The sequence below is a fragment of the Blastococcus sp. KM273129 genome (assembly GCF_021698995.1).
Lineage (GTDB): Bacteria > Actinomycetota > Actinomycetes > Mycobacteriales > Geodermatophilaceae > Blastococcus.
Window position 1 is genome coordinate 1 of record NZ_SSXB01000007.1, and the last position, 82,523, is coordinate 82,523.

The 82,523-nt window shown below is 75.7% G+C and carries 71 protein-coding genes and 1 pseudogene; 43 read left to right on the plus strand and 29 right to left on the minus strand.

Annotated features, from left to right (window positions below):
- From pyrR to E9565_RS03525, 17 genes are all read left to right on the plus strand, one after another.
- On the plus strand, positions 1 to 492 hold a 492-nt coding region (gene pyrR, locus E9565_RS03445), incomplete at its 5' end, for a bifunctional pyr operon transcriptional regulator/uracil phosphoribosyltransferase PyrR (RefSeq protein ID WP_236834068.1).
- Complete coding sequence (locus tag E9565_RS03450) at positions 489 to 1,409, plus strand: aspartate carbamoyltransferase catalytic subunit (RefSeq protein ID WP_236826874.1); 921 nt, start codon at positions 489 to 491, stop codon at positions 1,407 to 1,409. The genes pyrR and E9565_RS03450, both read left to right, overlap by 4 nt.
- Positions 1,406 to 2,695 carry a dihydroorotase gene (locus E9565_RS03455; protein ID WP_236834069.1) on the plus strand — a complete coding sequence of 430 codons (1,290 nt, stop codon included), beginning with the start codon at positions 1,406 to 1,408 and terminating at the stop codon, positions 2,693 to 2,695. Before E9565_RS03450 ends, E9565_RS03455 begins: the two co-directional genes overlap by 4 nt.
- A 109-nt stretch (positions 2,696 to 2,804) precedes the next feature.
- Positions 2,805 to 3,971, plus strand: a complete 1,167-nt coding sequence (gene carA / locus E9565_RS03460) for a glutamine-hydrolyzing carbamoyl-phosphate synthase small subunit (RefSeq protein ID WP_236826872.1) — start codon at positions 2,805 to 2,807, stop codon at positions 3,969 to 3,971.
- 1 nt (position 3,972) lies between these two features.
- On the plus strand, positions 3,973 to 7,302 hold the full coding sequence (carB, locus tag E9565_RS03465; protein WP_236834070.1) for a carbamoyl-phosphate synthase large subunit: 3,330 nt from the start codon (positions 3,973 to 3,975) through the stop codon (positions 7,300 to 7,302).
- Positions 7,299 to 8,663: a dihydroorotate oxidase gene (locus tag E9565_RS03470; protein WP_236826870.1), complete on the plus strand. Its 1,365-nt coding sequence runs from the start codon at positions 7,299 to 7,301 to the stop codon at positions 8,661 to 8,663. The genes carB and E9565_RS03470 overlap by 4 nt, the downstream gene beginning before the upstream one ends.
- Positions 8,660 to 9,538 carry an orotidine-5'-phosphate decarboxylase gene (gene pyrF / locus E9565_RS03475; RefSeq protein WP_236826869.1) on the plus strand — a complete coding sequence of 293 codons (879 nt, stop codon included), beginning with the start codon at positions 8,660 to 8,662 and terminating at the stop codon, positions 9,536 to 9,538. The genes E9565_RS03470 and pyrF overlap by 4 nt, the downstream gene beginning before the upstream one ends.
- A 323-nt stretch (positions 9,539 to 9,861) precedes the next feature.
- Complete coding sequence (mihF, locus tag E9565_RS03480; protein ID WP_236826868.1) at positions 9,862 to 10,218, plus strand: integration host factor, actinobacterial type; 357 nt, start codon at positions 9,862 to 9,864, stop codon at positions 10,216 to 10,218.
- Positions 10,219 to 10,262: 44 nt separating this feature from the next.
- Positions 10,263 to 10,862: a guanylate kinase gene (gmk, locus tag E9565_RS03485; RefSeq protein ID WP_236826867.1), complete on the plus strand. Its 600-nt coding sequence runs from the start codon at positions 10,263 to 10,265 to the stop codon at positions 10,860 to 10,862.
- Between the two features lie 59 nt (positions 10,863 to 10,921).
- Complete coding sequence (gene rpoZ, locus E9565_RS03490) at positions 10,922 to 11,185, plus strand: DNA-directed RNA polymerase subunit omega (protein WP_014376157.1); 264 nt, start codon at positions 10,922 to 10,924, stop codon at positions 11,183 to 11,185.
- Positions 11,186 to 11,317: 132 nt separating this feature from the next.
- Positions 11,318 to 12,544 (plus strand): bifunctional phosphopantothenoylcysteine decarboxylase/phosphopantothenate--cysteine ligase CoaBC, encoded by a 1,227-nt coding sequence (gene coaBC, locus E9565_RS03495; protein ID WP_236834071.1) that lies wholly within the window; start codon positions 11,318 to 11,320, stop codon positions 12,542 to 12,544.
- A 123-nt stretch (positions 12,545 to 12,667) separates the two neighbouring features.
- Positions 12,668 to 13,882 (plus strand): methionine adenosyltransferase, encoded by a 1,215-nt coding sequence (gene metK / locus E9565_RS03500; protein WP_236826865.1) that lies wholly within the window; start codon positions 12,668 to 12,670, stop codon positions 13,880 to 13,882.
- 43 nt (positions 13,883 to 13,925) lie between these two features.
- A complete protein-coding gene (locus E9565_RS03505; RefSeq protein ID WP_236834072.1) occupies positions 13,926 to 15,908 on the plus strand; it encodes a primosomal protein N' in 1,983 nt (660 codons plus the stop codon).
- A 152-nt stretch (positions 15,909 to 16,060) separates the two neighbouring features.
- Entirely contained in the window at positions 16,061 to 16,843 is a 783-nt protein-coding gene (locus tag E9565_RS03510; protein WP_236834073.1) for an aspartate/glutamate racemase family protein, read from the plus strand.
- Positions 16,840 to 17,373 (plus strand): peptide deformylase, encoded by a 534-nt coding sequence (gene def, locus E9565_RS03515; RefSeq protein ID WP_236834074.1) that lies wholly within the window; start codon positions 16,840 to 16,842, stop codon positions 17,371 to 17,373. Before E9565_RS03510 ends, def begins: the two co-directional genes overlap by 4 nt.
- Positions 17,322 to 18,299, plus strand: a complete 978-nt coding sequence (gene fmt, locus E9565_RS03520) for a methionyl-tRNA formyltransferase (protein WP_236834075.1) — start codon at positions 17,322 to 17,324, stop codon at positions 18,297 to 18,299. The genes def and fmt overlap by 52 nt, the downstream gene beginning before the upstream one ends.
- Positions 18,296 to 19,693 (plus strand): RsmB/NOP family class I SAM-dependent RNA methyltransferase, encoded by a 1,398-nt coding sequence (locus E9565_RS03525; protein WP_236834076.1) that lies wholly within the window; start codon positions 18,296 to 18,298, stop codon positions 19,691 to 19,693. The genes fmt and E9565_RS03525 overlap by 4 nt, the downstream gene beginning before the upstream one ends.
- An 11-nt stretch (positions 19,694 to 19,704) precedes the next feature.
- Here E9565_RS03525 and E9565_RS03530 read toward each other — a convergent pair whose 3' ends face one another.
- Both E9565_RS03530 and E9565_RS23060 read right to left on the minus strand, forming a co-directional pair.
- Complete coding sequence (locus E9565_RS03530) at positions 19,705 to 20,337, minus strand: response regulator transcription factor (protein WP_236834077.1); 633 nt, start codon at positions 20,335 to 20,337, stop codon at positions 19,705 to 19,707.
- On the minus strand, positions 20,334 to 21,710 hold the full coding sequence (locus E9565_RS23060) for a sensor histidine kinase (RefSeq protein ID WP_236826858.1): 1,377 nt from the start codon (positions 21,708 to 21,710) through the stop codon (positions 20,334 to 20,336). The genes E9565_RS03530 and E9565_RS23060 overlap by 4 nt, the downstream gene beginning before the upstream one ends.
- 176 nt (positions 21,711 to 21,886) lie before the next feature.
- Here E9565_RS23060 and E9565_RS03540 point away from each other — a divergent pair, with 176 nt between their 5' ends.
- The 3 genes from E9565_RS03540 (at position 21,887) to E9565_RS03545 (ending at position 24,888) form a co-directional block, all read left to right on the plus strand.
- The gene (locus tag E9565_RS03540; protein ID WP_236834078.1) at positions 21,887 to 23,749 is read left to right on the plus strand and encodes an ABC transporter ATP-binding protein; all 1,863 of its coding nucleotides are present in this window, start codon (positions 21,887 to 21,889) and stop codon (positions 23,747 to 23,749) included.
- Positions 23,750 to 23,754: 5 nt separating this feature from the next.
- The gene (locus E9565_RS22245; RefSeq protein WP_255709039.1) at positions 23,755 to 23,877 is read left to right on the plus strand and encodes a hypothetical protein; all 123 of its coding nucleotides are present in this window, start codon (positions 23,755 to 23,757) and stop codon (positions 23,875 to 23,877) included.
- A 93-nt stretch (positions 23,878 to 23,970) separates the two neighbouring features.
- The gene (locus tag E9565_RS03545) at positions 23,971 to 24,888 is read left to right on the plus strand and encodes a protein kinase (protein WP_236826856.1); all 918 of its coding nucleotides are present in this window, start codon (positions 23,971 to 23,973) and stop codon (positions 24,886 to 24,888) included.
- A gap of 52 nt (positions 24,889 to 24,940) precedes the next feature.
- On the opposite strand, the gene E9565_RS03550 is transcribed toward E9565_RS03545, so the two are convergent.
- Both E9565_RS03550 and E9565_RS03555 read right to left on the minus strand, forming a co-directional pair.
- A complete protein-coding gene (locus E9565_RS03550; RefSeq protein WP_236834079.1) occupies positions 24,941 to 26,419 on the minus strand; it encodes an aldehyde dehydrogenase family protein in 1,479 nt (492 codons plus the stop codon).
- Positions 26,420 to 26,466: 47 nt separating this feature from the next.
- Positions 26,467 to 27,090: a universal stress protein gene (locus E9565_RS03555; protein WP_236826854.1), complete on the minus strand. Its 624-nt coding sequence runs from the start codon at positions 27,088 to 27,090 to the stop codon at positions 26,467 to 26,469.
- Between the two features lie 109 nt (positions 27,091 to 27,199).
- Between E9565_RS03555 and rpe the strand changes: the two genes are divergently transcribed.
- The 8 genes from rpe (at position 27,200) to E9565_RS03595 (ending at position 33,167) form a co-directional block, all read left to right on the plus strand.
- Positions 27,200 to 27,871, plus strand: coding sequence for a ribulose-phosphate 3-epimerase (rpe, locus tag E9565_RS03560; RefSeq protein ID WP_236826853.1), 672 nt, complete (start codon positions 27,200 to 27,202; stop codon positions 27,869 to 27,871).
- The gene (gene ribD, locus E9565_RS03565; RefSeq protein ID WP_236834080.1) at positions 27,868 to 29,025 is read left to right on the plus strand and encodes a bifunctional diaminohydroxyphosphoribosylaminopyrimidine deaminase/5-amino-6-(5-phosphoribosylamino)uracil reductase RibD; all 1,158 of its coding nucleotides are present in this window, start codon (positions 27,868 to 27,870) and stop codon (positions 29,023 to 29,025) included. Before rpe ends, ribD begins: the two co-directional genes overlap by 4 nt.
- A 1-nt stretch (position 29,026) precedes the next feature.
- Complete coding sequence (locus tag E9565_RS03570) at positions 29,027 to 29,650, plus strand: riboflavin synthase (RefSeq protein ID WP_236826851.1); 624 nt, start codon at positions 29,027 to 29,029, stop codon at positions 29,648 to 29,650.
- Positions 29,647 to 30,966: a bifunctional 3,4-dihydroxy-2-butanone-4-phosphate synthase/GTP cyclohydrolase II gene (locus E9565_RS03575; RefSeq protein ID WP_236826850.1), complete on the plus strand. Its 1,320-nt coding sequence runs from the start codon at positions 29,647 to 29,649 to the stop codon at positions 30,964 to 30,966. Before E9565_RS03570 ends, E9565_RS03575 begins: the two co-directional genes overlap by 4 nt.
- Positions 30,963 to 31,490, plus strand: a complete 528-nt coding sequence (gene ribH / locus E9565_RS03580; protein WP_236826849.1) for a 6,7-dimethyl-8-ribityllumazine synthase — start codon at positions 30,963 to 30,965, stop codon at positions 31,488 to 31,490. Before E9565_RS03575 ends, ribH begins: the two co-directional genes overlap by 4 nt.
- Complete coding sequence (locus tag E9565_RS03585; protein ID WP_236826848.1) at positions 31,487 to 31,750, plus strand: phosphoribosyl-ATP diphosphatase; 264 nt, start codon at positions 31,487 to 31,489, stop codon at positions 31,748 to 31,750. The genes ribH and E9565_RS03585 overlap by 4 nt, the downstream gene beginning before the upstream one ends.
- A gap of 89 nt (positions 31,751 to 31,839) precedes the next feature.
- Entirely contained in the window at positions 31,840 to 32,706 is an 867-nt protein-coding gene (gene hisG, locus E9565_RS03590; protein WP_236826847.1) for an ATP phosphoribosyltransferase, read from the plus strand.
- A 17-nt stretch (positions 32,707 to 32,723) separates the two neighbouring features.
- A complete protein-coding gene (locus E9565_RS03595; RefSeq protein WP_236834081.1) occupies positions 32,724 to 33,167 on the plus strand; it encodes an SSI family serine proteinase inhibitor in 444 nt (147 codons plus the stop codon).
- Between the two features lie 18 nt (positions 33,168 to 33,185).
- Here E9565_RS03595 and E9565_RS03600 read toward each other — a convergent pair whose 3' ends face one another.
- Entirely contained in the window at positions 33,186 to 34,193 is a 1,008-nt protein-coding gene (locus tag E9565_RS03600) for a DUF2877 domain-containing protein (protein WP_236834082.1), read from the minus strand.
- A 281-nt stretch (positions 34,194 to 34,474) separates the two neighbouring features.
- Here E9565_RS03600 and E9565_RS03605 point away from each other — a divergent pair, with 281 nt between their 5' ends.
- Positions 34,475 to 36,388, plus strand: coding sequence for a helix-turn-helix domain-containing protein (locus tag E9565_RS03605; protein WP_236826844.1), 1,914 nt, complete (start codon positions 34,475 to 34,477; stop codon positions 36,386 to 36,388).
- 99 nt (positions 36,389 to 36,487) lie between these two features.
- Here E9565_RS03605 and E9565_RS03610 read toward each other — a convergent pair whose 3' ends face one another.
- Complete coding sequence (locus E9565_RS03610) at positions 36,488 to 38,032, minus strand: UDP-N-acetylglucosamine 1-carboxyvinyltransferase (protein ID WP_236826843.1); 1,545 nt, start codon at positions 38,030 to 38,032, stop codon at positions 36,488 to 36,490.
- A 76-nt stretch (positions 38,033 to 38,108) separates the two neighbouring features.
- Here E9565_RS03610 and E9565_RS03615 point away from each other — a divergent pair, with 76 nt between their 5' ends.
- From E9565_RS03615 to E9565_RS03625, 3 genes are all read left to right on the plus strand, one after another.
- Positions 38,109 to 38,855, plus strand: a complete 747-nt coding sequence (locus tag E9565_RS03615) for an SDR family oxidoreductase (protein ID WP_236826842.1) — start codon at positions 38,109 to 38,111, stop codon at positions 38,853 to 38,855.
- 111 nt (positions 38,856 to 38,966) lie between these two features.
- Positions 38,967 to 39,902: a DMT family transporter gene (locus E9565_RS03620; protein ID WP_236826841.1), complete on the plus strand. Its 936-nt coding sequence runs from the start codon at positions 38,967 to 38,969 to the stop codon at positions 39,900 to 39,902.
- Between the two features lie 125 nt (positions 39,903 to 40,027).
- Entirely contained in the window at positions 40,028 to 41,050 is a 1,023-nt protein-coding gene (locus E9565_RS03625) for a hypothetical protein (RefSeq protein WP_236834083.1), read from the plus strand.
- A gap of 12 nt (positions 41,051 to 41,062) precedes the next feature.
- Here the strand turns inward: E9565_RS03625 and E9565_RS03630 are convergent, their stop codons facing one another.
- The 5 genes from E9565_RS03630 to E9565_RS03650 all read right to left on the minus strand — a co-directional run bounded on the left by E9565_RS03630 (position 41,063) and on the right by E9565_RS03650 (position 44,825).
- Entirely contained in the window at positions 41,063 to 41,854 is a 792-nt protein-coding gene (locus E9565_RS03630; RefSeq protein ID WP_236834084.1) for a DUF998 domain-containing protein, read from the minus strand.
- Entirely contained in the window at positions 41,842 to 42,300 is a 459-nt protein-coding gene (locus tag E9565_RS03635; protein WP_236834085.1) for a hypothetical protein, read from the minus strand. The genes E9565_RS03630 and E9565_RS03635 overlap by 13 nt, the downstream gene beginning before the upstream one ends.
- A gap of 8 nt (positions 42,301 to 42,308) precedes the next feature.
- Complete coding sequence (locus tag E9565_RS03640) at positions 42,309 to 42,509, minus strand: hypothetical protein (RefSeq protein WP_236826837.1); 201 nt, start codon at positions 42,507 to 42,509, stop codon at positions 42,309 to 42,311.
- An 80-nt stretch (positions 42,510 to 42,589) separates the two neighbouring features.
- Positions 42,590 to 42,925 (minus strand): hypothetical protein, encoded by a 336-nt coding sequence (locus E9565_RS03645; RefSeq protein WP_236834086.1) that lies wholly within the window; start codon positions 42,923 to 42,925, stop codon positions 42,590 to 42,592.
- Between the two features lie 112 nt (positions 42,926 to 43,037).
- Positions 43,038 to 44,825, minus strand: coding sequence for a bifunctional UDP-sugar hydrolase/5'-nucleotidase (locus E9565_RS03650; RefSeq protein WP_236833512.1), 1,788 nt, complete (start codon positions 44,823 to 44,825; stop codon positions 43,038 to 43,040).
- Positions 44,826 to 45,021: 196 nt separating this feature from the next.
- Between E9565_RS03650 and E9565_RS03655 the strand changes: the two genes are divergently transcribed.
- Positions 45,022 to 47,646, plus strand: coding sequence for an ExeM/NucH family extracellular endonuclease (locus E9565_RS03655; RefSeq protein WP_236834087.1), 2,625 nt, complete (start codon positions 45,022 to 45,024; stop codon positions 47,644 to 47,646).
- A gap of 34 nt (positions 47,647 to 47,680) precedes the next feature.
- Here the strand turns inward: E9565_RS03655 and malQ are convergent, their stop codons facing one another.
- Positions 47,681 to 49,510 (minus strand): 4-alpha-glucanotransferase, encoded by a 1,830-nt coding sequence (gene malQ, locus E9565_RS03660; protein WP_236834088.1) that lies wholly within the window; start codon positions 49,508 to 49,510, stop codon positions 47,681 to 47,683.
- 136 nt (positions 49,511 to 49,646) lie between these two features.
- Between malQ and E9565_RS03665 the strand changes: the two genes are divergently transcribed.
- The 3 genes from E9565_RS03665 to E9565_RS03675 all read left to right on the plus strand — a co-directional run bounded on the left by E9565_RS03665 (position 49,647) and on the right by E9565_RS03675 (position 53,100).
- On the plus strand, positions 49,647 to 50,690 hold the full coding sequence (locus E9565_RS03665) for a TIGR03885 family FMN-dependent LLM class oxidoreductase (RefSeq protein WP_236826936.1): 1,044 nt from the start codon (positions 49,647 to 49,649) through the stop codon (positions 50,688 to 50,690).
- Entirely contained in the window at positions 50,687 to 52,366 is a 1,680-nt protein-coding gene (locus tag E9565_RS03670; protein WP_236834089.1) for an alpha-amylase family protein, read from the plus strand. The genes E9565_RS03665 and E9565_RS03670 overlap by 4 nt, the downstream gene beginning before the upstream one ends.
- Positions 52,367 to 52,518: 152 nt before the next feature.
- Complete coding sequence (locus E9565_RS03675; RefSeq protein WP_236834090.1) at positions 52,519 to 53,100, plus strand: hypothetical protein; 582 nt, start codon at positions 52,519 to 52,521, stop codon at positions 53,098 to 53,100.
- A 44-nt stretch (positions 53,101 to 53,144) separates the two neighbouring features.
- Here E9565_RS03675 and E9565_RS03680 read toward each other — a convergent pair whose 3' ends face one another.
- From E9565_RS03680 to E9565_RS03725, 10 genes are all read right to left on the minus strand, one after another.
- On the minus strand, positions 53,145 to 53,909 hold the full coding sequence (locus E9565_RS03680; protein WP_236834091.1) for a sulfite exporter TauE/SafE family protein: 765 nt from the start codon (positions 53,907 to 53,909) through the stop codon (positions 53,145 to 53,147).
- The gene (locus E9565_RS03685; protein WP_236834092.1) at positions 53,906 to 54,685 is read right to left on the minus strand and encodes a sulfite exporter TauE/SafE family protein; all 780 of its coding nucleotides are present in this window, start codon (positions 54,683 to 54,685) and stop codon (positions 53,906 to 53,908) included. Before E9565_RS03685 ends, E9565_RS03680 begins: the two co-directional genes overlap by 4 nt.
- An 83-nt stretch (positions 54,686 to 54,768) precedes the next feature.
- The gene (locus E9565_RS03690) at positions 54,769 to 55,158 is read right to left on the minus strand and encodes a universal stress protein (protein ID WP_236826941.1); all 390 of its coding nucleotides are present in this window, start codon (positions 55,156 to 55,158) and stop codon (positions 54,769 to 54,771) included.
- Between the two features lie 204 nt (positions 55,159 to 55,362).
- Positions 55,363 to 56,142: a 4'-phosphopantetheinyl transferase superfamily protein gene (locus E9565_RS23065; RefSeq protein WP_236826942.1), complete on the minus strand. Its 780-nt coding sequence runs from the start codon at positions 56,140 to 56,142 to the stop codon at positions 55,363 to 55,365.
- Entirely contained in the window at positions 56,139 to 57,227 is a 1,089-nt protein-coding gene (gene sbnB / locus E9565_RS03700) for a 2,3-diaminopropionate biosynthesis protein SbnB (RefSeq protein ID WP_236826943.1), read from the minus strand. The genes E9565_RS23065 and sbnB overlap by 4 nt, the downstream gene beginning before the upstream one ends.
- Positions 57,224 to 58,219, minus strand: coding sequence for a TauD/TfdA family dioxygenase (locus E9565_RS03705; RefSeq protein WP_236834093.1), 996 nt, complete (start codon positions 58,217 to 58,219; stop codon positions 57,224 to 57,226). The genes sbnB and E9565_RS03705 overlap by 4 nt, the downstream gene beginning before the upstream one ends.
- A gap of 22 nt (positions 58,220 to 58,241) precedes the next feature.
- Complete coding sequence (locus E9565_RS03710) at positions 58,242 to 60,770, minus strand: amino acid adenylation domain-containing protein (protein ID WP_236834094.1); 2,529 nt, start codon at positions 60,768 to 60,770, stop codon at positions 58,242 to 58,244.
- Complete coding sequence (locus E9565_RS03715) at positions 60,767 to 63,880, minus strand: Pls/PosA family non-ribosomal peptide synthetase (protein ID WP_236834095.1); 3,114 nt, start codon at positions 63,878 to 63,880, stop codon at positions 60,767 to 60,769. The genes E9565_RS03710 and E9565_RS03715 overlap by 4 nt, the downstream gene beginning before the upstream one ends.
- Positions 63,864 to 64,973: a 2,3-diaminopropionate biosynthesis protein SbnA gene (sbnA, locus tag E9565_RS03720; protein WP_236826947.1), complete on the minus strand. Its 1,110-nt coding sequence runs from the start codon at positions 64,971 to 64,973 to the stop codon at positions 63,864 to 63,866. Before sbnA ends, E9565_RS03715 begins: the two co-directional genes overlap by 17 nt.
- A 561-nt stretch (positions 64,974 to 65,534) precedes the next feature.
- Positions 65,535 to 68,093, minus strand: coding sequence for an RNA helicase (locus E9565_RS03725; RefSeq protein ID WP_236834096.1), 2,559 nt, complete (start codon positions 68,091 to 68,093; stop codon positions 65,535 to 65,537).
- Positions 68,094 to 68,252: 159 nt separating this feature from the next.
- On the opposite strand from E9565_RS03725, the gene E9565_RS03730 reads away from it, so the two are divergent.
- On the plus strand, positions 68,253 to 68,396 hold the full coding sequence (locus E9565_RS03730; RefSeq protein WP_236826949.1) for a hypothetical protein: 144 nt from the start codon (positions 68,253 to 68,255) through the stop codon (positions 68,394 to 68,396).
- A 193-nt stretch (positions 68,397 to 68,589) separates the two neighbouring features.
- Positions 68,590 to 69,447: an SDR family oxidoreductase gene (locus tag E9565_RS03735; protein WP_236826950.1), complete on the plus strand. Its 858-nt coding sequence runs from the start codon at positions 68,590 to 68,592 to the stop codon at positions 69,445 to 69,447.
- A 103-nt stretch (positions 69,448 to 69,550) separates the two neighbouring features.
- Here E9565_RS03735 and E9565_RS03740 read toward each other — a convergent pair whose 3' ends face one another.
- Positions 69,551 to 70,033, minus strand: coding sequence for a putative immunity protein (locus tag E9565_RS03740; RefSeq protein ID WP_236834097.1), 483 nt, complete (start codon positions 70,031 to 70,033; stop codon positions 69,551 to 69,553).
- Between the two features lie 89 nt (positions 70,034 to 70,122).
- Entirely contained in the window at positions 70,123 to 71,019 is an 897-nt protein-coding gene (gene mmuM / locus E9565_RS03745) for a homocysteine S-methyltransferase (RefSeq protein WP_236826952.1), read from the minus strand.
- Positions 71,020 to 71,051: 32 nt separating this feature from the next.
- On the opposite strand from mmuM, the gene yidD reads away from it, so the two are divergent.
- Genes yidD through arfB form a run of 3 tightly spaced genes read left to right on the plus strand, consistent with a single transcriptional unit; the run spans position 71,052 to position 73,059 of the window.
- Positions 71,052 to 71,558: a membrane protein insertion efficiency factor YidD gene (gene yidD / locus E9565_RS23480; protein ID WP_236826953.1), complete on the plus strand. Its 507-nt coding sequence runs from the start codon at positions 71,052 to 71,054 to the stop codon at positions 71,556 to 71,558.
- A gap of 35 nt (positions 71,559 to 71,593) precedes the next feature.
- Positions 71,594 to 72,595, plus strand: coding sequence for a phosphotransferase (locus tag E9565_RS03755; RefSeq protein ID WP_236833513.1), 1,002 nt, complete (start codon positions 71,594 to 71,596; stop codon positions 72,593 to 72,595).
- 23 nt (positions 72,596 to 72,618) lie between these two features.
- Positions 72,619 to 73,059 (plus strand): alternative ribosome rescue aminoacyl-tRNA hydrolase ArfB, encoded by a 441-nt coding sequence (arfB, locus tag E9565_RS03760; protein WP_236826955.1) that lies wholly within the window; start codon positions 72,619 to 72,621, stop codon positions 73,057 to 73,059.
- A gap of 99 nt (positions 73,060 to 73,158) precedes the next feature.
- Here the strand turns inward: arfB and E9565_RS23485 are convergent.
- The 5 genes and pseudogenes from E9565_RS23485 to E9565_RS03780 all read right to left on the minus strand — a co-directional run.
- Positions 73,159 to 73,398: pseudogene (locus E9565_RS23485) on the minus strand (hypothetical protein); the annotation flags it as partial.
- Positions 73,361 to 74,599 (minus strand): RNA polymerase sigma factor, encoded by a 1,239-nt coding sequence (locus E9565_RS03765; RefSeq protein WP_236834098.1) that lies wholly within the window; start codon positions 74,597 to 74,599, stop codon positions 73,361 to 73,363. The pseudogene E9565_RS23485 and the gene E9565_RS03765, both read right to left, overlap by 38 nt.
- A 5-nt stretch (positions 74,600 to 74,604) precedes the next feature.
- On the minus strand, positions 74,605 to 74,955 hold the full coding sequence (locus E9565_RS03770) for a YciI family protein (RefSeq protein ID WP_236826957.1): 351 nt from the start codon (positions 74,953 to 74,955) through the stop codon (positions 74,605 to 74,607).
- A gap of 146 nt (positions 74,956 to 75,101) precedes the next feature.
- Positions 75,102 to 76,001 (minus strand): alpha/beta hydrolase fold domain-containing protein, encoded by a 900-nt coding sequence (locus E9565_RS03775; protein ID WP_236826958.1) that lies wholly within the window; start codon positions 75,999 to 76,001, stop codon positions 75,102 to 75,104.
- 29 nt (positions 76,002 to 76,030) lie between these two features.
- A complete protein-coding gene (locus tag E9565_RS03780) occupies positions 76,031 to 76,693 on the minus strand; it encodes an N-acetyltransferase (RefSeq protein ID WP_236826959.1) in 663 nt (220 codons plus the stop codon).
- 643 nt (positions 76,694 to 77,336) lie between these two features.
- On the opposite strand from E9565_RS03780, the gene E9565_RS23075 reads away from it, so the two are divergent.
- Both E9565_RS23075 and nirB read left to right on the plus strand, forming a co-directional pair.
- A complete protein-coding gene (locus tag E9565_RS23075) occupies positions 77,337 to 79,934 on the plus strand; it encodes a molybdopterin oxidoreductase family protein (RefSeq protein WP_236834099.1) in 2,598 nt (865 codons plus the stop codon).
- Position 79,935: 1 nt separating this feature from the next.
- Entirely contained in the window at positions 79,936 to 82,452 is a 2,517-nt protein-coding gene (gene nirB, locus E9565_RS03790; protein WP_236834100.1) for a nitrite reductase large subunit NirB, read from the plus strand.
- Positions 82,453 to 82,523 lie beyond the last annotated feature (71 nt).

The following is an 82,523-nucleotide window of genomic DNA, read 5'->3' on the forward strand; positions in this document are numbered from 1 at the left end:
GATCCCGGGGGTGGGCGGGGAGACGGCACCGCCGGGCCCTCCGACCTGGTGCTCGTCGGCATCCCGACCCGCGGCGCTCCGCTCGCCCGCCGGCTGGCCGCCCGCATCGAGGCCTTCACCGGCGTCGCGGTCGACGTCGGCACCGCCGACATCACGCTGTACCGCGACGACCTGCGGCTGCGCGGCGTCCGGGCGCTGGAGCCCACGGTCCTGCCCGACGGCGGGATCGACGACCGGCTCGTCGTCCTGGTCGACGACGTCCTGTTCTCCGGCCGGTCGGTGCGCGCGGCGCTGGACGCCCTGCGCGACCTGGGCCGCCCGCGCAGCGTCCAGCTGGCGGTGCTGGTCGACCGCGGGCACCGCGAGCTGCCGATCCGCGCCGACTTCGTCGGCAAGAACGTGCCGACGTCGCGGGCCCAGCAGGTGCGGGTGCACCTGACCGAGGTCGACGGGGTCGACGAGGTGCTCGTGACCGAGGAGGGCAACCGGTGAAGCGGCACCTGCTGGAGGCCGCCGACCTCGACCGGGACGACGCGACGCTGGTGCTCGACACCGCCGCGCAGATCGACCAGGCGCTGGCCGGCCGCGAGGTCAAGAAGCTGCCCACCCTGCGCGGCCGCACGGTGGTGAACCTCTTCTACGAGGACTCCACCCGCACGCGCATCTCCTTCGAGCTCGCCGCCAAGCGGTTGAGCGCCGACGTCATCAACTTCTCCGCGAAGGGCAGCAGCGTCTCCAAGGGCGAGAGTCTGAAGGACACCGCGCTGACCCTGGAGGCGATGGGTGCCGACGGCGTCGTCGTCCGGCACTCGGCCTCCGGGGCCCCGCACCGGCTGGCGCACTGGGTGCGCGGCAGCGTGGTCAACGCCGGCGACGGCACCCACGAGCACCCGACGCAGGCGCTGCTGGACGCCTACACGATCCGGCAGCGGCTGGGCCGGCTCGACGGGGTCCGCGTGACGATCGTCGGCGACGTCCTGCACAGCCGGGTGGCCCGCTCCAACGTCGGGCTGCTGCACACCCTGGGCGCCCAGGTGACGCTGGTCGCCCCACCGACCCTGCTGCCGGTGGGTGTGGGCAGCTGGCCGGCCGAGGTGGGCTACGACCTGGACGCGGCGCTGCCCAAGAGCGACGTGGTGATGATGCTGCGGGTGCAGGCGGAGCGGATGAACGCCTCGTTCTTCCCGAGCGCCCGCGAGTACAGCCGCCGCTACGGGCTGGACGCCCGGCGCATGGCCGCGCTGCCCGACGAGGCGATCGTCATGCACCCGGGCCCGATGAACCGCGGCATGGAGATCGCCGCCGAGGTGGCCGACTCCGTCCGCTCCACGATCGTCGAGCAGGTCGCCAACGGGGTCTCCACCCGCATGGCCGTGCTCTACCTGCTGCTCGGAGGCTCCCCCCAGTGACGACCTACCTCATCAAGGGCGCCCGCCCCCTCGGGGGCGCGCCCGCCGACATCCTGGTCACCGACGGCCGGATCGCCGCGATCGGCGACTCGCTGGACGCGACCGGCGCCGAGGTGGTGCAGGCCGCCGGCCTGGTCGCGCTGCCCGGCCTGGTCGACCTGCACACCCACCTGCGCGAGCCCGGCCGCGAGGACGCCGAGACCGTGGAGACCGGTAGCCGCGCCGCGGCGCTCGGCGGGTTCACCGCGGTGCACGCCATGGCCAACACCGACCCGGTCGCCGACACCGCCGGGGTGGTCGAGCAGGTGTGGCGGCTGGGTCAGGAGGCGGGTCTGGTCGACGTCGTCCCGGTCGGGGCGGTGACCGTCGGGCTGGCGGGCGAGCGGCTGGCCGAGCTCGGCGCGATGGCCGACTCCGCCGCCCGGGTGCGGGTGTTCTCCGACGACGGGCACTGCGTCGCCGACCCCGCGCTCATGCGGCGGGCGCTGGAGTACGTCAAGGCCTTCGACGGCGTGATCGCCCAGCACGCCGAGGAGCCGCGGCTCACCGCCGGCGCGCAGATGCACGAGGGCGACCGCTCCGCCCGGCTCGGGCTCACCGGCTGGCCGGCCGCCGCGGAGGAGGCGATCATCGCCCGCGACGTGCTGCTCGCCGAGCACGTCGGCGCGCGGCTGCACGTCTGCCACGTCTCGACGGCGGGCTCGGTGGAGATCCTGCGCTGGGCGAAGTCCCGCGGTGTCCGGGTGACCGCCGAGGTGACCCCGCACCACCTGCTGCTCACCGACGCCTGCGCGGAGTCCTACGACCCGGTGTTCAAGGTGAACCCGCCGCTCCGGACGGACGCCGACGTCGAGGCCCTGCGCGCCGGGCTGGCCGACGGCACGATCGACGCCGTCGGCACCGACCACGCCCCGCACGCGGTCGAGGACAAGGAGAGCGAGTGGGCCCAGGCCCGGCCCGGGATGCTCGGGCTGGAGCAGGCGCTCTCGGTCGTGATCGAGACGATGGTCGAGCCCGGCCGCCTGGACTGGGCCGGGGTCGCCGACCGCATGTCGGTCCGCCCCGCGCAGATCGGCCGCCTGGCCGACCACGGCCGCCCGATCGCCCCCGGCGAGCCCGCCAACCTGGTGCTCGTCGACCCGGCCGCCCGCGCGGCGGTCGACCCCGCGGCGCTGGCCAGCCGCAGCCGCAACAGCCCCTATGCCGGCCGGGAGCTCCCCGGCCGGGTGGTCGCGACGTTCCTGCGGGGGACCGCGACCGTCCTGGACGGAAAGGCAACACGGTGATCGACGCGACTTCCGGCGGCGAGATCGGCGATCTCGGCCCCATCAACGCGCGGACGGGGACGAGATCGGCGATCTCGTCCGAGGTGGCAGGCGGCCGGAGGGTGCAGCGGTGAGCGACGCGATCCTCGTGCTCGAGGACGGGCGCACGTTCCGGGGCGAGTCCTACGGCGCCACCGGGACGACGGTCGGGGAGGCGGTCTTCGCCACCGGGATGACCGGTTACCAGGAGACGCTCACCGACCCCAGCTACGCCGGCCAGATCGTGGCCATGACGGCGCCGCACATCGGCAACACCGGCGTCAACGGCGAGGACGACGAGAGCAGCCGGATGTGGGTCGCGGGCTTCGTCGTCCGCGACCCCGCGCGGCGCACGAGCAACTGGCGTGCCACGGGCGGCCTGGACGACGAGCTGGCGGCCCAGGGGGTCGTCGGCATCAGCGGCGTCGACACCCGCGCGCTGACCCGGCACCTGCGCGACCGGGGCGCGATGCGCGCCGGCATCAGCACCGAGCTGGACGCCGAGGCGCTGCTGGCCCGGGTGACCGCCGCCGCGAGCATGTCGGGTGCCGACCTGGCCCCCACGGTGAGCACGGGGGAGCCCTACGTCGTCCCTGCGGTGGGGGAGAAGCGGTTCACCATCGCCGCCCTGGACCTCGGCATCAAGACCGCCACCCCGCGCCACCTGGCCGCGCTCGGCGTCGAGACCCACGTGCTGCCCTCCACGGCCACCGCCGAGGAGCTGCTGGCCGCCGGGCCCGACGGGGTGTTCCTCTCCAACGGCCCCGGCGACCCGGCCGCGGCGGGCTACGCCGTCGAGGCGGTGCGCGGGGTGCTCGACGCCCGCCGGCCGCTGTTCGGCATCTGCTTCGGCAACCAGATCCTCGGCCGGGCGCTGGGCCTGGGCACCTACAAGCTGCGCTTCGGCCACCGCGGGCTGAACCAGCCGGTGCTCGACCGGGTCAGCGGCACGGTGCGGGTGACCAGCCACAACCACGGCTTCGCCGTCGACGCCCCGCTGGACCGGCCCACCGACACGCCGTACGGCCCGGTGGAGGTCAGCCACGTCGGCCTCAACGACGACGTCGTCGAGGGGCTGCGGCTGGTCGACGCCCCCGCGTTCAGCGTCCAGTTCCACCCGGAGTCGGCGGCCGGCCCGCACGACGCCGCCCCCCTGTTCCAGCGCTTCGTGGACCTGATGGAGACCGCCCGCCGCGGTGGCGACGCGGTCAGCCCGCCTCCCGTCGTGGAACGCAGCACCGGCGAGAAGGAGGCCTGACGTGCCCAGGCGCACCGACATCCAGCACGTGATGGTGATCGGCTCCGGGCCGATCCTCATCGGCCAGGCCGCCGAGTTCGACTACTCCGGCACCCAGGCCTGCCGCGTGCTCAAGGCCGAGGGGCTGCGGGTCAGCCTGGTCAACAGCAACCCGGCGACGATCATGACCGACCCGGAGATCGCCGACGCCACCTACGTGGAGCCGCTGACCCCGGAGTTCGTCGAGAAGGTGATCGCCAAGGAGCGCCCCGACGCGCTGCTGGCCACCCTCGGCGGGCAGACCGCGCTCAACATCGCGATCGGCCTGTACGAGAACGGCGTGCTGGAGAAGTACGGCGTGCAGCTCATCGGCGCCGACGTCGACGCGATCAACCGCGGCGAGGACCGGCAGATGTTCAAGGACATCGTCCGGTCCATCGGCGCCGACGCCCCGCGCTCGCGGGTCTGCGCGACGGTCGAGGAGGCGCTGGAGACCGCCGAGGAGGTCGGCTACCCGGTCGTCATCCGGCCCAGCTTCACCATGGGCGGCCTCGGCTCCGGGTTCGCCACCGACGAGGCGATGCTGCGGCGGATGGCCGCGCACGGGCTGGCCGACTCCCCGGTGCACACCGTGCTGATCGAGGAGTCGGTGCTCGGCTGGAAGGAGTACGAGCTCGAGCTGATGCGCGACCGCAGCGACAACGTCGTCGTCATCTGCTCCATCGAGAACATCGACGCGATGGGCGTGCACACCGGCGACTCGGTGACCGTGGCCCCGGCGATGACGCTCACCGACGTCGAGTACCAGCGGATGCGCGACGTCGGCATCGCCGTGCTGCGCGAGGTCGGGGTGGACACCGGCGGCTGCAACATCCAGTTCGCCGTCAACCCCGCCGACGGCCGGCTGGTCGTCATCGAGATGAACCCGCGGGTCTCGCGGAGCTCCGCGCTGGCGTCCAAGGCGACCGGCTTCCCGATCGCCAAGATCGCCGCGAAGCTCGCCATCGGCTACACCCTCGACGAGATCACCAACGACATCACCGGCGTCACCCCGGCGGCGTTCGAGCCGGCGCTGGACTACGTCGTCGTGAAGATCCCGCGCTTCGCGTTCGAGAAGTTCCCCGGCGCCGACCCCCGGCTGACCACGACGATGAAGAGCGTCGGCGAGGTCATGTCGATGGGCCGCAACTTCGCCGAGGCCCTGGGCAAGGCGATGCGCTCCACCGAGACGAAGGTGGCCGGGTTCTGGACCGGGGGTCCGGAGCCGCGGTCGGCCGAGGAGCTGCTCGAGGCGCTGCGGACCCCGGTCGACGGGCGGCTCTACACCGCCGAGGCGGCGCTGGCGGCGGGCGCGACCGTCGAGCAGGTGGCCGAGGCGAGCGGCTTCGACCCGTGGTTCGTCGACCAGATCGCCCTGGTCCGCGAGGTCGCCGAGGAGGTCCGTGCGACGCCGTCGCTCACCGCGGGGCTGCTCCGGCGGGCCAAGCGGCACGGGCTGTCCGACCGGCAGATCGCCGCGCTGCGCCCCGAGCTCGCCGGCGAGGACGGCGTCCGGTCGCTGCGCTGGCGGCTGGGCGTGCGGCCGGTCTACAAGACCGTCGACACCTGCGCCGCGGAGTTCGCCGCCCGCACCCCGTACCACTACTCCTCCTACGACGAGGAGACCGAGGTGCAGCCGCGGGAGAAGGAGGCGGTGCTCATCCTGGGCTCCGGCCCCAACCGGATCGGCCAGGGCATCGAGTTCGACTACTCCTGCGTGCACGCCGTCATGGCGCTGCAGGACGCCGGCTACGAGGCGGTGATGGTCAACTGCAACCCCGAGACCGTCTCCACCGACTACGACACCGCCGACCGGCTGTACTTCGAGCCGCTGACCTTCGAGGACGTCCTCGAGGTGGTCGAGGCCGAGCGCGCGGCCGGGCCGGTGGCCGGGGTGATCTGCACCCTGGGCGGGCAGACGCCGCTGGGCCTGGCGCAGCGGCTCAAGGACGCCGGCGTCCCGGTGCTGGGCACCTCCCCGGAGGCGATCGACGCCGCGGAGCACCGCGGCGCGTTCTCCCGCGTGCTGGCCGACACCGGTCTGCTGGCCCCCAAGCACGGCACGGCGACGACGTTCGCCGAGGCCCACGCGATCGCGACGGGGATCGGCTACCCGGTGCTCGTGCGCCCCTCCTACGTGCTCGGCGGGCGCGGCATGGAGATCGTCTACGACGACGCCACGCTGGAGGGCTACATCGCCAAGGCGACCGAGGTCAGCGACGACCACCCGGTGCTGGTCGACCGCTTCCTGGAGGACGCGGTCGAGATCGACGTCGACGCCCTCTACGACGGCACCGACCTGTACCTGGGCGGGGTCATGGAGCACATCGAGGAGGCCGGCATCCACTCCGGTGACTCCGCGTGCGCGCTGCCGCCGATCACCCTCGGGTCGGCCGACCTGCTCAAGATCCGGGCGGCGACGGGGAAGCTGGCCGCGCGGATCGGCGTCCGCGGGCTGATGAACGTCCAGTACGCGATCAAGGACGACATCCTCTACGTCATCGAGGCCAACCCGCGGGCCAGCCGCACGGTGCCCTTCGTCTCCAAGGCGACGGCGGTGCAGCTGGCGAAGGCGGCGGCGCGGATCGCCGTCGGCGAGTCGATCGCCTCGCTGCGGGCCGCGGGTGTCCTCCCGGCCACCGGCGACGGCACCGACCTGCCCGACCACGCGCCGATCGCGGTGAAGGAGGCGGTGCTGCCGTTCCACCGGTTCCGCACCGTCGAGGGCCACGGGGTCGACACCGTCCTCTCCCCGGAGATGAAGTCCACCGGCGAGGTGATGGGCCTGGACGCGCAGTTCGGCACGGCGTTCGCCAAGTCGCAGGCCGCCGCCTACGGCTCGCTGCCCACCGGGGGCACGGTCTTCGTGTCCCTGGCCAACCGGGACAAGCGCTCCGCGGTCTTCCCGATCAAGCGGCTCGCCGACCTGGGCTTCCGCCTGCTCGCGACCACGGGCACCGCCCAGGTGCTGCGGCGCCACGGCGTCGCCGCCGAGGTGGTCGGGAAGTTCAGCGAGGGCCCGGGCAACATCGTGGAGCTCATCCAGGCCGGCGAGGTGGACCTGGTCTTCAACACCCCGTTCGGCGCCCCGGGCAACAGCGGCCCGCGGCTGGACGGCTACGAGATCCGCACGGCCGCGGTCAGCGCCGGCATCCCGTGCATCACGACGGTGCAGGGCATGGCCGCCGCGGTCCAGGGCATCGAGGCGCTCCGCCACGGGGGCATCGGCGTGCGCAGCCTGCAGGAGGTGCACGCGGCGCTGGCCGGCGGCACGCACGGCGGCCCGAGCACCTTCGCGGGGACGCAGGCGTGACGACGTCGTCGCCCGGCGCGGTCGCCCGGCTGCGCGACGACGTCGTCGCCCGCGGGCTGGTCGAGGGGCTGCCCGCGGCGTTCGCGGCGGGGCTCACCCGGTTCGGGCGGCCCCCGCAGGCCGACCTCGACGCGCTGACCGGTGCGGCCACCGACCTGGCCGCCCGGCTGGCCACCGGCGCGGTCGGCGAGGACGACCTGCCGCTCCTCACCCGCGTGCTCTGCACCGCCCGCCGGGCCGACCTGCTGGCCGCGCACGGGCTGCCCACGCCCGCCTACGACGTGCTCGGCTCCTTCCGCGAGAACCTGGAGCGGCCGCTGGGCCCGCGGCTGCCCGAGCGGCCGACCGCGGGCGGGCGGCGCTGGCCGCTGCTCGGCCGCACGGTGGGGTTCCCCGTCGGGGTCTCCTCGTGCGTCCTCAACGGCAGCGCGGCGTGGGTGCGGCACAACGTGGCCAACGGCTGGAACGTGCTCACGTACAAGACCGTGCGCGGCCGCGCCCACCCGCCCAACGAGGCCCCGAACTGGACGGTCGCCCCGGCGCAGACGGCGAGCCTTCCCCCGGGAGCCGTCGCGGACGTCGTATCCGACCCCTGGGACTGGGTGCCGCCGGGCTCGCCGGCGGTGAGCAGCGTCAACTCCTTCGGCGTCCCGTCGCCCGAGCCGGAGGAGTGGATGGCCGACCTGGCGCGCGCCGTGGCCGCCGTCGGCGAGGAGCAGGTGCTGCTGGTGAGCGTCATGGGGGAGGGCGACGACCTGGCGGCTGACTTCGCCCGCACCGCGCTCCTGGCGCAGGAGGCCGGCGCGACGGTGGTCGAGCTGAACCTCTCCTGCCCCAACACCCTCGACCGGTCGGCGGCCGGGGTGAAGCCGCCGCTGTGCCTGGACGCCGACGCGACCGTCGCGGTCGTCGAGGCGGTGCGACGGCAGCTCGACGACCGCACGGGGCTGGTGGCCAAGCTCTCCTGGCTGGACGTCGACCGGCTGGCCGCGCTCGTCCCTCGGCTGGCCCCGCTGGTCGACGGGATCGCCGGCATCAACACCGTGCAGAGCCGGGTGCGCCGCAGCGACGGCACGCCCACCTTCCCGGGGCGCGAGCTGGCCGGGCTGTCCGGGATAGCCGTCCGCGAGCCGGCGCTGGACTTCACCCGCCGCCTGGTCGCCCTGCGCGCGTCGGGCGGGGCGCACTTCGACGTCCTGGCGATGGGCGGGGTGACCGACCCCGCCTCGTTCGAGGCGCTCTTCACCGCCGGGGCCGACGCCGTGCAGGCCGCCGCCGGCGCGTTCGCCGACCCCATGCTCGCGCGGCGCTGCGTCGACGCGCTCGGCGAGACCCTGCCCCGATCCGTGGAGGCCCCGTGAACGCACCCTTCGGTCAACGGCTCGCCGACGCCGTGGCCGCCCGGGGGCCGCTGTGCGTCGGCATCGACCCGCACGCCGCCCTGCTGGACGCCTGGGGGCTGCCCGACAGCGCCGAGGGGATAGCCGCGTTCACCGACGCCGTCATCGGCGCGCTGGCCGGGTCGGTCGCCGTCCTCAAACCGCAGATCGCCTTCTACGAGCGGTTCGGCTCCCGTGGCGTCGCCGTCCTGGAGGAGGGGGTGGCCCGGGCGCGGGCCGCCGGGGCGCTGGTGCTGCTGGACGCCAAGCGCGGCGACATCGGCTCGACCATGGCCGCCTACGCCGACCACCTGCGCGCCGACCACCCGCTGGCGGTGGACGCGATGACCGTCAACCCCTACCTGGGACCGGGCTCGCTGCAGCCGGCGGTCGACACCGCGCGGCAGCACGGCGGGGGGCTGTTCGTGCTGGCCCGCACCTCCAACCCCGACGCCGGGACGCTCCAGCACGCGCGCGCCGGCGAGCGGTCGGCCGCGCAGGTCGTCGTCGACACCGTGCGCGGGTGGAACACCCCGGGCTGGGTCGTGGGCGATCCGCTGCCCGACCCCGGTGCCGTGCGGGACCTGGCGACCGGGTTCGGGCCCACCACCGGCTCGTTCGGGGTGGTGGTCGGGGCGACGCTGCGGGAGCTGGACGTCGACCTGGCCGGTCTGGGCGGTCCGGTGCTGGCACCCGGCCTCGGTGCGCAGGGCGGCACGGTGCGCGACCTGCGCCGGCTGTTCGGCGTCCGCGCCGCGGTCGTGCCCACGGTGTCCCGGGACGTGCTCGGCGCGGGCCCGGACCCGGCCGCGCTGCGGGCCGCCGCCGAGCGCTGGGCGGAGGCGCTGGCGGCCTGAGCGGGAACCGCTGCCGGGCGTGTCGTCCCGTCGGCGTGTCGCGGCGCCTCGGACCAGGTGCGCGGGCAACCGACCCGGCGAGACCCGACCGTCCGGTTAGCGCATCCGACCTGGGCTGATCACGGAGAGTCACCGAAAGGGCGGCGATCGTGCGGACCCGGGGTGCCGGGGCCGTGCCGCGGGTCGCCGCGTCCGCGCGGACCTGCGGATTTGCCCTGAACTCCCAGGGCGGACAGGCTCGCAGCCGGGGACGCGGTGCGTCCCCGGAAACCGAACGACCGCCGGTCGCACATCGGCCGACGACGACACGATTGGGTTGCACGATGCCCCTGCCTGAACTGTCCCCGGAACAGCGGGCCGCCGCCCTCGAGAAGGCGGCCGCGGCCCGCAAGGCGCGCGCCGAGCTGCGCGAGCGACTCAAGAGCAAGGGCGCCACCGTCGGCGACGTCCTCAAGCAGGGCGAGACCGATGAAGTGATCGGCAAGATGCGGGTCTCCGCGGTCCTGGAATCCCTGCCCGGTGTGGGCAAGGCGCGGGCTGCGAAGATCATGGAGCGCCTGGAGATCTCCCCCACGCGACGCGTGCGGGGGCTGGGCGCCAACCAGCGGCGGGCGCTGGAGGCCGAGTTCGGCGGCGACACGATCGACGCCGACCAGGTCCCCGCCGACGGCTCCGTCTGAGGGGGTCGTCGGCAACCGCCGACGACCCCGGGCGAGGACGACGAGTGGCAGCAGCGACACCGGCACGGCTGACCGTGCTCTCCGGACCCTCCGGGGTCGGCAAGGGCACCGTGGTCGCCGAGGTCCGGCGGCGGCACCCCGAGGTCTGGGTGTCGGTGTCGGCCACCACTCGTCGTCCCCGGCCCGGCGAGGTCGACGGCGTGCACTACCACTTCGTCTCCGCCGCCGAGTTCGACCGGCTGATCGCCACCGACGGGCTCCTGGAGTGGGCGGAGTACGCGGGCAACCGCTACGGCACCCCGCTCGCGCCGGTGCAGGCGCAACTCGCCAGCGGCCGGCCGGCGCTGCTGGAGATCGAGCTCCAGGGCGCCCGGCAGGTCCGGGCCCGCGCCCCCGAGGCGCAGCTGGTCTTCCTCGCCCCGCCGTCGTGGGCCGAGCTGGTGAGCCGGCTGGCCGGGCGGGGGTCGGAGCCGGCCGCCGTCCAGGAGCGCCGGCTGGCGATCGCGCAGGCCGAGCTGGACTCCTCCGGCGAGTTCGACGTGGTGGTGGTCAACGACGACGTCGCCCGCGCCGCGGACGAGTTGGTAGGCTTGCTGACTGCGCCCTCGCCCGGACCCCTTCCGGGCACCGGCGCCCACGAGTGAGCCCGCCGGTCCGCCGGCCGCCCGCTCCCACGAAAACGATCGAGGAGACCCGTCCGACCGTGTCCGGAGTCGCACCCGCCCCCGAGGGCATCACCAACCCGCCGATCGACGAGCTGCTCGAGCGCACCAGCAGCAAGTACGGCCTGGTGATCTTCGCCGCCAAGCGCGCGCGCCAGATCAACGCCTACTACAGCCAGCTCTCCGAGGGCCTGCTGGAGTACGTCGGCCCGCTGGTCGACACCGCGCCCCAGGAGAAGCCGCTGTCGATCGCGCTCCGCGAGATCAACGAGGGCCTCCTGGCGCACACCGCCGGCGAGAACTGAGACAGGACCCCCTCGCCCCCCACCGCTCGCTCTACTCGCGGCGGGCCCCTGCGAGGGGGCCGTTCCATCCCTTTCTGGTGACGCCCCCGGCCCGCGCCGGGGGCGTCGTCGTGCCTGCGGCAGGATGAGCGCATGAGCCGGATCGTGCTGGGTGTCAGCGGGGGAGTGGCCGCCTACAAGGCCGCGCTGCTGCTGCGGGCCCTCACCGAGGCGGGGCACGACGTCCGCGTCGTCCCCACGCCCGGGGCGCTGCACTTCGTCGGGGCGGCGACCTTCGAGGCCCTCTCCGGCAACCCCGTCACCACCGACGTGTGGTCCGACGTCCCCGAGGTCGCCCACGTGCGCATCGGGCAGACCGCCGACCTCGTCGTCGTCGCGCCGGCCACCGCCGACCTGCTGGCGCGGGCCGCGGCGGGCCGGGCCGACGACCTGCTCACCGCCACCCTGCTCACCGCGCACTGCCCGGTCGTCTTCGTGCCGGCCATGCACACCGAGATGTGGCTGCACCCCGCGACGCAGGACAACGTGGCGACGCTGCGCCGCCGGGGCTCGATCGTCCTCCCGCCCGCCGTCGGCCGGCTCACCGGGCCCGACTCCGGCCCCGGCCGGCTGCCCGAGCCCGCCGACGTCGCCGCCCTGGCCGCCGTCGTCCTCGAGGGCGGCGCCGCCGCGCTGCCCCGCGACCTCGCCGGCCGGACGGTGGTCATCAGCGCCGGCGGCACCCGCGAGCCGCTGGACCCGGTCCGCTACCTCGGCAACCGCTCCTCGGGCCGGCAGGGCTGGGCGCTGGCCCGCGTGGCCGCCGCCCGCGGCGCCGAGGTGGTCCTGGTCGCGGCCAACGTGGAGGCCCCCGCCCCCTTCGGGGTCCGGGTCGTGCCCGTGGAGACCGCCGAGCAGCTGCGGACGGCGGTGCTGACCGAGGCCCAGGCCGCCGACGTGGTGGTCATGAGCGCGGCGGTGGCCGACTTCCGCCCGGCCGGCGTCGCCGCGACCAAGCTGAAGAAGGGTTCGGCCGCGGAGCCCAGCGCGGTGGAGCTGGTCCGCAACCCCGACGTGCTCGCCGAGCTCGTCGGCGAGCGGCGGCCCGGTCAGCTCGTCGTCGGTTTCGCCGCCGAGACCGGGGACGCCGACGGCGACGTGCTCACCCACGCCCGGGCCAAGCTCGCCCGGAAGGGCTGCGACCTCCTCGTGGTCAACGACGTCTCGGCCGGCCAGGTGTTCGGCCGGCCGGACAACGCCGTCGTCGTGCTCGCCGCCGACGGCGCGGTCACCGAGGTCCCGCGGGGCAGCAAGGACGCCGTCGCCGCCGGGATCTGGACCGCCGTCGCCGCGCGGCTGGGCGGGCCCGGCGAGGCCTGACGGAGCCGTCGTGCCCGCCGCGGGGGTGCGCCGGTAACGTTCCTCCCCGGTGCTCCGCACCGAACGTCCGTCGAGCCGCCGTCGCTCCGCCCCCACCCGCCCACCGTCCCAGGGAGTCACCGAGTGCCACGCCGCCTCTTCACGTCCGAGTCGGTGACCGAGGGCCACCCGGACAAGATCGCCGACCAGATCAGCGACTCGATCCTGGACGCGATGCTCGCCCAGGACCCGCGCAGCCGCGTCGCCGTCGAGACGCTCATCACCACCGGCCAGGTGCACATCGCCGGCGAGGTCACCACGGCCGGGTACGTCGACATCCCGGCGATCGTCCGCGAGACGGTGCTCCGGATCGGCTACGACTCCTCGCGCAAGGGTTTCGACGGTGCCTCCTGCGGCGTCAGCGTGTCCATCGGGGCCCAGTCGCCCGACATCGCCCAGGGCGTGGACGTCGGGTACGAGTCGCGGACGCAGGCCCAGGTCCGCGACCAGGAGCAGGCCGTCGAGGATGCGATCGAGCGCCAGGGCGCCGGCGACCAGGGCCTGATGTTCGGGTACGCGACCGACGAGACCCCCGAGCTGATGCCGCTGCCGATCGCGCTGGCCCACCGGCTGTCCCGCCGGCTCTCCGCGGTGCGCAAGGACGGCTCGGTGCCCTACCTGCGGCCCGACGGCAAGACCCAGGTCACCGTCGTCTACGAGGACGACCGCCCGGTGGCCGTCGACACGGTCGTCGTCTCCTCGCAGCACGCCGAGGACATCTCCATCGAGACGCTGCTCACCCCCGACATCGAGGAGCTCGTCGTCGAGCCGGAGCTGGCCGCGCTCGGCCTGCCCACCAAGGGGCACCGGCTGCTCGTGAACCCGACCGGCAAGTTCGTCATCGGCGGCCCGATGGGCGACGCCGGGCTCACCGGCCGGAAGATCATCGTCGACACCTACGGCGGCATGGCGCGCCACGGCGGCGGTGCCTTCTCCGGCAAGGACCCGTCGAAGGTCGACCGCTCGGGCGCGTACGCGATGCGCTGGGTCGCCAAGAACGTGGTGGCCGCGGGCCTGGCCCGCCGCTGCGAGGTGCAGGTGGCCTACGCCATCGGCGCCGCGCACCCGGTCGGGCTGTTCGTCGACACGCAGGGCACCGGCGCGGTCGCCGACGAGGTGCTGGAGAAGGCGATCACCTCGGTGTTCGACCTGCGGCCGGGCGCCATCGTCCGCGACCTGGACCTGCTCCGCCCGATCTACGGCCCCACCGCCGCCTACGGCCACTTCGGCCGCGCGGACCTCGACCTGCCCTGGGAGCGGCTGGACCGGGTCGAGGCGCTGAAGGCCGCGGTCGCCTGAACCGAAGGACCCCGCCGACCCCCGGAGCCGGGGAGTTGTCGGTGTGAGCACGGAGACTGGTCCGGTGCAGGTCGCCCGGGTCGTCGTCGACGTGCCCCTGGCGCACCTGGACCGGCCGTTCGACTACGCCGTCCCGGAGAAGTACGCCGGCACGGTGCAGGCCGGGTGCCGGGTGCGGGTCCGGTTCCACGGCCGGCTCGTCGACGGCGTGGTCTGGGAGCTGGCGGAGAGCACCGACTTCGCCGGCCGGCTGCAGCCGCTCTCGCACGTGCCCTCCGGCGAACCGGTGCTCACCCCGCAGGTCGCGCGGCTGGTCCGGGCCGTGGCGGACCGCTACGCGGGGACGGCGAGCGACGTGCTGCGGCTGGCCCTGCCGCCGCGCCGGGGCGCCGCCGAGAAGCGGGAGTCGCCGACCCCCGCGGCCCTGCCCGAGCCGCCGGACCCCGCCGGGTTCGCCCGCTACCAGGCCGGGCCGTCGCTCCTGTCCGCCCTGGCCGAAGGGCGGCCGGCGCGCGCGGTCTGGACGGCGCTGCCCGGTGAGGAGTGGCCCACCCGGCTCGTCGAGCTGTGCCGCGCGGCGCTCGCGGGGCGGCGCGGGTCGCTGGTGGTGGTCCCCGACGGCCGGGACCTCGACCGGCTGGCCGCGGCGGCGCAGCGCCTGCTGCCCGAGCACTCCTTCACCGTGCTGCGGGCCGACGACTCGCCCGAGAAGCGCTACCGGCGGTTCCTCGCCGCCTCGCGCGGCGCCGCGCAGGTGGTGCTGGGCACCCGGGCGGCGATGTTCGCGCCGGTCCGGGACCTCGGCCTGGTGGTCGTCTGGGACGACGGCGACGACCTGCACTCCGAGGAGCGGGCGCCCTACCCGCACGCCCGCGACGTGCTGGTCCAGCGCGCCTGGCTCGACTCCTGCGCCGCGGTGGTCGCGGGCACGTCGCGCACCGCCGAGGCCGCGCTGCTCGTGGAGTCCGGCTGGGCCAACGAGCTGGTCGCCGACCGCCCGGCGCTGCGCGCCGCGGCCCCGCGGGTGCAGGCGCTGGGCGACGACTTCGAGCTGGCCCGCGACCCGGCGGCGCGCACCGCGCGCCTGCCCTCGCTGGCCTACGAGACGGCCCGCCGCGCGCTGGCCGCGGGGGCACCGGTGCTCGTGCAGGTGCCCCGGCGCGGCTACGTCCCGTCGCTGGCGTGCGCCCGCTGCCGGGCGCCGGCCCGGTGCGCGCACTGCGCGGGCCCGCTGGGCATATCGCCGCGACCAGGTCCCGGGGGGACCCGCATCCCGGCCTGCCGCTGGTGCGCCCGGCCGGCGGCCACCTTCGACTGCCCGCACTGCCACGCGACGAAGCTGCGGGCCGCGGTGGTGGGGGAGTCGCGCACCGCTGAGGAGCTCGCGCGCGCCTTCCCGGGCACGACCGTGCGCACCTCCGGCAGCACGTCCGGGGTCCTCGCCACCGTGCCGGCGGGGCCGGCGCTGGTCGTCGCCACGCCGGGGGCGGAGCCGGTGGCCGACGGCGGTTACGGCGCCGCGCTGCTGCTGGACTCCTGGGCGCTGCTGGGCCGGGCCGACCTGCGGGCGGGGGAGGAGACGCTGCGGCGGTGGACGACCGCCGCGGCGCTCGTGCGACCGGCCTCGGCCGGCGGGCAGGTGGTCGTGGCCGCCGACGCCGCCCACCCGGTGGTGCAGGCCCTGGTGCGCTGGGACCCGGCCTGGCTGGCCGAGCGGGAGCTCGCCGACCGCCGGGAGCTGGGGTTCCCGCCGGTGACGCGCATGGCATCGCTGGTGGGGTCGCCGTCCGCGCTGGCGGAGTTCCTGGCCACCGCACGGCTGCCCGACGGCGCCGACCTGCTGGGGCCGGTGCCGGAGCGGCCGCGGCCGGGGCAGGAGGGGGAGCGCGAGCGGTACCTGGTGCGGGTGCCGCGGACCGAGGGCGCCGCCCTGGCGCACGCGCTCGCCGAGGTGCAGGGCGTGCGGAGCGCGAAGAAGGTGCCCGAGCACGTGCGCGTGCAGCTGGACCCGCTCGACCTGGTGTAGGCGTCGCCGCTGCGGTGGTGGTCTCCCGGTGCTGCTGCCCCCGGCCGGTCGCGCTCTGCCCCGTCTGCGTGGGCAGGGCGCGACCACGCGCGGGAGAGCCCGGAGGCCCGCACCGCTGCGCCGGGCGCCGGCGAGCTGCGACGATGCGGGGCGTGCGGACGATCGGGCTGCTGGGCGGGATGAGCTGGGAGAGCAGTGCGCTGTACTACCGGCTGCTCAACGAGGCGGTGCGCGACCGGCTCGGCGGGTTCCACTCGGCGCGCTGCATCCTCCTCTCGGTGGACTTCGCCGGCGTCCAGCGGCTGCAGGCGGCCGGCGAGTGGGCCGCCGCGGGGGAGCTGCTGGCGGCCGACGCGCGTGCGCTGCAGGACGCCGGCGCGGACCTGGTGCTGCTGTGCACCAACACGATGCACACCGTCGCCGATGCGGTGACCGGCGCGATCGACGTCCCGTTCCTGCACATCGGCGACACCACCGCCGAGGCGATCACCGCGGCCGGCCTCACCCGCGTCGGGCTGCTCGGCACCGGCTACACGATGGCGCAGCCCTTCCTGGTCGACCGGCTCGCGGCCGCCGGGCTGGAGGTCCTCGTGCCGGAGCAGCCCGACCGCGACCTGGTGCACCGGGTGATCTACGACGAGCTGGTGCTCGGCGTCGTCCGCGAGGAGTCGCGGCGGACCTACCAGGAGGTGGTCGGCCGGCTGGTGGCCCGCGGCGCGCAGGGGGTGGTGCTCGGCTGCACCGAGATCGAGCTGCTGATCGGGCCGGACGACGTCCCCGTCCCGACCTTCCCCACGACGGCGCTGCACGCCGCCGCCGTCCGGGCCGCGCTGGGAGAAGGACCCCGCTGCCCCCCACCGCTCGCGAGCTCAGGGCGGGACCCTGCAGCGGGCCGCTCCAGCACCTCAGCAGCGCCGCCTACGATCGACCGGTGAGCGTCACCCCCATCCGGCTGTTCGGCGACCCGGTGCTGCACCGGCCCGCGGCCCCCGTCGTCGACTTCGACGCCGAGCTCCGGCGGCTCGTCGACGACCTCACCGACACCATGCGGGCCGCTGGTGGCGCGGGTCTGGCCGCGCCGCAGATCGGCGTCGGGCTGCGGGTCTTCACCTGGTACGTCGACGGCGAGGTCGGCCACCTGGTCAACCCCGACGTCGCCCCGGTGGGGGAGGAGGTGCAGGACGGCCCCGAGGGCTGCCTGTCCATCCCCGCCCTGCGCTACGACTGCCGGCGCCACCAGCACGTGGTCGCCACCGGCTGGAACGTGCACGGCGACCCGGTGCGGGTCGAGGGTTCCGAGCTGCTGGCCCGCGCGATCCAGCACGAGACCGACCACCTCGACGGCGTGCTGTTCGTCGAGCGGCTCGCCGACGCCGACCGCGCCGCCGCGCTCGCCGAGATCCGGGCCGCCGAGTGGAACGGCCACGGCAGCTACCTCCCCGTCGTGAAGGTGAGCCCGCACTGAAGCTCCTGTTCGCCGGCACGCCGGCGCCCGCCGTCCCGTCCCTGGAGGCGCTGCTCGCCTCCGACCACGAGGTCGTCGCCGTCCTCACCCGGCCGGACGCCCGCTCCGGGCGCGGCCGGAAGGTCAGCCGCTCCCCGGTCGCGGAGCGGGCCGACGCGGCCGGCCTCCCGGTGCTCCAGCCGCGTTCGCCCCGCGAGCCCGAGTTCCTCGAGCAGCTCGCGGCCCTCGGCGTCGACTGCGTGCCCGTGGTGGCCTACGGCGCGCTGGTGCCCCAGGCGGCGCTGGACGTGCCGCCGCGCGGCTGGGTGAACCTGCACTTCTCGCTGCTGCCCGCGTGGCGGGGGGCAGCGCCGGTGCAGCACGCGATCATGGCCGGCGACGAGGTGACCGGGGCGTCGACCTTCCTCCTGGAGGCGGGCCTGGACACCGGGCCGGTCTACGGCACCCTGACCGAGGCCATCCGGCCGCGGGACACCGCCGGCGACCTGCTCGAGCGGCTGGCCGTCAGCGGAGCGCAGCTGCTGCTGGCCACCCTGGACGGCATCGCCGCCGGTGCGCTGGAGCCGCAGCCGCAGCCGGCCGAGGGCGTCAGCCTCGCCCCGAAGGTGGAGACGGCGGACGCCCGGGTCGACTGGACGCTGCCCGCCCACGTGGTGGACCGGCGGATCCGCGGCGTCTCCCCGGCCCCGGGCGCGTGGACGACGTGGCGGGGGGAGCGGATGCGCCTCGGCCCGGCCGTGCCCGTCCCCGGGGGCCCGCCCCTGGCGCCCGGTGAGCTGCACGTCGACGGGGACGTGCTCGTGGGCACCGGCCACGGCGCGGTGCGGCTGGACCAGGTGCAGCCCGCGGGCAAGCGGATGCTGCCGGCGGCGGACTGGGCCCGCGGGGCGCGTCCCGCCACGGGCGAGCGGCTGGGCGGCGGGTGACCCGCCCGCCCGAGCGCCAGGGAGGCGCCCCCCGCCGCGGCGGCCGCCCGCGCCCGGCTCCCCGGCGGCGCCCGCTGGACGGGGCCCGCCTGACCGCGTACGACGTCCTCGACGGCGTGTCCTCGCGCGACGCCTACGCCAACCTGCTCCTCCCGCAGCTGCTGCGCGAGCGCGACCTCGAGCCCCGCGACGCCGCCTTCGCCACCCAGCTCGCGTACGGCGCGCTGCGCGCCCAGGGCACCCTCGACGCGATCCTGACCGGGCTGGTGTCCCGCCCGCTGACCGAGCTGGACCCGCGGGTGCTGGACCTGCTCCGGCTGGGCGCCTACCAGATCGTCGACCTGCGGGTGCCCTCCCACGCGGCCGTGGACACCACCGTCGCCCTGACCCGCGCCATCGTCGGCACCGGTGCCTCCGGTCTGGTCAACGCCGTGCTGCGCAAGGTCGCCGCGGGCGGCGACCGGGCCGCGTGGCTGGCCGCGCTGGGGGCCGGGGGCGACGAGCGGCTCGCGCTGGCCACCGACCACCCGCGCTGGATCGTCGAGGCCTGGCGCGACGCACTGGGTGGCGACGACGAGCTGGAGCCGGCGCTGCTGGCCGACGACGCGGCCCCCGAGGTGCACCTGGTCGCCCGGCGCATGGAGCGCGCCGCGCTGGCCGAGGAGTCCGGCGGTTCGCCGGGCCCGTGGTCGCCGTACGCCGTCCGGCTCGGCGGGGGGGACCCGGGCCGTCTCGCGGCGGTGCGCTCGGGGCGGGCGGCGGTGCAGGACGAGGGGAGCCAGCTCGCCGCCCTGCTGCTCGCTCGCGCACCGCTCGAGGGGCCCGACGAGGCGTGGCTGGACGTGTGCGCCGGCCCCGGCGGGAAGGCCGGGCTGCTCGCCGCGCTCCGGCCCGGCGGCGTCCGGCTCACCGCCGCCGACCGCGCGCCGCACCGGGCCGAGCTGGTCCGCCGCGCACTGGCCGGGGAGGCCGACGTCGAGGTGCTGGCCGCCGACGGCCGGGAGCCGCCGTGGGCGCCGGGCTCCTTCGACCGGGTGCTGCTGGACGCCCCGTGCACGGGGCTGGGCGCGTTGCGCCGCCGTCCGGAGGTGCGCTGGCGGCGGACCCCCGAGGACGTCCCGGCGCTCGTCGAGCTGCAGACCGAGCTGCTCGCCGCCGCGCTGGCCTCGGTGCGCCCCGGCGGGGTGCTGGCCTACGTGACGTGCTCACCGCACACGGAGGAGACGGTGGCCGTCGTCGGCACCGCCGCCGCCCGGGACGACGTCGAGGTGCTGCCGGTGGCCCCGCTGTTCCCGGAGGTGCCGGGCATCGCGCGCGGGGACTTCGGGCAGCTGTGGCCGCACCGGCACGGCACCGACGCGATGTTCATGGCGCTGCTCCGCCGGACCCGCTGAGGCCGCCCCCGTCAGGCGCGGTCCGCGCCCTGCCGGTGGCGCTCGGCCCAGAGGGCGGCCTGCGTCCGGTCGGCGACCCCCAGCCGCTGGAGGATGTGGGTCACGTGCGCCTTCACGGTGCGCTCGCTGATGGCCAGCCGGCGCGCGATGGACTTGTTGGGCTGCCCCTGGCGGATCAGCTCCAGCACCTCGCGCTCCCGTTCGGTCAGCGGGTCGGCCTGCGCCCGCCCGCGCACCTCGGACAGCAGCGACCGGGCGACCGCAGGGTCGACGGGTGCGTCGCCCCGGACCACCGCCCGCACCCCGTCGAGGACGGTCTCGGCCTCGCTCTGCTTGAGCAGGTAGCCGTCGGCGCCCGCGTGGACGGCGGCGAGCACCAGGTCGGCGTCGGCGAAGGACGTCAGCACCAGGATGCGGACCGGGTCCCCGGCCGCGCGCAGGGCCCGGATCACCTCGACGCCGTCGAGCACGGGCATCGACAGGTCGAGCAGGAGCACGTCCGGCCGCAGGGCCGCCACGGCCGCCAGGCCCGCCCGCCCGTGGGCCTCCGTGCCGACGCAGACGACGTCCGCGGCGGTGCCCAGCAGGTGCGCGAGCCCGGTCCGGACGATCGAGTGGTCGTCGACGACCAGGACGCGGATCACCGGACCGCCCCGGCCGCGGGCACGGCGGCGGCCGGCCGGGGGCCGGCCGGCTCGACGGGGACGGTGACCGTCAGCCGGGTGCCGCGCCCGGGACAGCTCTCCGCGGTCAGCGAGCCCCCCGACTCCCCGATCAGGTCCGACAGCGCGCGCAGCCCCAGGTGGCCGGCAGCGCTGCGCTCGGCCAGCCGGGCGTCGTCGAAGCCGACCCCGTCGTCGTCCACGACCAGCGTGACGACGTCGTCGCGGCGGGTCAGCGTGATCCGGACGGTGCGGGCCCGGCTGTGGTGGGACACGTTGCGGACCGCCTCCAGGGCGCAGCGGTACAGCAGCGCGGCCGCGGGGCGGGGCAGGCCGTCGGCCGGGCCCGCGTCCAGGACCACCTCGCAGCCCCGCCGCTCCAGCCCCGCGGCCAGCCCCTGGAGCGCCGGCCCGAGCCCCGCGGCGGGGAGCGGTGGCGGGCTGAGGTCCACGAGGAGCCGGCGGAGCTCCGAGACGCAGCGGCGCAGGCCGCCGGCCGTGGCCGCCAGCAGGGCGCGGGTGCGGGGGTCCGCGGAGCCGCCCAGCCGGGCGGCGTCCAGGTCGTAGGTCAGCCCGGTGAGGTCCTGCACGACGCCGTCGTGCACGTCGTGGGCGATGCGCCGCCGCTCGGCGTGGGAGGCGTCGACGGCGGCCCGGAGGAGGACCGCCTCACCCTCCTGGCTGCGGCGCAGCCGCCGGGCCAGGTCCCACGCCAGCGGAATCTGCAGCAGCTCGAGGGCCAGCAGGGCGCCCAGCCCGGCCGGGGCGAAGCGCCGCCAGGCCTGCTCGGCGGCCTCGGCGACCGCGTCGTAGGACTGGTACACCTCCACGATCAGCGGCCGGCCGCTGCTGTCGCGGACGCCGACGTAGGCCTCCAGCAGCTCCCCGTGACCGCGCTCGTACCGGTTCTCCGGGTCGGACAGGTCGCTGACGTGGGAGAGGACGACGTCCCCGGAGAGCACCCGGAGCTCGGCGTCGTCCAGGGGGAACACGCGGCCGATCAGGCGCGGCTCGTCCGACCAGACCAGACGGCCCTCGGCGGTCCAGACCTTCACCCGGACGACGGGACCGGAGGCGACGACGGGCTGGACGGCGTCGGCCAGGGCCGCGCCGGCCCCGGGGTCGCCCACGGCCACCTCAGGGGTCAGCCGCGGCTCCACGACGCCGTGGGCCACGACGCGGGCCAGCCGCTCGGCCGAACGGGTCGCCTCCTGCTCGCCGGCGTGCTGGGCGAGGACCCCGGTCACCCCGATGAGCGCGGCCGTCACCAGCAGCCCGGCGAGGGTGAACCGGGCGACCGAGCCGGCGACCGAGACCCTGGCCCCGACCCCGCTGCTGCGGCGACTTCGCGACACGGGCGGAGGGTAGGCGCGGATGCGCTGGTGGAGAGGGGGGTGCACCCCGGACCCCCAGTTTCGGGTGGGACCGCGGTACTAGCCCCAACGTCCACTGGAGGACGCGACCCCCGGCGGGGGAACGTGCCGCCATGCGACGGCACGGCGCTCCGCCCGGACCCCGGGGTCTGCGGCCGGTGCTGCCGTTCGTCCGTCCCGAGCGCGGCCGGCTCGCGCTGGCGGCCGGTGCCTCCATCGGTCAGGTGGGCTGCTCGTTGCTGCGCCCCTGGCCGCTGGCGCTCGCGGTCGACTCCGCGCTCGGCGGGCTGCCGCCGCAGGGCCCGGCGGCGCCGCTCGCCGGTGTGGATCCGGTGGGCCTGCTGGTCGTCGCCGCGGTCGCCACGGTGGCGCTGGTCGTCGCCGAGGGGCTGCTCGGTGTCGCCGCGACGGCGAGCAGCGAACGGGCGGCCGAGCGCATCGGGGGCCGGTTGCGGGCCGGCGTCTTCGCCCACGTGCTGACCCTCTCGCTGCGCTGGCACGACCGGACGCGCTCCGGCGAGGTGGCCAACCGGCTCACCACCGACGTGGGGCGGGCCCTCGACGCCGTCGTCGTCACGTTCACGACGCTGGTCCCCGACCTGCTGCTGCTCACCGGCGTGCTGGTCGTGCTGCTCGCCGTCGACCCGGTGCTGGCGTTGCTCGGGACGACGGTGCTGCCGGTCCTGGCGTGGCTGACCGCGCGGCAGCGCCGGCGGGTCCGGGCGGCCGAGCAGGCCGCCCGCGCCGCGTCGGGACGGCTGGCCGCCACGGCGGTGGAGCTGCTGCGCAACGTGCGGGCCGTCCAGGCGTTCGGCCGCCTGGACCGGGCGCAGGCGATGTTCGCCGCGCACAACGACAGCACGGTCGCCGCCGAGCAGGCCGTGGTCACCACCGAGGCCCGGTGGTCGCCCGTGCCGTCGGTGGTCCTCGCCTTCGGCACCGGCGCCGTCCTGCTCGCCGGCGGCCTGCAGGTGCGCGACGGGGTGCTGACCACCGGGGAGCTCCTGGTGGTCCTGGCCTACCTGCGCGACCTGCAGTCCCCGGTCCGCGGCCTGGTGCGGCTGACCGGGGTGCGGGCGAAGGCCGCGGCCAGCATCGCGCGCCTGGCCGAGGTGCTCGACTGCACCGAGGCGGTGCCCGCGCCCGCCCGCCCGCACCCGGTGCCGCCGGTGCGGGAGGGGCTGCGGCTGGAGGGCGTGCGGTTCGCCTACGCGCCGGACCGCCCGGTGCTCGACGGCTTCGACCTCACCGTCGCGGCGGGGGAGACGGTCTGCCTGTTCGGGCCGAGCGGATCGGGCAAGAGCACCGTCCTGCAACTGGTCCTGCGGCTGTACGACGTCGACGGCGGCCGCATCCTGCTCGACGGGATCGACCTCCGCGGCTTCGACCCGGTGCAGCTGCGCCAGAGCCTGGCCTACGTGCCCCAGGACCCGTGGCTGCTCGACGGCACGCTCGCGGAGAACATCGCGTTCGGCAACCCGGCGGCGACCCGCGAGGAGCTGGTGGCGGCGGCGCAGGCGGCCCGCGTGGAGGAGTTCGCCGCCCGCCTGCCCCTGGGCTACGACACGCCGCTGGGCGAGAGCGGGGCCCAGCTGTCGGGCGGCCAGCGCCGGCGGGTGGCCCTCGCCCGGGCCGTGATCTCACCGGCACCGGTCCTGCTGCTCGACGAGCCGACCGCCTCCCTGGACCGGGAGGCGGCCCACCAGGTGATCGCCGCGATCCGCACCGTGGGCCGCGGCCGCACCGTGCTGGTCGTCACGCACGACCCCCGGCTGGCCGCCATCGCCGACCGGACCGTGGAGGTGCAGCCGCCGGCCGGCCCGCTGCCCGCGCCGCCGCCGGTCGTCGCGGCCCGCCCGGTCGCCGCCCGTCCCGTCCCGGCGCACAGCGCCCGCGGCGGCGCCACGCCGCGGCCGCCGGTCGCGCCCGCGCCCACGGCACCCGCCGGGTGCGCACCTGCCACCGGCCCGGGCCGCACCCCTGCCCGCGCCGGTCGTCCGTCCCAGGGGGAGAGGAGGTGACCTGCATGTCCACCACCCGCGTCCTCGGCGCCGTCGTCTCCGCGCCGAGTCACCGGAAGAAGAAGGGGCGCAGCCGCAGCAAGAGCCGCAGCTACTCCCGTTCGCGCTCGCGCTCGAAGAAGTACTGAGAGCGCTCCCCCGAGCGAAGCGTCCCCCCGGCCGTCCCCCCAGTCCCGGCCGGGGGGACGCTTCCCCGCCCGAGCCCCTCGAGGAGTACCGCCGTGAGCCTGCCGCCCGTGCGCCCGGACCGGGACGACGGCGGCCCCGTGTGGGCCCCGCCCCGCGGGAGCCACCTCGTGCCGGGGCAGCTGGCGTGGGAGGAGCTGGCCGTCGGGCACCACTGCCAGACCTGGTTGTGCTGGTCGGCGCAGCTGTGGCAGCCGACCCTGGTGAAGGTCGTCCGCCCCGGCTGGTCGCGGCCGCGCTGGACCCGGGCGCTCGGGCGGGAGGCCCGCGCGCTGCGGGCGGTGCGGCACCCGGTCTTCCCCCGGCTGCTCGGCAACGGCACCCGCGCGCCGCTGCCGCACCTGGTCCTCGAGTACCTGGACGGTCCCGCGCTCGACGAGGTCGTCGGCGAGGACGGGCCGCTGCCCGCGCCCGACGCGGCGCGCCTGGGCGTGGCGCTGCTCTCGGCCCTGCGTGGGCTGCACGCGGCCGGCCACGCGCACCTCGACGTCTGCCCGGACAACGTCCTCCTCGTCGACCGCCGCGCGCGCCTGGTGGACCTGGGCGCCTCCCGCCCGCTGGGGCACGTGCTGCGACGGGGGGAGGAGGTCGGCACCGACGGCTTCGTCGCACCGGAGCTCGCCGCGGCTCGGGGCGGGCCGGTGACGGCGGCGATGGACGTCCACGGGGTCGGCGCGACGCTGCGCGCCGTCCTCGACCCGGCGAGCGGCCCCGGACCGCTGGACGGCGTGCTGGACGCGCTCACCCACCCGGAACCGGCGGCCCGGCCGACCGTCGAGCAGGCGCTCCGGCTGCTGGTCCGGCGCACCGGCCGGGGGGCGGACCGCCCCTGGCCCCGCTGGGCCGACCGCGAGCTCGCCCCCGCCGCACCCCACCGGCGGGCGCCGCGCGGGCTCGCGGGCCGGGCCGCCGGAGGCGCCGGGCGCGACGGGCTCGTGGCGATCAGCGGGTGACGACCCCGGGTCCGTCGCACCCGGTGTGGACCCGGTGCGCCCGCCGGGGTCGTCAGAAGGGGAAGCGGCGCCGGGTGTGCTGCACGCTCACCCAGTGGTCGGTGGTGAACTCCTCGATCGCCCACTCGCCGCCGAACCGGCCCAGGCCCGACTCCTTCTCGCCGCCGAACGCGGTGTTGTTCTCGTCGTTGAGCGGGGAGTCGTTGACGTGCGTCATCCCCGCCTCGACCTGCAGCGCGAAGTCGACCCCGCGCAGGGTGTCCCGGGTGAAGACGGCGCTGGAGAGCCCGTACTCGGTGTCGTTGGCGATGGCGAGCGCGTCGGCCTCGTCGCGGGCCCGGATGATCGTCGCGACGGGGCCGAACACCTCCTGGCGGGCGGTGGCGACGTCGTTGCCGCCCAGCAGCACGTGCGGGGGCAGCACCGAGCCGATCGGTCCGGTGGGGTCGCCACCCAGCAGCTGCTCGGCGCCGTCGTCCCGGGCCTGGGTCACCTTCTGCTGGATGCCCTCCAGCTGCTTGCCGTTGATGATCGGGCCGATCACGGTGTCGGCCTCGCGGGGGTCGCCGGCCTTCAGCCCGCGCACCCGCTCCACGTAGCGGTCGACGAACTCGTCGTGCACCGCGGCGTCCACCACGATCCGGTTGGTGATCATGCACACCTGGCCCTGGTGGAAGAACTTCCCGAACACCGCGGCGTCCACGGCGTACTCCACGTCGGCGTCGTCGAGCACGACCAGCGGGCCGTTGCCGCCCAGCTCCAGCGAGAGCTTCTTGAGGCCGGCCTTCTCGGCGATCCCCTTGCCCACCGGCGTGGAGCCGGTGAAGGACACCACGCGCGGCGTCGGGTGGCTGACGATCGCGTCACCGATGTCCCGGCCGGCGCCGATGACGACCGACAGCAGGCCCGGGGGCAGCCCCGCCTCCTCGTAGACCTTGGCCAGCAGCAGGCCCCCGGTGACCGGGGTGTCGCCGGCGGGCTTGAGGACGACGGCGTTGCCCAGCGCCAGGGCGGGGGCGACCGAGCGGTTGGACAGGTGCATCGGGACGTTCCACGGGCTGATCACCGCGACCACGCCGACCGGCCGGCGGTAGACCCGGCTCTCCTTGCCCTCCACGTCGGCCGGCAGGATCCGGCCCTCCACCCGGTACGGGTAGGACGACGCCTCGTGGAAGTCCCGCAGGGTGATCGCGAACTCGAACTCGGCGGCCGGCGCCGCGGCGCCGCTCTCGCGGATGTGCCAGTCGACGATCTCGTCCTTGCGGGCCTCCATGATCCGGGCGGCGCGGCGCATCACCTCGGCGCGGTCGCCGGGCAGCCGGGCGGCCCACTCGCGCTGGGCCTCCTTCGCCGTGGCGTAGGCCTCGTCGAGGTCGTCGGCGTCCGCGAGCGGGATCTCGGTCAGCGTCTCGCCGGTGTAGGGATCGGTGTCGGTGGCGGTCCTGCCGGCCCGGCCGGCCCGCCAGGTGCCGCCGATGGGCATCCGGTCGAAGCCGTCGTAGGGCGCGGGTGCGGTGGTGTCGGAAGCCATGGGTGCGGCCCTACCCGGTCGCCCGCAACGGACACGTCCGTCCCCGGTCAGCCGGTCGCGGGCCCGGCGAGCAGCACGGGGACGGGGGAGTGCCGGGTGACGTGCTCGGCCACGCTGCCGAGCACGCGGTGCGAGAGGCCCCGGCCCCGGCGGCCCACGACGACGACGTCGGCGCGCTCCTCCACCGCGACGTCGAGCAGCGCGGAGGCGGGGCGGCCGCTGACGATCTCGATGACCGGTCGCGGGGCGGTGAACCAGCCGGCCCGCTCGGCCAGCAGCGCGCGGCACCGGTCCCGCTCGGTCTCGTCGCGGAACTCGACGACGTCGGGGTCGACGGCCATCACCAGCACCACCCGTGAGCCCGCGGCGTCGAAGAGCCGCACCGCGTCCCGCAGGGCCCGGTCGGACTCCGGGGACCCGTCGACGCCCGCGACCAGCGTGACCGCGCCCGCGGACACCGGTGTCTCGTCGGTCAGGGGCGTGCGCTCGACCACCCGGTCCTCGCTCCGGGCGCGTTCGAGCGCCATCGGTACGAACAGCGGACCCAGCACCGCGCCGAGGAACCACCACTGCGGCGCGCGGTAGCCGCGGCGGCCGAGGAAGAGGGCGGCCCCGAACCCGGTGGCGACCCAGATGACGAGGACGAGGGCGACGAAGACCGACGTCGGCACGGCGGTTCCTCCCGTGGCTCGCGGGGGCACCATCGCCGTGCCCCTCCCACGCCTGACGCCCGGCGGACGCCTCCGGTTCCCGGCCGGCGGCCACCTAGACTCGGCGGACGTGCCCCGCGAACCGATGATCGCCCCGAGCCTGCTCTCCGCGGACTTCGCCCGGCTGGCCGACGAGGTGGCGCGCGTGGCCGACGCCGACTGGCTGCACGTCGACGTCATGGACGCCCACTTCGTCCCGAACCTGACCCTGGGGCTGCCGGTGGTCGAGGCGATCCAGCGGGTCAGCCCCGTCCCCCTGGACTGCCACCTGATGATCGAGGACCCCGAGCGCTGGGCGCCGGGCTACGCCGAGGCCGGTGTGCGCAACGTGACCGTGCACGCCGAAGCCTGCCGCGACGCCCGTGCCGTCGCCCGGGACATCCGGGCCGCCGGGGCGCTCGCCGGGCTGGCGATCAAGCCCGGCACGCCGCTGGAGGCGCACCTCGACGTGCTGCGGGACTTCGACACCCTGCTGGTCATGAGCGTCGAGCCGGGCTTCGGCGGCCAGGCCTTCATCGCCGACGTGCTGCCCAAGGTGCGGGAGGCCCGCCGGCTGGTCGACAGCGGTGAGCTCACCCTCCTGGTCGAGATCGACGGCGGCATCAACGGCGACACCATCGAGCAGGCCGCCGAGGCCGGCGTCGACATGTTCGTCGCGGGATCGGCCGTCTACGGCGCCGACGACCCGGCGACGGCGATCGCCGCGCTCCGCGCGCAGGCCGCCGCCGCGATGCGCGGGTGAGCCCCTCCCCGGCCGAGCGCTCCGCCAGCACCCCGGCGCACGAATCCAGCGCGAGCACCCCGGCGCACGAGTCCAGCGCGAGCACCCCGGCGCACGAGTCCAGCGCCATGGCCCGGGCGCGGGAGCTCGCCGCCGCCGTCCTCGGGACGACGAGCCCCAACCCCGCGGTCGGCGCGGTGGTCCTCGATGCCGACGGCGGTGTCGCCGGCGAGGGGGCCACCGCCCCGCCCGGCGGCCCGCACGCCGAGGTCGTCGCCCTGGCGCAGGCCGGTGAGCGGGCCCGGGGCGGCACCGCCGTCGTCACCCTGGAGCCGTGCGCGCACACCGGGCGGACCGGCCCGTGCGCCGACGCCCTGCTGGCCGCCGGCATCGCCCGGGTCGTCGTCGCCGTGCCCGAGCCGACCCAGCTGGCCGGCGGGGGAGCGGACCGCCTGCGGGCGGCCGGCGTCGACGTCGTCCTGGGCGTGGAGCAGGAGGCCGCGGAGCGCGGCGCGCTGGCCGGCTGGCTCACCGGGGTACGGGAGCACCGCCCGTACGTGGTCTGGAAGGTGGCCGCCACGCTGGACGGGCGGGTCGCCGCGGCCGACGGCAGCAGCCGTTGGGTCACCGGGCCGGAGGCGCGCGCCCAGGTGCACCGGCTCCGGGCCGGCTCCGACGCCGTCGTCGTCGGCTCGGGGACCGCGCTCACCGACGACCCGCAGCTCACCGTCCGGGACGCCGACGGCCGGGACGCCGCCCGGCAGCCGCTGCGCGTCGTCGTCGACCGCCGGGACCGCCTGCCGGCGCACGCCCGCGTGCTCGACGACGCCGCCCCCACGCTGGTCAGCCGCGCCGGGTCCCCCGGGGAGCTGCTGGCCGAGCTCTTCGCCCGCGACGTCCGGCGCGTGCTGCTGGAGGGCGGGCCCACGCTCGCCGCCGCGTTCCTCCGGGACGGGCTGGTCGACGAGGCCGTCGTCCACCTCGCCCCCAAGCTGCTGGGTGCCGGCCCGTCCCTCGTGGGCGACCTGGGAATCACCGGCATCGGCTCGGCGCTGTCCTTCTCGGTCGCCGACGTCCTCCGGTTGGGTGGGGACGTGCAGATCCGGCTGCACCCCACCCGGCACACTGGTGGGAGCACCCGCACGAGCGGGGACGGCGTGGACGGAGGGAGCTGAGGTGTTCACCGGCATCGTCGAGGAGGTGGGCACCCTGGCCGCCCGGGAGGACCAGGGTGATTCCGCCGTCCTGCGCATCCGCGCCCGGACCGTGCTCACCGACGTCTCCCTCGGTGACTCCATCGCGGTCAACGGCGTCTGCCTCACCGTCACCGGGGTCCAGCCCGGCGAGGACGGCAACGGCGTGTGGACCACCGACGTCATGGCCGAGACGCTGCGGCGCAGCAGCCTCGGCTCGGTCGCCGACGGCCAGCCGGTCAACCTCGAGCGCGCGGTCGCGCCGCACACCCGCCTGGGCGGGCACATCGTCCAGGGCCACGTCGACGGCGTCGGGCGGATCGCCTCGCGCACCCCCGGCGAGCACTGGGAGGTCGTGCGGATCGCCCTCCCGGCCGACCTCGCCCGCTACGTCGTCGAGAAGGGCTCCATCGCCGTCGACGGCGTCTCCCTGACCGTGAGCGCCGTCAGCGGCACCGCCGACCCCGAGCCCTGGTTCGAGGTCAGCCTCATCCCCACCACCCTCCGCGAGACCACGCTCGGCGCGCGCGCCCCGGGGGAGCCCGTCAACCTGGAGGTCGACGTGATCGCCAAGTACGTGGAACGCCTGCTGGGAGCACGCGCATGAGCGAGCCGCGCACCCGGCTGGACTCCATCGAGAGCGCCATCGCCGCGATCAAGGACGGCCGCCCGGTCGTCGTCGTCGACGACGAGGACCGCGAGAACGAGGGCGACCTCATCTTCGCCGCCGAGCTGGCGACCCCCGAGCTCGTCGCGTTCATGGTCCGCTACACCTCCGGCTACGTCTGCGTGGCCGTGACCGAGGCTGACGCCGACCGGCTGGACCTGCCACCCATGCACCGGGTGAACCAGGACCGCCTCGGCACCGCCTACACGGTCACCGTCGACGCCCGCGAGGGCGTGACCACCGGCATCTCGGCAGCGGACCGCGCGCACACGATCCGCACCCTGGCCGACGCCGACACCACCTCGGCCGACCTGGCCCGCCCCGGCCACGTCGTCCCGCTGCGCGCCCGCGACGGCGGCGTGCTGCGCCGCCCCGGGCACACCGAGGCCGCCGTCGACCTGGCGTTGCTGGCCGGCCTGCGGCCGGCCGGGGTGCTGTGCGAGATCGTCAGCGAGAAGGACCCGGTGGGCATGGCCCGCGGCGAGGAGCTGCGGGTCTTCGCCGACGACCACGACCTGGTGATGGTCTCCATCGCCGACCTGATCGCCTACCGCAAGCGCTTCGACAAGCTGGTCGAGCGGGTGGCCGAGGCGATCGTCCCGCTGGCCCCGGGCACCTTCACCGCCGTCGGCTACCGCAGCTCCTACGACGAACGCGAGCACGTGGCCTTCGTCTACGGCGACATCGGCGACGGCGACGACGTGCTCGTCCGCGTCCACTCCGAGTGCCTCACCGGCGACGTCTTCGGCTCGCTGCGGTGCGACTGCGGCCCGCAGCTGCAGGCGGCGCTGGCCGCCGTCGCTCAGGAGGGCCGCGGCGTGGTGCTCTACATCCGCGGGCACGAGGGCCGGGGCATCGGCCTGCTGCACAAGCTGCAGGCCTACCAGCTGCAGGACATGGGCGCCGACACCGTCGACGCCAACCTCGACCTGGGGCTCCCCGCGGACGCCCGGGACTACGGCACCGGCGCGCAGATCCTCGTCGACCTCGGCATCCGCACCATGCGCCTGCTCACCAACAACCCGGCCAAGCGCGCCGGGCTGGAGGGCTACGGGCTGCGGGTGCTGGGCCGGGTCTCGCTGCCGAGCCACGTCACCGCGGAGAACCTCGGCTACCTGCGCACCAAGCGCGACCGCATGGGGCACCTGCTCGACATCATCGAGCCCGAGACGGAGTCCGGCCCCGCCGACGCCCCCGGCGCCACGACGGTGCCCGGCACCGACGTCCCCCTCGGCCAGGACGAGCAGCCCGCATGAGCGGCACCGGAGCACCGGAGGCGGCACCGGTCGACGCCACCGGCCTGACCCTCGGGGTGGTCGCCACCACCTGGCACGCCGAGATCACCGGCGCGCTGCTGGACCGCGCGGTCGCCGCCGCCCGGGCCTGCGGCGTCGCCGCCCCGACCGTCGTCCGCGTGCCGGGCGCGGTCGAGCTGCCGGTCGTCGCCCAGGCCCTCGCCGAGCGGCACGACGCGGTCGTGGCCCTCGGCGTGGTGGTGCGCGGTGGGACGCCGCACTTCGAGTACGTGTGCGACGCGGTCACCGCGGGGCTCACCCGCGTGGCGCTGGACGCCGGTAGGCCGGTGGGCAACGGCGTCCTCACCACGAACGACGAGCAGCAGGCCCGCGACCGGGCCGGGCTGCCCGGATCGGCCGAGGACAAGGGCTGGGAGGCCACCCTCGCGGCGCTCCGGACCGCCCTCGTGCTCCGCGACCTGCGCACCCCCCAGCGGCAGACCGGGTTCTCCGCCGCCCCCGCCGGCCAGGAGGCCCGCCCGTGAAGACCTTCGACAGCCTGTTCGCCGAGCTCACCGCGAAGGTGGCCGCCGGCGACGCCGCCTCCGGCACCGTCGCCGCGGTGCGGGACGGGGTGCACGCGGCCGGCAAGAAGGTCGTCGAGGAGGCCGCCGAGTCCTGGATGGCGGCCGAGCACGAGGGCGAGGAGCGCACCGCCGAGGAGATCAGCCAGCTCCTCTACCGGGTGCAGGTCCTCATGCTGGCCCGGGGCCTCACCCTGGACGACGTCTACGCTCACCTCTGAAAGGACCTCGTCCCTCCCCACGACACGCTTCGCGCGCCGCGGGTCCCTGGGACGAGGCCGTTCCATCATGTCGCCTTAGGAGACCAGTCGTGCTGCGCGTCGCTGTGCCGAACAAGGGTGTGCTGAGCGAGCCGGCGGCGGAGATGCTCGCGGAGAGCGGCTACCGCCAGCGGCGCAGCGCCAAGGACCTCGCCGTCTACGACCCGGACAACGACACCGAGTTCTTCTACCTGCGCCCGCGCGACATCGCCGTCTACGTCGCCGCCGGCACGCTGGACGTCGGCATCACCGGCCGGGACATGCTGCTGGAGACCGCCCCGGACGACGGCGAGGGGCCCAGCGCGGTGGAGGACATGCCGCTGGGCTTCGGCCGCTCCTCGTTCCGCTTCGCCACCCCGGTGGAGTCGGAGATCCAGGACGTCGCCCAGCTCGCCGGCAAGCGGATCGCCACCGCGTACCCGGTGCTGCTGCGCCGCTACCTCGACGAGCAGGGGCTCAAGGCCGACGTCGTGAAGCTCGACGGCGCGGTGGAGACCGCCTGCCGCCTCGGGGTCGCCGACGCGGTCTGCGACGTGGTCGAGACCGGGACGACGCTGCGCGCCGCCGGGCTGCACATCATCGGGCGGCCGGTGCTCAGCAGCGAGGCGATCCTGGTCCGCCGCGAGGGGGCGGAGGAGATCCCCGCCGTGGCGCAGCTGCGCCGGCGGCTGCGCGGCGTGCTCGTCGCCCGGCAGTACGTGATGCTGGACTACGACTGCCCGAACGAGCTGCTGGACCGGGCCACCGCGGTCACCCCGGGCATCGAGGGCCCGACGGTGAGCCCTCTCCAGACGGCGGGCTGGTCGGCCGTGCGCGCGATGATCGCCCGCAACGACACCAACCGGGTGATGGACGAGCTCTGGGAGCTCGGTGCCCGAGCGATCCTGGTGACCAGCATCCACGCCTCCCGCATCTGATGAGGACGGCGGCAGCGGTGCTGCTCCTGGCCGGCGTGCTGCTCGGCGCCTGCGCCACCGGTCCGGGCAGCGCCGGCGACCCCACCACCGGACGTTCCGCGACGACGGGCGTCTCGCAGGCCGACGACGACCTGACGGTCGAGGTGGACCGCGGCGACGGCACGCCCCCGGAGACGTGGACGCTGACCTGCTCGCCGGGCGCGGGTGGCAGCCACCCGCGGGCCGAGGAGGCCTGCGCGCACCTGGCCGGGATGGCGGAGCCGTTCGCCCCGCTGCCCGACGACCTCGTCTGCACCGAGCAGTACGGCGGCCCGCAGACCGCGCACGTCACCGGGCGCTGGGACGGGGAGCCGGTCGACCTGCGGTTGTCCCGCGTCGACGGCTGCCGCATCGCCCAGTGGGACTCGCTGGGCCCCCTGCTGCCCGTCCCGGTGGGGGAGCGGCCGCTACCGCTGGGCTGACCGCGCCGGCCCTCCCGGTCAGCGCACGCGCGCGGTGCGGTCCACCAGGTCGATGGCCGTGCACAGCCCGAGCGCCATGGCCCGCCCGCTGGTGGCGCCGGTGGCCAGCAGCCGCGCGATCGCCGGGGCCAGCGGGCGCTCGCCGACCAGCCCCCGCAGGACCGCCGCGTACTCCCCGCTCACCTGCCCGGCGGCCGCGTGCCGCAGGAGCGCCCGGGACAGCTCGGTGGTGCGGCCCCCTGCCGTCGAGCAGACGCCGGCGGCGAAGCGCTGCGCCGCGGGGTGGCCGAGCAGCACCAGGCCGGCGATCGTGCCGGCCACGACGTCGTCCCCGGCCGGCGTGAGGCCCGGCCCGAGCCCGATCAACCGGGTGGCGGTGCGCAGCGCCGCCTCCAGGTCTGCCCGGCGCACCGCGCCCCGGAGGGCCGCCAGCGGGCCCCCGGGACCGGTCGGCAGGCCGGGCAGCGTGAACGAGCTGTGCGGCACGCCCTCGCCGTAGAGGGCGTTGCGCAGCTGGCGGACGCCTTCGGGCAGCAGCGCCGGGCGCCCCCCGGGCAGCCGGGGGCGCGGGTCCCACCAGGCGGAGGCGCTGACGGCCAGATCGCCGACGACGACCCGGCCCCCGCCCACCTCGGCGGGGGCGCCCGTGGGGACCGCGACCAGCGGCCGCCCGTTGCTGGGCCGGAAGAGGACGCAGCCCAGCGGCAGCCGGGCCGCGTCGCTGGTGAGCAGGCCGACGACCTCGCCGCCACCGCGCTCGCCGACGACCTGGACGTACACCGCCGCCGGGACGCTGAGCAGCACCCGCGCCGGGCGGACGGGGCCGCGCAGCACGTCGGCCACCGCGGTGCTCGCCGCGGCGGGCACCGCGCCCGGCGTCGCGATCACCGGGGCCGGGCGGCCGGCGGGGCGCGCCGAGTCGCGGGGCAGGGGGATCGTGGGCGCCCCGGCCCGCGCGGTGCGGCCGCGCCGGGCGAGGTGCTCGGTCGAGCCGGTCCGGACCTCGGTGTCGTCGATCGCGCGCATGGGACGCCCTCCACCCGTCGGGACACGGAGGCCGGTGGGTCGGCGCTCCGCCCTCGCCCACCCGCGCCGGGGACGGTGCGCGGGCCACCTGCGGGCCGCCTACCATCCACCGAGCAGGTGGAACGAGGTCGAACCTAAGCGGCGCGTCGCACGCCCTCTTATGGCGGATGTCGCCAAGAATGGGGTCCGGCGTCCGGGGACACCTGACAGGCTCCTGCCGTGTGGCACCCTGGACGACGACTGGAAGGGGATGCCTTGTGACACAGAGTGATGCGTCGCTCATGTCGTCCACGCACGGTAATGGAACCACCCCGTTCCGTCGCAACTGGGCGGTCGCCGAGTCGCCCCGCTCCGACCGGCGCGACGAGCGCGCGAGCTGGCAGCAGCGCATGGGGCTGACCGTCGAGGACGCCCTCGCCCTGCCCGTGCTCTCCGGGACCTCCGTCACCGGCGGCGCGGCCGGGCTCGGCCGGGTGATCCGCCACATGGTCGTCGACGACCCCGCCGACCCGCTGGCCGCCGCCGGCCCCGACGTCCTCGTCGTCCTGGGGGCCCGGCTGCCGCCCGCCGACCCGGTCAGCTGCCGGGCGCTGGTCGAGCGGCTGGACGCCGTCGGCACCGCGGCGCTGGCCTACCGGCGCGTGGACGGTCCGCCACCGCTGCCGGCCGAGGTGCTCGCCGAGGCCGGGCGCCGGGGACTGCCGGTGCTCGCCCTCCCGCCCGCGGCCCGGCTGGACGAGATCGTCTCCGGGGTCCTGGGCGCCGTCGTCGCCAAGCAGGGTCAGGCCCTGGCGCTCTCCTCCCGCATGGACGACGAGTTCACCGAGGTCGCGCTCACCGGCGGCGGCCTGGCCGAGGTGACCCAGCGCCTGGCCGTGATGCTCGAGGGCGCCGCCGTCCTCGGCCTGGGACCCGACCGGGAGGTCGTCACCAGCGCCGGCCCGGCCGACGACGTGGCCGAGATCAGCGACTGGCTCTGGCTCCTGGACGCCGCGGCCGACGACGAGCTGGCCGCGATGGCGCCGTCGCTGCGGCTCTCGGGCGTCCGGGCCGACCAGACGGTGGTCACGCCGGCCGACCTGGACGCCGACCTCTCGCCCGCCGACGGCATCCTGCTCGTCCCGGGTCACCACGAGCTCCCGGGCGGGGTCGGCGAGTACGCCGTGGCGCCGATCATGGCCGGTGAGCAGCGGCACGGCTGGCTGGTCGCCGTGCACCGCACCGGGGCGATGATGCTCGGCGCCGGTGGTGTCCTCGAGCGGGCCGCCGTCATCGCCGCGCTCTCCGTGATCCGCCTGCAGGCCGTGCACTCGGTGGAGCTGCGCTTCCAGGGCGACCTCGTCCGCCGGCTGGTCGGCGGCGCGGTCGGGCACACCGAGCGGACCCTGGCCTACACCCGTTCCTTCGGCTGGCGCCTCGACGGTCCGGTCGCGGTCCTGGTGACGGCGACGGAGACCATGGCCGACGCCGCGGCGGATCCCACCCGCGCCCTCGACGTCCTCGACCGGCTGGCCGACGGCTGGCGCGCGGCCCTGGAGTCGGAGGTCGCGGGCGCGGCGGTGGCGGGGCTGGCCACCGAGATCGTGACGCTGCTGCCGCTGGACGGGCGCACCCCGGAGGAGCTCTCGGCCCTGGTCTCCGCGGTGAGCTCCCGGGTCAACGGGCGGCTGCGCCGGGTCGGCCGGGTGCTGGGGACCGGCATCGGCCGGCCCGCCGGATCGCTCTCCGAGCTCGCCGAGGCCCACCGGCAGGCCCAGCGCGCCCTCGGCGTGGGGCTGGAGATCCACGGCGCGTCGGCGGTCACCCACTTCGACCAGCTCGGCGTCTTCCGGCTGCTCTCGCTGATCCCGGACAGCACCGAGCTGCGGTCCTACGTCGACGAGGTGCTCGGCCCGCTGGCCGACGCCGTCGACCCCGACTCCGCCGACCTCCGGGAGACCCTGCGGGTGCTGCTGGAGACCAACCTCAACGTGGCCGAGTCGGCCCGGCGGCTGCACTTCCACTACAACACGATGCGGTACCGGATCGGGAAGCTGGAGCGCATCCTCGGGTCGTTCACCACCGACCCGACGCTGCGGCTGAACCTCCTGCTGGCGCTGCACGCCGCGCGCATGCGGGGCCTGGACCAGCCCGCCCGGCCCCCGCTGGACGGCGGCGTCGGCCTGCCGGACGACGGCTTCGACGCGCTGCTCTGACGGGCGGGGCCGGCCGGGCGCGGGCCTGGCTCACCCGGCACGGCCCCGTCCAGAGGCTCGCCGCGAGGCTGCGAGCGGTGAGGAGGACGGGGTCCTTCGTCAGTCGCGGAAGACCTCGATCTCGGCGCCCATCTCGACCAGGCGCTCGTAGAGCTGCTCGTACCCCCGGGCGATGATGTCGACGTTGCGCAGCACCGAGGTGCCCTTGGCCGCCAGCATGGCCAGCAGGATGCACACGGCCGGGCGCAGCGCCGGCGGGCAGACCACCTCGGCGGCCCGCCAGCGGGTGGGGCCGGTGACGAGCACGCGGTGCGGGTCGAGCAGGCGGACGTCGGCGCCCAGCCGGGTGAGGTCGGAGAGGTGGATCGCCCGGTTGTCGTAGACCCAGTCGTGGATGAGCGTCGACCCCTGCGCCTGCGCGGCGATCACCGCGAAGAACGGCAGGTTGTCGATGTTCAGGCCCGGGAACGGCATCGGGTGCACCTTGTCCAGGGGTGCCTGCAGCTCCGACGGGTGGATGGTGATGTCGGCCAGCCGGGTGTGCCCGTTGTCGGCCAGGTACTCGGCGGAGAGCTCGTAGCGCAGCCCCATCTCCGCGAGGACGGCGAGCTCCACCTCGAGGAAGTCCACCGGCGCCCGGGCCACCGTCAGCTCCGAGCCGGTGACGATCCCGGCGGTCAGCAGGCTCATCGCCTCGACCGGGTCCTCGCTGATCGTGTAGTCGACGTCCGCGTCGAGCACCGGCCGCCCGCGGACCACCAGCGTGGTCGAGCCCATGCCCTCGATGCCGACGCCCAGCAGCTCCAGGTAGAGGCAGAGGTCCTGGACCATGTAGTTGGAGCTGGCGTTGCGGATGGTCGTGGTGCCGTCGGTCCGGGCCGCGGCCAGCAGCGCGTTCTCGGTCACGGTGTCCCCGCGCTCGGTCAGCACGATGGTGCGGTCGGCGGCGGCCGGCCCGTCCACGCCGGCCTGGTACTCCCCGGCGTGCGCCTCGACGGAGAGGCCGAACGGGCGCAGCGCGATCATGTGCGGCTGCACCGTGCGGGTGCCCAGGTCGCACCCGCCCGCGTACGGCAGCCGGAACGAGCGGGCCCGGTGCAGCAACGGCCCCAGGAACATGATGATGCTGCGGGTGCGCCGCGCGGCGTCGGCGTCGATGCCCTCGAGGTCGAGCTCGTCGGGGACGACGAGGGTGAGGTCGTGCCCGTGCTCGTCCCAGGTGGCGGAGACGCCGATGGAGCGCAGCACGTCGAGGATGCGCTCGACCTCGACGATCCGGGAGACGTTGCGCAGGGTCGTGCGGCCCCGGTTGAGCAGCGAGGCGCACAGCAGCGCGACGGCGGCGTTCTTGGAGGACTTGACCGCGACCCGGCCACGCAGCGGGTGGCCGCCGGTGACGCGGAGGTGCGCCGGGCCGGCCGGGCCGAGCCGGATCAGCTCGCTGTCGAGCGCCGCGGAGAGCCGACCGAGGAACTCCAGCGTGAGGTTCTGGCTGCCCTGCTCGATGCGCGCGACGGCGCTCTGGCTGGTGCCCAGCCGCTCGGCGAGCTGCTGCTGGGTGAGGCCGCGGTGGCGGCGGGCGTCGCGGACGAGGGCGCCGATCCGCCGGACGGCCTCGTCGGCGGGCTGGTCGGTGAGCGTCACCGGGCCACGTTATCTCGTATCTGAGATGACGGCGGTACGACGCCGGGGCGGCGCGGGGGACCGGCACACTGCACGCGTGGACGTACTGGTCACCGGCGGCACCGGCCGCCTCGGGCAGGAGCTGGTCCCGCGGTTGCGCGACGCCGGGCACCAGGTGCGGTCGATGTCGCGCCGGGGCACCGGTCCCGGCGGGGTGCGGGGGGACCTCGCGACCGGGCGGGACCTGGCGCAGGCGGTGGCGGGCGCTGAGGTGGTGGTGCACGCCGCCAGCGACCCGCGGGGCAACCCGTGGGAGGTCGACGTCGCCGGCACCCGGCGGCTGGTGGAGGCCGTCGACCGGTCGCGCCCGCCGCACCTGGTCTTCGTCTCGATCGTCGGGGTGGACCGGGTGCCCCTGTCCTACTACCGCGCGAAGTACTCGGCCGAGCAGGTGCTGCTGGCGTCGGGGCTGCCGGTCACGCTGGTGCGGATCACCCAGTTCCACGGCTTCGTCGACGAGCTGCTCGGCACCGCGCGCCGCGGGCCCCTGCTGCCGGTGCCCATGGGCTGGCGGGTGCAGCCGGTCGACGTCGCCGACGCCGCCGCCCACCTGGTCGGGGTGGCGGGCGCGGCGCCGTCGGGCGGCGTGGTGGAGCTGGGTGGCCCCGAGGAGCACTCGGTGGCCGACCTGGCGCGGGCGTGGGCGGCCGTGCGCGCGCCGGGCGCCCGGGTCATCGCCACCCCCGTGCCGGGCCGGCTCGGCGCCGCGCTGCGGGACGGCGCCGCGGTGCCTGCGGGTGGCGCGCGCGGGCACCGCACCTGGGCGGAGCACCTGCACGGCTGAGGACGCCGCGGACCGCAGCGTTCCTGCCCCCTTCCGCGCCGCGGGCGCCAGCCGCGTGCCACGGCCGGAAACGCCGGAGCCGTGCCGGTGGGCGCCCCTAGGGTCCGGGGCGTGACCACCCCCGCACCTCCGGACGGCCGCACGCTGCTCGCCGTCGCCGTCACCGTGCTCGCCTGGGCATCGGCCTTCGTGGGCATCCGCGCGGTCGGCGAGGACCTCTCGCCCGGCGCGCTGGCGCTCGGCCGCCTGCTGGTCGGCGCGCTGGTGCTGGGCCTGCTCCTCGCCCGCCGCGGCTGGGTGCGCCCGACGGCCGGTGAGTGGCGGCTGCTGGCCGTCTGCGGCCTCGGCTGGTTCGCCGTCTACAACCTCGCCCTGAACGCCGCCGAGCAGCACCTCGACGCCGGGACGACGGCGATGCTGGTCAACATCGGGCCGCTGCTGATCGCGGTGCTCGCCGGGCTGCTGCTGGGCGAGGGCTTCCCGCGGTGGCTGGTCGCCGGGCTGGCCGTGGCGTTCGCGGGCGTGCTGCTGATCGGGCTGGCGACGCGCGGCGCGGAGGCGGACCTGACCGGCGTCGTGCTCTGCGTGGTGGCGGCGGTCACCTACGCGGTGGGCGTGGTGGCGCAGAAGCCGCTGCTGCGCCGGCTGCCCGGGCTGCAGGTCACCTTCACGGCCTGCGCGATCGGCGCGGTCGCCTGCCTGCCCTGGGCCGGCGTGCTGGTCGCCGACCTGGGCGCCGCGCCGGCGGGGTCGGTGGCAGGCCTGGTGTACCTCGGCGTCGTCCCCACCGCGCTGGCGTTCACCACCTGGGCCTACGCGCTGTCGCGCACCGACGCCGGACGCCTGGGGGTCACCACCTACCTGGTGCCGCCGCTGGTCGTCCTGCTCGGCTGGCTGCTGCTGGGCGAGGCGCCGCCACCCCTGGCGGTGGCCGGTGGCCTGGTGTGCCTCGTCGGTGTCGCGGTGTCCCGACGGCGGTCGCGGCCGGCGCTCGTGCCGCCCGCCGGTCCGCCCGTCGCCCGGGCGGGGGCGCTCGACCCGCGGTAGGCCCGCGACGGGCCCGCGGTGCACCCCGGCGGCGACCGGGTGTGCACCGCGGCGCGACCATGGGGTAGGCACGCACCGGGGCCACCGCCGGTGGTCCGCCGTCGAGACCGGCCGGGAGGTCCGTGGTGGAGGAGCAGGACTGGGCGCAGGTGGTCGCAGCCGCGACGCGGGCGCCGTCGATCCACAACACGCAGCCGTGGCGGTTGGCCGCCTGGCCCGACCGGCTGGAGCTGCACCTGGACCGGGACCGCGCACTGCCGGTCCTCGACCCGACCGGCCGTCAGCAGGTGATCAGCTGCGGCGCGCTGCTCGAGTTCGCCGTCGCCGCCCTGGCCGCTGCCGGCCACGGCACCGAGGTGGCGCTGCTCCCCGACGCCGGGGACGTGGACCACCTGGCGACGGTCCGGCTCGCCGGGGCCGTGGAGCCCACCGACGACGATCGTGTGCTGGCCGCGGCGATCCCCGAGCGGCACACGGTGCGGGCGCCGTTCGAGCCGCGCGCCGTGCCCGGCGACCTGCTGGACCGCCTCCAGCGGGAGGCCGGGGCGTCAGGGGTGTGGCTCAAGCCCATCACGCGCTCCGAGGAGGAGGTCGCCACGGTGTTCCTCATCTCCCGGGCCGAGGAGATGGAGCAGGGAGACCCCGCCTACCTCGCCGAGTTGGAGCGGTGGCTGCGTACCGATCCGGCCGCCCAGGACGGGGTGCCGGTGAACGCGGTGCCCAGCGGGGACCCCCACGAGCGGGCGTCCAACTGGCTGATCCGCGACTTCGTCGTGGGGCAGCGCGAGCAGCAACCGTTCCGGGCCGGCGGCGACCCCGACGCCCCGCCGCCGGCGGTGGAGCGGCCGGCCGTCGTCCTCATGGGCACCGACGGCGACGACCGCGCCGACTGGCTGCGGGCCGGCCGGGCGCTGGGCCACCTGCTGCTCCGGGTCACCGCGGCCGGTCTGGTGGCCTCACCGCTGACCCAGGCGCTGGACTGGCCGGCGACCCGGGTGCGCATGCAGGCGCGGTTGTCACTGGTCGGCCACCCGCAGATGCTGCTGCGGCTGGGCTACCCGCGCCCGGCCGAGCCCGGCGACCCGGCGCCGGCGGTCAGCGGCCGGCGCCCGGTGCGCGACGTCCTGCGCTTCGAGCCCGCGGGCTGACCACCGGACGGCTCAGCCGCGCTGGCGCGGCGGGGCCCAGGGGTCCTCGGGGTCGGTGCCCGGGTCCTCGTCGTCCGCGCCGGTACGGCGGTCGCCGCCGACGGCGGACTCCAGCGCGGCATCGCGCGCCCGGGCCTGCTCGGCCAGCCGTGCCCGCTCGCACTCGCGCTCGGCGCGCCGGGACGACTCCACGGCCGCGAGGTCACCGCCGCGCCCGAGCCACCACAGGACGGCGCCGCTGAGCGCCAGGGCGATGGGCAGCGGGTAGGCCGCGGCGCGCTCCATGCCGCCCTCCCCGAGGTACCGGGTGACCCCGGTGAGGAAGAAGACCGTGCCGGCCGTGGCGACGATCCCGAGCAGCACCACGACGGTGCCGAGCGACTCGGAGATCGGCCGGACGGCATAGGCGAGCGCGATCAGCCCGAGCGCGCCGCCGGCCAGGTGGAGGACGGCCCCGACGGCGTGCACGGTGCCGTTGCCGTCGGTGGGGAAGACGCCCACCAGCAGCACGCCCAGCGCGGCCGCGCCGAGCAGCGCCGGCACCGCACGCGCGGCAGCACCGCGGAGCACGGGCAGGAGCAGCAGCGCCCCACCCAGGATCAGCGCCGCCTGGACGACGAACGAGGCGTTCATGAGCTGCCGGGCGGGGGAGTCGGCCGTGCCCAGGGCGCTGATGACCTCGTCGGCGCGCGAGTAGGGGCCGGTCCAGCGGGCCTGGGCCACGGCCTCGACGACGAAGAACTGGAGCGTCAGCACCCACAGCAGCGCGCCCCAGCGGAGGCGGTTCGGAGTCACGGCAGCCATCGTCCCAGCTGCCCCGGAGCGATCCGGTCCAGGACGGCGGACAGCTGCGCGGCGGACAGCCAGGAGGGGTTGCTGCCGGCCGGCATGCGCAGCACCTCGGCGTCGGCGAATTCCGGGTCGGCGCGCAGCTCGGCCCGGCCGACCGGTGCGTCCAGGCGGAGCAGGCGGACCGGGACGACCGGGCCGTCCGCGGTCTCGCCGACCGGGCCGGTGACGCGGCCGACCGCGTGGACGCCCGGCGTCACCCGCCCGCTCACCCACAGCAGGACCGGCTGCCCGGCCGCGACCAGGTCGAGCCGGTAGCTGCGGCGCACGCAGCGCGCCAGCTCCCGGGCGGTGCCGGGCAGCCAGCCGGCGTCGAGGGCCGGCGGTGGCCGCGCGCTCTTGAGCAGCCAGCCGGCGACGTCGGCGGCCCGCAGCCGCGCCGGCGCCGCCGGCCGGTGCACGCGCCGGGTCAGTCGGTGGCCGAGTGCAGGTCGGCGCCCGCCGGGTCGGCGTCGTCCGACCCCACCGCCTGCCGCTCCTGCTCGGTGCGGTGCTCGAGCACCTCGTCGCTGGGGTGCGGGTCCTTGGCGTGCTGGGTCCGGTCGCGGGTGGGGTGCTCCTGCGGCTCCATGACGTCGTCGAGGTTCGGGGTGTCCTGGGGGCCGGTCATCGTGGCGTCCTCCGGTCGATCGGCGGTGCGGTCGGGGAGAGCCATAGCCGCGACCGCGCGCCGCTAACCGGCGACGGTGCTCACCGCGGCTCCAGCCGGGCGGCCGGCAGCCACGCCTCGACGAGCGCCGGCCCGTGCGGCCGGCTCACCGCGTAGGTGACCCGGCCCTGCCAGGCGCCGTCGCGCTGGCGCCACTCCACGAGCAGCCCCGGCCAGGTGCCGGGCGCCTCCGGGGGGTCGTGCACCCAGCAGTGCCGCCCCTCGCCGGGCTCCCCGGGGGCCGCCGGTCGGGCCGCCGCGGCCGGACGGGACGGCGGGGCGGGCAGCGGGGAGGAGAGCTGGGGGACCACGCCCGACCCCGCCGCCCGCTCACCCAGGGAGCGGCCGCCGCGCCCCCGGTTCATCCCGCCCGCCACGGGAGCAGTCTCGCACGCCGGTCGAACATGCGTTCGACGGCGCACCGGCCGCCGGACGTGGGACGGGCGCCCTCCGCGGTGATCGCGGAGGGCGCCCGTGCGGGGTGCTGCGTCAGGCGACGGGCGTGATGCGCCCCTCGCCGCCGACCGGGTAGTCCGTGGCGCTGACGACGCCGCCGAGGTCCTCGACCAGGTAGGTCTCCAGCGCCTCCTGGTAGGTCACCGGCAGGACGGTGAACGCGACCCCGTCGAACGGGTAGCCGTCGCCGCCGCGGAGCAGGAAGTCGATCGTGGCGACCGGGATGGTCTCCAGCGCACCGGTCGGCACGCCGCCCTCCACGAGCGCGGTCCCGTCGTCCAGGACCAGGTCGACGACCCGCGAGCCGACCGGCTGGGTCACGTCGTAGGTGACCCGGTAGCCCGCGGCCTGGGCGAACTGGCCCGCCGCGCCCGGCAGACCGGACAGTCCGCGCTCGACGCCGGCGATGAAGGTCTCGACCGGCATGGCCGGGGCGACGCCGACGAAGTTCGAGAACGGGAGGACCGTGTAGGTGTCCAGGGCGGTGATCTCCCCGGCCGGGATGACCGCGGCGTTGCGGATGCCGCCGCCGTTCTGCAGGGCGACGACCGGAGGCGTGACGCCGGCCGCGGCGGCCTCGCGCCGGCCGGCGGCCAGGAGGGCGTCCGTGGCGAGGTTGCCCAGGTTGGTCTCCCGGCTGCGGACGTCGTCGCGGATGCCGTTGAGGTCGACCTGCGAGGTGGCCACCACCTGCTCGGCGAGGTCCGCGACGTACTCCTGCACCGGCTCGACGACCCACCGGTTCACCGCGTAGTTCGCCGGGACGGCGTCCGGGCCCTGGGCCGCCACCGGGAGGACGCGCGAGGCGTCGTCGTGCACGGTGACGACCTCGCCGGCCGCGTCGAACGACACGACGAGGCGCCCGACGTAGCTGTAGAGGGCGGCCGTCGTCACCACGGGCAGGACCTCGCCGTCGGCGTCGGTCGGGGTCAGCGGGTAGGAGCCGAAGACGTCGGTGCCGTTGGGGACCAGCGGGTCGCCCTCGTCGGCGAGCAGTTCGTGCCCCCCGCCGCCGATGATGACGTCGACGCCGCGGAGCTCGGTGGCGAGCGCCACCTCGTTCTCGATGTCCTGCAGGTGCGAGACGAGCACGACCTTGTCGACGCCGGCGGCCTCGTACGCGGCGGCCTGGGCGTTCGCGATCCCGGCGAGGTCGGGGTCGATCGTCACGTCGCGGGAGCTGGTCAGGCGGGCGAGGTCCGGCGTGGTGAGCCCGATGAAGCCGATCTGCTCCCCGCTCTCCTCGACGACGTGCGAGGTGACGACGGTGCCGTCGGCCACGCGCGCCAGCAGGGCCGGCTCCTGCTCGAAGCCGAGGTTGCTGGACACGATCGTCGTCTCCGGGCGGATGTCGCCGATCCACTCGGCGAAGAAGTCCGGGCCGAGGTCGAAGTCGTGGTTGCCCGGGATCGAGACGTCGAAGCGGGCGGCGTTGAACGCGGTGGCGTCGTAGATCCGGCGCCCGGACTCCTCGCTGGCGGCCAGCTGGGGGCCGGGGAGGAAGTTGTCGCCGGCCGAGACGGTGACCACGCCCCGGTTCTTCGCCGCGCCCTCGGGCCGCGGGCCGGTCAGGGCGAGCATCTGTTGCCGGCGGATCAGCTCGACGAAGCGGTCGGCCCCGCCGTAGGTGCCGCCGTCGTCGGCGGTCACCGGCAGCAGCGCCGACTCGAGGTCGTTGGCGTGCAGCAGCGTGAGGGTGAAGTCGGGGCGGGGATCCTGGGCGGGCGCGGCGGTGGCGGTCCCCGCCAGGGTGCCGCCGGCCAGCGAGGCCACGGCCACGGTCGCCACGACGGTGCCGCGGCGCAGGTGCTTCAGAGACATGACGCTCCGGGGTGGTTGGGGGAGCTTGCCCGGGGAGCGTCACACCGGCGGGTGAACATGTCGTGACCGCGTTCCGAAATGTGACATATCCCATAGGGACCGGTCCGTCACGTGCCGGTCACCTTCCGTGGTGCCGATCGTCACCCGATCGGCTTACCGTTCGCGCGTCTCCCCGTCCCTCCGGAAGGACTCCTCCGTGCTCGTACGCACCGGCGGTCCGCGCCTCCTCGCGCGCCGAACCGCCCTCGGCACCCTCGCCGCCTCCGTGGCCGCGGTGGGCCTGCCCGCCGTCGCCTCGGCGGCGCCGCCGACCACCCCGTTCATCTCCGAGATGCACTACGACAACGACGGCACCGACACCGGCGAGTTCGTCGAGGTGCACCTGCCCGCGGGCACCACGTCCGAGGGGCTGTCCGTCGTCCTCTACAACGGCAGCAACGGTGCCTCCTACGGGGCCATCGAGCTCGGGGAGGCGACCGCACCCGCGGATGCCCCCGCCGTCGTGGCCGTCGACGCCCCGGGCCTGCAGAACGGCGCACCGGACGGCGTCGCGCTGGTGCGCGGCACCGAGGTGCTGGAGTTCCTCTCCTACGAGGGCACCGTCACCGCCGCGGACGGGCCGGCGGCCGGGCTGGCCAGCACCGACATCGGCGTCTCCGAGGGAGGGGCGACGCCGGTGGGGCAGTCGCTGTCCCGGACCTACGACGCGGCGGCCGACGCCCTCGTGTGGAGCGACCCGGCGACCGCCAGCCGGGGCGCGGTCAACCCCGCGGGCGCCGCCGAGCCGGAGCCCGAGGAGCCGGTCGACGTCTGCGCGACGGCGCCGACGCACGAGATCGGGGCGGTCCAGGGCCCGGGCGCGGAGACCCCGCTCGCCGGGCAGCAGGTCACCGTCCGCGGCGTCGTCGTCGGTGACCTGGAGGGCTTCGGCGGCTTCCACCTGCAGGACGCCGACGGCGACGGCGACGCCGCGACCTCCGACGGCATCTTCGTGTTCAGCGACGTCGCGGTCGACCTCGGTGACACCGTCGCCGTCACCGGCCAGGCGCAGGAGTACTTCGGCCAGACGCAGATCAGCTCCCGTGAGGACGCCGCGGTCTGCGCCGAGGGCACGGCGGACGACCTGCCCGGCGCCGCGCCGCTGGACCTGCCCGCCGGGGACGCGGAGCGCGAGCGGCTCGAAGGCATGCTCGTCGCGCCCGTGGACACGCTGACCGTCAGCGAGGTCTTCGACCTCACGAGCTTCGGCGAGCTCACCCTCTCCGAGGGCGGCCTGCTGGTGCAGCCGACCGAGCTCGCGCGGCCCGGCACCGCCGCGGCCGAGGCGGTCGTGGCGGAGAACGTGCTGCGCCGCATCGTGCTCGACGACGGCGTGAGCGCGCGGGTGACCGCCACCACCCGCCCCTACCTCACCTCGGAGACGCCGGTCCGGGTCGGTGACGAGCTCGAGTTCACCGAGCCCCTCGTCCTCGGCTACGGCTTCGACCAGTGGCGGCTGCAGCCCGCCGACGGCACCGCCGACGGCGTCTTCGCCCCGCAGAACACCCGGCCGGCGGCCCCGGAGCAGGTCGGCGGCGACGTCCGGCTCGCCGCCTTCAACGTGCTCAACTACTTCCTGACCTTCGGGGAGCCGGGCCGGGGTGCGCGCGACCCCGAGCAGCTCGAGAAGCAGGCCGGGAAGATCGTGCCGGCCATCGAGGCCCTCGGGGCCGAGGTCGTCACCCTCATGGAGATCGAGGACAGCGACGCCACCGGTCTCACGCCGGGCGACGCGGACACCGCGCTGGCCGACCTGGTGCGCCGGCTGAACGCCGCCGCCGGGTACGACAAGTGGGACTACGTGCCGCTGCCCGACGAGCTCTACGCGGTCGACCGCGACGTCATCCGCAACGGGATCATCTACCAGGGCGACGTCGTCCTCCCGGTGGGCGAGCCCGCGGGGCTGGTCGACGAGGACGTGTGGGACAACGCCCGCGAGCCGCTCGCCCAGACCTTCGTGAAGGACGGCGACGCGTTCACCGTCGTCGCCAACCACTTCAAGTCCAAGAGCCCCGGCGAGCCGACCGGCGACAACGTGGACTCCGGCGACGGCCAGGGTGCCTGGAACGGTGACCGGGTCCGGCAGGCGGCATCGCTGGCGCAGTTCGCCGAGCGGCTGCGTGCGGAGAGCGCCGACGAGGACGTCGTGCTGATGGGCGACTTCAACGCCTACAGCGAGGAGGACCCGATCGTCCTCCTCGAGGGGGAGGGGTACGTCGACCTCGGTCAGCAGTTCGACCCGGGCCGCTACAGCTACGTGTTCGACGACCAGTCCGGCTCGCTGGACCACGCGCTGGCCACGGCGGAGCTGGCGGCGAAGGTCACCGGCGTCGCGCACTGGAACATCAACGCGGTCGAGTCCTTCGCCTACCAGTACTACGGGGACCCGGCGCTCTACGCCGCTGACCCGTACCGGTCCAGCGACCACGACCCGGTGGTGGTCGGCGTCGACCTGGAGGAGCGCTGCCAGGGCCTGCTGCCCACGATCCGGGGCACCGAGGGCCGCGACAAGCTCAGCGGCACGGAGGGCCGCGACGTGATCATGGGCCTCGGTGGGGACGACGTGATCCGCGGCCGCGGCGGCGACGACGTCGTCTGCGGTGGCGCCGGCGACGACCGCATCGCCGGCGAGAACGGTGACGACGTGCTGTCCGGCGGTTTCGGCGACGACCGGCTCGACGGCGGGAACGGCAGCGACGTGCTGATCGGCGGGCCGGGCACCGACCGCCTCGACCAGGGCCGCGGGGAGGGGACCGCCGAGCAGGAGGGCACGGAGTCCTGACCCGCACCCGCACGTGACGCGCGCCGGTGCCGTGTCAGCCCTTCCGGACCCCGTCGGCCAGGGTCCGGGCCACCGTCCGCAGCAGCGGGTGGGCCGGCAGGTCCTCCACCGCCACGGGCAGCGGCAGCGACCAGTTGGGCCGGTCGTCGGCGCCCGGCATGTTCGGCCGGCGCTGCTCACCGACGGCGTCGTCCAGCGTCGCCGACAGCAGCAGCGAGGGGGCCTGCGCCAGGAGCTGGTGGGCGCGCTCGACCGCCTGCTCCACGCTCGCGTCGTCGCTGAGCCCGGGCAGGTGCGCCAGCAGCGAGCCGCGGCCCCGCTCGAGCTCCTCCTCCGTGCCGGTCCCGTGCTCCCGCTGCTCGTCGACGTCGGCCTCCGTCCACAGCCCCGCCACGGTCGGCAGGTCGTGCGTGGTGATGGCGGCCATCGCCTCGGCCGGCCACTCGGCGGGCTCGTCCTCCTCGAACCAGAGCAGCCGGTAGGAGAGGACGCCGTGCTCGGCCATCGCCTCGCGGACGCCGTCCTCCACCGTGCCGAGGTCCTCCCCGACGACGAGGGCGCCGGCGCGGTGGCTCTCCAGCGCGACGATGTTCAGCAGGTCCTCGGCCGGATAGCGGACGTAGGCGCCGTCGGCGGCGCTGCCGCCGGCGGGGACCCACCACAGGCGGAACAGCCCCATCACGTGGTCGATCCGCAGGCCCCCCGCGCCGGCCATGGTGGCCCGGATGGACTGCACGAAGGGCTCGTAGTCGGCGTCGCGCAGCCGCCACGGGATCAGCGGCGGGGAGCCCCAGTCCTGCCCGGCGGAGTTGAACGCGTCCGGGGGTGCGCCGACGCTCACGCCGTCGGCCAGCACCTCCTGCCAGGCCCAGGCGTCGGCGCCGCCACCGGCGAAGCCGATGGGCAGGTCCTGGATGACGGTCATCCCGGCGGTCGCCTCGGTGAGCTGGAGCTCCAGCGCCCACTGCAGCCAGGCGTGGAACGCCACGACGGCGCCGTGCCGCTGGGCGTACCCGGCGACGGCGGGCGCATCGGGGCGGCGCAGCTCCGGCGGCCACGTGTGCCAGTCGGCGCCGTGCTCCTCGGTGATCGCCGCCCACGTCGCCCAGTCCTGCAGCGTGCGGCCCTGCTCCTCCCGCCAGCGGGCGAACGCCTCACCGCCGCCGTGGGCGAAGAAGATCCGCATGAGGACCTCGCGCTTGCGGGCCCACACGGAGTCCCGGTCGATCAGCGCCCCGTCGGACAGCGCGCGCCCGGCGTCGGCCTCGAGGTCGACGGCATCGGCGCCGGGTACCTCCCCGACCCGCAGGTAGAGCGGGTTGCGGAAACGGCGGGTGGCCGGCAGGTAGGGGCTGGCCTCCTGGGTGGCGAGGGGCGCGACCGCGTGCAGCGGGTTGATGAGCAGGAACCCGGCGCCCTGCTCGGCGGCCATCTGCCGCAGCGTGCGCAGGTCGCCGAGGTCGCCGATGCCCCAGCTCTCCCGGCCGCGCGCGGCGTACAGCTGCACCGCCCAGCCCCAGGCGCGGTCCTCGGGCAGCCAGCACCGGCCGGGGGAGACGATCAGCCGCCGGCGCGGGCCCTCGGGCGCCTGCAGCCAGTGGTAGCCGAGCGGGAAGTCCGGCGGCAGCTCGCCGTCGACGTGCCGCACCTCGCCGTCCTCGCAGACGACGTCGGCCTCGTCGACCTCCAGCGCGTCACCGGGGCGGGCGACGATCGGCGCCCGCTCCTCCAGGTCGGCCGGTGGCTCGCCGATGACGGCGCGCAGCGTCTCGATCGTCTCGCGGGCTACCTGGTGTTCCTCGTCCAGCGCGTCCAGCCAGCTGGCATCGATGCCCCAGTCGTCGGTCGTCGGCTTCGTCGTCACCTGTCGATCCTCGCCGGGTGCGCCCGGGCGCGCAGTCCGGGCCGTGGTGGCGTTCCTCTCGGCCGGCGGCCCCGGCCCGCCGACCCGGGCGCGCGCTCGTCTGGCCGGGCGACCCCCGCCCCGGTAGGCATGGCCCATGCCGGTGATCGGGTTCCACAACTCCCACGAGCAGATCCACCCTTCCGCGCTGCTGGACGCCGTCCGGCACGCCGAGGAGGTCGGCTTCACCGCCGCGATGTGCTCCGACCACCTCACCCCGTGGAACCCGCGGCAGGGCGAGTCGGGGTTCGCCTGGTCCTGGCTCGGCGCGGCGATGGCGACCACGTCGCTGCCCTTCGGTGCCGTGAACGCGCCCGGCCAGCGCTACCACCCGGTGGTCGTGGCCCAGGCGATCGCGACGCTGGGTGCGATGTTCCCCGGGCGCTTCTGGGTCGCGCTCGGCAGCGGCGAGGCGATGAACGAGCACGTCACCGGTGACGCCTGGCCGCGCAAGGAGGTCCGCGACGCCCGGCTGCGCGAGTGCGTCGACGTGATCCGCCGGCTGCTCGCCGGGGAGGAGGTCTCCCACGACGGCCTGGTCACCGTCGACCGTGCGGCCATCTACACGCTCCCCGACCCGCAGCCCGCCCTGATCGGGCCCGCGGTGAGCGTGGACACCGCGCGCCGGCACGCCGACTGGGCCGACGGGCTGGTCACCATCAACCAGCCGCACGAGAAGCTGCGCCAGGTGGTCGCCGCCTACCGGGATGCCGGCGGCCAGGGCGACCTCGTCCTCCAGGTGCACGTCTCCTGGGATCCCGACCCCGACCGGGCGCTGGCGATCGCCCACGACCAGTGGCGCAGCAACGTCTTCCCGCCGCCGCTGTGCTGGGACCTCGACAGCCCGGAGGCGTTCGAGCAGGCCAGCGCGCACGTGGCACCGGAGGACATGCACGGCCCCGTCCGGGTCTCCGCCGACCTGGGGCAGCACGCGGCCTGGATCGCCGAGTACCTGGAGCTGGGCTTCGACCAGGTCTACCTGCACCACGTGGGCAAGGAGCAGCGGCCGTTCCTGGACGCGTTCGGCGAGCGGGTGCTACCCCAGTTCGACCTGGAGCGCCCGGGCCCGGTGGCCGCCATCGACCCACCCGGGCCGGCGGAGAACCGCCGCCCGCGCGTCGAGCCGGTGCCGGCGCCGTGAGGATCACCGACACGAGCGACCTCTGGTGGAAGAACGCCGTCGTCTACTGCCTGGACGTCGAGACCTACATGGACTGGAACGGCGACGGCGTCGGCGACCTGCAGGGCCTGGCGCAGCGGCTGGACCACCTCGCCGACCTCGGCGTCACCTGCCTGTGGCTGATGCCCTTCTACCCGACGGCCGGGCGGGACGACGGCTACGACATCACCGACTACTACGGCGTCGACCCCCGGCTCGGCGACTTCGGTGACCTCGTCGAGGTGATCCGGACGGCGAACGACCGCGGGATGCGGGTGATCGCCGACCTGGTGGTCAACCACACCTCCGACCAGCACCCGTGGTTCCGGTCGGCCAGGGAGAGCAAGGAGTCGCCGTACCGGGACTTCTACGTGTGGCGCGGGGACGAGCCGCCGGACACCAGCGACCAGGTGGTGTTCCCCGACGCCGAGGGTGGCATCTGGACGCACAGCCCGGAGACCGGCGAGTGGTACCTGCACCGCTTCTACTCCGAGCAGCCGGACCTGAACGTGGCCAACCCGAAGGTGCGGGACGAGATCGCCAAGATCATGGGCTTCTGGCTGCAGCTGGGGCTCTCGGGCTTCCGGGTCGACGCCGTCCCCTTCCTCCTGGAGACCGCCGGGATCGACGAGGAGTCCGCCTCCCGGTTCCCCGACCCGCACGAGTACCTCCGCGCCCTGCGTGCCTTCCTCGGCCGGCGGACCGGCGCCGGCGTGCTGCTGGGCGAGGTGAACCTGCCCTTCGAGGAGCAGGTGCGCTTCTTCGGCGGCGGGGACGGCGACGAGCTGACCATGCAGTTCGACTTCAACACCATGCAGCGCACGTACCTGTCGCTGGCCCGCGGCGACGCCGGGCCGCTCGCCGCCTCGCTGTCCGCCCGACCGGCCATCTCCTCGGACAGCCAGTGGGCGACGTTCGTCCGCAACCACGACGAGCTGACCCTGGACAAGCTCTCCGACGACGAGCGCGCGGAGGTCTTCGCCGCCTTCGGCCCGGAGCCGGAGATGCAGGTCTACGACCGGGGGCTGATCCGGCGGTTGCCCCCGATGCTGTCGGGGGACCCGCGCCGGGTGCGGATGGTCTACAGCCTGCTGTTCGCCCTGCCGGGCACCCCGGTCCTGTTCTACGGCGAGGAGATCGGGATGGGGGAGGACCTCTCGGCCGGCAGCCGTCTCTCGGTGCGCACCCCGATGCAGTGGACCGGCGCCGCCAACGGTGGCTTCTCCCGCGCTCCGGCCGACGAGCTGACCCGGCCGGTCGTCGACGGCGGGTTCGGGCCCGAGTTCGTCAACGTCGCCGACCAGCGTCGCGACCCGGAGTCGCTGCTGTCCTTCATGAAGCTGCTGATCCGGCGCTACCGCGAGTCCCCGGAGCTCGGGTGGGGGGAGTTCACCGTCCTGGAGCAGCCGCACCCCTCGGTGCTGGCCCTGCTCTGCACCTGGGACGACGCCGCCCTGGTCACCCTGCACAACCTGGGGTCCGAGCCGCGGACGGTGCCGCTCACCGTGCCCGGGTGCGACGGCCGGCACCGCCTGGAGGACCTGCTCATGTCCTGCTCCACCGAGCTCGGGGACGACGGCGGCGCGGAGGTGGCGCTGGAGGGCTACGGCTACCGCTGGCTCCGGGTGGTCGGGGAGGAGAGCCGCCGGCTGCTCTGAGCGCGGCGGTCGCCGGCTGCGCGCGTCCGGTCACCCGCTGACCGGGGATCCGGCCTCCCGGGCCGGTGAGGGATGGGCCACGCCGTCCGCGCGGGGTGTCCTGCGCGGCGGCCGGGGCGGTTGTGCCTAGCGTGGCCGGTGAGGTGAGTGCGATGAGCGAACGTGACCAGACCATGTCCCTGCCCACGCCCGGGCCCGACGGCGCCGGGGCCCCGTCCGGCGGGGCGAGTCCCAGCGGGGCCACCGCCGGTGGCACGCCACCCGGCGGGGCGGCGGGGGCCGCGCCGGTGCCGCCCGTGCCCGAGCCGACCCCGGTGCCGGGAGGGGACGCGCCGCCCGCCGGGCACCCCACGGCCCCGGTGGGCGTGCGGCCGGCGCCCCGCAAGCCGCGGCGCGGCCCCATGACGGTGATGGGCCCCTGGGCGCCGGTGGCCGGGGGGCTGCTCGGCCTGTTCCTGGGGCTGGTCGCCGTCCTGCTGCTGGCGGGGTCGGCGGACACCTTCCCCGACCGGCTGGCGCTCGTGTTCGCCGTCCTGGGCCTCGGGCTGCTCGGCGCCGCCGGCGTCCTGCTCGCCGACGAGGTGCGGATCGTGCGCCAGCGGTCCCGGGAGGCAGGGGTGCGCCCGCAGTGGGTGGAGGCGACGGCCGGGCTGGTGAACGGGCTGACCCCCGCGCGGCTGCTGCTGCTGGTCAGCGCCTTCGTGCTCTTCCTGTCCGCCTACGTCGCCCGCTGAGCGGGACCGCCGGCCGTGGTCGCTCCCGACCACGGCGGGCGGGCTCAGAGGTAGGCCTGGATCCCCAGGTGGACGGCGAGCCCCAGCCCGGCCAGGGCGATGACCGTGCGGAGGGCCGTCTGCGGCGCCCGGCGCACCACGCGGGGGCCCAGCCGGCCACCGAGGAAGAAGCCCATCGCCAGCGGCAGCGCGGCGGCCCACGCGACGTCGGCCAGGAAGGCGAAGCCGAGGGCGGCGACGCCGTTGGCGACCCCGAGGACGACGTTCTTCATGGCGTTCCCGCGCGGCAGCCCTTCGCCGGTGGAGAGCAGGTACAGGGCCAGCAGCAGGACGCCTGCTGCCGCCCCGAAGTAGCCGCCGTAGACGGTCACCGCGAACGTGCCCAGCGCCAGCCAGCGCGGGTCGTGGGCAGCGGCGTGCCGGGCCCCTTCGGCGGCCAGCTCACGAGGTGGCCGCTGCACGAGGATGGCCACCGAGGCGCCGGCGATCAGCCACGGCACGATCCGCTCGAACGCGTCCGGCGGGGTGAGGAGCAGGAGGACCGCACCGGTGACGCCACCGGCCACCGCCGCCACCAGGAGCGGCCGCAGCCGGCGCGCCTGGCCGTGCAGCTCCGGCCGCGACGCGCTCACCGAGCCGACCGCGTTGAGCACCAGGGCCACGGTGTTGGTGACGTTGGCCGTGACCGGGGGCAGCCCGGTGGCCAGCAGCGCGGGGTAGCTCACCAGCGAGGCGAGCCCCGCGATGCTGCCGGTCAGGCCGGCCCCCACCCCGGCGGCGAGGAGGAAGAGGAACTCGGGCACGTTCATCCGCCGAGGAGCACCCCGATCGCCACCACGCCCAGGACGACGATCGCCGTCCGGAGCAGCGGCTCGGGCACCCGCCGGCCGTAGCGCGAGCTGACGTACCCGCCCAGGAGCGAACCGGCGGCCAGCAGGCCCGCCGCCGACCAGACCACCCGGTCGGTCGCGACGACGACGTAGGCCCCCGCGGCCACGCCGTTCACCGTCAGCGTCAGCACGTTCTTGAGCGCGTTCAGCCGGTGCAGCGGCTCGCGGAGCAGGAGCCCGAACAGGCCGATCTGGATCACACCCTGGCTGGCCGCGAAGTAGCCGCCGTACGTGCCGGTCAGGTAGGCGGTGCCGAACAGCGCGGTCCGCCGGCCCGGGCCGATGCGCAGCTCCGGGGCACCCGCCGGGTGCCGCCGGGCGATCCGGCGCTTGACCAGCGGGTGCACCGCGACGAGGACGACGGCGACGGCGATCAGCACCGGCACCACCGCCTCGAAGGCCGCGGCGGGCAGGTGCAGGAGCAGGAAGGCGCCGGTGAGGCCACCGAGGACCGACGCCGGGACCAACCCGAGCAGCAGCCGGCCCTGCCCGCGCAGCTCGCGCCGGTAGCCGATCGCGCCGGTGAGGTTGCCGCCGACCAGCCCCAGCGAGTTGCTGATCGTGGCCGGCACCGGCGGCAGGCCGACGCCGAGCAGCACCGGGAAGGAGACCAGCGTCCCCGAGCCGACGACGGCGTTGATCCCGCCCGCGGCGAACCCCGCGGCGGCGACCGCCACCATCTCCGCGCCCGTCATGCGTCCATCCCGACGAGACTGGCACGCCTGGCACGGCCCCCGCTCGCGCGGGGGCCGTCGATCCGGTCACACCGGGGCGGGCGTCAGGGCTTGACGGCGAGGACCGGGCGGTCGGCGTCGAGCAGGATCCGCTGGGCGCTGCTGCCCATGAGCAGCTTGCCGACGGGGGAGCGCTTGCGCAGCCCGATGACGATCACCGAGGCGTCGACCTCGCGCGCCACGCGGAGCACCTCGTCGGCCACCTCGCCCTCGCGCGTGACCTGCCGGACCTCCACGGCGACGCCCGCCTTCTCGGCCCGGGCGCCGATGTCGCGGAGGGTGTCCTCGTCGGCGACCTCCACGCTGACCGGGGCGCCTCCGCGCGCGGAGTTCAGCACCAGGAGACCCTCGCCGCGGCGCGCGGCCTCGGCGATGCCGGCGTCGAGGGCCGCGCGGGCCTCCGGGGTGGGGACGAATCCGACGAGGACGGTCATACGGGCTCCTTGGCAGAACGGTGGGCGGTCGCCCGTCGACGGGCGACCAGCCGGGACAGCAGGGGACCTGGGACGACGATGAGCACTACCGCGAGCAGTGTCCCTGAGATCGGCCGGGTGAGAAAACCGGCGGGGTGGCCCGCGACGATCGGCTCCGACCTGCGCAGGGCGCTCTCCGGCAGTGGTGAGCGAGGACGGCCGCCGCTAGCCGCAGCGGCGCAGCAGCGGCCCGGCGTCGTGCTCCACGACCCGTGGGGCCGCCGGGCCGAGCACCGCCACGGTGCCGACGAAACCGGCGGGCGCGGCGAGCGCCGCGAGGGAAGGGGCCGGCACGTCCCCGTTCCCGGCACCCCAGCGCAGCAGGTGCGGGGGGAACGCGGGGGAGGAGACGACGATGTCGTCCAGCGGCGCCGAGAGCCCGGCGCCGGTCGCCTTCACCGCGGCCTCCTTGCGGGTCCAGTAGGTCGTGAACACCTCGGCGCGGGTCCCGGCCGGCTGCCGAGCGAGCACCGCCCGCTCCTCCGGCGCGAGGACGAGGCGGGCGACGTCGGTCAGGTCGGCGTCCGCCCACGCGCCCACCTGCTCGATGTCCACGCCCACGGGGGCGTCCCGGCCGACCGCGACGACCGCCCGGTTCCCGGCGTGGGACACCGACACGTGCAGCCCCACGTCGCCGAGCAGGCGCGGCTTGCCGTGCCCGCCCCCGCACGCGAGGCAGGTCCGGTCGATCCGGAGCGCCTCGGGCGGGAGACCGGCGAGCCCGCCCAGCACCAGGCGGGCGACCGCCCACGCCGCCGTCGTCCGCCGCCGGTCCGCGGGACGGTGCAGCCGCCCGCGCCGAACGACGTCGTCGGGGTCCAGCAGGTCGTCGTGCCCGGCGTGGACCTCGTCGGTGTCGATCCACCAGACCTGGCAGCTGCCGGGTGCCAGGTGGGGGAGCGCGCCGACCGCCGGGCGGGCCGCGGGTGCCGCGGATGCGCTCACCCGTGCCTCGTCAGCTCGCTGAAGAAGTCGTCCACGACCCGCAGGCCGCCGCTGTCCCGCACGGCGTCGTGGACGAACCGGCCGACCGCCAGGTCGAGCACGCCGAGGCCGAAGGGCGAGAAGACGACGGTCCGGTCGGGCGGGACCTCCACCCGACCGTCGAGGACGTCGGCCAGCGTGCCGTCGAGGAAGTCCCTGCTGCCGGTCAGCTGCTCGGTCAGGTGCGGCGAGGTCTCGGCCTTCAGGCAGTGCTCGACGTCGTCGACGACGTTGGTGGCCTCGAGCAGCACCGCGGGGGCGAGGTCGCGCAGGGACACGTGCAGCACCACCGGGGCGTGCCCGAACCACGCCGGGTCGTGCACGTGCGGGGTGCCCGCGACGGTGGCGAAGACGAGCAGGTCGCTGCCCCGGACCACCGACTCCAGGTCGTCGTGGACGGTGACGTGGCCGGGGGTGCCGGAGCGGTCCAGGTAGCCGCGGAACCCCTCGGCGCTGCCCCGGTCCAGGTCGTGGACCCCGACCTCCTCGAAGGTCCACCCCGTGGCGGCCAGGTAGGTGTGCACGTAGCGGGCGATCAGCCCGGCGCCCACGAACCCGGCGCGCCGGGGCCGTGGCCGGCCCCGGCTGAGCCGCTCGGCGGCCGCCGCGGCCGACGCCGCGGTCCGCGCCGCGCTGATGATGGAGGACTCCAGGCAGGCGTACGGGTAGCCGGTCGCCGGGTCGTTGAGGATCAGCACCGCGGAGGCCCGGGGCAGCCCAGAGGACACGTTCCCGGGGAAGCTGGAGATCCACTTCAGCCCGTCGACGGGCGCGTCGCCCCCCAGCGACGCCGGCAGGGCGATGATCCGCGACGCCGGCCGGTCCGGGAAACGCAAGAAGTACGACGGCGGGTTGACGGTGGCACCGGCGCCGTGCAGCCGGTAGGTCTCCTCGACCAGCGCGACCACCTCCCGCTCCCTGCCGTGCAGGACCGACGCGACCTGGGCGCCGGGCACGATCGCGAAGGGCGGCGGCAGGGCCGGCCCCGGTCCGGGCAGGTCGGCCGACGACGGCAGGGGCGACGGCGCGCTGCGGACGTCGGTCACGACGCACCTCCCTCGGTGGTGCCGGCGGCGTCGACGCGGACGGGGTCGGTCAGCGCGACGACCACCTCGCGCGGGCCGGTGAAGGGCTCGCGGCTGTGGGCGGTGCGCAGGTTGTCGACCAGCAGCAGGTCACCCGCCTGCCACGGTTCCCGCCGCGTGTGGGCGTCGTAGACCTCGTTGATCGCGGCCACCTCCTCCGGCCCCACCGGGCTGCCGTCCCCGAACCGGGTGGTGAACGGCAGGTTGTCGGGCCCGTACTCGTCGACGAGGAAGTCGCGCACCTCCGGCAGCAGCGTCCACTCGCTGAGGAAGGCCATCTGGTTGAACCAGCAGCGCCGGCCGCCGACCGGGTGGGTCACGACGGCGGGACGGTGCTGCCGGGTGCGCAGCGTGCCGCCGGGGCGCCACACGGCCTCGATCCCGGCACCCCGGCAGTAGGCGTCGACCGCAGCGGGGTCGTCGGTGCCGAACGCGTCGGCCCACGACGCGCCGATCTCCTCGCTGTAGGTGCGCTCGAGCACCCAGCCGTGCCGCTCGGCGCGCGCCCGCAGGTCCGGCGGCAGGTCGGCCAGCACGGCGGCGGCGTCCGCCACGGCGGTGGCCCCACCGGTCTCCGGAGCGGTCAGGCAGCCGAAGAGCAGCAGGCCGGGAGGAGCGGACGTGTAGCTCAGCTCGTGGTGCATGCACATCGGCTGGTTCGCCGGCCACGGCGTCGACGGGTACGCGCCGTCGGCGTCCGCGGTGCGCGCGGCGAAGGCCTCGCGCTCGGTCATCGGCCCGGAGCCGAGCCGGCCGGCCAGCAGCGCGACGTCCGCCGCCGTCCGGATCGCCAGCCCGCGGACGAGCAGGACGCCGTGCTCGGCCACCAGCGCCCGGACGGTCCCGCGGTTCTCGGCGCCCCACCGCCCCGGGTCGTCGGGGGCGACACGCAGGACCGGCAGCGCCCCCGGGGCGGGCCGGAGGTCGGGGGGCACCGTGGGGGCGGCGGACATGGCGGGTTCCTTCCGGGAGGGGTCAGCGCGCGGGAGCGGCGGACGCCGCGCGTTCGTCGAGCAGGGCGGCGAGGTCGGCGAGAACGGGCGTGCGCGTGATGTCGCCCAGCGACACGGCCCGGTCGAGGGCGGCGGCGAGCCGGACGACGGACAGCGACGTGCCGCCGGCCTCGACGAACGAGGTCTCCCTGCCGATGCGCTCGACGGGCACGCCCAGCAGGTTCGACCAGAGGGCGGCCAGGCGCTGCTCCGTCGGGCCGGTGGGCGTCGAGGCCTGCGGCGCCGGGCGCAGGTCGGCGGCGAGCGCCGTGAGGGCCCTCCGGTCCACCTTGCCGTTGGCCGTCAGCGGCAGCTCGGGGCGGCGGCAGAAGAGGGCCGGCACCATGTAGGCGGGGAGAGCGCCGGCCAGCAGGTCGGCGAACCCCTGCTCGGCTCCGGAGGGCCCGTCGCCGGTCCAGAAGGCGACCAGCCGGGCGCTGCGCCCGCTCCCGGTGACGACGACGGCGGCGTCCCGGACGCCGGGCAGCCGGAGCAGCGCGTTCTCGACCTCCCCGAGCTCGATGCGGAACCCGGCCACCTTCACCTGGTGGTCCTGCCTGCCCAGGTACTCCAGCTTGCCGTCCGGCCGCCACCGGCCCTGGTCACCGCTGCGGTACAGCCGGTGCCCGGGCCGGAGCGGGTCGGGGAGGAAGGCCCGGGCGGTCCGCTCCGGATCGTTGACGTACCCCCGTCCCACGCAGACCCCCGAGAAGGCGATCTCACCCGGTGCGCCCAGCGGGACGGGCCGCAGGCGGTCGTCGAGCACGTAGACGGTCACGTTCTGGACCGGCCGGCCCAGGGGCACCCGGTCGCCGTCCGGCGGGCGGTGCAGGATCTCGTGGTTGGTGTCGTCGGACGTCTCGGTCAGGCCGTAGGCGTTCACCAGCGGCACGGTCGGCAGCACGTCGAACCAGCGCTGCACCAGCTCCGGCTTGACCGCCTCGCCGGTCACCGAGACCACCCGCAGGTCCGGGAGGTCCCGCGGCCGCTGCTGCAGGTGGGCCAGGACGACCTCCAGGTAGGACGGCACGACCTGGAGCACGCTGATCCGGCGCTCGACGAGGGTGTCGACGAAGCGCCCGATGTCCAGGACGACGTCCTGCGGGACGAGCACGGTGCGTCCGCCCACCAGCCAGGCCCCGAGCAGCTGCCAGAGGGAGATGTCGAAGCACTGCGGCGCGGTCTGCGCCACGACGCTGTGCTCGTCGAGGCCGAGATCGGTGATCTTGGCGAGCAGGTGGTTGAGCATGCCCGCGTGCTCGCACATCGCACCCTTGGGTTCCCCGGTCGAGCCGGAGGTGAAGTAGAGGTAGGCCAGCCCGGTCGCGGGCACGGCCACCGGCCGGGCGACGACGGGATCGCCGGAGCAGACGGCCCCCAGGTCGAGGGCGCGGACGGCGGGCAGGTCGGCGAGGGCCGCGTCGAGCGAGCCGCGGCTGCCCTCCTCGGTGAGCACCAGGCGCACCCCGGCGCGGCCGAGGGCCGAGGCGATCCGGGCGGGCGGGAAGTGCGGCTCGAGGGGCAGGTACGCCCCGCCCGCCTGCAGCACGCCGAGCACTGCTGCGGCCCACTCCGTCGAGCGCTCGGTGACCACCGCGACGACGTCCTCGCCCGCGAGCCCGGCGTCGAGCAGGGCAGCCGTGACCCGGTCGGCCCGGGCGGCGAGCTCGGCGTAGGTCCAGCGCGCGTCCCCGCGTTCGAGGGCGACCGCATCCGGTCGCTCGGCCGCCTGCCTGCGGACCAGCTCGTGCGGTCGCTCAGCCGGCAGCGGCCGACGGGGGCCCGAGAGACCGTGCACCTGGTGGTCGAGCTCGGTGCCGGACAGCAGCGTCGCCGCACCGGGATCGGCGTCCGGATCCGTGGTCAGCGCGGTCAGCGCCGCGCGGTGGTACCCGGCGATGCGCCGGCCGGCGGAGGCGTCCAACACCTCGGTGCGGTGGCGCAGCCGCAGGACGAGGCGGCCGTCCCCCGCCTCGACCTCCAGGCGGAGCACCGATCCGGGGGAGGGCGGCCCGGGCCGGCCGGCCGGGTCGAACTCCGCCTCGCTGACCGGCCCGGTGGTGCCCAGCTCGGCGCGGACGTCGTCCACGGGGTACCCCGCGGCGGCCCGCAGGGCGAGTTCACGGGCGCCGACCTCGGCCACGAGGGCTCGCCACGACGGCGCGGTGGCCGGGAGCACGCACGGTAGCCCCACCGGCCCGGTCACGTACGACGTGACCACCTGCGCCTCGCCCGACAGGGCGGCCAGCACGCGCGCGTGCGCGGCGAGCACGAGGGTGCGCAGCGGAACGGCGAGCTCGGTCGCCGACGCCCGGAGCCGCGCCGTCGTGGGCCCGTCGACCTCGAGGTCGACGACCGCGACGCCGGCGGACCCCGGGGCCGCCCAGCGCGGCAGGCTCGTCGTGCCGCCGGCCAGCAGCACGTTCCGCCAGTAGCGTCCGGCGGGGTCGTGAGCGCGACGTCCGGCCTCGTCGGGCGGGTCGCTCCGTGCCGGTTCGTGCAGGGCCGTCATCGGGACCTCCGGGTCGGACTGCCTGGGGATGCGCGGTGCCGGCCGCGGCCCACGCTCGCCGCCGTGAGGGCCGGGACCAGTCCGGCCACCGCGACACCGCCAGCGGCGGCGCCGGCGCGGTGCCGGGCGGGTCCCGTCGCGGGAGGACGCCCGTCGGCGGCCGCGCGGCTCGTGGGCTCCGCGGGGATCACGATCGCCGGGCCGCGGAGGTCCGGGGAACCACGGGACGCCCCCGGCGCCGCCGCCGCGGGCCGCCCAGCGCCGTCCCCGGCCGCGGCGACCGGCGGGTCGAGGACCTGGACCGCCGGATTGCCGCTCCAGACCGCCCCGGCGGGCACCTCCTCGCCCTTCATCAGGAACGCGTCCGCGGCCAGCGCCGACTTCTCGCCCATCGTCACCCCGTAGTGCACCCATGCGCCGACGCCGACCGTGCAGCCGGCCCCCAGCGTGATGGCCCCGGACTTGAAGGCGCTGTCCTCCTGCGAGTGGCCCTGGACGGTGGCGCCGGCGTTCAGCGTGCAGCCGTCGCCGAGGGTCACCAGTGACCGCTCGGGCATCCCGCAGCCGTCGTCGAAGAGCCGCCGGGCGCCCCGGACACCGAGCAGACGCCAGATCAGGCCCTTGACCGGGGTGCCGTTGAAGACCTCGGGGTGCGCGTGCATCTTCCAGAAGCGCTCGTGCCACCAGAAGTACGGGTCGTAGATGGAGACGGTGCGCGGCCGGAGGGGGCGGAAGCGGGTGGAGAGGCGCTCCAGGAACACCCCCCAGGCGGTCGTGAGCAGCAGGGCGAGCACGGTGGAGGCCGCGAACACCACGGACCCGAAGCGCGGGTAGAGCTCGGCGGCGACGAGCGTGGCGCCGAGGACGAGGAACAGGTTGGACCAGCGGGCGAGCAGGAAGAGCAGGATGGTCCGCAGGTTGTACCGGTTCTTCCGCCGGAGCAGGGCCGGCACCTGGTCCTCGGGCGGGAGCAGGGCCAGGTCGCGGTCCACCGAGCGCGGGATCTCGAACGCCGGGGAACCGAGCAGTCCCACGTCGTGCCGCACCGGGCCGTGGACCGGCACGAGCACCTTGGTGGCCAGCAGGCAGTTGTCGCCGACACGGGCGCCGGACGGGTAGGTGATGGCGTTGCCGAGGAAGCTGTGCGCGCCGATCCGCGCCGGCGCCAGCGTGAACGACGTGCTGGAGAAGTCGGCGTTGACGATCGACAGCCCGTCGGCGGCCATCGTGCCGGTGCCGATCCGGACGAGGTACGGCGTCTCGTGCCGCACGCCGGTGCCGAAGTTCGACCCCGTCTGGAGCACCGGCGTCATCCGGTACCCGATCGCGCGCAGGTACCCGACGATGTAGGAGCTGTCGCCGAACAGCCCGGTCAGGAACTTCGAGTTCGTGGTGCGTGCGATCGTGCGCTGCAGGGAGTAGTGCAGGCCGTAGACGGGGTAGACCCGGCCCGGACGCAGGGGCAGGGCCAGCAGGCGCGGGACGGTGACCACGAACAGCGCCGACCCGAGCGCACCGCCGGTGAAGACGACCAGCGAGACCAGCAGGCAGCCCAGCCAGAAGCCGGCGTCCCCCGGCGTCCCCGGCGTGAGGTCGACGTCGAGCACCGGCAGGTCCGCGATGGCGGCGTCGAGCACCCCCACGGCCAGCGGCATGGTGAGCAGCGCCGTCGTGGCCAACTGCCCGAGCCCGTAGGCGAAACGCCTGGCGGAACCGCTCCGGCGGGGCGCGGCCGACCGGTACGAGGAGTCCGTGGGCGCGGCGGGGGACCCGTGCCAGGTCTGCCCGGACGGCACCGACTGGCCCTCGTGCAGCGACGACCGGTGGGCCAGCGTGGCGCCGTCCCCGAGCGACGAGCCGATGTCGAGCACCGAGCCCTCGCCGACGTAGGCGTCCCGGCCGATGGTGACCGGCCCGGTCTCGACGACCCCGTCGACCACGCGGTAGCAGGAGAGGAAGGTGTCCTTGCGGACCACCGCGCCCTCGCCGATCGTCAGCAGGTCCGTGCAGACGGGGATGGCCCGCGTCAGGACGAGGGTCCCGCGCCCGACGCGGGCGCCGAGCGCACGCAGGTACAGGCAGTACAGCGGTGACCCGGCGTACAGCCGGGTGACCAGACTGGTCCGCAGCAGGGTCTTGACCACCCAGAACCTCAGGTAGGGCAGGCTCCACACCCGGAAGCGCTCGGCCCGCCACCGGCCGACGAGGATCCACTTGGCCGCCACCGGGAACAGGGCCGCACCGGCGAACGTGGCCGCACCCACCAGCACCGCGCGCTGGTAGAAGGCGAACAGGTCCTCGCTGTCCACGACCCACTCGAAGCCGCGCAGGGCCAGGGCGGTGGTCGCGTACGTGTAACCCAGGAACGTCAGCGCCTGGAGGACGCCGCACAGCACGTAGCGCGGGCGCCCGCGGGCCGGGGCGAGCACCGCCGGGGGCGCGCTCGCTCCGGGCGTCCCCGACCGCGGGGCCGCCGTCGGGCCGGCGGGTCGGGCCTGTTCCGGCTCGACCGCCACCGGGGTGGGCGCCAGCGTCGATGCCAGCCCGGTGAGCGTCGGGTGCTGGTACACGGCCTTGATCGACACCGTCGGCCGGCCGGGCTGCTTGCGGACGCGGGCGCAGAACTGCGCCATCACCATCGAGTCCGCGCCCAGGTCGTCGAAGAAGTGGGCCTCCGGGTCGACCCGCTCGCGGCCGAGCACGTCGGCCAGCACCGACCCCAGCTGCTCGACCACCGGGGGGGTCGCGCCTGGGGTCACCGGGCCGCCGAGGGCGGTGGCGAGGCCCCGGACGGTGGGGTGCCGGTAGACGTCCTTGATGGAGACCCGCGGCAGCTCGGGATCCTTGCGGACGCGGGCGCAGAACTGCGCCATCACCATCGAGTCCGCGCCCAGGTCGTCGAAGAAGTGCGACTCCGGCGTCACCTCCGCCCCCTGCAGGCAGTCCCGCAGGAGACCGCAGAACGCGGCCTCGACACCCGTGGCCGCGAGGTCGCCCCGCGCGGGGACGGCACCGACGGGAGCGGCTGCCAGGGCCCCCGCCGTCACGGGGCCGCCGCCCGCGGTGTCCGGCCGGCCGGCCGTGGCCCGGTGCTCATGGCGCCAGCGCACCCGTGGTCGGCTGGCCGACGGCGTCCGGGGTCGGTGTGCCGGCCGTGTCCGCCCACCGCGCGTCGTCGGTCGACACGGCCAGCGCCTCCGGCCCGTAGAGGGCCTCCACCCAGTTGGACTGGTAGAGCGTGTCCAGGTAGCGCTCGCCCAGGTCGGGCGCGATGGCCACGGCGGTGAGGCGGTCGGCGTCGTGCTCGGCCAGCCAGCGTCCAGCGCCGCTGACGACCGTGCCGGTGGAGCCGCCGAAGAGGAACCCGTGGCGGGCCATGCGGTGGCAGGTGCGCACGGTGTCGCACTCCTCGACCCGGACGACCTCGTCGACGTAGCTCTCGTCGAGCAGGGCCGGGCGGACGCTCGTGCCCAGCCCCGGGATCATCCGGCGTCCGGGGGGCCCGCCGAAGGTCACCGAGCCGACGGCGTCCACGGCGACGACCCGCACGTGCCGGTCACGGTCGCGGAAGTAGCGCGCGCAACCCATCAGCGTGCCGGTGGTCCCGGCTCCGACGAAAAGGACGTCGACGTCCGGGAAGTGCCGGGCGATGGCCGGTGCGGTGGTGCGGTAGTGCGCGCGCCAGTTGCCCGGGTTGGCGTACTGGTTCAGCCACACGTAGCGCCGGTCGGACGCGCAGAGCCGGTGCACGTACTGGATGCGTGCGCCGAGGAAGCCCCCGTCGTCCACCGGCTCGGTGACGACGTGGACCCGGCTGCCGAGAGCCTCCATCAGCCGGCGGGTGGACAGGTTGCAGCGCGGGTCCGTGATGCACAGGAAGCGCAGGCGCCGGCTTGCGGCGATCATGCTCAGCGCGACGCCGAGGTTGCCCGACGACGACTCGACGAGCACCGAGTCCTCCGTGAGGTGCCCGTCCCGGATGGCTGCGTCGACCATCTCGGCAGCCGCCTTGAGCTTGATCGAACCGGCGAAGTTGAATCCCTCGCACTTCAGGTGCAGCGGAGCACCGACGACTCCGGTGAGGTCGACGTAGAGGTCTTCGGTGTTGAAGGCTTCCGGAACGGCGACGATGCGTGGCGCGACGGAAGCCGGAGCGGAGGGGCGCGGGCCGCTGCCGGCACGCGGGACGGAGAGTGAGCTCATTACCGGTCCAAGGCTGATCGGGGGCAGCCCGCGGGGCCGATCGGGGCAGCCCGCGGGCGCTCGATGACGAGCGCGGGGTCGGTCGACGAGTCGGGGGGCGACCGTGGCACAGCGCGTCACGGCCGGTGGCGGATGCCCGGCCGTCCACAGGGAAACAGTGACGGAGAGTGATGCGCCCGCAGGCGCGATTACCGAGGGCGGGGCGCAGGACGACCGTCCTGGCCCACGGGTTCAGCAAGCACGAGGCAGACCTCCATTGGTCTGGACGACGATGCTCGACCGGTCGGTGACCTGCCCTGTTGCGGTGGCAGGGGCGGCAACGTCTCACCGCGCCGCGAACGGTGTCAAGGCCTTGCGAGCCCGTGACCTGCATGTGCTCACCGTGCTCGGTTCATCACCATGCCATTTTCGGAACTATTCCGGCGCGTCGGACGTCACGCGTTGTCACCCATCACGCGGAGTGACCGGTGCGCGCGGTCGCCCCACCTCCCGGCCGGGAGCGGCACGGCTGCGGGTGCGGTGAGGCGACCGCGCCGACGTGGCCCGCCCGGTGGGGACGGTCTAGTCCTTGCGGCCGGCGTCGACCAGCCGGATCACCGCGGCGCCCTCCTCGTCGGAGGCCTCCAGGTCGACCTCGACGTCGAAGCCCCAGTCGTGGTTGCCCTCGGGGTCGTCGACGATCTGCCGCACCCGCCAGGTGCCCGGCTCCGACCTGTCCCAGATGAGCAAGGCCGGGCCGCGGGCGTCGGCGCCGGTGCGCACCTCCTCGTGCTCCGCGAAGTAGGCCTGCACGACCTCGCCCCACCGGTCGGCGTCCCAGCCGGAGCCGGAGTCCAGCTCGCCCAGGTCGTACCAGCGGCGCCGGGCCCACAGCTCGACGCGGCGGAACAGCGCGTTGCGCACCATCGCGGTGAACGCCCGCTCGTTGCCGGTGAGCGGCCGCGGCCGGGCGGGGACGGCGACCTCGGCAACCGGCCCGTCGTCCGGGTTCGTCAGCGCCTCCCACTCGTCGAGCAGGCTGGAGTCCACCTGTCGCACCAGCTCGCCCAGCCACTCGACCAGGTCGGTGACCTCCTCGGTGCGCGCCGCCGCGGGCACGCCCGAGCGCAGCGCCTTGAAGGCGTCGGAGAGGTAGCGCAGCACGGCGCCCTCGGCCCGGGTGAGGCCGTAGGTGGTGACCAGCTCGCGGAAGGTGAACGCCCGCTCCCACATCTCCCGGACGACCGACTTCGGCGACAGCTGGGCGTCCGCGGCCCACGGGTTGCTCTGCCGGTAGACCTCGTAGGCGTGCCCGAGCAGCTCCTCCAGCGGCTTGGGGTAGCTGATCTCCTCGAGCAGCTCCATCCGCTCGTCGTACTCGATGCCCTCGGCCTTCATCTGCGCGACGGCCTCGCCCTTGGCCTTGTTCAGCTGGGCGGCCAGGATCTGGCGTGGGTCGTCCAGGGTGGCCTCGATGACGCTGACGACGTCGAGCGCGTAGGTGTCCGACCCCGGGTCCAGGAGGTCGATGGCGGCCAGCGCGAAGGTGGACAGCGGCTGGTTGAGCGCGAAGTCCGGCGGGAGGTCCAGCGTCAGGTCGTAGCGCCGGCCGTCGGCCTCGGGCTCGGGCAGCCGCTCCAGCACGCCGGCCTGCAGCAGCGACCGCGCGATGCCGATGGCCTCCCGGATCAGCCGCAGCTGCTTCTTGCGCGGCTCGTGGTTGTCGGTGAGCAGCCGGCGCATCGCGGCGAACGGGTCGCCCGGCCGGTCGACGACGTCGAGCACCATCGCCGTCGTCACCCGCATGTGGCTGGTCAGCTTCTCCGGCTCGCCCTCGACCAGCCGGTTCATGGTCGCCTCGCTCCAGGGCACCATGCCCTCGGGAACCTTCTTGCGCACCAGCTTGCGGCGCTTCTTCGGGTCGTCGGCGACCTTGGCGAACTGCTTGAGGTTCTCCACCTCGTGCTCGGGTGCCTGGACGACGACCGTGCCGGCGGTGTCGTACCCGGCCCGCCCGGCGCGGCCGGCGATCTGGTGGAACTCGCGCACCTGCAGCAGCCGGGTGCGGGTGCCGTCGTACTTGGACAGCGCCGAGAACACGACGGTGCGGATCGGCACGTTGATGCCGACGCCGAGGGTGTCGGTGCCGCAGATGACCTTGAGCAGCCCGGCCTGGGCCAGCTGCTCCACCAGCCGCCGGTACTTGGGGAGCATGCCGGCGTGGTGGACGCCGATCCCGTGGCGGACCAGCCGCGACAGCGTCGTCCCGAAGGAGGACGAGAACCGGAACCCGCCGATCATGTCGGCGATCGCGGCCTTCTCCTCCTTGCTGCACACGTTGACGCTCATGAGCGCCTGGGCGCGCTCCAGCGCCGAGGCCTGGGTGAAGTGGACGACGTAGACCGGCGCCTGCTTGGTGTCCAGGAGCTCCTGGATCGTCTCGTGCATCGGCGTCGTCGCGTAGTAGTGGTGCAGGGGGACGGGCCGCACGGCGTTGGCCACGAGCGCCGTGGGCCGGCCGGTGCGGCGGGTCAGGTCCTCGCGCAGGGACGTGACGTCGCCGAGCGTGGCGCTCATCAGCAGGAACTGGGCGTTCGGGAGCTCCAGCAGCGGCACCTGCCAGGCCCAGCCCCGATCGGGGTCGCCGTAGAAGTGGAACTCGTCCATCACGACGAGCGCGTCGGCGAGCTGTTCCGACTCGCCGCCCTCGCGCAGCGCGATGTTGGCGAGCACCTCGGCGGTGCAGGCGATGATCGGGGCGTCGCGGTTGACCGCGGCGTCGCCGGTGAGCATGCCGACGTTCTGCGCGCCGAAGACCCCGCAGAGGGCGAAGAACTTCTCGCTGACCAGCGCCTTGATGGGAGCGGTGTAGTAGCTGCGCCGGCCGCCGGCCAGCGCCGCGTACTGGGCGCCGGTGGCGACCAGGGACTTGCCCGACCCCGTCGGCGTCGCGAGGACGACGTTGGCGCCGCTGACCAGCTCGATCAGCGCCTCCTCCTGGGCCGGGTAGAGGGCGGTGCCGCCGGCCTCCGCCCACTCGGCGAAGGCCGCGAACAGCGCGTCGGGATCGGCGCCCGTCGCGCGCAGCGCGGTGAGGTCGCCGGGGTCGTCCAGCAGGGGAGGGGCGGCGGTGGTCGTCATCAGGAGGGACAGCGTGCCCGACGGGCTCCTGCTTCCCCGGACCCAGGCCCCACGGCGGAGTCGTGCCAGGCGGACGGTAACGATCCGGTAACGAGACCTGCGGTGAGGTGTGACATCCGCCGTAACCGGAGAGGAAGGTGAACAACAGGTGAACGGAAGGTGGCCGAGACCATGCGTGAACGTTTCTGCCCGGAATGCCGGTGGACCGTTGTGACCGACCAGGCGGGCCGGCGGCGGCTCGAGATGCGCTGGGTGCCGCTCGGCGCCGCGGCGACCCACGGCCCGGTGGCGCGCGCCGCCTGAGCAGAGCAGGACCCTCCCGACCCGGGCGGGAGGAGGGGTGCACAGCGAGGTGCGCCTCTCCTCCCGCCCGGGTCGTGCGTCGTCCGGGGTTCCGTACGCCGGGCGGCGGGTAGTCGCCCCGCGCCGCGGCACCGCAGGGGCGTGAGACCAGCGCCCGGGTGCACAGCGCTCCCGACCAGGAAGGTGGACGCCCGTGTCCGAACCCCGCCCCGACTCCCAGCCCGCCCAGCAGCAGAGCACCCCGGGCACGCTCGGCGAGATGACGCCGAAGCCCGACCACGGTGAGGAGAGCTACCAGGGCTCCGGGAGGCTGGCCGGCAAGGTCGCCGTGATCACCGGTGGCGACAGCGGCATCGGCCGCGCGGTGGCGATCGCCTTCGCCCGCGAGGGCGCGGACGTCCTCATCTCCTACCTGGAGGAGCACGAGGACGCCCAGGACACCGCCCGGTACGTCGAACAGGCCGGCCGGAGGTGCGTGCTGGTGCCGGGTGACATCTCCGACCGCGCGCACTGCAGGACGATCATCCCGAAGGCCGTCGAGGAGTTCGGCCGGGTGGACGTGCTGGTCAACAACGCCGCCTTCCAGATGAGCCACGACTCGCTGGAGGAGATCTCCGACGAGGAGTGGGACTTCACCCTCGCCACGAACCTCTCGGCGATGTTCACCCTCACCAAGGACGCGCTGCCGCACATGCAGCCGGGGGCGTCGATCATCAACTCGTCGTCGGTGAACAGCGACAACCCCAGCCCGAACCTCATCGCCTACGCGATGACCAAGGCCGGGATCGCCAACTTCACCGCGTCGCTGGCGCAGATGCTGGCGGAGAAGGGGATCCGGGCCAACAGCGTCGCCCCGGGGCCGGTGTGGACGCCGCTGATCCCGGCGACCATGCCGGAGGAGAAGGTGGAGGGCTTCGGCCAGCAGGTGCCGATGGGCCGTCCGGGTCAGCCGGCCGAGCTCGCGCCGGTGTACGTGCTGCTGGCCAGCGACGAGGCGTCCTACGTCTCCGGCGCCCGGGTCGCCGTGACCGGCGGCAAGCCCATCCTCTGACGCGGCCACGATCAGCTCACCTGATCACGGGGCGTCCTCCCTCACAGCCCAGCGTGAGGGAGGGCGCTGCACGATCAGCTGGGCTGACCGTCGCAGGGCCCGCTCAGCAGTCGAAGGCGGACCAGCAGAGGTCGTTGCGCCGCCGCTGGTCGTCCAGGACCAGGGCGCGGACGCCCTCGGGGAGCTGGTCCCGCTGCCACCGGCACTCGGCCGACCCCGCGGCGTCGCTGCTACCCGCGGGCGCCACCGCGCGCACCGCCTTGACCGCGTAGGCGGCGGCCCCGAGCTCGTGCGCTGCGACGTGCGCCACCGCGCCCGCCTGCCCGGCGGCGTAGGCGGCGTGCCGGGCCGCACCTCGCAGGTCCCTGGCCGCGGCCATCGCGTGCCCTCCGGCGGCACGCGCCCGCATCATGCGCATCGCCCCGCGGGCCCAGGCGCGGGTCGCCTCGATCGCCGCACGCGGCCGGTCGTCGTCGGGACGCTCGGTCTCGAAGAGCGGGAGGACGTGCTCGGCACACGCGGCCGCCCACAGCGCGAGGAGGTGGTGGTCGGCGTCGGTGAGGGTCCCGCCGCGCCGGATGGTCACCAGTCGAGGGTCCGGGACCTCCGGCAGGATCACGGCGGCATCCTCCACGACCGGACCGGTGTTCGCAGCCCGGCGGGCGGACGCGTCGATCAGGGCAGGGTGCGGGCGAGGCGGGCGAGGTGCTGCGGCCGCACCCGGCAGCAGCCCCCGATCAGCCGCGCGCCGTCCGCCACCCACCGGGGGACGTCGTCCGGAGCGATCCCCGGGGTGCCGGTCCACCCCCGCGCGACGGCGTCCCACGCCTCGCCGCTGTTCGGGTAGACGACCACCGGCTTCCCGGTGCGCGCCGCCTGGGTCACCGCGGGGCCGACGCCGGAGGGCGCCGTGCAGTTGACGCCGACCGCGACGACGGCGTCGACGTCCCCGGCCATCGCGAAGACCTCGGCCGCCGGCTCGCCCCGGCGGGTGCGGACGACGCCACCGTCGTCCACCACCGTGGTCAGCGAGAGCCAGACCGGCACCCCGAGCGCCTGCGCCTCCAGCACCAGCGCCTCGGCCTCCGCGGCGGCGGGCACCGTCTCGCACGCCAGCACGTCGGCCCCGGCCTCGGCGAGCAGCTCCATGCGGGGCCGGTGGAACGCGCGCAGCGCGGCGACGCCGACCCGGTCGGCGTAGTCCCCCGTGTACTCCGACCCGTCGGCGAGCATCGCGCCGTAAGGTCCGACCGATCCCGCGACCCAGCCCTCGCCCTGCCCCTCGCGGGCGAGCGCGACCGACGAGGCGATCAGCCGGTGGGCCTCTGCCGCGCCCACCCCCGCGGCGGCGAACCCCTCGACGGTCGCCTGGTAGCTCACCGTCGTCGCCACCCGGGCGCCGGCTGCGGCGAAGGCGGCGTGCGCGGCCACGACCGCCGCCGGGTCGTCGCGGAGCAGGCGGGCGGACCACAGCGCGGAGGAGACGTCGTGCCCGCGCGCCTCGAGCTCGGTGGACAGGCCGCCGTCCAGCAGGACCGGTCCGGCGGCGAGCGCGTCGGTGAGATCGGGCATGGACACCATGATCCCGCGGTACCTGCGCACCCATGGTCTTCATCTGGAGCAGTGGCTGGGGTCCCCGCCGGCGCAGGCCCCGCGGCGGCGGCTACCGCGGGCACTACGCCGGGCACTACGGGCGGGGCTACGGCCCCGGGTACGGCCCCGGGTACGGCTACGGCCCCGGCTACGGCCGCCGCCGGCGCGACGACTCCTGCCTGCGCGACCTCCTCTTCCTCAACACCGGCTGCTGCCTGGCCAACGCGATCGGCTGCGGGATGGACCTGCTGCTCGTCGCCCCCCGTTCGTTCCCGGCGATCCGGGCGGGGCAGCAGGGCGGCGGGGCCGCGGCCCGGCTGGTCGCGGCCGTCCGGTACTACCAGCGCGAGATCAGCCCGCGGCGCCGGCCGTGCTGCCGGTTCACCCCGACGTGCTCGGCCTACGCCATCGACGCGCTGGAGACCCATGGCGCCCTCCGCGGCTCCTGGCTGACGCTGCGCCGGCTCGTGCGCTGCCGCCCCGGCGCTGCCGGGGGCACCGACCCGGTACCGGCCTGACCCGGAGCGCGGCCGGCGTCGCCTACGGTCGCCCGGTGGTGACCGGGACCCGCACGTGGCGCGACCCGGGGTGGCGGGCCGCCGCGCTGGGGTGGGCCGCCGGGCAGCTCGAACGCGCCGGCCTCGTCCCCGGCGGGGAGCCGGAGCAGCCGCACGTGCGCGCCTGGTCCACCGCCTTCCGCATCCCGCTGCGCGGCGGGGAGGCGGTCTGGCTGAAGGCGGTCGGCCCGGGGTCGGCGCAGGAGCCCGTGCTGGCCGAGGCGCTCGCGGTCCGGGTGCCGGAGCGGGTGCTCGTGCCCCTGGCGGTCGACCGCGGGCGCCGGCTGCTCCTCCTGCCCGACGGCGGGCCCACGCTGCGCGAGGCCGGCGCGGACCTCGCCGCCTGGACGGCGATGCTGGTCGCCCACGCCCGCCTGCAGGCCGAGGTCGCGGACCACGCGGACGGGCTGGTCGCCCTCGGGGTCCCCGACCACCGCCCGGAGCGGCTGCCCGCGCTGGTGGCGGACCTGCTGGCCGACGGCGATGCGCAGCAGGCCGGCCGCCCGGACGGCCTCGCTCCGGAGGTGCGCGCCCGCGTGCTCGCCGGGACCGGCCGTTACGCGGCGGCTTGCCGGGAGCTCGCCGACGGCGGCGTCCCGGCGACGGTGCAGCACGACGACCTGCACGACGGCAACGTCTTCGCCGGCGGCGGGGGCTACCGCTTCTTCGACTGGGGCGACGCGTCGATCTCGCACCCCTTCCTGGTGCTGCTGGTCGTCCTGCGGTTCGCCGGGCAGGTGCTGGACCTGTCGCCGGGCCACCCGGCGCTGTTCCGGCTGCGCGACGCCTACCTGGACCAGTGGCTCGACCACGGCACCCCCGCGGAGCTGCGCGAGCTGTGCGACCAGGCGCTGCACGTCGCGCCGCTGCAGCGGGCCCTCACCTGGCGCCGGATCCTGCGCGGCGTGCACGAGGCCGAGCGCACGGAGTGGGCCGGCGCGGTGCCCGGGTGGACCGCCGAGCACCTGGCGCCGGGCCCGCTGGCGCCCGGCGGCTGACCTGCGTCGGCCACACTGTCCGGGTGCCAGGGACCGACGACGCCTCCGGTGACCTCCCGGTCACCGGTTCCCTCGTCGTGCCCGCGGCCGCGCAGTCGTGGCGCTTCTCCCGCAGCTCGGGGCCGGGCGGGCAGGGCGTCAACACCGCCGACTCCCGGGTCGAGCTCTCGGTGCGGCCGCTGGACCTGCCGGGGCTGAGCGACCCGCAGCGGGCGCGGCTCGCCTCACGGCTGGCCGGCCGCCTCGTCGACGGCGTCCTCACCGTCGCCGCGAGCGAGCACCGCCAGCAGCTGCGCAACCGCCAGGCCGCCCGCGAGCGGCTCGCCGCGGTGCTGCGGGCCGCGCTGGCCCCACCGGCGCCGGCCCGGCGCCGCACCAAGCCGACGCGGGGCTCCCAGGAGCGCCGCATCCAGGCCAAGAAGCAGCGCGGGCAGCTCAAGCAGCAGCGCCGGGACTGGGACTGACCGGCGGCCGCCGCGGCGTGACGGCTGGCTCAGCCGCCGCTGCAGGTGCACGGTGACCTGCTCGCCCGCGCGGCTATTCCCGATGGCCGAGCGGATCGCCGCGCGCAGCGGCAGCCAGTGCGGTCCGGTGCCCGACGGCACGAGGGTGGCGGCGAAGGCGTGCCCGTCGGCGTGCCGGTCACCTTCAGCGCGCGGCGGGTGCCCGGCAGCGCGGTGGAGTCCGGGACCTCCAGGTGGGTGGGGAACGCGCCGTCCTCCTCGATGGGCGCGGTGAAGGTGACGTCCAGGGCGGTGGGGGTGCTCATGCCTCCTCCGACCGTCGGGACGGCGACAACCCATCGCGCCGCAGCCGCATGAACGCCCGTTCGCGCTCGTTGCCGCACCGCCTGATCGCCGCGTCGTACGCCGCGGCCGCCTCCTGGTCCCGCCCGGCGCGGCGCAGCAGGTCGGCGCGGACGGCCGGCAGCAGGTGGTCGTGCGGCAGCTCCAGGCGGTCGACCAGCGCCAGCCCCGCGGCCGGGCCCTCGACCTCGGCGACGGCGACGGCCCGGTTGAGCGCGACGACCGGGCTCGGCGCGAGCGCCAGCAGGTGGTCGTAGAGCGCGACGACCTGCCGCCAGTCGGGCGCGGCCGCGGTCGGCGCATCGCTGTGGACGGCGGCGATCGCGGCCTGCAGCTGGTAGGGACCCGGCCGGTCTCGGCGCAGGCACCGCCGCACCAGCTCCTGGCCCTCGGCGACCAGCACCCGGTCCCAGCGCGACCGGTCCTGGTCGGCCAGCGGCACGAGATCACCGTCGGCCGAGGTCCGCGCCGGCCGGCGCGCCTCGGTGAGCAGCATCAGCCCCAGCAGGCCGGTCACCTCCGGCTCGTCGGGCATCAGCTCGGCGAGGACGCGGCCGAGCCGGATCGCCTCCGCGCACAGGTCCGCCCGCACGAGGGCCTCTCCGTTCGTGGCGGTGTGCCCCTCGGTGAAGATCAGGTGGACGACGGCGAGCACGGCCGGCAGCCGGTCGGGCAGCTCCGCCTCGCGCGGCACCCGGTACGGGATGCCCGCCGCGCGGATCTTGGCCTTGGCCCGCACGAGGCGCTGCGCCATCGTCGTCTCGGGCACCAGGAACGCCGCGGCGATCTCGGCGGTCGTGAGGCCGCCGAGGAGCCGGAGGGTGAGCGCCACCCGGGCGGGCGCGGCCAGCGCCGGGTGGCAGCAGGTGAAGACCATCCGCAGCCGGTCGTCGTGCACCGGCCCCTCCTCGACGGGGGCGGGATCGCCGCGGAGCGGCGCGGCCTGGACGTGGCGGTCGGTGCGGGTGGAGTCGCGCCGCCAGCGGTCGACCGCCCGGTTGCGGGCGGTGGTGACGATCCACCCGGCCGGGCTCGGCGGGACCCCGTCGCCCGGCCAGCGCTGCACCGCGGTGAGGAACGCGTCCTGCACCGCCTCCTCGGCGGCGTCGATGTCGCCGAGGAGGCGGGTGAGGACGGCGACGGCCTTGCCGTGGTGCTCGCGGAAGACCCGCTCGACCTCGGCGACGGCGCCGGCCACGGGCGTCAGAAGGTCTGCGCGACGGGCCGGACCTCGACCGGCAGGCCGCCGAGCACGCGGGCCAGCTTGCCGGCCCAGCCCAGGGCTGCGTCCAGGTCGGCGGCCTCGATGACGTCGAACCCGCCGACGAACTCCTTGGCCTCGGCGTACGGGCCGTCGGTGACGAGCACGTCGTCCCCCTGTGCCCGGACGACGGTCGACGCCTCGGGCTGGTGGAGCGCGGCGGCGAAGACCCACGCCCCGGCGGCCTGCATCTCCTCGTTGAGCGCCGCGAGCTCCTCCATCACCGGCTCCAGCTCCTCCGGCGGCGGCACCTCGCCGACCGGCTGGACGATGCTGAGCAGGTACTGGGCCATGGTTGCCTCCCGGGGTCCGGCGCCGGCTCCGTGCCGGTCGCTCACCCCCAGTACGAACGGCGACCCGCCGGATCGACACACCTCGAGGGGACGATGTCAGCGCGGCCGCGGGGGCGCCAGCACCTCCGGCGCGGCGCGGGGGCTCCTCAGCCGGCGAGGACGGCGGTCACCACGCGCCGCGCCCGCCGCCCTTCCGGCACCGGCAGCAGCGGGTGCACGTGCACCAGCCCCTCCTCCTCGTGGTGGTCGACCGGCACGCCGGCCGCCCGGGCCCGTTCGACCAGCAGCCGGGTGTCCGGACTGGTGATGTCGCGGGTGCCGCTGAAGACGGTCAGCGGGCCGAGCCCGGCCAGCTCCCCGAACAGCGGGCTGACCAGCGGGTCGGTGAGCGGCAGCCCGCCGCGCCAGAGCTCGATCGCCGCCCGCGTGCCGGGTCGGGCGAGCCAGGGGTCCCGCGGCTCGACGAGGTCGATCTCCGGGTTGGCGAGGGTCAGGTCCACCGCGGGTGAGACGAGCACCGTCCGGTGCAGCGGGGGCACGCCGCGGTCGCGGAGGAGCAGCGCGGCGGACAGCGCGATCTGGCCGCCGGCCGAGTCGCCCATCGCGGTGACCCGCCCGGCGCCGTACCGGTCGGCCAGCGCGGCGAGCAGGTCGGCCACCCGCGGCACCACCGTCGCCGCCGTCCCCCGGGGTGCCAGCGGGTAGACCGGCACGGTGATCGCGGTGCCGCTGCGGGCGGCCAGCCGGCCCACCAGGCGCCAGTGCAGCGGGTGGATCTGGTTGACCCAGGCACCGCCGTGCACGTAGACGGCGGCCCGCTCCGGCGTCCGGTCGCGGGGGAGGACGCGGTACACCGGCCAGCCGGTCTCGTGCCGGGCGTCCACCTCGACCTCCACCGGGCCGAGCCCGCGGGGCGGCCCGTACGGCACCGGGCGCAGCAGCCGCTCCTCCACGCCCCGCAGCATGCGCTCCGGGTGCTCGAACTCCCGCCGGAAGCGGAGCAGGCGCATCAGCGGGGGGAGCAGGCGGGCGGCAGCGCTGGGCACGAGGCCTCCGGGGGTCGGCAGGACGGCGGTCAGCTGAGCGAGAGCGGCTCGCGGACGAGCACCCACAGCGGCAGCTCGTCGTCGCTGGTGCGGGTGGTCTCGGCGACCTGGAAGCCGAAGCCCCGGAAGAACCGCACGTTGGCCCAGCCGAACACCGCCGCGGCGGCGGGGGTCTTCTCCGCGTCGCAGCGCACCAGCACCGGGGCGAGGACGGCGGCGGCCAGCCCCCTTCGTCGGGACGACGGGCGGACGCCCAGGTGCCGCAGCCGCCAGTGCGGCCGGTCGGGCAGCGCCGCGGTCACCAGCGCCTCGGTCTCGGCCACCACCCGGGCGCGGTCGGCGGACAGGTAGGGCAGCTCGCGGGCCAGCGCCGCCCGGACGTCGTCCGGCAGCGGGCGGGTGCCGGATGCGCCGGGCGGCGGGTCCCAGACGGCGACGGCGTCGCGTTCCTCGGTCACCCACGCGGTGCCGGTGGCCACCCCGCGGTGGGCCGCATCCAGCTCGTTGAGCCGGGTGAGCCGCTGCATCCGGCCGTCGTCGGGCAGCGCCCACCGGGTCCAGCGGGAGTCGGCGAGCGCGACGGTGAGCGTGGCGGCGATGGCGGGCACGTCCCGCTGCTCGGCGAGGCGGACGTCGGGGCCGGGCTCGTCGGGGTCGTCGATCCGCCGGACGACCGGGCCTGGAGGGGTCACCCCCTGATCCCACCATGTACGGGCGCGGCGTCGACGGCGGCCGCCGGCAGGGCCACGATCGGGGGCATGACCACAGCCGCGCGCGATCCCCGCAGCCGCACCGCCCGCCAGGTCATGGCCTCCCACCTCCAGCACCGCCGCTCCGGCGACCTCGAGGCCGACCTCGCCGAGAACTACCACCCCGAGGTCGTGGTCCTCTCCGCCCGCGAGGTGTTCCGCGGGCACGACGGCGTGCGCGCGTCCGCCCACCGGCTGTGGCGGGCGGCCGCCGAGGGCACCTACTCGTACGGCTACGTCCTGGCCGACGACCGGATGGCGGTGCTCGAGTGGGGCGGCCGCAAACGAGCAGTTCGACATCCGCTGCGGGATCGACTCCTACCTGATCGAGGACGGGTGGATCACCGCCCAGACGATCCACCACCGGGTGGAGGACGCCGGCCTGTCGGTCAGCGGGGCGCTCCTCGTCCCGGAGGGCCAGGTGGGCGTGCACCCCGTGGACGACCCGGCGCGGCTCCCGGGGCCGGCCGACGGCACCTGACCGGTCCCGCCGCACACCGGCCCGGCGGCCGCGGTGAGGTGAACGGAACGCAACCTTGACGCCGGGGTCGACGCCGGGAAACGACGGCGACCCACTCTCGTCCCCGTGCCCGCTCCCGCCTCGCCGACCGCCGCCGCCCCGGGGGTGCGTGCGTCGAGGACGACGAGCACGCACTGCCCCTACTGCTCGCTGCAGTGCGGGATGGCCGTCACCGCCGGGGACCGCCCCGCCACCCTGGTCCCGCTGGACTTCCCGACCAACCGCGGCGGGCTGTGCTCCAAGGGCTGGTCGTCGGCCGAGCTGCTGGACCACCCCGAGCGGCTGACCCGGCCGCTGGTCCGCGCCGTCGCCGGGGACCGCACCAGCCCGCTGGTGGAGAGCACGTGGGAGGAGGCGCTGGACCGGCTGGTCGCGGCGATCGAGCGGACCCAGGCCACCCACGGGCGCGACGCCGTCGGCTGCTTCGGCGGCGGCTCGCTCACCAACGAGCAGGCCTACCAGTTCGGCAAGTTCGCCCGGGTCGCGTTGCGCACCAGCGCGATCGACTACAACGGCCGGTTCTGCATGTCGTCCGCCGCGGGGGCGGCCACCCGCGCGTTCGGCCTGGACCGCGGGCTGCCGTTCCCGCTGAGCGACATCGCCGACGCCGACGTCGTCGTGCTGGTGGGCAGCAACCCGGCCGACACCATGCCCCCGGCGATGCAGTGGTTCGACGCGGGCCGCGAGCGCGGCGCCCGGCACGTCGTCGTCGACCCGCGCCGCACCGCCACCGCCCGCAACGCCGATCTCCACCTGCAGCCGCTGCCCGGCACCGACCTGGCGCTGGCCAACGGCCTCCTGCACATCGCGGTGGCCGAGGGGCTGGTCGACGAGCGGTACGTCGCCGCGCGCACCACCGGCTTCGACGAGGTGCGGGCCGGCGTGGCCGCGTACTGGCCCGACCGCGTCGAGCGGCTCACCGGCGTGCCCGTCGCCGACCAGCGGCGCACCGTGTTCGCGCTGGCCCGCGCGGGGAACGCGATGATCCTGACCGCCCGTGGCGCCGAGCAGCACCGCAGCGGTACCGACACCGCGCAGGCGTGGATCAACCTGGCGCTCGCCCTCGGCCTGCCGGGCCGGCGGGGCAGCGGCTGGGGCACGATCACCGGCCAGGGCAACGGGCAGGGCGGTCGCGAGCACGGGCAGAAGGCCGACCAGCTGCCCGGCTACCGGTCGCTGGCCGACCCCGCCGCCCGTGCGCACGTCGCCGCGGTCTGGGGCGTCGACCCGGACGACCTGCCGGTGCCGGGGCGGTCGGCGTACGAGCTCCTCGACGCGCTCGGCACCGACGGCGGGGTGCGCACCCTGCTGGTCCTGGCGTCGAACGTCGCGGTCTCCGCGCCGGACGCGCGCCGGGTCGTCAGCCGGCTGCGGGACCTGGACTTCCTCGCCGTCAGCGACTTCTTCCTCTCCGAGACTGCCGAGCTCGCCGACGTCGTGCTGCCCAGCGCCATGTGGGCCGAGGAGGCCGGCACCACGACCAACCTCGAGGGCCGCGTCATCCGGCGGCGCCGCGCCCTCGACCCGCCCGACGGCGTGCCCGACGACCTGCAGCTGCTGGCGACGCTGGCCGGCCGGCTGGGGGTGCACGGCTTCAGCGGCGACCCGGAGACCGTCTTCGAGGAGCTGCGCCGCGCCAGCGCCGGGGGGACGGCCGACTACGCCGGCATCAGCTACCGGCGCATCGACGAGGAGCGCGGCGTGTTCTGGCCGTGCCCCTCGCCGGGGCACCCCGGCACCCCGCGGCTGTTCACCGAGCGGTTCGCCACCCCCGACGGCCGGGCCCGCTTCCTCCGGGTCGAGCACGTCGAGGCGCACGAGCGGCCCGACGCCGACTACCCGCTGGTGCTCACCACCGGCCGGGTGCTCGCCCAGTACCAGTCAGGCACCCAGACCCGCCGCACCCGCAGCCTCCAGCTGGTCGCGCCCGGCCCGCGGGCCGAGCTGCACCCCGACCTCGCCGCCCGGCTCGGCATCGCGCAGGACGACGTCGTCGAGCTGGCCACCCGGCGTGGCCGCGCCCGGTTCCACGCGCAGGTCACCGACGCCATCCGGCCCGACGTCGTCTTCGTGCCCTTCCACTGGGCCGGGGCCAACGACCTCACCGACGCCGGTGACCTCGACCCCACGTCGCGGATGCCGCCGTTCAAGGCCTGCGCCGTCGCCGTCACCCGCGTGACCGGCCCTGAGGAGCGCGTCGCGCCGCCGCCGGCCGCGACCCAGCCCCGGCCCGTGCCCCACCGGCCCGCCACCGCACCCGTCCCGCGCCCGCCGTCCCGCACCCGTCCGTCCGGCTCGCTGACCAGGAGAACCCCCGTGAAGAGCACCCCGCGCTTCCTGCAAGGCGTATTCCCCATCACCGGGGAGGGGCTGGCCAAGCCCGGCCCGATCGACCCCGCCCTGCGCTACACCGTGCCCGCCGGGTGCAGCGCGCAGGCGCTGTACTTCCGCGGTGGCAACGCCACCGGCGAGCTGGTCTACGTGCTCCTGGTCCGCGACGGCGAGCCGGTGCGCTGGTTCCCGATCGGCGCCAGGGCCGACACGCACGTGCCGCTGCGCGTCGTCGAGGACGTGGTGGGCGGCTCGGTCCTGGAGCTGCACGCGGCCGCGCCGGAGGGCGTCACCGGCGAGATCGTCGTCGACCTGGGTCTGGTGGAGGTCTGAGATGTCGGCGATCCTCGGCGCCCGCCTGGCCGGCGCCACCGCCCTGCACCTGGACGACGACCTCGACCCCCGCGCCCGGCTGGTCGTGGTGGGCAACGGCATGGCCGGCGCCCGCTTCGTGGAGGAGGTGCTCGAGCGCGGCGGCGGCGACCAGTTCCGCATCACCGTCTTCGGCGACGAGCCGCACGGCAACTACAACCGGATCATGCTCAGCCCGGTGCTGGCCGGGGAGCAGCACGAGGACGACATCGTGCTCAACTCCCACGACTGGTACTGCGACAACGGCGTCGACCTGCGGGCCGGCGTCCGGGTGGAGCGCATCGACACCGCCGCCAAGCAGGTGCACGCCGCCGACGGCAGCGTCACCGGCTACGACCACCTGGTGCTCGCCACCGGCAGCTACTCCTTCATCCCGCCCATGGCCGGGGTGCGGCGGGACGACGGCTCGCTGCTGCCCGGGGTGCACGGCTTCCGCACCATCGACGAGACCCGCGCGATGCTCGCGGCGACCGGTCGCTGCCGGCGCGCGGTGGTGATGGGCGGCGGGCTGCTGGGCCTGGAGGCGGCGCGGGCGCTGCAGGGCCACGGGCTGCACGTCGAGCTCGTGCACGCGATGCCGTGGCTGATGAACGCCCAGCTCGACGCCGAGGCCGGCGCCGTCCTCAAGCGCAGCGTCGAGCAGCTCGGGATCACCGTCCACCTCGACGTCCTGGCCACCGAGGTGCTGGGCACCGACTCCGTCGAGGGCGTCGTGCTCAAGGACGGCCGGCGGCTGGACTGCGACCTGCTCGTCGTCGCCGCCGGGGTGCGGCCGCACACCGACCTCGCCGTCCGCTCCGGGCTGGAGGTGGAGCGGGCGGTCGTCGTCGACGACCAGCTGCGCACCGACGACCCCGACGTCTACGCCATCGGTGAGTGCGCCCAGCACCGCGGCGAGGTCTACGGGCTGGTCGCGCCGGCCTGGGAGCACGCGAAGGTCCTGGCCGACGTGCTGACCGGCACCGACCCGGACGCCGCGTACCACGGCAGCCGGACGGCGACGAAGCTCAAGGTGGCGGGCGTCGACGTGGCGGTGATGGGGGTGAGCACCCCCGAGCGGGACGACGACGAGTTCCTGGTCATCTCCGAGCCCCGGCGGGGCGTGCACCTGTCGGTGGTGATCCGCGACGACGAGCTGGTCGGGGCCACCCTGCTCGGCGACACCCGCAAGGTCGCCTTCCTCACCCAGGCGTTCGACCGGGGCGCGCCGCTGCCCCAGGAGCGGATCCGGCTGCTGGTCGACCTCTCCGACGGGGTGGCGGAGGTGGGCGTCGCCGAGATGCCCGCCGACAGCCAGGTCTGCAACTGCAACGGGGTGAGCAAGGGCGACATCTGCGGCGCGGTGGCCGCCGGCTGCGGCAGCGTCGGGGCGGTCATGGACCGCACCCGCGCGGGCAAGGGCTGCGGCTCGTGCAGGTCACTGGTGAAGCAGGTCGTCGAGTGGGCCGCGGACGGGGAGGTCGCCGAGGACCCCGCCGCCTCGTACTACGTGCCCGGCATCCCGATGGCCAAGCCGGAGCTGATGGCCGCCATCCGGGAGCGGGACCTGCGCAGCGTCTCCGCCGTCTTCGCCGCCCTCGCCCCCGGCGGGAAGGACGACGCGCGGTCGAAGATGGGGCTCACGTCGCTGCTCAAGATGATGTGGGGCCACGACCACGTCCCCGAGAAGGACGCCGAGTTCATCAACGACCGCGTCCACGCGAACATCCAGCGCGACGGCACCTTCTCCGTCGTCCCGCAGATGAAGGGCGGGGTGACGACGCCGGCGCAGCTGCGGCGGATCGCCGACGTCGCCGAGAAGTACGAGGTGCCGATGGTCAAGGTGACCGGCGGCCAGCGGATCGACCTGCTCGGCGTCCGCAAGGAGGACCTGCCGGCGATGTGGTCCGACCTCGGCATGCCCAGCGGCTACGCGTACGGCAAGAGCATGCGCACGGTGAAGACCTGCGTCGGCTCGGACTTCTGCCGCTTCGGCCTCGACGACTCCACCCAGCTCGGCATCGACATGGAGACCCGGTTCCAGGGCATCGAGAGCCCGGCCAAGATCAAGATGGCCGTCGTCGGCTGCCCGAGGAACTGCGCCGAGGCCTACGTCAAGGACGTCGGCGTGGTCGCCGTCGGCGGCGGGAAGTGGGAGGTCTACGTCGGCGGCGCCGCCGGGGCCACCGTCCGCAAGGGCGACCTGCTGGCCACGGTGGAGGGCCGGGACGCCGTGCTCACCCTGACCGGCCGGTTCCTGCAGCACTACCGCGAGAACGCCAACTGGCTGGAGCGCACCTACGACTTTGTGCCCCGCGTCGGGCTGGACACGATCCGGCAGGCGCTGGACGACGACGCGGCCCACCTCGACGCCGGCATCCAGCGCTCCATCGACGCCTACCGCGACCCGTGGGGGCAGGACGGGCCCGAACCGGCGACGGCGGGCCAGTTCCGCCCCGCGCTGCCGCTGGTCGCGCTGCCGAAGGTGCCGGTCCGATGAGCCTCACCGAGGTCTCGGCGCCGGCCGGCGTGGTCGTGGGCCGGGTGGAGGACGTGCCGCCGGGGGAGGGG

Excerpts from the sequence above, each read along its gene's own strand:
- mihF (WP_236826868.1), top strand. The coding sequence starts at position 9,862 with ATGCCCCTGCCTGAACTGTCCCCGGAACAGCGGGCCGCCGCCCTCGAG.
- coaBC (WP_236834071.1), top strand. The coding sequence starts at position 11,318 with ATGAGCCGGATCGTGCTGGGTGTCAGCGGGGGAGTGGCCGCCTACAAG.
- E9565_RS22245 (WP_255709039.1), top strand. The coding sequence starts at position 23,755 with ATGTCCACCACCCGCGTCCTCGGCGCCGTCGTCTCCGCGCCGAGTCAC.
- E9565_RS03550 (WP_236834079.1), bottom strand. The coding sequence starts at position 26,419 with ATGGCTTCCGACACCACCGCACCCGCGCCCTACGACGGCTTCGACCGG.
- E9565_RS03575 (WP_236826850.1), top strand. The coding sequence starts at position 29,647 with ATGAGCGAGCCGCGCACCCGGCTGGACTCCATCGAGAGCGCCATCGCC.
- ribH (WP_236826849.1), top strand. The coding sequence starts at position 30,963 with ATGAGCGGCACCGGAGCACCGGAGGCGGCACCGGTCGACGCCACCGGC.
- E9565_RS03600 (WP_236834082.1), bottom strand. The coding sequence starts at position 34,193 with ATGCGCGCGATCGACGACACCGAGGTCCGGACCGGCTCGACCGAGCAC.
- E9565_RS03605 (WP_236826844.1), top strand. The coding sequence starts at position 34,475 with ATGTCGTCCACGCACGGTAATGGAACCACCCCGTTCCGTCGCAACTGG.
- E9565_RS03630 (WP_236834084.1), bottom strand. The coding sequence starts at position 41,854 with ATGGCTGCCGTGACTCCGAACCGCCTCCGCTGGGGCGCGCTGCTGTGG.
- E9565_RS03640 (WP_236826837.1), bottom strand. The coding sequence starts at position 42,509 with ATGACCGGCCCCCAGGACACCCCGAACCTCGACGACGTCATGGAGCCG.
- E9565_RS03650 (WP_236833512.1), bottom strand. The coding sequence starts at position 44,825 with ATGTCTCTGAAGCACCTGCGCCGCGGCACCGTCGTGGCGACCGTGGCC.
- E9565_RS03665 (WP_236826936.1), top strand. The coding sequence starts at position 49,647 with ATGCCGGTGATCGGGTTCCACAACTCCCACGAGCAGATCCACCCTTCC.
- E9565_RS03675 (WP_236834090.1), top strand. The coding sequence starts at position 52,519 with ATGAGCGAACGTGACCAGACCATGTCCCTGCCCACGCCCGGGCCCGAC.
- E9565_RS03680 (WP_236834091.1), bottom strand. The coding sequence starts at position 53,909 with ATGAACGTGCCCGAGTTCCTCTTCCTCCTCGCCGCCGGGGTGGGGGCC.
- E9565_RS03685 (WP_236834092.1), bottom strand. The coding sequence starts at position 54,685 with ATGACGGGCGCGGAGATGGTGGCGGTCGCCGCCGCGGGGTTCGCCGCG.
- E9565_RS03690 (WP_236826941.1), bottom strand. The coding sequence starts at position 55,158 with ATGACCGTCCTCGTCGGATTCGTCCCCACCCCGGAGGCCCGCGCGGCC.
- E9565_RS03705 (WP_236834093.1), bottom strand. The coding sequence starts at position 58,219 with ATGTCCGCCGCCCCCACGGTGCCCCCCGACCTCCGGCCCGCCCCGGGG.
- E9565_RS03710 (WP_236834094.1), bottom strand. The coding sequence starts at position 60,770 with ATGACGGCCCTGCACGAACCGGCACGGAGCGACCCGCCCGACGAGGCC.
- sbnA (WP_236826947.1), bottom strand. The coding sequence starts at position 64,973 with ATGAGCTCACTCTCCGTCCCGCGTGCCGGCAGCGGCCCGCGCCCCTCC.
- E9565_RS03725 (WP_236834096.1), bottom strand. The coding sequence starts at position 68,093 with ATGACGACCACCGCCGCCCCTCCCCTGCTGGACGACCCCGGCGACCTC.
- mmuM (WP_236826952.1), bottom strand. The coding sequence starts at position 71,019 with ATGCCCGATCTCACCGACGCGCTCGCCGCCGGACCGGTCCTGCTGGAC.
- yidD (WP_236826953.1), top strand. The coding sequence starts at position 71,052 with ATGGTCTTCATCTGGAGCAGTGGCTGGGGTCCCCGCCGGCGCAGGCCC.
- E9565_RS03770 (WP_236826957.1), bottom strand. The coding sequence starts at position 74,955 with ATGGCCCAGTACCTGCTCAGCATCGTCCAGCCGGTCGGCGAGGTGCCG.
- nirB (WP_236834100.1), top strand. The coding sequence starts at position 79,936 with ATGTCGGCGATCCTCGGCGCCCGCCTGGCCGGCGCCACCGCCCTGCAC.